General features: G+C 66.3%; 108 protein-coding genes and 1 tRNA gene (2 of these 109 running past the window's edge). 48 read left to right on the top strand and 61 right to left on the bottom strand.

Annotation, left to right across the window (positions count from 1 at the left end):
• The 3 genes from ACTG4X_RS17500 to mgrA form a co-directional block, all read right to left on the bottom strand.
• On the bottom strand, positions 1-468 hold the 5' portion of the coding sequence (locus ACTG4X_RS17500) for an AAA family ATPase (RefSeq protein ID WP_440531466.1). Its footprint begins 33 nt before the window's first position; 468 of the gene's 501 nt are visible here — the first part of the coding sequence; its start codon is at positions 466-468; its stop codon lies beyond the left edge, outside the window.
• 38 nt (positions 469-506) lie between these two features.
• The gene (locus ACTG4X_RS17495) at positions 507-704 is read right to left on the bottom strand and encodes a hypothetical protein (RefSeq protein WP_440531465.1); all 198 of its coding nucleotides are present in this window, start codon (positions 702-704) and stop codon (positions 507-509) included.
• A gap of 106 nt (positions 705-810) precedes the next feature.
• Positions 811-1,851, bottom strand: coding sequence for an L-glyceraldehyde 3-phosphate reductase (gene mgrA, locus ACTG4X_RS17490; protein WP_440531464.1), 1,041 nt, complete (start codon positions 1,849-1,851; stop codon positions 811-813).
• A gap of 216 nt (positions 1,852-2,067) precedes the next feature.
• Here mgrA and ACTG4X_RS17485 point away from each other — a divergent pair, with 216 nt between their 5' ends.
• The 4 genes from ACTG4X_RS17485 to ACTG4X_RS17470 are packed head-to-tail and all read left to right on the top strand — an operon-like array spanning position 2,068 to position 5,654.
• Positions 2,068-3,132, top strand: coding sequence for an ABC transporter substrate-binding protein (locus ACTG4X_RS17485; RefSeq protein WP_440531463.1), 1,065 nt, complete (start codon positions 2,068-2,070; stop codon positions 3,130-3,132).
• An 8-nt stretch (positions 3,133-3,140) separates the two neighbouring features.
• Complete coding sequence (locus ACTG4X_RS17480; RefSeq protein WP_093054897.1) at positions 3,141-3,950, top strand: ABC transporter ATP-binding protein; 810 nt, start codon at positions 3,141-3,143, stop codon at positions 3,948-3,950.
• A complete protein-coding gene (locus tag ACTG4X_RS17475) occupies positions 3,947-4,777 on the top strand; it encodes an ABC transporter permease (protein ID WP_097199336.1) in 831 nt (276 codons plus the stop codon). Before ACTG4X_RS17480 ends, ACTG4X_RS17475 begins: the two co-directional genes overlap by 4 nt.
• A 13-nt stretch (positions 4,778-4,790) precedes the next feature.
• Positions 4,791-5,654: a substrate-binding periplasmic protein gene (locus ACTG4X_RS17470; protein ID WP_440531462.1), complete on the top strand. Its 864-nt coding sequence runs from the start codon at positions 4,791-4,793 to the stop codon at positions 5,652-5,654.
• A gap of 23 nt (positions 5,655-5,677) precedes the next feature.
• Here the strand turns inward: ACTG4X_RS17470 and ACTG4X_RS17465 are convergent, their stop codons facing one another.
• Positions 5,678-7,165 (bottom strand): MFS transporter, encoded by a 1,488-nt coding sequence (locus ACTG4X_RS17465; RefSeq protein ID WP_440531461.1) that lies wholly within the window; start codon positions 7,163-7,165, stop codon positions 5,678-5,680.
• 127 nt (positions 7,166-7,292) lie between these two features.
• Here ACTG4X_RS17465 and ACTG4X_RS17460 point away from each other — a divergent pair, with 127 nt between their 5' ends.
• On the top strand, positions 7,293-8,225 hold the full coding sequence (locus ACTG4X_RS17460; RefSeq protein ID WP_440531460.1) for a LysR substrate-binding domain-containing protein: 933 nt from the start codon (positions 7,293-7,295) through the stop codon (positions 8,223-8,225).
• Positions 8,226-8,350: 125 nt separating this feature from the next.
• Positions 8,351-10,084 carry a carboxylesterase/lipase family protein gene (locus ACTG4X_RS17455; protein ID WP_440531459.1) on the top strand — a complete coding sequence of 578 codons (1,734 nt, stop codon included), beginning with the start codon at positions 8,351-8,353 and terminating at the stop codon, positions 10,082-10,084.
• 49 nt (positions 10,085-10,133) lie between these two features.
• Here the strand turns inward: ACTG4X_RS17455 and ACTG4X_RS17450 are convergent, their stop codons facing one another.
• Positions 10,134-11,366 (bottom strand): SAM-dependent methyltransferase, encoded by a 1,233-nt coding sequence (locus ACTG4X_RS17450; protein ID WP_097199341.1) that lies wholly within the window; start codon positions 11,364-11,366, stop codon positions 10,134-10,136.
• 154 nt (positions 11,367-11,520) lie between these two features.
• Entirely contained in the window at positions 11,521-12,513 is a 993-nt protein-coding gene (locus ACTG4X_RS17445; protein ID WP_093054883.1) for an AraC family transcriptional regulator, read from the bottom strand.
• A gap of 244 nt (positions 12,514-12,757) precedes the next feature.
• On the opposite strand from ACTG4X_RS17445, the gene ACTG4X_RS17440 reads away from it, so the two are divergent.
• Positions 12,758-13,810, top strand: a complete 1,053-nt coding sequence (locus tag ACTG4X_RS17440) for an aldo/keto reductase (RefSeq protein ID WP_093054881.1) — start codon at positions 12,758-12,760, stop codon at positions 13,808-13,810.
• Here the strand turns inward: ACTG4X_RS17440 and bioD are convergent.
• The 6 genes from bioD to ACTG4X_RS17410 all read right to left on the bottom strand — a co-directional run bounded on the left by bioD (position 13,793) and on the right by ACTG4X_RS17410 (position 19,602).
• The gene (gene bioD, locus ACTG4X_RS17435; RefSeq protein WP_440531458.1) at positions 13,793-14,533 is read right to left on the bottom strand and encodes a dethiobiotin synthase; all 741 of its coding nucleotides are present in this window, start codon (positions 14,531-14,533) and stop codon (positions 13,793-13,795) included. The two genes, ACTG4X_RS17440 and bioD, sit on opposite strands and share 18 nt — an antisense overlap.
• Positions 14,530-15,762 (bottom strand): 8-amino-7-oxononanoate synthase, encoded by a 1,233-nt coding sequence (gene bioF, locus ACTG4X_RS17430; RefSeq protein ID WP_440531457.1) that lies wholly within the window; start codon positions 15,760-15,762, stop codon positions 14,530-14,532. Before bioF ends, bioD begins: the two co-directional genes overlap by 4 nt.
• Positions 15,746-17,128 carry an adenosylmethionine--8-amino-7-oxononanoate transaminase gene (gene bioA / locus ACTG4X_RS17425; RefSeq protein WP_440531456.1) on the bottom strand — a complete coding sequence of 461 codons (1,383 nt, stop codon included), beginning with the start codon at positions 17,126-17,128 and terminating at the stop codon, positions 15,746-15,748. The genes bioF and bioA overlap by 17 nt, the downstream gene beginning before the upstream one ends.
• A 283-nt stretch (positions 17,129-17,411) precedes the next feature.
• Positions 17,412-18,281: an NmrA family NAD(P)-binding protein gene (locus ACTG4X_RS17420; RefSeq protein WP_440531455.1), complete on the bottom strand. Its 870-nt coding sequence runs from the start codon at positions 18,279-18,281 to the stop codon at positions 17,412-17,414.
• Between the two features lie 13 nt (positions 18,282-18,294).
• A complete protein-coding gene (locus ACTG4X_RS17415) occupies positions 18,295-18,606 on the bottom strand; it encodes a plasmid stabilization protein (RefSeq protein WP_440534399.1) in 312 nt (103 codons plus the stop codon).
• Positions 18,607-18,708: 102 nt separating this feature from the next.
• Entirely contained in the window at positions 18,709-19,602 is an 894-nt protein-coding gene (locus tag ACTG4X_RS17410; RefSeq protein WP_093054870.1) for a LysR substrate-binding domain-containing protein, read from the bottom strand.
• 166 nt (positions 19,603-19,768) lie between these two features.
• On the opposite strand from ACTG4X_RS17410, the gene ACTG4X_RS17405 reads away from it, so the two are divergent.
• The 6 genes from ACTG4X_RS17405 to ACTG4X_RS17380 are packed head-to-tail and all read left to right on the top strand — an operon-like array spanning position 19,769 to position 26,852.
• Positions 19,769-20,902 (top strand): C45 family autoproteolytic acyltransferase/hydolase, encoded by a 1,134-nt coding sequence (locus tag ACTG4X_RS17405; protein ID WP_440531454.1) that lies wholly within the window; start codon positions 19,769-19,771, stop codon positions 20,900-20,902.
• A 13-nt stretch (positions 20,903-20,915) separates the two neighbouring features.
• The gene (locus ACTG4X_RS17400) at positions 20,916-21,797 is read left to right on the top strand and encodes a hydrolase (protein ID WP_440531453.1); all 882 of its coding nucleotides are present in this window, start codon (positions 20,916-20,918) and stop codon (positions 21,795-21,797) included.
• Positions 21,798-21,812: 15 nt separating this feature from the next.
• Positions 21,813-22,757 (top strand): ABC transporter permease, encoded by a 945-nt coding sequence (locus ACTG4X_RS17395; protein WP_440531452.1) that lies wholly within the window; start codon positions 21,813-21,815, stop codon positions 22,755-22,757.
• Positions 22,758-22,762: 5 nt separating this feature from the next.
• A complete protein-coding gene (locus ACTG4X_RS17390; protein WP_093054950.1) occupies positions 22,763-23,590 on the top strand; it encodes an ABC transporter permease in 828 nt (275 codons plus the stop codon).
• Positions 23,587-25,251, top strand: coding sequence for an ABC transporter ATP-binding protein (locus tag ACTG4X_RS17385; protein WP_440531451.1), 1,665 nt, complete (start codon positions 23,587-23,589; stop codon positions 25,249-25,251). Before ACTG4X_RS17390 ends, ACTG4X_RS17385 begins: the two co-directional genes overlap by 4 nt.
• Before the next feature lie 35 nt (positions 25,252-25,286).
• Entirely contained in the window at positions 25,287-26,852 is a 1,566-nt protein-coding gene (locus ACTG4X_RS17380) for an ABC transporter substrate-binding protein (protein WP_440531450.1), read from the top strand.
• A gap of 7 nt (positions 26,853-26,859) precedes the next feature.
• On the opposite strand, the gene ACTG4X_RS17375 is transcribed toward ACTG4X_RS17380, so the two are convergent.
• From ACTG4X_RS17375 to ACTG4X_RS17365, 3 genes are read right to left on the bottom strand one after another with little or no spacing between them, the layout of a single operon-like run.
• Positions 26,860-27,450, bottom strand: a complete 591-nt coding sequence (locus ACTG4X_RS17375; protein WP_440531449.1) for a DUF4304 domain-containing protein — start codon at positions 27,448-27,450, stop codon at positions 26,860-26,862.
• Positions 27,447-28,064: an alpha-ketoglutarate-dependent dioxygenase AlkB gene (locus tag ACTG4X_RS17370; protein ID WP_440531448.1), complete on the bottom strand. Its 618-nt coding sequence runs from the start codon at positions 28,062-28,064 to the stop codon at positions 27,447-27,449. Before ACTG4X_RS17370 ends, ACTG4X_RS17375 begins: the two co-directional genes overlap by 4 nt.
• On the bottom strand, positions 28,051-30,333 hold the full coding sequence (locus ACTG4X_RS17365) for an ATP-dependent DNA helicase (protein ID WP_440531447.1): 2,283 nt from the start codon (positions 30,331-30,333) through the stop codon (positions 28,051-28,053). Before ACTG4X_RS17365 ends, ACTG4X_RS17370 begins: the two co-directional genes overlap by 14 nt.
• Before the next feature lie 190 nt (positions 30,334-30,523).
• Between ACTG4X_RS17365 and ACTG4X_RS17360 the strand changes: the two genes are divergently transcribed.
• The 5 genes from ACTG4X_RS17360 (at position 30,524) to ACTG4X_RS17340 (ending at position 37,058) form a co-directional block, all read left to right on the top strand.
• Positions 30,524-34,000 carry a response regulator gene (locus ACTG4X_RS17360; protein WP_440531446.1) on the top strand — a complete coding sequence of 1,159 codons (3,477 nt, stop codon included), beginning with the start codon at positions 30,524-30,526 and terminating at the stop codon, positions 33,998-34,000.
• A gap of 86 nt (positions 34,001-34,086) precedes the next feature.
• Positions 34,087-34,872 (top strand): CheR family methyltransferase, encoded by a 786-nt coding sequence (locus ACTG4X_RS17355; RefSeq protein ID WP_426393173.1) that lies wholly within the window; start codon positions 34,087-34,089, stop codon positions 34,870-34,872.
• Positions 34,869-35,486 (top strand): chemotaxis protein CheB, encoded by a 618-nt coding sequence (locus tag ACTG4X_RS17350; protein WP_257014769.1) that lies wholly within the window; start codon positions 34,869-34,871, stop codon positions 35,484-35,486. Before ACTG4X_RS17355 ends, ACTG4X_RS17350 begins: the two co-directional genes overlap by 4 nt.
• On the top strand, positions 35,476-36,705 hold the full coding sequence (locus ACTG4X_RS17345) for a hybrid sensor histidine kinase/response regulator (protein ID WP_440531445.1): 1,230 nt from the start codon (positions 35,476-35,478) through the stop codon (positions 36,703-36,705). Before ACTG4X_RS17350 ends, ACTG4X_RS17345 begins: the two co-directional genes overlap by 11 nt.
• Complete coding sequence (locus tag ACTG4X_RS17340; protein WP_440531444.1) at positions 36,702-37,058, top strand: response regulator; 357 nt, start codon at positions 36,702-36,704, stop codon at positions 37,056-37,058. Before ACTG4X_RS17345 ends, ACTG4X_RS17340 begins: the two co-directional genes overlap by 4 nt.
• Positions 37,059-37,078: 20 nt before the next feature.
• Here the strand turns inward: ACTG4X_RS17340 and ACTG4X_RS17335 are convergent, their stop codons facing one another.
• Positions 37,079-37,909, bottom strand: coding sequence for an SDR family oxidoreductase (locus tag ACTG4X_RS17335; protein ID WP_440531443.1), 831 nt, complete (start codon positions 37,907-37,909; stop codon positions 37,079-37,081).
• A gap of 36 nt (positions 37,910-37,945) precedes the next feature.
• Positions 37,946-38,929 (bottom strand): aldo/keto reductase, encoded by a 984-nt coding sequence (locus ACTG4X_RS17330; protein ID WP_093054843.1) that lies wholly within the window; start codon positions 38,927-38,929, stop codon positions 37,946-37,948.
• Between the two features lie 102 nt (positions 38,930-39,031).
• On the opposite strand from ACTG4X_RS17330, the gene ACTG4X_RS17325 reads away from it, so the two are divergent.
• Positions 39,032-39,943, top strand: a complete 912-nt coding sequence (locus tag ACTG4X_RS17325; protein ID WP_440531442.1) for a LysR family transcriptional regulator — start codon at positions 39,032-39,034, stop codon at positions 39,941-39,943.
• Here the strand turns inward: ACTG4X_RS17325 and ACTG4X_RS17320 are convergent.
• The 5 genes from ACTG4X_RS17320 to ACTG4X_RS17300 all read right to left on the bottom strand — a co-directional run bounded on the left by ACTG4X_RS17320 (position 39,916) and on the right by ACTG4X_RS17300 (position 45,250).
• Complete coding sequence (locus ACTG4X_RS17320; protein WP_440531441.1) at positions 39,916-40,278, bottom strand: hypothetical protein; 363 nt, start codon at positions 40,276-40,278, stop codon at positions 39,916-39,918. The genes ACTG4X_RS17325 and ACTG4X_RS17320 overlap by 28 nt on opposite strands.
• A gap of 5 nt (positions 40,279-40,283) precedes the next feature.
• Positions 40,284-41,750, bottom strand: a complete 1,467-nt coding sequence (locus ACTG4X_RS17315) for a DUF1501 domain-containing protein (RefSeq protein ID WP_093054837.1) — start codon at positions 41,748-41,750, stop codon at positions 40,284-40,286.
• A gap of 27 nt (positions 41,751-41,777) precedes the next feature.
• Positions 41,778-43,610 carry a DUF1800 domain-containing protein gene (locus ACTG4X_RS17310; RefSeq protein WP_440531440.1) on the bottom strand — a complete coding sequence of 611 codons (1,833 nt, stop codon included), beginning with the start codon at positions 43,608-43,610 and terminating at the stop codon, positions 41,778-41,780.
• Between the two features lie 210 nt (positions 43,611-43,820).
• Positions 43,821-44,171 (bottom strand): hypothetical protein, encoded by a 351-nt coding sequence (locus tag ACTG4X_RS17305; RefSeq protein ID WP_093054833.1) that lies wholly within the window; start codon positions 44,169-44,171, stop codon positions 43,821-43,823.
• 131 nt (positions 44,172-44,302) lie between these two features.
• On the bottom strand, positions 44,303-45,250 hold the full coding sequence (locus ACTG4X_RS17300; RefSeq protein WP_093054831.1) for an adenylate/guanylate cyclase domain-containing protein: 948 nt from the start codon (positions 45,248-45,250) through the stop codon (positions 44,303-44,305).
• Positions 45,251-45,561: 311 nt separating this feature from the next.
• On the opposite strand from ACTG4X_RS17300, the gene ACTG4X_RS17295 reads away from it, so the two are divergent.
• Positions 45,562-45,900 (top strand): hypothetical protein, encoded by a 339-nt coding sequence (locus ACTG4X_RS17295; protein WP_093054829.1) that lies wholly within the window; start codon positions 45,562-45,564, stop codon positions 45,898-45,900.
• Positions 45,901-45,959: 59 nt separating this feature from the next.
• Here ACTG4X_RS17295 and ACTG4X_RS17290 read toward each other — a convergent pair whose 3' ends face one another.
• The 8 genes from ACTG4X_RS17290 to ACTG4X_RS17255 all read right to left on the bottom strand — a co-directional run bounded on the left by ACTG4X_RS17290 (position 45,960) and on the right by ACTG4X_RS17255 (position 52,382).
• Positions 45,960-46,928: an LD-carboxypeptidase gene (locus ACTG4X_RS17290; RefSeq protein WP_093054827.1), complete on the bottom strand. Its 969-nt coding sequence runs from the start codon at positions 46,926-46,928 to the stop codon at positions 45,960-45,962.
• Positions 46,925-48,034 carry a tRNA adenosine(34) deaminase TadA gene (gene tadA / locus ACTG4X_RS17285; RefSeq protein ID WP_440531439.1) on the bottom strand — a complete coding sequence of 370 codons (1,110 nt, stop codon included), beginning with the start codon at positions 48,032-48,034 and terminating at the stop codon, positions 46,925-46,927. Before tadA ends, ACTG4X_RS17290 begins: the two co-directional genes overlap by 4 nt.
• Complete coding sequence (locus ACTG4X_RS17280) at positions 48,024-48,260, bottom strand: hypothetical protein (protein ID WP_093173828.1); 237 nt, start codon at positions 48,258-48,260, stop codon at positions 48,024-48,026. Before ACTG4X_RS17280 ends, tadA begins: the two co-directional genes overlap by 11 nt.
• Position 48,261: 1 nt before the next feature.
• Positions 48,262-48,906 (bottom strand): FMN-binding negative transcriptional regulator, encoded by a 645-nt coding sequence (locus ACTG4X_RS17275; RefSeq protein ID WP_440531438.1) that lies wholly within the window; start codon positions 48,904-48,906, stop codon positions 48,262-48,264.
• A gap of 43 nt (positions 48,907-48,949) precedes the next feature.
• Complete coding sequence (locus ACTG4X_RS17270) at positions 48,950-49,648, bottom strand: ankyrin repeat domain-containing protein (protein ID WP_440531437.1); 699 nt, start codon at positions 49,646-49,648, stop codon at positions 48,950-48,952.
• A complete protein-coding gene (locus ACTG4X_RS17265) occupies positions 49,648-50,148 on the bottom strand; it encodes a GlcG/HbpS family heme-binding protein (RefSeq protein ID WP_093054817.1) in 501 nt (166 codons plus the stop codon). The genes ACTG4X_RS17270 and ACTG4X_RS17265 overlap by 1 nt, the downstream gene beginning before the upstream one ends.
• 117 nt (positions 50,149-50,265) lie before the next feature.
• Positions 50,266-50,904, bottom strand: a complete 639-nt coding sequence (locus ACTG4X_RS17260) for a response regulator transcription factor (RefSeq protein ID WP_440531436.1) — start codon at positions 50,902-50,904, stop codon at positions 50,266-50,268.
• Entirely contained in the window at positions 50,901-52,382 is a 1,482-nt protein-coding gene (locus ACTG4X_RS17255; protein WP_440531435.1) for a sensor histidine kinase, read from the bottom strand. Before ACTG4X_RS17255 ends, ACTG4X_RS17260 begins: the two co-directional genes overlap by 4 nt.
• A 62-nt stretch (positions 52,383-52,444) precedes the next feature.
• Here ACTG4X_RS17255 and ACTG4X_RS17250 point away from each other — a divergent pair, with 62 nt between their 5' ends.
• Positions 52,445-53,509 carry a DUF72 domain-containing protein gene (locus ACTG4X_RS17250; RefSeq protein ID WP_440531434.1) on the top strand — a complete coding sequence of 355 codons (1,065 nt, stop codon included), beginning with the start codon at positions 52,445-52,447 and terminating at the stop codon, positions 53,507-53,509.
• Here ACTG4X_RS17250 and ACTG4X_RS17245 read toward each other — a convergent pair.
• The 5 genes from ACTG4X_RS17245 to ACTG4X_RS17225 all read right to left on the bottom strand — a co-directional run bounded on the left by ACTG4X_RS17245 (position 53,506) and on the right by ACTG4X_RS17225 (position 57,177).
• Positions 53,506-54,000 carry a RidA family protein gene (locus ACTG4X_RS17245; protein ID WP_093074548.1) on the bottom strand — a complete coding sequence of 165 codons (495 nt, stop codon included), beginning with the start codon at positions 53,998-54,000 and terminating at the stop codon, positions 53,506-53,508. The two genes, ACTG4X_RS17250 and ACTG4X_RS17245, sit on opposite strands and share 4 nt — an antisense overlap.
• Positions 54,001-54,086: 86 nt before the next feature.
• On the bottom strand, positions 54,087-54,407 hold the full coding sequence (locus ACTG4X_RS17240) for a non-heme iron oxygenase ferredoxin subunit (protein ID WP_093074550.1): 321 nt from the start codon (positions 54,405-54,407) through the stop codon (positions 54,087-54,089).
• Between the two features lie 8 nt (positions 54,408-54,415).
• A complete protein-coding gene (locus ACTG4X_RS17235) occupies positions 54,416-54,898 on the bottom strand; it encodes an aromatic-ring-hydroxylating dioxygenase subunit beta (protein ID WP_093054805.1) in 483 nt (160 codons plus the stop codon).
• On the bottom strand, positions 54,895-56,151 hold the full coding sequence (locus ACTG4X_RS17230) for an aromatic ring-hydroxylating dioxygenase subunit alpha (protein WP_440531433.1): 1,257 nt from the start codon (positions 56,149-56,151) through the stop codon (positions 54,895-54,897). The genes ACTG4X_RS17235 and ACTG4X_RS17230 overlap by 4 nt, the downstream gene beginning before the upstream one ends.
• A 36-nt stretch (positions 56,152-56,187) precedes the next feature.
• Positions 56,188-57,177, bottom strand: a complete 990-nt coding sequence (locus ACTG4X_RS17225; RefSeq protein WP_440534398.1) for a 2Fe-2S iron-sulfur cluster-binding protein — start codon at positions 57,175-57,177, stop codon at positions 56,188-56,190.
• A 127-nt stretch (positions 57,178-57,304) separates the two neighbouring features.
• Between ACTG4X_RS17225 and ACTG4X_RS17220 the strand changes: the two genes are divergently transcribed.
• A complete protein-coding gene (locus ACTG4X_RS17220) occupies positions 57,305-58,219 on the top strand; it encodes a LysR family transcriptional regulator (RefSeq protein WP_093054799.1) in 915 nt (304 codons plus the stop codon).
• A 33-nt stretch (positions 58,220-58,252) separates the two neighbouring features.
• Here the strand turns inward: ACTG4X_RS17220 and ACTG4X_RS17215 are convergent, their stop codons facing one another.
• Both ACTG4X_RS17215 and ACTG4X_RS17210 read right to left on the bottom strand, forming a co-directional pair.
• Positions 58,253-58,879 (bottom strand): 2'-5' RNA ligase family protein, encoded by a 627-nt coding sequence (locus tag ACTG4X_RS17215; RefSeq protein ID WP_440531432.1) that lies wholly within the window; start codon positions 58,877-58,879, stop codon positions 58,253-58,255.
• Positions 58,880-58,887: 8 nt separating this feature from the next.
• The gene (locus ACTG4X_RS17210) at positions 58,888-59,040 is read right to left on the bottom strand and encodes a hypothetical protein (protein WP_440531431.1); all 153 of its coding nucleotides are present in this window, start codon (positions 59,038-59,040) and stop codon (positions 58,888-58,890) included.
• A gap of 1 nt (position 59,041) precedes the next feature.
• On the opposite strand from ACTG4X_RS17210, the gene ACTG4X_RS17205 reads away from it, so the two are divergent.
• Positions 59,042-59,650, top strand: a complete 609-nt coding sequence (locus ACTG4X_RS17205) for a porin family protein (protein WP_176928782.1) — start codon at positions 59,042-59,044, stop codon at positions 59,648-59,650.
• Positions 59,651-59,714: 64 nt separating this feature from the next.
• Here ACTG4X_RS17205 and guaA read toward each other — a convergent pair whose 3' ends face one another.
• The 4 genes from guaA to guaB form a co-directional block, all read right to left on the bottom strand.
• The gene (gene guaA / locus ACTG4X_RS17200; RefSeq protein ID WP_440531430.1) at positions 59,715-61,334 is read right to left on the bottom strand and encodes a glutamine-hydrolyzing GMP synthase; all 1,620 of its coding nucleotides are present in this window, start codon (positions 61,332-61,334) and stop codon (positions 59,715-59,717) included.
• Between the two features lie 11 nt (positions 61,335-61,345).
• A complete protein-coding gene (locus ACTG4X_RS17195) occupies positions 61,346-61,765 on the bottom strand; it encodes a type II toxin-antitoxin system VapC family toxin (RefSeq protein ID WP_093054789.1) in 420 nt (139 codons plus the stop codon).
• Positions 61,766-61,776: 11 nt separating this feature from the next.
• A complete protein-coding gene (locus ACTG4X_RS17190; protein WP_093054788.1) occupies positions 61,777-62,025 on the bottom strand; it encodes a type II toxin-antitoxin system Phd/YefM family antitoxin in 249 nt (82 codons plus the stop codon).
• 166 nt (positions 62,026-62,191) lie between these two features.
• The gene (guaB, locus tag ACTG4X_RS17185) at positions 62,192-63,661 is read right to left on the bottom strand and encodes an IMP dehydrogenase (protein ID WP_093054786.1); all 1,470 of its coding nucleotides are present in this window, start codon (positions 63,659-63,661) and stop codon (positions 62,192-62,194) included.
• A 128-nt stretch (positions 63,662-63,789) separates the two neighbouring features.
• Between guaB and ACTG4X_RS17180 the strand changes: the two genes are divergently transcribed.
• Entirely contained in the window at positions 63,790-64,320 is a 531-nt protein-coding gene (locus ACTG4X_RS17180; RefSeq protein WP_440531429.1) for a DUF4124 domain-containing protein, read from the top strand.
• A 15-nt stretch (positions 64,321-64,335) separates the two neighbouring features.
• Here the strand turns inward: ACTG4X_RS17180 and ACTG4X_RS17175 are convergent, their stop codons facing one another.
• Positions 64,336-64,674 carry an RnfH family protein gene (locus tag ACTG4X_RS17175; RefSeq protein WP_440531428.1) on the bottom strand — a complete coding sequence of 113 codons (339 nt, stop codon included), beginning with the start codon at positions 64,672-64,674 and terminating at the stop codon, positions 64,336-64,338.
• Complete coding sequence (locus ACTG4X_RS17170) at positions 64,674-65,120, bottom strand: type II toxin-antitoxin system RatA family toxin (protein WP_093054780.1); 447 nt, start codon at positions 65,118-65,120, stop codon at positions 64,674-64,676. Before ACTG4X_RS17170 ends, ACTG4X_RS17175 begins: the two co-directional genes overlap by 1 nt.
• 63 nt (positions 65,121-65,183) lie before the next feature.
• Between ACTG4X_RS17170 and smpB the strand changes: the two genes are divergently transcribed.
• The 6 genes from smpB to ACTG4X_RS17140 all read left to right on the top strand — a co-directional run bounded on the left by smpB (position 65,184) and on the right by ACTG4X_RS17140 (position 69,525).
• Positions 65,184-65,660 carry an SsrA-binding protein SmpB gene (smpB, locus tag ACTG4X_RS17165; RefSeq protein ID WP_007832247.1) on the top strand — a complete coding sequence of 159 codons (477 nt, stop codon included), beginning with the start codon at positions 65,184-65,186 and terminating at the stop codon, positions 65,658-65,660.
• Between the two features lie 101 nt (positions 65,661-65,761).
• Complete coding sequence (locus tag ACTG4X_RS17160; protein ID WP_440531427.1) at positions 65,762-66,130, top strand: COG4315 family predicted lipoprotein; 369 nt, start codon at positions 65,762-65,764, stop codon at positions 66,128-66,130.
• Positions 66,131-66,148: 18 nt separating this feature from the next.
• Complete coding sequence (locus tag ACTG4X_RS17155) at positions 66,149-66,664, top strand: RNA polymerase sigma factor (protein WP_440531426.1); 516 nt, start codon at positions 66,149-66,151, stop codon at positions 66,662-66,664.
• A 13-nt stretch (positions 66,665-66,677) separates the two neighbouring features.
• Positions 66,678-67,496: an anti-sigma factor family protein gene (locus tag ACTG4X_RS17150; RefSeq protein ID WP_440531425.1), complete on the top strand. Its 819-nt coding sequence runs from the start codon at positions 66,678-66,680 to the stop codon at positions 67,494-67,496.
• 92 nt (positions 67,497-67,588) lie between these two features.
• The gene (locus ACTG4X_RS17145; protein ID WP_258355062.1) at positions 67,589-67,984 is read left to right on the top strand and encodes a COG4315 family predicted lipoprotein; all 396 of its coding nucleotides are present in this window, start codon (positions 67,589-67,591) and stop codon (positions 67,982-67,984) included.
• Positions 67,985-68,103: 119 nt separating this feature from the next.
• On the top strand, positions 68,104-69,525 hold the full coding sequence (locus tag ACTG4X_RS17140) for a hypothetical protein (RefSeq protein WP_440531424.1): 1,422 nt from the start codon (positions 68,104-68,106) through the stop codon (positions 69,523-69,525).
• Positions 69,526-69,542: 17 nt separating this feature from the next.
• Here the strand turns inward: ACTG4X_RS17140 and ACTG4X_RS17135 are convergent, their stop codons facing one another.
• The 12 genes from ACTG4X_RS17135 to ACTG4X_RS17080 all read right to left on the bottom strand — a co-directional run bounded on the left by ACTG4X_RS17135 (position 69,543) and on the right by ACTG4X_RS17080 (position 85,702).
• Positions 69,543-70,460 (bottom strand): DMT family transporter, encoded by a 918-nt coding sequence (locus ACTG4X_RS17135; protein ID WP_440531423.1) that lies wholly within the window; start codon positions 70,458-70,460, stop codon positions 69,543-69,545.
• 19 nt (positions 70,461-70,479) lie between these two features.
• A complete protein-coding gene (gene typA / locus ACTG4X_RS17130) occupies positions 70,480-72,318 on the bottom strand; it encodes a translational GTPase TypA (protein WP_093054766.1) in 1,839 nt (612 codons plus the stop codon).
• Positions 72,315-73,271, bottom strand: coding sequence for a tRNA pseudouridine(55) synthase TruB (gene truB, locus ACTG4X_RS17125; RefSeq protein ID WP_093173864.1), 957 nt, complete (start codon positions 73,269-73,271; stop codon positions 72,315-72,317). Before truB ends, typA begins: the two co-directional genes overlap by 4 nt.
• Before the next feature lie 2 nt (positions 73,272-73,273).
• Entirely contained in the window at positions 73,274-73,645 is a 372-nt protein-coding gene (gene rbfA / locus ACTG4X_RS17120) for a 30S ribosome-binding factor RbfA (RefSeq protein WP_062479819.1), read from the bottom strand.
• 21 nt (positions 73,646-73,666) lie between these two features.
• The gene (gene infB / locus ACTG4X_RS17115) at positions 73,667-76,654 is read right to left on the bottom strand and encodes a translation initiation factor IF-2 (RefSeq protein WP_093054762.1); all 2,988 of its coding nucleotides are present in this window, start codon (positions 76,652-76,654) and stop codon (positions 73,667-73,669) included.
• A gap of 24 nt (positions 76,655-76,678) precedes the next feature.
• Positions 76,679-78,172 carry a transcription termination factor NusA gene (gene nusA, locus ACTG4X_RS17110; RefSeq protein ID WP_440531422.1) on the bottom strand — a complete coding sequence of 498 codons (1,494 nt, stop codon included), beginning with the start codon at positions 78,170-78,172 and terminating at the stop codon, positions 76,679-76,681.
• A gap of 16 nt (positions 78,173-78,188) precedes the next feature.
• Positions 78,189-78,836 (bottom strand): ribosome maturation factor RimP, encoded by a 648-nt coding sequence (gene rimP, locus ACTG4X_RS17105; protein ID WP_440531421.1) that lies wholly within the window; start codon positions 78,834-78,836, stop codon positions 78,189-78,191.
• Between the two features lie 177 nt (positions 78,837-79,013).
• A complete protein-coding gene (locus ACTG4X_RS17100) occupies positions 79,014-80,213 on the bottom strand; it encodes a YbfB/YjiJ family MFS transporter (protein WP_440531420.1) in 1,200 nt (399 codons plus the stop codon).
• Positions 80,214-80,229: 16 nt separating this feature from the next.
• The gene (locus tag ACTG4X_RS17095; RefSeq protein ID WP_440531419.1) at positions 80,230-81,867 is read right to left on the bottom strand and encodes an ABC transporter ATP-binding protein; all 1,638 of its coding nucleotides are present in this window, start codon (positions 81,865-81,867) and stop codon (positions 80,230-80,232) included.
• Positions 81,867-82,910, bottom strand: a complete 1,044-nt coding sequence (locus tag ACTG4X_RS17090) for an ABC transporter permease (RefSeq protein ID WP_307614107.1) — start codon at positions 82,908-82,910, stop codon at positions 81,867-81,869. Before ACTG4X_RS17090 ends, ACTG4X_RS17095 begins: the two co-directional genes overlap by 1 nt.
• Entirely contained in the window at positions 82,903-83,916 is a 1,014-nt protein-coding gene (locus ACTG4X_RS17085; protein ID WP_093054750.1) for a microcin C ABC transporter permease YejB, read from the bottom strand. The genes ACTG4X_RS17090 and ACTG4X_RS17085 overlap by 8 nt, the downstream gene beginning before the upstream one ends.
• A gap of 22 nt (positions 83,917-83,938) precedes the next feature.
• Positions 83,939-85,702 (bottom strand): extracellular solute-binding protein, encoded by a 1,764-nt coding sequence (locus ACTG4X_RS17080; protein WP_440531418.1) that lies wholly within the window; start codon positions 85,700-85,702, stop codon positions 83,939-83,941.
• A gap of 106 nt (positions 85,703-85,808) precedes the next feature.
• Here ACTG4X_RS17080 and fabI point away from each other — a divergent pair, with 106 nt between their 5' ends.
• Entirely contained in the window at positions 85,809-86,591 is a 783-nt protein-coding gene (fabI, locus tag ACTG4X_RS17075) for an enoyl-ACP reductase FabI (protein WP_440531417.1), read from the top strand.
• A gap of 64 nt (positions 86,592-86,655) precedes the next feature.
• Positions 86,656-87,498 (top strand): DNA ligase, encoded by an 843-nt coding sequence (locus ACTG4X_RS17070; RefSeq protein ID WP_440531416.1) that lies wholly within the window; start codon positions 86,656-86,658, stop codon positions 87,496-87,498.
• Between the two features lie 27 nt (positions 87,499-87,525).
• On the opposite strand, the gene ACTG4X_RS17065 is transcribed toward ACTG4X_RS17070, so the two are convergent.
• Entirely contained in the window at positions 87,526-89,823 is a 2,298-nt protein-coding gene (locus tag ACTG4X_RS17065) for an arginine/lysine/ornithine decarboxylase (protein WP_093054744.1), read from the bottom strand.
• A 216-nt stretch (positions 89,824-90,039) separates the two neighbouring features.
• Between ACTG4X_RS17065 and ACTG4X_RS17060 the strand changes: the two genes are divergently transcribed.
• The 5 genes from ACTG4X_RS17060 (at position 90,040) to ACTG4X_RS17040 (ending at position 92,588) form a co-directional block, all read left to right on the top strand.
• Entirely contained in the window at positions 90,040-90,465 is a 426-nt protein-coding gene (locus tag ACTG4X_RS17060; protein WP_093054742.1) for an NfeD family protein, read from the top strand.
• 33 nt (positions 90,466-90,498) lie between these two features.
• A complete protein-coding gene (locus ACTG4X_RS17055; RefSeq protein WP_093054740.1) occupies positions 90,499-91,428 on the top strand; it encodes an SPFH domain-containing protein in 930 nt (309 codons plus the stop codon).
• A 25-nt stretch (positions 91,429-91,453) separates the two neighbouring features.
• Positions 91,454-91,544 (top strand) — tRNA-Ser (locus ACTG4X_RS17050).
• A gap of 206 nt (positions 91,545-91,750) precedes the next feature.
• On the top strand, positions 91,751-92,107 hold the full coding sequence (locus ACTG4X_RS17045) for a hypothetical protein (RefSeq protein ID WP_093054735.1): 357 nt from the start codon (positions 91,751-91,753) through the stop codon (positions 92,105-92,107).
• A gap of 91 nt (positions 92,108-92,198) precedes the next feature.
• Positions 92,199-92,588 (top strand): response regulator, encoded by a 390-nt coding sequence (locus ACTG4X_RS17040; protein WP_093054733.1) that lies wholly within the window; start codon positions 92,199-92,201, stop codon positions 92,586-92,588.
• A 92-nt stretch (positions 92,589-92,680) separates the two neighbouring features.
• Here ACTG4X_RS17040 and ACTG4X_RS17035 read toward each other — a convergent pair whose 3' ends face one another.
• From ACTG4X_RS17035 to ACTG4X_RS17020, 4 genes are all read right to left on the bottom strand, one after another.
• Positions 92,681-93,895, bottom strand: a complete 1,215-nt coding sequence (locus ACTG4X_RS17035; protein WP_093054731.1) for a branched-chain amino acid ABC transporter substrate-binding protein — start codon at positions 93,893-93,895, stop codon at positions 92,681-92,683.
• Between the two features lie 136 nt (positions 93,896-94,031).
• Positions 94,032-94,427, bottom strand: a complete 396-nt coding sequence (locus tag ACTG4X_RS17030) for a hypothetical protein (protein ID WP_093074594.1) — start codon at positions 94,425-94,427, stop codon at positions 94,032-94,034.
• Between the two features lies 1 nt (position 94,428).
• Positions 94,429-94,869, bottom strand: coding sequence for a DNA polymerase III subunit chi (locus tag ACTG4X_RS17025; protein WP_093173877.1), 441 nt, complete (start codon positions 94,867-94,869; stop codon positions 94,429-94,431).
• The gene (locus ACTG4X_RS17020; protein ID WP_093054725.1) at positions 94,866-96,383 is read right to left on the bottom strand and encodes a leucyl aminopeptidase; all 1,518 of its coding nucleotides are present in this window, start codon (positions 96,381-96,383) and stop codon (positions 94,866-94,868) included. The genes ACTG4X_RS17025 and ACTG4X_RS17020 overlap by 4 nt, the downstream gene beginning before the upstream one ends.
• A gap of 21 nt (positions 96,384-96,404) precedes the next feature.
• On the opposite strand from ACTG4X_RS17020, the gene lptF reads away from it, so the two are divergent.
• The 7 genes from lptF (at position 96,405) to ACTG4X_RS16985 (ending at position 101,900) form a co-directional block, all read left to right on the top strand.
• Positions 96,405-97,526 carry an LPS export ABC transporter permease LptF gene (lptF, locus tag ACTG4X_RS17015; protein WP_093054723.1) on the top strand — a complete coding sequence of 374 codons (1,122 nt, stop codon included), beginning with the start codon at positions 96,405-96,407 and terminating at the stop codon, positions 97,524-97,526.
• A complete protein-coding gene (lptG, locus tag ACTG4X_RS17010; RefSeq protein ID WP_307614103.1) occupies positions 97,523-98,632 on the top strand; it encodes an LPS export ABC transporter permease LptG in 1,110 nt (369 codons plus the stop codon). The genes lptF and lptG overlap by 4 nt, the downstream gene beginning before the upstream one ends.
• The gene (locus tag ACTG4X_RS17005) at positions 98,629-98,988 is read left to right on the top strand and encodes a sirohydrochlorin chelatase (protein WP_440531415.1); all 360 of its coding nucleotides are present in this window, start codon (positions 98,629-98,631) and stop codon (positions 98,986-98,988) included. The genes lptG and ACTG4X_RS17005 overlap by 4 nt, the downstream gene beginning before the upstream one ends.
• 66 nt (positions 98,989-99,054) lie before the next feature.
• The gene (locus ACTG4X_RS17000; protein ID WP_007832298.1) at positions 99,055-99,996 is read left to right on the top strand and encodes a CysB family HTH-type transcriptional regulator; all 942 of its coding nucleotides are present in this window, start codon (positions 99,055-99,057) and stop codon (positions 99,994-99,996) included.
• A complete protein-coding gene (locus ACTG4X_RS16995) occupies positions 99,993-101,165 on the top strand; it encodes a pyridoxal phosphate-dependent aminotransferase (RefSeq protein ID WP_440531414.1) in 1,173 nt (390 codons plus the stop codon). The genes ACTG4X_RS17000 and ACTG4X_RS16995 overlap by 4 nt, the downstream gene beginning before the upstream one ends.
• Positions 101,166-101,187: 22 nt before the next feature.
• A complete protein-coding gene (locus tag ACTG4X_RS16990) occupies positions 101,188-101,643 on the top strand; it encodes a DUF3592 domain-containing protein (protein WP_440531413.1) in 456 nt (151 codons plus the stop codon).
• Between the two features lie 98 nt (positions 101,644-101,741).
• Positions 101,742-101,900: a DUF3309 family protein gene (locus ACTG4X_RS16985; RefSeq protein ID WP_093054714.1), complete on the top strand. Its 159-nt coding sequence runs from the start codon at positions 101,742-101,744 to the stop codon at positions 101,898-101,900.
• 67 nt (positions 101,901-101,967) lie between these two features.
• On the opposite strand, the gene hrpA is transcribed toward ACTG4X_RS16985, so the two are convergent.
• Positions 101,968-105,864: an ATP-dependent RNA helicase HrpA gene (hrpA, locus tag ACTG4X_RS16980; RefSeq protein WP_440531412.1), complete on the bottom strand. Its 3,897-nt coding sequence runs from the start codon at positions 105,862-105,864 to the stop codon at positions 101,968-101,970.
• A gap of 364 nt (positions 105,865-106,228) precedes the next feature.
• Here hrpA and ACTG4X_RS16975 point away from each other — a divergent pair, with 364 nt between their 5' ends.
• The 4 genes from ACTG4X_RS16975 to dapC all read left to right on the top strand — a co-directional run.
• On the top strand, positions 106,229-108,211 hold the full coding sequence (locus tag ACTG4X_RS16975; protein WP_440531411.1) for an AAA family ATPase: 1,983 nt from the start codon (positions 106,229-106,231) through the stop codon (positions 108,209-108,211).
• A gap of 40 nt (positions 108,212-108,251) precedes the next feature.
• A complete protein-coding gene (gene argA, locus ACTG4X_RS16970) occupies positions 108,252-109,598 on the top strand; it encodes an amino-acid N-acetyltransferase (protein WP_093054709.1) in 1,347 nt (448 codons plus the stop codon).
• Positions 109,599-109,633: 35 nt separating this feature from the next.
• The gene (locus ACTG4X_RS16965) at positions 109,634-110,272 is read left to right on the top strand and encodes a LysE family translocator (protein WP_093173888.1); all 639 of its coding nucleotides are present in this window, start codon (positions 109,634-109,636) and stop codon (positions 110,270-110,272) included.
• A 74-nt stretch (positions 110,273-110,346) separates the two neighbouring features.
• Positions 110,347-110,582 carry the 5' end (the start) of a succinyldiaminopimelate transaminase gene (gene dapC / locus ACTG4X_RS16960; RefSeq protein WP_307614095.1) on the top strand. The gene runs 976 nt beyond the window's last position, so the window shows 236 of its 1,212 coding nt (coding positions 1-236); the start codon lies at positions 110,347-110,349; its stop codon lies off the right edge, out of view.

The raw sequence follows: 110,582 nt of genomic DNA, 5'->3' as shown, positions 1-110,582 counted from the left end.
AGCTTCTCGGGCGCCAAGGAAAGCCGTGTCAATGACGAGACGTTGCGTAGTCCACGGTTCGTAGTCACGCTGCTGCACGGCCGCCCATGTCGTTGGCACGAGGCCCGGCACATCGATGCTTCGCTGCTCGACGCGGCGCCGATGCTCGGGGATGTCCGAACACACGATCTCGACCTCGACGATGCGCGACGAGGTATCCGCCGCAACAGCATGCCAGGCCTCTCGCGTGACGGGCAAGGGATTGACGCAATCGGCCACGATCGTCTGCCCGAGCGAAAGATTGGAGCGGGCCAGTTCGTAGGCCACGACGTAGCCTCCTGGCCCCACGTCACCAGCCAGCACACCAGCCGAGCGCAGTGCCTGCTCGATGGCGTCGATGCGCAGGTACACGCAAGGCACGAGCGCGGCTATCTCGCGTGCGATGGTGGTCTTGCCGCTGCCGGGCAAGCCACCCAGAACGATCAGCATCTTTCTTCGCCTCCAGGTTCAGGGCCCTGGTGCGGAGTTCACCACGAATGCGGCAGCAAGGCCAGCGCGGCAGCTGCGTGCAACCGCCGCAGCGCCCTTGCCGGCACATAGCCATGCGGCGCACGCCGCGCCACGGCATGTGCCGAGCTTGGCGGAATGCGCCAGGCCTTGGTTGTCAGGGCGAGAACATGGCGGGCCTGGGCCGCCGGAGAAACGTAGTGGGTGCGCAGTGGCATAGCAACGGTCGAAAGAAAACTTCGGCCGATTCTGCGCAGTGCCACTGCTTTTCCAAAGACGGATTCCAAGTTACCTGATGCGGTTCGCGAATCGCGATCCCGGGGTTCAGGCGAAATCGGTCGATGGCTTCTCCCAGAGATTGACGCCGCCTTCCACCGCGTACTTGTCGATCTCGGCCAGCTCCTCTGTGCTCAACGGTGCATGCGACAGCGCCGCAACGTTGTCGACGATCTGCTCGGGCCGGCTCGCGCCGATCAGCGCGGAGCTGACGCGCGGGTCGCGCAGCGTCCACGTCAGCGCGAGCTGCGCCAGCGTCTGGCCGCGGCGCTTGGCGATCTCGTTGAGCGCGCGGGCACGCTCAACGTTGGCTTCGGACAGGTGCTCCTGCTTGAGCGAGCTGCCGCCGGGCCGGTTGATTCGAGCATCGGCCGGAATGCCCTTCAGATACTTGTCTGTCAGCAGGCCCTGCGCGAGCGGCGTGAACGCGATGACGCCGGCGCCCAGTTCATCAGTCGCGTTCAGCAGGTCTTTCTCGATCCAGCGGTTGAACAGGTTGTAGGCCGGCTGATGGATCAAGAGCGGCACCTTCCACTCGCGCAGCAGCGCGGCGATCTCGCGCGTCTTGCCGGCCGAGTAAGACGAAATGCCGATGTACAGCGCCTTGCCCTGCTGCACGGCCTGGGCCAGCGCGGAAGCGGTTTCTTCCAGCGGCGTGTGCGGGTCGAAGCGGTGCGAATAGAAGATGTCTACGTAGTCCACGCCCAGCCGCTGCAGGCTTTGGTCGAGGCTCGCGAGCACGTATTTGCGCGAACCGCCGCCCTGTCCGTACGGACCCGGCCACATGTCCCAGCCGGCCTTGCTCGAAATGATGAGTTCGTCGCGGTACGGCTTGAAGTCCTCGCGCAGCAGCAGGCCGAAGTTGGTCTCGGCGCTGCCGTACGGCGGGCCGTAGTTGTTGGCCAGGTCGAAGTGGTTGATGCCCAGGTCGAAGGCCGTGCGCAGCAGTTGGCGCTGCGTGGCAATGGAGGTGGTGTCCCCGAAGTTGTGCCAGAGCCCGAGCGAGATGGCGGGCAGCACGAGCCCGCTGCGCCCGACGCGGCGGTAGGGAATGGCGTCGTAGCGCTTGGAGTCGGCGTGGTAGGTCATGGGTGTGTCTTGTCTTGACGGTGGATGGGGAAAAGGAAAAGAGCCGTCGAGGATGCCCCCGCAGGCACAGCGCGGCAAGCATTTCCACGCCGCTGTCGCGCTTATCCGTCGCCGCATATGCATAGGCGGTTTTCTTCGTTGGCGCGGTGCGCAGCGCTTTCTAGCATCGGCGCTCCGCCAACTCCCAGACCGCTCCCCCTGCCGGAGCGCGCCGTCATGCCCATCGAAGCCCCTTCCCTCCCTTCGCGCCGCCTTGCGCTCAAGACTTTCGCCTCGCTGACCGCGGCCGGGGGCCTCGGTGGCCTGTTGCTGGCGGGTTGCTCGCGCGAAGAAGGCAAGACCGCATCGGCCGGCGGCGCTCCGGCCGTGGTGAAGAAGGTCGGCGAGAAGGTTGCGTTCAAGTATCCGAACAACCCCTCGTTCGACCTGATCTACCTGGCCGACGAGCTCGGCTACTTCGAGGGCACGAACACGCGCCCCGAGTACGTGGGCAAGATCGCCGCGCCGCAGATCATTCCGCTGGTGGGCACGGGCGAGATCGACTTCGGCAGCCGCATGGTGCCGCTGGTGATCTCGGCCATTGCCTCGGGCGCCGACCTCAAGGTGGTGGCAGCAGGCGGCAAGACGCTGCAGGAAGCACCGCACATGAAGTACTTCGTTCGCAAGGACTCGGGCATCCGCGAACCGAAGGACCTCGAAGGCAAGACCATCGGCTTCAACAGCTTCGGCGCGTGCGCCGAGTTCGTCACCAAGAAGTACCTGCGCCAGCACGGCGTGGACGTGAACAAGATCAACTTCGTCGTCATTCCCGACGAGCAGGCCGAGCAAACGCTGGTAACGCGCAACACCGACCTGGCGATCATCCACGCGCCCTTCTCGGGCCGTGCCGACAACGCCGAACAGCTGGTGCGGCTGTGGAGCGACTTCGACCTCGACGGCGGCCTCGGCGGCATGGCGCCTTACAGCGCGCACGGCCAGTTCATCCGCCAGCACCCCGAGGCGGTGCGCGACGTGGTCGTTGCGCTGGCCAAGGCCGGCAACTGGGTCAACGCCAACACCGAGGAAGCCCGCAAGCTGGTGGCCAAGCGCATCAACATGGAACTGAAGAACGTCGACCGCTATGCCTATGTCGACGACCTGGTGGTGACCGAGCCGCCGATCCAGTACTACATCGACATCCTGCAGTCCGAAGGCAAGCTCGCCGCCGGCAAGGTGGCGGTGAAGGACGTGTACACGAACGAGTTCAACCCCTTCGCCAACAAGATCGGCACGAAGGCCTGAGCGCGCCGATGACCATCAAGATCTCTGCCCGCGATGTGCGGATGGACTACGCAGCCCGCGGCGCGAGCGAGCGCGTGCGTGTGCTCGAAGGCTTCGACCTCGACGTACGCGAGGGCGAGTTCCTCTCGGTGCTCGGCCCGTCGGGCTGCGGCAAGTCGACCTTTCTCGGCATCCTGGCGGGGCTGACCGAGCGCACCGGCGGGCGCATCGCCATCAACGGCCAGCCGCTCGCGGGCATCAATCGCAACCAGGGTGTGGTGTTCCAGGGCTATGCGCTGTTTCCTTGGCTCTCGGTGCTCGACAACATCGCTGTCGGGCTGGAGATACGTGGCGTCGGCAAGGCCGAGCGTCGCCGCACCGCGCACGAATACCTCGAACTGGTCGGGCTGCATGGCTTTGCTGACCGATACCCGCACGAGATTTCTGGTGGCATGAAACAGCGTGTGGCCATTGCGCGCTCGCTCGCCTACAAGCCCGACGTGCTGCTGATGGACGAGCCCTTCGCCGCGCTCGATGCGCAGACGCGCGAGATTCTCCAGGGCGAGCTGCTGCGCATCTGGGAGCAGTACCGCAAGACCATCGTGTTCATCACGCACAGCCTGGAAGAAGCGGTGTACCTGTCGGACCGCGTGGCGGTGATGACGCAGCGGCCCGGCCGCATCAAGGACATCATCGATATTCCGCTTGCACGGCCGCGCTCGGCTGAGCTTCGTCACTCGGCCGAGTTTGCCGCGTTGCGCCAGCGCGCGTGGGAGGTGCTGAAGGACGAAGTGCAGATCGGCCTGCGGCCCAGGTCGCTCGAAGGGGTCGTGTCATGAGCGCCGTGCTCGACACGCCTGCAGCTCGCCCGCCGGGCAGCTTCTTCAAGAAGTTCGCTCGCGGCCTCGGCCGGGTGGCCGAACGCGGCATCGGCATAGTGATCTTCCTGGCGCTGTGGGAGGCCCTGCCGCGCCTTGGCATCGTGAGCGATGCCTACCTGAGCCCTCCTTCCGCCGTGATCGCGAGTATCGCGCAGCTCGTCGACACCGGCCAGCTCTGGAAGCACATGGCAGCGAGCCTGCAGCGCTCGCTGTGGGGACTGGTGCTCGCGAGCTTCTCTGGCGTGGTGCTGGGCCTGCTGATCGGCAGTTCAAGGCGATTGGCGGCCATCGTCGATCCGGTGCTGCAGCTCTTTCGCCAGACGTCGGCCTTCGCGCTGTTTCCGGTGTTCATCCTGTTCCTGGGCATCGGCGAGCTGTCGAAGGTGGCGATCATCTTCTGGGCTTCGTTCTGGCCCGTGCTGCTGAGCACGGTGAGCGGCGTGAAGCAGGTCGACCGGCTGCTCGTGAACTCGGCGCTGTCGATGGGCGCGTCGCAGCGCTTCATCTTCTTCAAGGTGGTGCTGCCGGCGTCGCTGCCGTCGATCTTTACCGGCGTGCGGCTGGCGGGGGCGTACAGCATCACAGCGCTGGTGGCGGCCGAGATGATCGGCGCGCATTCGGGGCTGGGCTTTCTCACGCTGAATTCTCAGGAGACCTTCCAGATACCGACCATGTATGCGGGCATCCTGCTGCTGGCGGTGCTGGGGCTGGTGCTCAACTACCTGCTTGCGCTGCTGGAGCGGCGGTTGCTGCGCTGGCGCAGGGGGTTGAGTCTCGATGAGTGACGCTGCTTCCCCAGTGGCTTCGCGCCCCCGCCGGCTCGCGCTGGCAGGCGCCTCGCTCGTCGCGGCGGCCGCGCTGGCGGGCCTGGGCGCATCCTGGGCTTCGGGGAGCCGCCTGAGCGAACTGCCCAAGGGGCCGGTGCTGGCCAAGGCCATCGAGCGCGGCACGCTGGTCGTCGGCGTACGCCGCTATCCGCGCCCCGCCCCTCCCGAAGCACCGACGCCGCCGGAGCCCGATGGCTTCGATGCCGCATTGGCGCGCGAGCTGGCTCGCTCGCTGGGCGTGACGCTGGAACTGGTAGGGCTGGACGCTGCCGCGCAGGACGCCGCGCTGCGCGATGGCCGTGTCGACCTGCTGATCGCAGGAGTGCCGTCCGCCGCCGCGCCGAAAGGCATCGACGCCGCCCCCGGCAGCTACGACACAGGCAGTGGCCTGGTGGTCGCGCTGCGCAAGGGTCGCGTGCAGGATGCGCAGGCGCTACGCGGCGCGCCGGTCTGCGTGGGCGAAGGCTCGGGCTATGCCGGTGCAGTGTCTCTGCGCTATGGGGCTGAGCCGCGCAGCTATCCCTCTTCCGTGCATGCCGTGTCGGCCTTCATGGCGGGCGAATGCGCTGCGCTGGCCGAAGACACCGAAGTGCTGGAACGCCTGTTGAAGAACGACGAATGGCGCTTCTACAAGCCGCTGGCAAGCGGCCTTCGCCCGCCATCGGACGCCGCCATCCGCCTGCCGCAAGGCGACGCCGCCTCGCGCGACTACCTGGCCGCCGCGCTGCGCCAATGGCGCGCGGACGGCACGCTGGCACAGGCGCGCGGCGCGCGCGCGGGCAACCTGCAGTTCGAGATCACGCTGCTCAAGGACGGGTTCGTCTGTCATTCCTGAGTGGGTGGCGGTTCGGGGCCGGACTACTTCGGCGCCGGCTTCCCCGCCCCGACTGCATGGCTCTCCAGCCCTTCCTTGGGCAGCAGCAACGCCAGCGCGATCACGCCCAGGCTCACGACCAGCATCGCCATGAAGGTGAGATGCAGCGAGCCACCCAGCGCCAGACGGATGCCTGCATCCCCCGCGACGGAGCCGTGCACGCCCTGCAGCAGCAGGCGCAACTGGTCGTCGGTGAACATCATCGTGCCGTCGCCGCGCGTCAGCCCGAAATTGAAGACCGCGCCGAAGAAGGCAGCACCCAGCGCACTGCCGAGGTTGCGCGAGAACACGTTCGACGCCGTGGCGACGCCGCGCTGCGAAAGCTCCACGCCCTCCTGGATCAGGATCAGCGAGCTCAGGCTCATCACGCCCATGCCGAGGCCGATGATGAAAGAGCCCACGGCGGGCAGCACCGGCGAGCTGCCGGCCCCCAGCAAGGCGAAGGTCGATGTGCCCAGCGGAATCAACGCCGCACCGGCCACCACCATGCGCCAAAGCCCGATGCGGTGGAACGTGCGCGAGGTCAGCGTCGCGCCGATGGGCCAGCCGAGCATCACCATCGTGAGCGTGAGGCCGGCCGTGACCGACGAACGCTCGAGCACCACCTGCACGTACATCGGCAAAAAGGTCGTGATGCCGATCAGCACCATGCCGGCGAGCATGGCCGCGCCGTTCACGGTGGCGATCATCCGCGCGCCCCAGAGGCGCAGCGACACCATGGGGTCGGCCGCGCGGCGCTCCTGCGCGATGAACAGCGCGAGCGTGACGACGAACAACCCGGCCCACGCGAGCGCCACGCCTGAATTGCCGACACCGAACTCGGTCAGCGCAATCATCAGCGCCGCGATGCCGATGGTGAACAGCACCGCGCCCACCATGTCGATGGACGAGCGCCGCACCGTGGGCGCCTCGTGCAAGAAGAACCAGAAGCCCGCCGCCGCGGCCAGGCCGATGGGCACGTTGACCCAGAAGATCCAGGCCCACGACAGCTTCTGCACGATCAGCGCGCCGATGATCGGCCCGACCACTGCAGACACGGCCCACACGCTCGCGAGCCAGCCCTGCACCTTGCCGCGCTCGCGCACCGGATAGAGGTCGCCCACGATGGTGAGCGACACGGGCTGGATGGCGCCCGCGCCAATGCCCTGTATCAGCCGGAAGCAGATCATGGCCGGCATCGACCACGAGAAGCCCGCCAGCACCGAGCCGATGACGAAGACGGCGATGCCCACGAACATGATGGGCTTGCGGCCATACAGGTCGGAGAGCTTGCCGAACACCACCGTCATCGCGGTCTGCGCGAGCAGGAAGGAGGCGAACACCCAGCTGTAGAGATGCAGGCCGCCCAGCTCGGAGGCGATCTGCGGCATCACGGTGGAGACGATGGTGGCTTCGATGGCCACCATCGCCATGGAGGCCATGATGGAGGCGATGACCAGCGGGCGGTTTGTTGTTCTGTTGGGGGAGGTCATGAGCCGTGCATGCTATAGACGGCACGAGTCCCTGTCCGCTGCTCGGGCTCTCGGCGCCGTTCGTTGGCTACAGTCCGGTGCAGCCGGCCGGCGTCATCCGGGCGCCGGGCGCTTCAGAAAGCTGCGAATGGATGAACTCAATGGCGTCGTTGACGACCTGATCGCGCTCGTGCTGGTGGTGGAAGCCGGCGGGTTCAATGCTGCGAGCACGCGCCACAACATTCCCGTGTCCCGGTTGAGCCGCCGCATCGCGGGCCTCGAAAAGCGCCTTGGCGTGAGCCTGCTGGTGCGCAGCTCCCGGCGCTTCAAGGTGACGGAGATCGGCGAACGCCTGTACCAGCACGGCCTGGCGATTCGCGCCGAAACCCGCAACGCGCTCGCCGTGGCGCAGGACACGCTCAACGAGCCGTCGGGACATTTGCGGGTTTCGTGTCCCGTCGCCATGGCCACGGGCCTGGTCGGGCGGCTGTGCGTGGAATTCGTCAAGCGGCACCCGAAGGTGACGCTGACGCTGGACTCCACCGACGGGCGCCCTTCCCCTTGGAGCGAGGCGGCCGACCTGCTGATTCGCCCGAGCATCGACACGCTGCCCGATTCGAGCATGGTGTCGCGCAAGCTCGGCGATTTTCCGTACCTGCTGGCAGCCACGCCGACGCTGTTCGAATCGCTGGGCGAACCGGCCACGCCGCAAGCGCTTGCCGCGCTGGACGACTGCCCCGCCATCGGCTGGACCTTCGGCCCGCATCCCTCGCGCTGGCTGCTGCGCGGACCCGGCGACGCCGAGGTCGAGCTGAACGTGCATCCACGTTTCACCAGCGACAGCCTGCTGCAGATCCACCAGTCGGCGCTCGCGGGCATCGGCATCGCGCGGCTGCCGGTCAGCCTGTGTGCCAAAGACCTGGAACAGGGCCGCCTGCGCGTGGTGGCGCCGGGGTGGGCGCCGCCGACCATCTCGATCCACGCGCTGTATCCCTCGCGCCGCGACCTCACGCTGGCGGGGCGGCAGTTTCTGGCGATGCTGGTGGAGGCCACCGAGCCCTATTCGAAAACGGTGAGATAGCGTCGTTTCGAAACTGCATATTCAGAAAGCTGCGTTGCATTAGCCCGGGTGTCATCGCACGGTCATCGCTCCTAGCATCGGCCGCAAGTCGGGTCCGCTGTGGAACCGGCCACCCGAGGACGACGATGGCGCATCACGAGAAGAAGAGTTCTTTCCCGATCTGGCCCGAAAGCCGGCGACGGTTCATCCAGGCGACCGGCGCGTTGATCGCGCTGCCGCTGGCCGGTTGCGGCGGCGGAGGCGGTGGCGGCTTCCCGACACCTTTTGCCGGCAACGGTACAGGCACCGGACAACAGGCCGCTGCGCCGGTCGCCGACACCACCTCGGGGCGGTTCAAGGGACAGGTCAGCGGCAGCGTTGCGTCGTACCTCGGCATTCCGTATGCCCAGGCGCCCATCGGCGCGCTGCGCTTCCAGTCGCCGAAACCGTTCAAGCCCGCGTCCGACGTGGTGAACGCCGACAAGTTCGGCGCTGCCAGCCTGCAGACGCTGCCGCCGTACGTCACATGGATCTACCCCGTGCCGGCGCAGCAGAGCGAGGACTGCCTGACGGTCAACGTGTGGGCGCCTGCCGATGCCGCCAGGGCGCCGGTGATCGTGTGGCTGCACGGCGGCGCCTGGCGTACCGGCGCCACCAGCATGCCGCTGATGAACGGCGCAGCACTCGCGGCACTCGGCGTGGTGGTGGTCACGGTCAACTTCCGGCTGGGTGCGCTGGGTGGCCTTTCGCACCCGGACCTTGTCGATGCCGACACCGGCAGCATCGCCAACTGGCAGCTGCAGGACCAGATGGCCGCGCTGCAATGGGTGCACCAGAACGCCGCCGCCTTCGGGGGTGACCCGGACAACATCTGCCTGATGGGGCAATCGGCCGGCGGCACCAGCGCAGCGGTCATTGCGCAGAACCCCGCCTCCCGGAAGTTCCTGCGCAAGGTCGTGCTGTTGAGCCCCGGCAGCAACGCGGCACCGAACAGCTTCAGCCTGAAGGACGCGGCGGCATACACCGAACTGCTGGCCGCCCGCATGAACACTACGCCGCGGGGCCTGCGCGACGTGCCGGCCGCCACGCTCCATGCGGCGGAGATAGCGCTCAACGCGCAGCCGTTGCCAGCCACCATCACGACCGGGCGCAGTTCGAAGTTCGTTCCGGTCGTGGATGCGCAGTTCTGCCTCGCGGACTGGACGCGTGCCGCATGGCCGGCCGACCTGCCCGTGATCATCACTACCACGCTGACCGAAGGCAGCTTCTTCGTCGACCTGATCGACCCCGCCACCGGCAAGGCGCTGACGGCGCCCCTGCCGCAAAACGACACGCAGCTGCTGGCATACATCACATCGCTGACCAACTCGGCCACGGTGAGCAGCCAGGTGCTTGCAAGCTACCGCCAGGCCGCCGCCGACGAGGGGCGGCCGACGGGCGCCGGCGACCTGTTGGTGGAGATCTACGGCGACTACGCCATTCGCGTTCATTCGGTGCACTACGCCGGCAGGCTCGCCAGTGAAGGCAAGGACGTGCGCTTCGGCACCTACGCGCACGCTCTCAAGGCGCCGGGACACGGCGTGCCGCACTGCGCCGACCTGCCATTGCTCTTCGGCACCTACGGGCTGGACTACTACAAGGACAAGGTCGGCAACGGCACCGCGGAAGCGCAGCTGTCGGCAAGCATGGCAGCGGCGCTGGTGTCTTTCGCGCGTGAGCCTCAGGCCACGGCATTCGGTGCCGGCACAGCGTGGCCGCGCTACACGGGCCCCTTGGCGAATGTGGTGCGCATGGGCGAAGGCAGCAGCGCAGGCGTGGTCGTCGGCACGGTGCCGAAGCTGGCGCAACTCGCCATCTGGGACGGTCTTCTGGGCTACTGAAGTGGCTCAGGCGCACGGCCCTCGGGCCGCACGGCGCCGCAACCGTCAGTCAGCCCGCATTCAACGCCGAAGTGCCGTCGTAGATGTAGCGGCGCGACCAGGGCAGCGTCTTCGCCGACCTGCCCGCCTTGCGTCCGACGATCTGGTAGATGGCCACGTCGTCGTTCTCGAAGGCATAGGCACAGCCCGCGAGGTAGATGCGCCAGATGCGGAACTTCTCCTCGTCGACGAACGCGTGCGCCTTCTCGCTGTTGGCTTCGTAGGCATCGCTCCAGCAGCGCAGCGTCTGCGCGTAGTGGCGGCGCAGGTTCTCCACGTCGAAGGCTTCGAGGCCGCCCTGCTGCATGGCCTGCAGCGCCAGGCTGATGTGCGGCAGTTCGCCGTTGGGGAACACGTAGCGGTCGATGAAGTCGCCGCCGCCGTAAGACACGCCGCCGCCCTCGGGGTCGGACGAGGTGATGCCGTGGTTCATGACCACGCCGTCGTCGGCCAGCAGCTCCTGCACGCGCTTGAAGTACGCGGGCAGGTTCTTGCGGCCCACGTGCTCGAACATGCCGACGCTGGTGATGCGGTCGAACTGGCCGGTCACGTCGCGGTAGTCCTGCAGGCGGATCTCGATGCGGTCCTGCAGGCCGGCGGCCTTCACGCGTTCGGTCGCCAGGTCGAACTGGTTTTGCGACAGCGTCACGCCCACGCAGCGCGCGCCGAACTTCTGCGCCGCGCGAATCACCAGCGCGCCCCAGCCGCAGCCGATGTCGAGCAGGGTCTGGCCCGGCTTCAGTTCGATCTTGGTGAGGATGTGGTCGATCTTCTTCAGCTGCGCGGTGGCGAGGTCTTCGTCGCCGTTCTCGAAGTAGGCGCACGAATAGACCATGTTCGGGTCGAGCCACAGCCGGTAGAAGTCGTTGGAAACGTCGTAGTGGTACTCGATGGACTTCTTGTCCGACGACTTGGTGTGCGCGAAGTAGCGCGCCATTTGCCGCAGCGCGCCGCCGGGCTTGTCCATCGATGTCTTGGCCAGCCCGTAGGCAATGTCGATGACGTCGCTGAGCTTGCCTTCGATGTCGATCTTGCTCTTGACGTAGGCCTCGCCCAGGTTGTCGAGCGTGGGCTGCAGCATCAGCGACAGCGCCGCGGGCGACTTCACGTGCAACGTGACCGAAGGCCCGCTGAAGGTGCCGAAGTCATAAGACTGGCCGTCCCACAAGGTGAGCCGCGCAGGCAGGTTGGCGCGTGCACGAACGGCGGCGCTCCACTGCGCCAGCTTCTTTTCCCAAAGCATGCATTTCTCCGTGTTGTTTGGTTCTCCCGATCACATGAACGGGCTGCTGCAGCGAACAAAACAATAGCGAAATTTTGCAAAACCTGCATGGTCGGGACGACGCAAGAAATTGCAGCAAGTGCTACAAGGCGGCCGACCCACCGCAAGCGAACGCTCAGGCCGCTTCCATCGACTCCGCGCCCATCGCATCATTGCCCGCCTCGCCGAGCCAGCGGCGCTTGTCGCGCAGCGGCGGTGCGCCGAACATGCGGCCGTACTCGCGCGCGAACTGCGACGGGCTTTCGTAGCCCACGTTGTGCGCGGCGCTCGCCACGTCGGCGCCGGCAATCAGCATCTGCCGACGCGCCTCCTGCAGGCGCAACTGCTTCTGGTACTGCAGCGGGCTCATCGCGGTAACGGCCTTGAAGTGATGGTGGAACGACGACACGCTCATGTGCACCGCCCGCGCCATGTCTTCCACCCGCAGCGACTGCGCGTAGTTGACGCGCAGCGCGCTGATGGCCTTGGCGATGCGCTGGGTGTGGCTGTCCTGCAGCGCGATCTGCCGCAGCCGCGCGCCTTCGCCGTTGACCAGCAGGCGGTACATGATCTCGCGCTTGATGAGCGGCGCCATGATCGGCACGTCTTCCGGGGTGTCGAGCAGCCGCAGCAGGCGCAGCACCGGCTCCAGCACCGGCATGGCGATGCGGTTGACGTACATGCCGCGCGAGGCCGGCGCGTTGGCCTTGGCCGGCAGCTTCTCGTCACCGATGAGGTCGCCGATTTCGTCGAGGGCCAGCTCCAGCCGCACGCCGAGGTACGGCTCTTTCTCGCTCGTCACGCACACCTGGCCGCACACCGGCAGGTCGACCGAGGTGACGAGGTAGTGCATGGGGTCGTACACGTAGATGTCGTCGCCCACGATGATCCGCTTGGAGCCCTGCGCAATGAGGCCCAGCGCCGGCGACGCAAAGCCGTGCTTGGGGCCTTCGGGCTTGCTGATGCAGAACACCTGCAGGCCGGGCACGGCGGTGATGACTGTGCCGTCCTGCCCCTGGGTGATGTGCTCGATCAGCGCCACCAGTTCCTTGCGGGCTTCGTCGAGTTCGGGTTCCAGCGGCATCGGCTGTGCGATGACGGCGGCGATTTCGGGTGTTTCGTCGGACATGTTCGGGGCCTTGTCGCGGTGGGAGGCCAGGGAATGGCCACCATGGAGGATTGAGCGGTTTTGTAGCTTAGCGCGCCTCCCTTGGATTCGCACCTGCCGGCGGGGAGGTCTGGAGAATCAGGCAAATACTTTGCAGGAACGCGCTCGCCACGCCGGGGGCGGCAGCCGGATACTTTTTGCAGTCGCCCGGGCTTTCCGGCCCTTTCGGCCTCCCTCGGGCGCCTCCACCGCAAAGGATTCCTCCATGCAATACCGCAAATTCGGCCGCACCGGCCTCTTCGTTTCCGAGCTGTGCCTCGGCACCATGACTTTCGGCGGCTCCTCCGGCATCTGGGGCCAGATCGGCAACCTGCAGCAGTCCGAGGCCGAAGGGCTGATCGGCAAGGCCATGGACGCCGGCATCAACTTCATCGACACGGCGGACGTGTACTCCGACGGCCAGTCAGAAATCATCACCGGCCAGGCACTGAAGAACCTCAAGGCGCCTCGCGACAGTTTCGTGCTGGCCACCAAGGTGCTGGGCGAAACCGGCAGCAAGGGCGTCAACTCGGCCGGCGCCTCGCGTTTTCACATCATGGATGGCGTGAAGGCCAGCCTGCAGCGCCTGCAGCTCGACCACATCGACCTGTACCAGATCCATGGTTTCGACCCGGCCACGCCCATCGAGGAAACCGTGCACGCGCTGGACAACCTCGTGCGCCAGGGCCACGTGCGCTACGTGGGCGTGTCGAACTGGGCGGCCTGGCAGATCGCGAAGGCGCTGGGCATCGCCGAGCGCGACCGGCTGGCGCGCTTCGAATCGCTGCAGGCCTACTACACGATCGCCGGGCGCGACCTGGAGCGCGAGCTGGCGCCGATGCTGCGCAGCGAGAACGTCGGGCTGATGGTCTGGAGCCCGCTCGCGGGTGGCCTGCTGAGCGGCAAGTTCGGCCGCAATACCGAAGCGGAAAAAGGCAGCCGCCGCACCACCTTCGATTTTCCGCCGGTGAACGTCGAACGCGCCTACGACTGCATCGACGTGATGCGCCAGCTGGCCGAGGCGCGCAAGGTGTCGGTCGCGCAGATCGCGCTGGCCTGGCTGCTGCACCAGCAGGTGGTGACCAGCGTGATCATCGGCGCCAAGCGCGCCGAGCAGCTGGACGACAACATCGCCGCCACGGCCATCAAGCTCACGGCCGATGAACTCGCCACGCTGGACAAGGTGAGCGCGCTGCCGGCCGAGTACCCGGGCTGGATGCTGGAACGCCAGGGCGGCGTGCGCGGCAAGCGGCTGGTGGAATCAAACCAGCGCGGCTGAGACTTCCGACGCAGCAGCGCGACGCGCGGCATGCGCCGCCGTCGCACGCAGTGCGCGCAGGTCGATGTGGCGGGCCGCGCTGGCCGCATCGGGGTGTTCGAGGTGCGGCACGATGCCGAGCAAGGGCACACCGAGACGCGCGCGCAGCGTCTGCAGATTGGCCTGCGGCGCGAGCATCGATGGATCGACCATGCTCGCCACCCAGCCCGCCAGCACAAGGCCTCGCGCGCGAATCGCCTCGGCGCTCAGCAGCGCATGATTGAGGCAGCCCAGCCGCAGCCCGACCACGAGGATCACAGGTAGGCCCAGCGCCACAGCGAGATCGGCGCTGTCGAGGTCGTCGCCGAACGGCACACAGAAGCCGCCCACGCCTTCGACCACCACCGCATCGGCACGCGCCGACAGTTCCGCGAAGGCCGAGAGCATCGGCTGCAGCGCGATGTGCACGCCTTCTTCCCTGGCCGCCAGGTGCGGCGACATCGGCGGGCGCAGCAGGTACGGGCAGCGCAGCGCCAGCGGCGCATCGACGTTGCCGGCCGCGTGCAGCTGCTCCACGTCTTCGTTGCACCATTCGCCATTCATGTCTTCCAGCCCCGCGGCCACCGGCTTCATGCCGACCGCGCGCAGGCCCGAGCCGGCCAGCAGGCTCAGCATGGCGCTGCTGACCAGCGTCTTGCCGATGCCCGTGTCGGTGCCGGTCACGAACCAGGCCCGGCGCGTCATGCGGCTTCCTTCAAAGGCTGCGCGAGGGCTTCGCCCAACGCATCGACCAGCCGCGCGACATCGGCCTCGCTGTGGCTGGCCGACAGCGCGATGCGCAACCGCGCCGTGCCGGCCGGCACGGTCGGCGGGCGGATCGCGCCGACGCGCAGGCCGCGTGCATCGAGCTGCGCCATGACTCGCATCGCGCGTGCGTTGTCGCCGACGATCAGCGGCTGGATTGCGGTGGGTGACTCCGGCAGCCACGCGCTTCTATCTGCTGGCAGCACTTCCTTCAGGCCGCGACGCAACTGCGCGATGCGGGCCAGCAACTGTGCACGGCGTTCCGCGCCCTCCTCGCCCTCGATCAGCGTCAGGCTCGCGAGCAGCGCATGCGCGACGGCCGGCGGCGCGGCGGTGGTAAAGATGTAGGGCCGCGCACATTGCACCAGGTAGTCGATGACGGTACGGTGCGCCGCTACGAAAGCGCCCGACACGCCAGCCGCCTTGCCCAACGTGCCCACCAGAACCAGTCGCTCAGAGCGCAGGCCCATCGCTTCGAGCACGCCGCGCCCTATGGCGCCCAGCACGCCGAAGCCGTGCGCGTCGTCGATCACCAGCCAGGCGTCGTGCCGCTCGGCCAGTGCGAGCAGTTCGGCCACCGGCGCGATGTGGCCATCCATGCTGAACACCGCATCGCTCACGATGAGCTTGACCGGCGCATCGCAAGCCGCGAGTTGCGCGTCGAGCGCGGCCACGTCGCAATGTGGATAGCGCTCGACGCGCGCTTTGGCCAGCCTCGCACCGTCGATCAGCGAGGCATGGTTGAGCGACTCCGAGAAGATGACGGCCTCCGCTCCGCCGAGCGCGGACAGCACCGCGAGGTTGGCCATGTAGCCGGTGCAGAAGAACAGGCTCTGCGCCTCGGGAATGAAAGGCGCCATCCAGCCGGCCAGCCGCTCTTCGAGCAGTGCGTGGGCACGCGAGTGGCCAAGGATCAGGTGCGAACCGCCGCTGCCGGTGCCATACAGCGCAGCGCCTTCGGCCCACGCAGCAGCCAATGCGGGATGCGCGGCGAGGCCGAGATAGTCGTTGCTGCTGAAGCCGAGCATGGTGCGCGGAGCAGTGGCGCCGGCCAGCGTCAGGGTCTGTTCGGGTGCGCAGGCGGTTTCGGCGATCTGCCTGCGGCGGCGCAGCGACTGGGCGTCGAGCGCATGGATCTCGCCCTGCAGGCGGTCAAGCAAGCGCGACATCGCGGGCTCCTTCCTTTGAACTCGTGGCCATGACGGCTTTCAGCGTGGCCAGCGTGCCGTCGACCAGCTGGTCGATCTCGCCGTTGTTGATCGCATACGGCGGCATGAGGTAGACGGTGTTGCCGATCGGCCGCATCAGCAGCCCCTGCGCACGCGCCGCCATGTGGAAGCGCTCGGCAAAGCGCGCGCCGGGCTCGCGCACGTCGAAGGCCGTGATCATTCCTCGCTGCCGCAGGTGATCGACCGGCTGGCCCTCGAGCCCGTCGTGCAGTCGCTGCAGCAGGCGCGCCGCCCGGCCGCGGTTGCGCTGCAGCGCGTCTTCGCTCTTGAACAGGTCCAGCGTGGCCACCGCCGCGCGGCAGGCCAGCGCGTTGCCGGTGTACGAATGCGAATGCAGAAAGCTGCGCGCCACGTCGTCGTCGACAAAGCCTTCGTAGATGGCGTCACGCGTCATCACCAGCGCCAGCGGCAGGTAGCCGCCGCTGATGCCCTTCGAGAGACACAGGAAGTCGGGCCAGATGCCGGCCTGCTCGCACGCGAAGAAGCTGCCGGTTCGGCCGCAGCCCACCGCGATCTCGTCGGCGATGAGGTGAACTTGGTAGCGGTCGCACAAGGCGCGCACGAGCCGCAGGTATTCGGGGTCGTGCATCGCCATGCCGGTGGCGCATTGCACCAGCGGCTCGACGATCACGGCGGCGATGGTGTCGTGCTGTTCGGCCAGCAGAGCTTCGAGTTCGGCTGCGGTGCGGCGGGCGACGGCGGTCGCGTTTTCGCCCGGCTTGGCGTTGCGTGCATCAGGTGAAGCAACGAGGTGCGCATTCGCGAGCAAGGGGGCGTAGGCGTCGCGGAACACCGGCACGTCGGTCACGTGCAGGGCGCCGAGCGTCTCGCCGTGGTAGCCCTGCTTCAGCGCGACGAAGCGCTGCTTGCCGCCACGGCCCGCATTGCGCCAGGCGTGGAAGCTCATCTTCAGCGCGATCTCCACCGCAGAAGCGCCATCGGAGGCATAGAAGCAATGGCCCAGCGCGTGCCCCGTCAGCGCGGACAGGCGCTCGGCCAGTTCCACGGCCGGGGCGTGCGTGCAGCCCGCGAGCATCACGTGCGAGAGCTTGTCGAGCTGGTCTTTCAACGCAGCGTTGAGCGCGGGGTGTGCGTGGCCAAAGAGGTTGACCCACCACGAACTGGTGGCGTCGAGGTAGCGACGGCCTTCATGGTCGAAAAGCCAGACGCCCTCGCCTCGCGCGATGGGCAATGGCGGCACTGCTTCGAGGCGAATGCTCTGTGTGCACGGATGCCAGACATGGCGGCGGCTGCGTTGCTGCAAAGCGGCATTGGGAGATGAGGAAGAAGCAGTCGTAGAAGGCACCCGCGCATTCCTTTCGTGAGGGCAAGGCGCGGGATCGTATCGATGGGTTCACCGTGCGGCAAACCGCTGGACGGCTTGCGAAATGACGGGCGGATCAGCGACGTTTGCAGGCGTAGAAGCCGCGTTCGGAGCAACGTCGCAGAACAAGCCGGCTTCTCGCACCCGGGCCGCGATGGCGGGAAAACGCAAGTTGTCCGGCTGCCGCCAGAAACAGGTCACGAATGTCCGGTTTTAGCGGCTTCACGGCCTGAGCCCCGGATATCGGACAGCATATTGGCGGGTTTCAGCGGTCCGGACTCTTCTTCACCAGCGCGGAGATGTACTCACCCAATGAAATCGCGCCGCGCTCCGGCTTGTCGGGCGGTTCGTAGTGCTGGTCCAGCGTGACGCGCGTCATGGCCGCGTACGACCTGGCGGCAGCGTCGGAAAAGCCCAGCGACCTGAACGCCTGCTCCCATTGCTCGCGCGGCGTCTCGACCACCTCCACCGGTCGCCCCAGCGCTTGCGAGAAAGCCCTCGCCACGTCGCCCGCCGAATAGTGCTCCGGCCCCTCGACGTGATGCGGCCCCGAGGACTCGGGCGGGCCCAGCATCAGCCTGGCGGCGAACTGCCCGAGATCGTGCGGCGCCACCATCGGCAACCTGAAGTCGGCGGGGTACATGCTGTACACCTTGCCTTCCTCACGCGCGGTCTTCAGCGAGGCGTCCCAGTTGCTCATGTAGTAGGCGGCGCGAATGGCGCTGAACGGCGTCGGGCCGGCGCGCAACGCCTGCTCCATGTCGTACAGCACGCCCAGGTCGCCCAGGCCCTCGCCAGGCTGCGCGCCGTAGGTCGACTCGGCGACGATCTTCTCGAGCCTGCAGCCTTCGAGCGCCGAGAGAATGGCGCGCAGGCTCCTGTGCTCTTCGGCCACCGTGTCGGTCGAGGGCGCTGCCGGCGGGTTCAACACGAACAACCGATGGCCGCCCTTGAACACGCGGTGCAGCGCATGTGTGTCGAACACGTCGACCACGGCCACGTGCGCGCCCTTGGTTCGCAGGGCTTCGGCCTTGTGCGCATCGCGCGTCACCACTGTCACCGGTTCGCTGCGCGCGAGCAGGTCTTGCGCCAGCGCCGAGCCGACGTGGCCCGTCGCTCCCAGAATGATGTGCATCGTCGGCTCCGTGTCAGCCGCGCTTTTCGGCGTTGCGCCTGCGCGTGGCGGCGGCCTTCATCGCGGAAGCCGAGCGCGCGGCCGCTGGGCGATGCGCGGCGGCAGCGCCACCCATGCGCCCACCCTTGCGTGCCGGCGCATGGTTCTCGGCCTTGCCGCGCCCGGAGCCCGACTTCTTGCCGCCGCCGGTCTCGGCATTCACCGTGGCCCAGGCGCGGCGCCCGGCTTCGGCCTTGCCCACGCCGCGGTGTTCGTAGCCTTCCTCGATGTGCTCGGCCTGTCGCTTCTGCTTGTCCGTGTAGGACGACTTGTCGCCTCTTGGCATGGCATTGCTCCTGCTCATGAGAAGCCTCCATGCTGGGCGCGCGAGACGCGCCGTGGGTCGGAAGACGCGCGGGCTGCGCGTCAGCCTTGTCTGTCGTGCGTGTCAGGAGCCCGGCTTCATGCGGCGCAGGTGCGCCAGCATCTCCTCGCGGACCACGCCGGTGATGTGGCTGCGCCGCCCGTTCTCCAGCATGCCCAGACGGCGCGCGATCGGCCGGCCGGGCAGCTGCAGCACGCACAGCGCGGGGTCGCTCTCCCAGTCGAAATTTTTCAGCAGCGGCGCCATGGTGAAGCCCACGTTCTTGCGCACGAGCTCCGCAATGGCCAGCAGCGAGTTGAGCTCCAGGAACTCTTTCGGCACCAGCTGCAGCCGCCGCAGGATGCGGTCGATGCGCGCGCCGGTCGGTGTGCGCCGGTCGAAGCGGATGAAGGGCTGGCTGGCGAACAGGCTCGCAATGCTCGTGTCGGGCGCGGCGATGCCCGAGTTGGCGATGACGGTGAGCGTCTCGTCGTAGCACGGCGTCCACAGCAGGCCCGGCACCTCGGGCCATTGCCGCTCGACGACCACGGCCGCGTCGAGCTCGCCGCTCACCACGTCCTGCATCAGCTGAGTCTGCTCGCGCACGCGCAGTTCGACTTCGAGGTTCGGATGCAGCGACTTGAGCTGCGCCAGCGTGCTCGACAGCAAGCCCATGGCCGAGATCAGCGAGCCGAGCTTGATGGTGCCGGCGATCTGCCGCTGGTCTTGCAGGTCGCGCCGCATCGACTCGTATTGCGCCAGCAGCTCTTCGGCGCGCGGCAGCAGCAGATGGCCCGCGGGGCTCAGCACCATGGTGCGGCCGGTCTTGTCGAACAGCGTCTTCTTCATTTCCGCTTCGAGCGCGCGCATCTGCTGGCCCACGGCGGCCTGCGTCAGCGCGACCTGGTCGGCCGCCGCGGCAAAGGAGCCGCCACGGGCCGCGGCAACGAAGGTGCGAAGAAAGCGGATGCTGCTCATGGCGTGTTGCGTGCCGCGTTGAAAGGAAAAGAATTTATTTACTAATTCTAAATAATTTTTAAATTTATTTTTTCCTGTACCTGCCAAAGAATGCGGGCCATGGTCATTGCCTTAGCGCCTTCAGGCGGCAGGCCGATGACAGGAACACACCAGCCCCTTTCACCTCATGACCACCCCTGAATACTTTCCCCTAGTCGATGTTTCCGGCACGCCGCATGCGCGCGGCCTGCAGCACGGCCGCGCCGTGCCCGAGCGCGTGGCCGGCGGCGTGGCGCTCTACCGCGCCCAGCTCGGCCGCCGCGGCCTGGACGACGCCACCATCCGCCACCTGGCGCAGTCGATGCTGCCGCTGATCGAGGCCTACGACGCGAGCTATCTCGAGGAGATGCGCGGCATCGCCGAAGGCGCGGGCGTACTGCTCGAAGACATCGTGATGCTCAACTGCCGCACCGAGATGCTCTTCGGCTATGCCGACATGAAGCGCCCCGCCGAAGCTTCGGCCGACGCCGCCCCCTCCGAAGACGGCGACTGCACCGGCCTCGTCGTGCTGCCCGCGCGCTCGGCCACCGGCCGCCTGATGCACGCCCACAACTGGGACTGGCGCCAGGAATGCGTGGACACCGGCATCGTGCTGCGCATCCGCAATGCAGGCGGCCCCGACATGCTCACCTTCACCGAAGCCGGCGCGCTGGCCCGGCACGGCTTCAACAGCAACGGCGTGTCGCTCACCGGTAATTCGCTGACCTGCCATGAAGACTTCCAGAAAGGCGCCGGCGTGCCGCTGGTGCTGCTGCGCCGACGTGTACTGGAGGCCACCAACCTCGCGCAGGCGATGAAGACCATCTGGGCCTCGAAGCGCTACTGCGCCAACAACATGATCCTGGCGCAGGCCAGCGGCAACGACGGCTCGGGCATCAGCCTCGAGACCTCGCCCGGCGAGATCTTCTGGACGCTGCCCGAAAACGACCTGCTCGTGCATGCCAACCACTGGATGTCGCCCTCGGCCGTCATCAAGCTGCGCGACCCGGGCCTGCCGCAGCGCCCTGACAGCATCTACCGCCAGCACCGCGTGGAGAACGCCCTGCGCCGCGTGGAGGGCCGCATCGACTGGACCGACGTGAAGGCCGCGCTCGCCGACGAATTCGGCAAGCCCGACGGCGTGCTGCGCACCCCGAAGCCGGCCGACTTCAGCAGCATCTCGGCCACCGTGGCCACCACGCTCATGGACGCGGGCAACCGCGTGATGTGGGTCGCGCGCAAGCCTTACGAGGCCCGCAATTTCCAGGAATACACGCTTTGATCGCCCCGCTCCCATGACCCAGAACACTTCCACCGAAGCCCCCACGGCCATGGCCGACCAGCGCGCCCGCTCCATCTACGACCTGGGCCCCAGCACCATCTACGCCTCGCGCAGCGACCCGCGCTTTTCTTACTGCACCTACGTGCCTGAGCACATCGGCAAGCCCGGCGCGCGGCCGATGCAGCTGGTGGTGGTGATGCACGGCACCGGCCGCGGCTTCGTCAACTACCGCGAGGCCTTCAGCGGCTTCGCCAAGTGGAACGACTGCATCGTGCTGTGCCCGCTGTTCCCGGCCGGCGTGCGCGGCGACGGCAATCGCGACGGCTTCAAGCACCTGATCGAGGCCGACATCCACTACGACCGCATCCTGCTCGACATGGTCGCCGAGGTGGGCGAGAAGTTCGGCTGCGACTTCAGCCAGTTCGCGCTCTTCGGCTACTCGGGCGGCGGCCAGTTCGCCCATCGCTTCGCAATGCTGCACCCCGAGCGGCTGTGGGCCGTGTCCATCGGCGCGCCCGGCTCGGTCACGCTGATCGACCCCGAGCAAGGCTGGTGGGTGGGCACGAAAGATTTTGCCGGCCGCTTCGGCAAGCCGATGAACCTCGAAGCCCTGCGCCGCGTGCCGGTCCACATGATTGCCGGCAAGGCCGACATCGAGACCTGGGAGATCACGCACCGCGAAGGCGGCAAGTACTACATGCCCGGCGCCAACGATGCCGGCCGCACCCGGCCCGAGCGGCTGGAAACGCTGCGCCGCTCCTTCGAGGCGGCGGGCGTGAAGGTCACTTTCGACCTGCTCGACAACGTGCCGCACAACGGCCTGGCCTGCGTGGGCCACGTGCAGGACTTCTTCGCCGACGCACTGCATGCGCTGCGCGAGCCGCGCGCCGCATAACAAGGAAGACGGCCCATGTTCCGTTTCGCAGCGTCCCGCATCGCCATGGCGATACCCACACTGCTCATCGTGGCGGTGTCGGTGTTCGTGCTGATACGGCTGATTCCCGGGGATCCCGCGCAGTTGCTGCTGGGCGACCTCGCCACGCCGGCCAGCCTGGCCGAGCTGCGTGCCCGCCTCGGGCTCGACCGCTCGCTGCCGGCGCAGTTCAGCATCTGGTTCGGCCACGTGCTGCAGGGCGACCTGGGCACCTCGATCAACAGCGGGCAGGACGTGCTCTCGCTGGTGACCGACCGCTTTCTCATCAGCGGCCGCATCGTGCTGGTGGCCGTGGCGCTGGCCGCGATGGTGGCGGTGCCCGCCGGCATGATCGCCGCGTGGAAGCAGAACCGCGCGCCCGACCTGCTGCTGGTCGGCACGGCGACGCTGCTGGTCTCCATTCCGACCTTCTGGCTGGGCCTGCTGTTGCTGCTCCTGTTCGGCCTGAAGCTGGGCTGGCTGCCGGTGGTGGGCTACGTGGGCATTGCCGAAGACTGGAAGAACGGCCTGCTCTACCTGGTGCTGCCGGTGCTCACGCTATTCCTGCACGAGATCGGCGTGCTGATGCGCATGGCGCGCGCCAGCACGCTCGAAGTGCTGCGGCTGGACTACATCACGCATGCGCGCGCCAAGGGCCTGTCGGAGCGCGCGGTGCTGATGCGCCATGCCTTCAAGAACGCCTTCGGGCCTACGTGGACGCTCATCGGCCTGGTGCTGGGCAACCTGCTCGGCGGCATCGCGGTGGTGGAAACGGTGTTCACCATTCCCGGGCTGGGCCGGCTGCTGGTCGATGCGATCTTCGCGCGCGACTACCCGGTGATACAGGGCTGCCTGCTGTTCGTGGCGGTTATCTACGTGGTGGTGAACCTCGTCATCGACCTTTGCTACCCCTTCTTCGACCCGAGAGTCGCCGTCGAATGAGCACGATGAAACGCAAGAAGCGCATTCCCCTCAACGCCTTGATCGGCATCGTCATCGTCGGTTTGATCGCGGCCGCGGCGCTCGTCAGCCTCGTGTGGACGCCGCACGATCCGCTTCGCATCAACTTCGGCTCGCGCCTGAAGCTGCCGGGCGGCGCCTTCCTGCTGGGCACCGACGAATTCGGCCGCGACGAACTCTCCCGCCTCATGGCCGGCGCCGCCACCAGCGTGTGGATTGCAGTGCTGACTGTCGGCTTCTCGATCGTGGTGGGCAGCATCGTCGGCGTGCTGACGGGCTTTCTGCGCGGCTGGACCGACCGCATCGTGATGGCCTTCAACAACGCACTGCTGGCCTTCCCCGGCCTGCTGCTGGCGCTGGGCCTGCTCGCGGTGGTGGGTGCGAACCAGTACGGCATCATCCTGGCGCTCGGGCTGGCCTACACGCCATCGGTGACGCGCATCGTGCGCGGCACAGTGCTGTCGCTGCGCGAAAAGGAATTCATCGAATCCTCGCGCGTGCTGGGCAACTCCGAGCTCTACACCATGGTGCGCCACGTGCTGCCCAACTGCACCGCGCCGCTGACGGTGCTGGCCACTTCGATGTTCGGCTGGGTCATATTGGCCGAGAGCGCGCTGTCGTTCCTTGGCCTCGGCGTGCCGCCGCCGGCGCCCACCTGGGGCAACATGCTCGCCTCGGCCCGCCCGTTCATGGCGCAGGCCAGCTACCTTTCGATTCTTCCGGGCCTGTGCATCGCACTGACGCTGCTGGGCATCAACCTGCTGGGCGACGCGGTGCGCGACTGGCTCGATCCGCGCATGAAGGGCGTGCAATGACGACCACAACAAACGGCCCGCTGGTCAGCGTGGAAGGGCTGACGCTCGCCGTCGGCATGGGCGGGCGCGAGATCGTGCGCAACGTGTCCTTCGACATCGCCCCGGGCGAGATGGTCGGCATCGTGGGCGAATCGGGCAGCGGCAAGACTCAGGCAGCGCGCGCCATCATGGGCCTCACGCCTCCGCCGCTGGTGCGCACGGCCGGGCGCATCCTGTTCGAGGGCGAAGACCTGGCGCTGGCCAAGCCGGCGCGGCTGCGCGAGCTGCGCGGCGCGCGCGTGGGCATGGTGTTCCAGGAGCCGATGACTTCGCTGAACCCGTCGATGACCATCGGCAAGCAGCTCGGAGAGGCGCTGGCGCTGCACCGACGCGAGCTGCCTGCGGCCGCGCGGCAGGCGCGCATTCTCGACATGCTGGCGCGCGTCGGCATCCGCGACCCCAAGGGCGCCCTCGATGCATGGCCGCACGAGTTCTCGGGCGGCATGCGCCAGCGGATGATGCTGGCCTCGGTGATGCTGCTGGAGCCCGCGCTGCTGATCGCCGACGAGCCGACCACCGCGCTCGACGCCGTGGTGCAGCGCGACGTGCTGGAACTCATGGTGGGCCTTACGCGCGAGCACAACACGGCCGTGCTGATGATCAGCCACGACCTGCCGATGGTGGCGCGCTTCACGCAACGCATGGTCGTGATGCGGCACGGCGAGGTGAAGGAAACCGGCCGCACCGACGACATGCTCGAACAGCCGAAGCACGAATACACGCGCGAGCTGCTGCAGGCCATGCCGCGCCGCCTGCCCGCGCGGCAGGTGGCCGACGAGGCTCCGGTCGTCGAAGTGCGCAACCTGGTGGTCGACTACGCGGGCCACCGCCGCCTGTTCACCAAGGCTGTACCCAAGCGCGCGCTGCACGGCATCGACCTGGTGGTGCGCCCGCGCGAGGTGGTTGCGGTGGTCGGCGGCTCGGGCTCGGGCAAGACCACGCTGGGCCGCACCATCGCCGGGCTGCTCAAGCCCAGCGGTGGCGACATCCTGTTCCGCGGCCGGCCCATCCTGCGCTCCGATGCGGGGTGGTCCGACTACCGGCTGCAGTGCCAGATGGTCTTCCAGGACCCGTATGCCTCGCTCGATCCGCGCATGACCATCGACCAGCTGGTGGGCGAAGGCCTGCGGCTCATCAAGGGCATGTCGGCCGCCGACAAGGCGCGCCGCGTGCAGGAAGTGCTCGACGAGGTCGGGCTCGGCGCGTCCTTTGCGTCGCGCTATGCGCACGAGCTCTCGGGCGGCCAGCGCCAGCGCGTGGCGATCGCGCGCGCCATCGTGCGTCGGCCGGCTTTCGTGATTGCCGACGAACCGGTGTCGGCGCTCGACGTGACGGTGCGCGCGCAGGTGCTGGAGCTGTTCGCCGAGCTGCAGAAGCGCCACGGCTTCTCGTGTCTTTTCATCAGCCATGACCTCGGCGTGGTCGAGCAGATCGCCGACCGCGTGATCGTGATGCAGGACGGCCGCATCGTCGAGCAAGGCCCGCGCGACGCGGTGTTCGACGCGCCGCAGCAGGAATACACGCGCAAGCTGCTGTCGGCCATCCCGGCGCTGGAGCCGACCGCCAGTGGCGGCGTACGGCTGCGCTGGCGCTTCGGCGCCGAAGCCCCGGCCTTCGCCTGATTTTTCTTTTTGCAATCGCACCGCAGGAGTCCTTCATGCACCGCTTCACCTTCCGCCACGCTGCCATCGCCGCTGCCTGCCTGGCCGCCTCGGGCGCCTTCGCCCAGACCACCGTCACCGTGGCCCAGCCCGCGGACATCCGCTCCACCAACCCCGGCGTGAACCGCGACAACACCACCGACGGCGTGGTGCTCAACATCGTCGAAGGACTGGTCGGCTACCGCATGGACGGCAGCGTGGGCCCGCTGCTGGCGCAGTCGGTCGACGTGTCGAAGGATGGCCTGACCTACACCTTCAAGCTGCGCAAGGGCGTGAAGTTCCACAACGATGCGCCGATGACCTCGGCCGATGTGGCGTGGAACTGGAAGCGCTACATGGACCCGAAGACCGACTGGCGCTGCACCAGCGAGTACGACGGCCGCAACGGCCTGAAGGTGGTCGAGACCGCAACGCCCGACGACAGCACCTTCGTGATGAAGATCAACAAGCCCTCGGCCGTGTTCCTCGACACGCTCGCGCGCACCGACTGCGGCATGACGGCCATCCTGCACAAGAGCTCGGTGAAGGCCGACGGCAGCTGGGACAAGCCCGTGGGCACCGGCCCCTTCAAGTTCGGCGAGTGGAAGCGCGGCGAATACGTCACTGTGACGGCCTTCAAGGGCTACACCTCGCCGGCCGGCGCCACCAAGTCAGACGGCTACACCGGCCTGAAGGCGCCGCTGGTGGACACGGTGAAGTTCCTCGTCGTGCCCGACGCGGCCACCGCGGCGGCCGGCCTGAAGTCGGGCGCCATCGATGCGGGCCAGATCACGTCGAGCGATGCGCAGGAACTCAAGAACGACCGCAACCTCGTGGTGCAGGCTCCACCCGAGGCCATCAAGAACGTGCTGCTGATCCAGACGCGCGACCCGCAGTTGAAGAACCAGAAACTGCGCCAGGCCATCGCGGCCTCGCTCGACATCGAGCAGATCGTGGCGGCCGCCTCCGAAGGGCTGGGCTCGGTCAACAACTCGGCCATCCACAAGGGCTCGGCCTTCTACAGCGCCGCGCAGAAAAAGGGCTGGCACTACGACCCCGCGCAGGCCGCCAAGCTGCTGCGCGAAGCCGGCTACAAGGGCGAGAAGATCACCATCCAGACCAACAAGCGCGCCCATGTGCCCAGCTATACGGTGGCGGTGCTGGCGCAGGCCATGATGCAGGCGGTGGGCATCAACGCGCAGATCGAGGTGCTCGAATGGGCCACGCAACTCGACCGCTACAACAGCGGCAACTACCAGATGAGCTCGTTCAGCTACTCCTCCCGCCTCGACCCGGCGCTGAGCTACGAACAGTTCTCGGGCCCGAAGGACAAGCAGGCGCGCAAGGTGTGGGAAGACCCGCAGGCGCTGAAGCTGATCGACGACAGCTTCGCCGAATCTGACCCGAAGAAGCGCCAGGCCCTGTTCGACCAGATCCACGCGCTGATGATCCAGCAGGTGCCGATGGTGATGCTGTTCAACGGCCTCGACGCCTGGGCGGTGCGCAAGCGCATCAGCGGGTTTGCGGTGTGGGAAGGCAAGCCGCGCATGTGGGGCGTTTCAGCTGCTGCTGCGCGCAGCTAGCCGAGCGCTAGGCCGTCAGGACCTTCGCGAGGTCCGCCTTCAAGGACGTGGCCCGTTCCGGCGCGCGCGCCAGCCCGGCATCGACCAGGGCCTGCGCTCGTGCCCGATCGCCCAGGTGCACTGCGATCCGCGCGAGATGCAAAGCCGTTCGCGCGTGGATTTGGTTCGGGTCGGTCTCGCGCAGCATCTGCTCGAAGCTTTGCGGGTAGCTGCCATGCCGTGCAAAGAAAGCGCGCCCCGGGCCCGCCCACTCGCTCACGATGAACTCGACGTTCTCTTCCGCCTGCTCTTTCGTCGCGCCATAGGCCCATCCGAAAGCGGCGCCGGGCGGCGGCTCCATCCGGTCGCGAAACACGCAATGCGATTCCTCAAGCGCGTCGGGCGTCACCTGGGCACCGCCTTCGGTCGGCAGGAAGTCGAGATGCGCGCCGAGGTTCAGGTAGCACGCCTTCCCCCCGCTCGCGCCCTGCACGTTGAACACATGGATCAGCGGCCCATCGATGCGCCGCAGCGTCTGGCCCGAACCCTCGAAGCCTTCGGCCTTCAGGACAGGAAAGAGTTTTTGCGTAAGCAGCTTGAGGAAGGTGGTGCGGTTCATGGGGCGCGAATTCTCCGTGTGCGCAAGGTGATGGAATAGCGCAAGGCCTCGGTCGGTGCGATGGCATGTTGCCATGCCCAGCGCGCCGGGCCGCGCAGCAGGTACACGGAGCGCGGCTCGATCAGGAATTCGAGCGTGGCGGGGCCTGAGGCCGGTGTGCCGGGCACGTACGGCCTGAACTGCATCACCGCGTCGCTGCGCAGCGAAACGCCGATGATGTCCTCGAAGTCCGGCACGTCGCGATGCCAGCCCAGCGGCGTGCCGGGACGGTACTCGGCGATCAGCATGTGAGTGAGCTCTTCGGGCGCGAAGCCGGCCCATGCGGCCGCCTTCGCGCGCAGCGGATGCAACACTTCAGGCAGAGGCGCGCCGGGCTTGAGGCGGTTGTTCTCGAAGTCGTAGCTGCCGCCGAAGCTGGTGCCGCGCCGCCGTGCCGTGTATTCCTTGTAGCGCATCTCCTTGAGCGGCAGGCCCTGCACGATGTGCAGCAGGTCGGCTTCTTCCTCGGCGGACAGGAAGTCGCGCTCGTAGCGCAGGCCTTCGATGGTGGCCACGGGCGCTTCGCCGAACAGGTCCGGCTGACCTGCGTGTTCGATGCGTCTAGCGGCGCGCATCTTCGTTGCCCCCGGCCAGTTGCACATGCCACCAGCGCGGCATCAGTTCTCGGATCTCGGCGCGCGCGAAGCGGTCGTCGAGCAGGTGCAACACGCCGCGGTCTTCCTCGGTGCGGATCACGCGGCCGGCCGCCTGCACCACCTTCTGCAGGCCGGGGTAGAGATAGGTGTACTCGTAGCCCTTGCCGAAGCGCGTCTGCATGCGCTCGCGCGTGATCTCGTTGAGTTCGTTGTATTGCGGCAGGCCCAGGCTGGCGACGAAGGCGCCGATCAGCCGGCTGCCCGGCAGGTCGATGCCCTCGCCGAACGCACCTCCAAGCACCGCGAAGCCGATGCCCTGCCCGCCCTCCTCGAATCGTGCGATGAAGCCGTGGCGGTCGGCCTCGCGCATGCCGCGCGTCTGCGTCCATACCGGTACGCCGGGGTGTCGCTGCGAGAACGCGGCGCAGGCTTTCTCGAGGTAGTCGAAGCTGCTGAAGAAGGCCAGGTAGTTGCCCGGCAGGCGCTCGAACTGCGCGCCGATGATGTCGGCCACGTTGCGCAGCGACCCCGCGCGGTCGCGAAAGCGCGTCGACACATGCATCGCCACTTCGACGCGCAATTGATGGCTGTCGAAGGGCGAGGCCACATCGAGCAGCGCGGTGTCTTCGGGCAGCCCCAGCGCATCGCGGTAGAAAGCGAAAGGCGACAGCGTGCCCGAGAAGCAGGTGACCGACACCGCATCGCCAAAGCGCGCTTCGAGGAACGGCGCAGGCACGAGATTGCGGATGGCCAGGCTGCGATCCTGCTGCGTGGCCCCCAGCGTGCGCTCGAACACCGAGTGGTCACCGAAGGCCTCGGCCAGCCGGGCGAAGTGCAGCGCGTCGAAAAAGAAACGCTGCAGCGGCCCCTGCGAGGCATCGGGCGTGGCCGCGAAATACTCGGCCATGGCAGTGTTGGCTGCCTGCAGGGTTCGCAGGAAACGTTCCGGAATTTCGTCGGCGGTTTCGTAGTCGGCCACCTGCGACTGCTGCACCGTGTCCCACTCGCGAAACAACCGGGCCAGCGGGCCGCGCAATGCGGCGGGCGCCACGCGATGCGCCTCTTCGAGCGCCGCGCCTTCGAGTTGCGCGGTGTACATGCCGCGCGAGCGCTCCAGCAGGTTGTGGGCCTCGTCCACCAGCACGGCCACGCGCCAGTCGGCGTCGCGCATGGTGGCGTAGAGGAAGGCGCTGCTGTCGAAGTAGTAGTTGTAGTCGCCGACGATGGCATCGGCCCAGTGCGCCATTTCCTGCGCGAGGAAATAGGGACACACCTCGTGCGCAAGCGCGATGTTGCGCAGCGCTTCGCGGTCGAGCCACGCCACCTGCGCGGCCTGTTCGCGCGCGGCGGGCAGGCGGTCGTAGAAGCCCCTGGCGAGCGGGCAGGCATCGCCGTGACAGGCGCGATCGGGGTATTCGCAGACCTTCTCGCGGGCCGCGAGTTCGAGCACGCGCAGGCGACCCTGTCCCCTGCCCTTGTCGAGCACGCGAAGCGCGTCGAGCGCCACCGGCCTGCCTGAGGTCTTGGCGGTGAGGAAGAAAAGCTTGTCGATCTTGCGCGCCGCGCGGGCCTTGAGCAGCGGGAAGATGGTGGCCAGCGTCTTGCCGATGCCCGTGGGCGCCTGCGTCATCAGGCAGCGTCCGCCCACGGCCGCGCGGTAGACGGCTTCGGCCAGTTCGCGCTGGCCGGTGCGAAAGGCGCGGTGCGGAAACTCGAGCTGGCCAAGCGTGGCGTCGAGTGCGACGCGATGGCCGGCTTCGCTGTGCGCCCAGGCACTGTAGCGGCCACACAGCTGCTCGAAGTGCTCCCGCAGCGCTTCGCGGGTGTGGTGCTCTTCGAGCACGGTTTCGTCGCCGGTGGCCAAGTCGAGGTACACCAGCGCCACGGTCATCTCTTCGTGGCCGTTGAGTTCGCACAGCATCCAGCCGTAGGTGCGGGCCTGCGCCCAGTGCAGTGCGCGGTGATTGCCGCGGATGGCGTCGAAATCGCCGCGGAAGGTCTTGATTTCTTCGACGCGGGATGCGCGGGCCTCGTAGCCGTCGGCCCGGCCGCGCACGCGAACCGTGCCGCAGGTGGCTTCGAGCCCGACCTCGCAGGCGTAGTGCTCGGGATCACGCCGGTGCTGCACCATCGCGTGCCCGGCCATGCCTTCGAGCGCGCTGGGTGCGGGCACGAAGCGCAGGTCGAGGTCGCCCGCCTTCGCGCCGAAGGCGCACAGGGCCTTGACGGAAACTACATGCGCGATCATGGAGGCCGCATCCTGCGGGTTGGAGGGTTCGGGGCCCATCTGGAAATGCTGTATGAATTTACAGTATAGCCACGCCAATACGCCGCTTGCGGTTTCCCTATCCGCATCAAGACCGTGACGGGGCCTTCTCCGACAGGGCGTCTTCGATTTATCGACAAAACTTGACAAGTTTTGCCTACAACTGCGACCGATGAACACTCCCACCGCGATCGACCCCGACGACTTCGAGCGCCTGCTCAGCCGGAACATCAAGCTGCCCCTGATCGGCGGCGTGTTCGGCGCCGTGGTGTTCGTGGGGTTGATCCTGTTCCTGCTCAACACCATCGGCTGGGTCGAGCACACCGACCGTGTCACCCGCGCCGCCAGCGAGTTGCAGCGCCGCACCATTGACATGGAAACCGGCGTGCGCGGCTTCCTGATCACCGGTGAGCGGAGCTTTCTGGAGCCCTATCAAAGCGCCCTGACCCGCCTCAAGGGCGATACGGTCGGGCTGCGCAACCTGGTGTCGGACAACCCCCAGCAGGTGGAGCGCATCGATCGCCTCGCCACGCTGCAGACAGCCTGGCTCGAATTTGCCAACGGCATGATTGCCGCGCGCGACGCCAGCAGCGGCACGCAGACCGCCATGCGCCTCGGCGACGAAAAGCGGCTGATGGACGACATGCGCGCCGAGTTCACCGCCTTCATGGAGACCGAGCAGGCCCTGCGCTTCCAGCGCAACAACGCGGCCAACAGCACTGCCTGGTGGGTCGTCGGGCTGTTCCTGCTGTTCACCTTGAGCTTCACCGGGTTGATGGCCTATTTCGGGCGCCGCCAGCTGGTGCTGCTGTCCGACAGCTACGACGTGGTGCTGAAGGAACAAGCTGCGCACGCCGAGCGGCTCGCTCACGAAGCGTGGTTGCGCAACGCGCAGACCGGGCTGGTGGGCGAGCTGGTCGGCGAACTCAGCGCGCCGGACATGGGCCGCAAGGTGCTCGCGTTCTTCTCGCGCTACCTGGGCGCCTCGGTCGGCGCCATGTACGTGCGCGAGCGCCATGGCCCGCTGCGCCGGGCGGCGAGCTACGGCTTTTCGAGCGCGGCCGAGGCCACGCCGCAGGTCTTCTCCCCTACCGAAAGCCTGGTGGGCCAGGCGGCTGCCGAGCGCCGGCGCATGCTGATCGACCCGGTCGATGCCGACTACCTGAAGGTCAACTCGGGCCTTGGCGAGATGGCGCCCAAGGCCGTGCTGCTGGTACCCGTTGCAAGCAGCGGCATGGTCAACGGCGTGGTCGAGCTCGGCCTGCCAGGCGCACTGGACGACCGCGGCAGCCAGTTGATCGACCTGGTGGCCGACGACATCGGCACCTCGCTGGCGGCGGCGCGCTACCGCGAGCAGTTGCAGGAGGTGCTCGGCGAAACCCAGCAGCTCAACGAGGAACTGCAGGTGCAGCAGGAAGAGCTGCGCACCGCCAATGAAGAACTGGAAGAACAGTCGCGCGCCCTGCGCGCCTCGCAGGCCATGCTGGAGAACCAGCAGGCCGAACTGGAGCAGACCAACAGCCAGCTCTCCGAACGCACCGAGGCACTGGACCAGCGCAACACCGCGCTGCGCCGCGTGCAGCGCGACCTCGAAGACCGCGCCGACGAGCTGCAGCGCGCAAGCCGCTACAAGTCGGAATTTCTCGCCAACATGTCGCACGAGCTGCGCACGCCGCTCAACAGCGCGCTCATCCTCGCCAAGCTGCTGGGCGACAACCCGCAGGGCAATCTCTCCCCGGAGCAAGTGAAGTTCGCGGAGTCGATCTACTCGTCGGGCAACGATCTGCTGGTGCTGATCAACGACATCCTCGACATCGCGAAGGTCGAGGCCGGCAAGCTCGAAGTGGTGCCCGAAGACGTCACGCTCGCCAAGCTGGGCCGCAGCCTGGAGAGCACATTCAGTCCGCTTGCGATGCAGAAGAACCTGAGCTTCAGGCTCGAAGTGCGGCCCGATGCACCGGCCTCGCTGGTCACCGACAGGCAGCGCGTCGAGCAGATCCTGAAGAACCTGCTGTCGAACGCGATCAAGTTCACCGAGCGCGGCGAAGTGGCGCTGACGGTCTCGCCGGCCGCTGATGGCGGCGCCACCTTCGCGGTGTCCGACTCGGGCATCGGCATCGATCCGCAGCAGCACGAGCTGATCTTCGAAGCCTTCCGCCAGGCCGACGGCACGACCAGCCGGCGCTACGGCGGCACCGGGCTGGGCCTGTCGATCTCGCGCGACCTCACGCAGCTGCTGGGCGGCACGCTCACGGTGCAGAGCGAGCCGGGCCAGGGCAGCACCTTCGTCCTGCAACTGCCGGCGAAGGCACCACAGGCTTCGCCGGCAGCGCTTCAGCCATCGGCGGTCTACACGCCCCGGCCCGCGCAGGCGCCATCCGTTGCCTCGCTGGCGCCGAAGCCCCCTGCCCCGGTGCCCGCACCGCAGTTCGCCGACGACCGCTCCATCCCGCGCGACCAGGTGCGCCGCGTGCTCGTGATCGAGGACGAGCCGCAGTTCGCGCACATCCTCTACGACCTTGCGCACGAGCTGGGCTATCGCTGCCTGGTGGCGCACGGCGCGGCCGACGGCTTCGAACTGGCCACGCAGTTCCTGCCCGACGCGATCCTGCTCGACATGCGCCTGCCCGACAGCACCGGCCTCGACGTGCTGCAGCGGCTGAAGGATTCGCCGCACACGCGCCACATTCCGATCCACGTGGTGTCCGCCGCCGAAGGCGTACAGGGCGCGGCGCTGCAGATGGGCGCCATCGGCTATGCGCTGAAGCCGGCCACGCGCGACGAACTGATGAAGGTGTTCGGCCGGCTGGAAGAAAAGCTCACGCAGAAGGTCAAGGTCGTGCTGCTGGTGGAAGACGACGAGCTGCAGCGCGAGAGCGTCATCAGGCTGATCGGCGACGACGACATCGAGATCGTTGCCGTCGGCTCCGGCGAAGAAGCGCTGGAGCTGCTGCGCACCCGCGTGTTCGACTGCATGATCACCGACCTGAAGCTGCCCGACATGCAGGGCAGCGAGCTGCTCAAGGCCATGGCGGCGGAAGAAATCGTGTCGTTCCCGCCGGTCATCGTCTACACCGGGCGCAACCTCACGCGCGACGAAGAAGCCGAGCTGCAGCGCTACTCGCGCTCGATCATCATCAAGGGCGCGCGCTCGCCCGAACGCCTGCTCGACGAAGTGACGCTGTTCCTGCACAAGGTGGAGGCCGAGCTTTCGAGCGAGCGCCGGGGCATGCTGAAGACGGCGCGCGGGCGCGACCGCATCTTCGAGGGCCGCACCATCCTGCTGGTGGACGACGACGTGCGCAACATCTTCGCGCTGACCAGCGCGCTGGAGCAGCGCGGCGCCATCGTGGAGATCGGCCGCAACGGCCGCGAGGCGCTGGAGCGGCTCGACCAGGTGAGCGAGATCGACCTCGTGCTGATGGACGTGATGATGCCGGAGATGGACGGCCTGGAAGCCACGCGCCGCCTGCGCGGCGACCCACGCTTCGAGAAGATGCCGGTAATCGCCATCACCGCCAAGGCCACCAAGGACGACCGCGAGCAATGCCTTGCCGCTGGCGCCAACGACTACCTTGCCAAGCCGGTGGACCTGGAGCGCCTGTTCTCGCTGCTGCGCGTGTGGATGCCGAAGATGGAGCGCCTGTGACAACACGCCACGGCACCTCGAAGACCGCCACGCACACGCCGCCGCTGCATCCGCTGAGCGACACGGAGATCGAGCTGCGCCTGCTGATGGAGGCGATCTACCTCAAGTACAGCTACGACTTCCGCAACTACACCGTGGCCTCGCAGAAGCGCCGCGTGCTGCACGCGCTCGACCAACTCGGGCTGCCGAGCATCTCGGCGCTGCAGGAGCGGGTGCTGCGCGACCCGTCGCTGTTCGGCCGGCTGCTGCAGTTCCTGACGATCCCGGTGAGCGAGATGTTCCGCGACCCGGCCTACTTTCTGGCCTTGCGCCAGCACGTGGTGCCGATCCTGCACACCTACCCGTCCGTCAAGGTGTGGGTGGCGGGCTGCAGCACGGGCGAGGAAGTGTTCTCGCTGGCCATCCTGCTGCGCGAAGAGGGCCTGCTCGCGCGCACGCAGATCTACGCCACCGACATCAACCCCGCCTCGCTGGAGAAGGCGCGCCAGGGCATCTTTCCGCTGGAAGCGATCCGCGGCTACACCACCAACTACCAGCGCGCGGGCGGACGCGGCGAGTTCTCCGACTACTACACCGCCGCCTACGACGCCGCGCGCTTCGACCCCTCGCTGTGCGCCGGCGTGATCTTTGCCGACCACAGCCTGGCAACCGACAGCGTGTTCGCGGAAACGCAGCTGGTGTCGTGCCGCAACGTGCTGATCTACTTCAACCGGGAGCTGCAGGACCGGGCGCTGGGCCTGTTCCACGAGTCGCTGTCGCACCGCGGTTTTCTCGGTCTGGGCTCGAAGGAGAGCATCGACTTCTCGGGCTACTCCGACCGCTTCGACACGCACGCGCGCGTCGAGCGCATCTACCGCAAGAAGGCCGCATGACGGGCCACATGCAGCGCCACCTTCGCTCCCCCGTTCGCAAGCGCGTCGACGCCGTGGTGCTGGGCGCCTCGGCCGGCGGCATCGATGCGCTCTCCACGCTGCTGCACGACCTGCCCGCAGGCTGGCACATTCCGATGGCCGTGGTGCTGCACCTGCCCGGGGATCACGAGAGCCATCTCGCCGAGATCTTCGCGCAGCGCCTGCCGATCCCGGTGCACGAGGCCAACGACAAGATGCCGCTGGCGGCCGGCAGCCTGTACTTCGCGCCACCCGGCTACCACCTGTCGATCGAGCGCGAGCGCACCTTCTCGCTGAGCTGCGAGCCGCCGGTGCTGTTCTCGCGCCCGTCCATCGACGTGCTGATGGGCTCCGCCGCCGACGTCTACGGCCCCGCCCTTGCCGGCTTCTTGCTGACCGGCGCGAACGACGACGGCGCAGAAGGCCTGCACCGCATTCATCTGGCCGGCGGACTCACCGCCGTCCAGGAACCGAAAGAAGCTCTTATTCCAACCATGCCCCAAGCCGCCATTGCGCGCCACATTCCCGACTACGTACTCCCCTTGCGCGAACTGCGGACGCTGCTGCTCCAGTTGGAGGCCGCCCATGAACATTGACATCGAAAGCAAGCTGCTGATCGTCGATGACCTGCCAGAGAACCTGCTGGCACTGGAGGCGCTGATCCGCGCCCCGGGGCGCCTCGTGTACCGGGCCGACTCGGCCGATGCGGCGCTGGCGCTGCTGCTGGAGCATGAATTCGCGCTCGCCATCGTCGACGTGCAGATGCCGGGCATGAACGGCTTCGAGCTGGCCGAGCTGATGCGCGGCACCGAGCGCACGCGGCACATTCCCATCATCTTCGTGAGCGCCGCCGGGCGCGAGCTGAACTACGCCTTCCAGGGCTACGAGAGCGGCGCGGTCGACTTCCTGCACAAGCCGCTCGACCCGCACGCGGTGGTCAGCAAGGTGAACGTGTTCGTCGACCTGTACCAGCACCGCAAGGCGCTGCGCCACGAAATGGAATCGCTCGCGGCTGCGCACAAGAAACAGGAAGAGCTGGTGCAGCAGCTGCAGCAGACGCAGCACGAGCTGGAACGCGCCGTGCGCATGCGCGACGACTTCATGTCGATGGTGTCGCACGAGCTGCGCACGCCGCTCAACACGCTCTACCTCGAAGCGCAGCTGCGGCAGCTGCACCTGTCGAAAGGCAACCTCGCCAACTTCACGCCCGAGCGGCTGCCCACGATGATCGAGCGCGACCAGCGGCAGATCCGCAACATGGTGCGGCTGATCGACGACATGCTCGACGTCACCCGCATGCGGCGCGACGCGCTGTCGATCAAGACCACACCGGTGGACCTCGCGACGCTGGCGCAGGCGGTGGTCGAGAGCCTGCGGCACCAGGCCGAGGCCGCGGGCTCGGTCATCACGCTCGCGGCGCCGGCCGAACTGCGCGGCGAATGGGACGAGTTCCGCATCGAACAGGTGCTGACCAACCTGCTGACCAACGCGCTGCGCTACGGCGGCGGCAAGCCGGTCGAGATGGTCGTGCAGCAGGTGGGAAACACCGCGCAGGTGGCCGTACGCGACCAGGGCATAGGCATTGCGCCCGAAGACCAGGGCCGCATCTTCGAGCAGTTCGAGCGCACCGACGACAGCCGCAAGCACGCCGCGGGGCTGGGCCTCGGGCTCTACATCACGCGCAAGATCGTGACCTTGCACGGCGGGCAGATCAGCGTGGAAAGCGCACCGGGCGAAGGCTCGCGCTTCGTGGTCGACCTGCCGCTGCAACCACCGGCACCCCCGGCCGACACCCAAAAGGAGACACATCTGTGAACGTGCTGATCGTCGACGACAACAAGGCCGCGGCCGATCTGCTGCAGGAGCTGCTGAGCCTGCACGACCACACCGCCCGCTGCACCTACACCGCGCAGCAGGCGCTGGACGCGGCAGCGGCCGAAAGCTTCGACGCCGCGCTGATCGACCTCACCCTGCCCGACTTTCCGGGCACGGAAGTGGCGCGGCGGCTGCGCGCGAGCACGGCGGAAGGCACGCCGAAGCTGCTGGTCGCGATCTCGGGTTTCTCGGCGCAGGATGCGGGCGGCAAGGCGGCCGAGGGGCTGTTCGACCACCATCTGCAGAAGCCGATCGATATCGACGAGCTGGGGCGAATCCTGGCACAGACCTGAACGGGGCTGAGCCGGGCGAGTTACTTGGCCGGAGCGAGTTCTCCGTACCAATAAGCAGCGGTGACGCCGCCGTCCATGAGGAAGTCGCTGCCGGTGATGAAGCCGCCGTCTGGCCCCAACAGCAGCGCGCCGACGGTACCGACCTCGTCCGGCGTACCACCGCGCCTGGCCGCCGATGCTTCAATCATGCGCCGGTAGCCTTCGCCGCGCGGGCCTGTCAGTTCGTCTCTTGCGAGCGGCGTGAAGATGATGCCGGGGCTGATGGTGTTCACCCGGGCGCCACGCTTGCCCCACCGCACGGCCTCCGCCATGACCCGCAGGGAATTTCCACGCTTGGAAAGTTGGTACGCGTGCAGGGAGTCTTTCACCTGCTCGGGCTGAAGCATCGGCAGCGCCAGCAAGTCTTCAGTCGGCGTCGTCGCGAGAGCCGTGTTCTGTTCGGGGCTCAACGCCGGCAACCGGTGTCCTGACTGCGACGCGATGACGACGCCAGCGCCTTCCTCCGCGATAACGTTGCCGAACTCTTCCAGGACGAGCGCGGTGCCGTACAGGTCGACCTTGAGGATCGTGGCCGGCGATGCCTGCGAAGGAGAAACGCCCGCAGCGTGGATCAGGCCAGTGACGTTGCCAAGCGCGGTGGCCGCCTCCACGAGCGCATGGACCGAGGCGCGCGAAGACACGTCCACGACTGCCGTGCTCACCTCGAAGCCTGCATCCGCGAGCACCTTGGCCGCTGCGTCGGCTCCCTCCTGCCGCAGGTCGGCGAGCAGAACGTGCTTGCCCGCGCTGACACGGCGGGCGATGGCCTGGCCGATGGACCCTGCTCCGATGACAACAACTACTTGGGTCATGATCAATTCCTTTTGCTCGGCGTCAGTCGTCGTCGCTCAGCGGCCGACGAGCTTTTGTCGATCCGCCGAATAGCGGTCGCCCTGGACCTGGACACCCGAGACGGCCGCCTCGATTTCCTTCAGGTCTTCCGGCAACAACACGACAGAGGCGGCGCCGGCGTTTTCCTCGAGGCGGTGCAACTTCGTCGTGCCGGGAATCGGCACGATCCACGGCTTTTGGGCGAGCAGCCACGCAAGTGCAAGCTGGGCAGGCGTGACCTGCTTGCGCGCGGCGATCTCCGCCAGAACATCGACCAGGGCACGATTCGCCTGGCGCGCCTGCGGTGCAAAACGAGGCACTGTGCTGCGGAAATCTGTCGCGCCGAACGATGTCTGCGCGTCGATCGCTCCCGTCAGGAAACCCTTTCCGAGCGGACTGAATGGCACAAAGCCGATGCCCAGCTCCTCCAGCAGCGGAAGAATCTCTTTCTCCGGCTCGCGCCACCACAGGGAATATTCGCTCTGAAGGGCGGCGACCGGCTGAACCGCGTGCGCGCGGCGAATGCTGTCGACGCCGGCCTCGGAAAGACCGAAGTGCTTCACCTTGCCTTCGCGGATCAGGTCTTTCACGGCGCCCGCCACGTCTTCCATCGGAACCTGCGGATCGACACGGTGCTGATAGAACAGATCGATGCGGTCGGTGCGCAGGCGCTTCAGCGCCTCGTCGGCCACCTGCCGGATGCGTTCCGGCCGGCTGTCGAGGCCCTTGCCGGCGTCACCCTCGCGAAACCCGAACTTGGTCGCGATCACGACCTGGTCGCGCACAGGTTCCAGCGCTTCCCCGACCACGCTTTCGTTGACGAAGGGCCCATAGACTTCCGCCGTGTCGAAAAACGTGATCCCGCGTTCGAAGCCCGCGCGGATGAGCTTGACCGCTTCGGCCGTGCCGGTCGCCGGCCCATAGCCGAAGCTCAGGCCCATGCAGCCGAGACCGAGGGCCGAAACGGTGAGGCCGCCGCGGCCCAGTTGACGTGTTTTCATGGTGTGTGTCCTTGTCGCTAACCGATCCCAAGAACTTTAGGCAGCCTGCTTGCCAATGACTAGACTGCTGGATCGACATGTACCTAGAAGGCAGGCTAATCAATGGCACGCTTCGATGACCTGGCTAGTTTTGCGGCCGTGGTGCGCGCAGGCAGCTTCACGCGAGCGGCGGCCCAGCTTGGGGTGACGCAGTCCGCGCTCAGCCAGACCGTCCGAGCGCTGGAGCGCCGGCTCGACCTGAAGCTGCTCAACCGGACCACGCGCAGCGTCGCGCCCACGGAAGCGGGCGAACGCCTGTACCAAGCCGTCGGCCCGCGCTTCGAGGACATCGAAGCAGAACTCGCCGTTCTGGGCGAGATGCGCGGCAAGCCCGCCGGCATGGTCCGCATCACGGCGACCGAACACTCGATGCGAACCTTGATCTGGCCCAGGCTTCAACCATGGCTGCCCCTGTACCCCGACATCAAGGTGGAGATCAGCGGCGACAACCGCTTCACCGACATCGTTGCCGAGCGCTTCGACATCGGCGTGCGACTGGGCGGCGACGTGGCCAAGGACATGATCGCCGTACGCATCGCGCCCGACATGCGCATGGCCGTGGTGGGCAGCCCCGACTACTTCTCGCGCCACCCCCGGCCGTCTACCCCGCAGGATCTGACCCTGCACGACTGCATCGGATTGCGCCTGGCATCCCACGGCGGCCTTCTGAAATGGGAATTCACGCGGCGCCGGAAAGGCGTCAACGCGCACGTCACGGGCCGGCTCGTCTTCAACTCGAGCGAGCTGATCGTCGCCGCGGCGCTGTCCGGGCACGGGCTGGCATGGCTGCCCTGCGACCTCGTCGAGAAACACATCGAGGCAGGCCGGCTGGTGCCGGTACTCGACGATTGGGCGGCAACCTTTGACGGGTATCACGCCTACTATGCCGGCCGACGCGCTTCGCCAGCCTTGATGCTCGTCGTGGAGGCGTTGCGGCCTCCGGAAACTCAGCGCCTCTTGCTGCGCCCCTTGTAGCTGCGCATGGCCTCGTAGCGATACACGCGGAATCCGTCCTTCTGCAAGAAGCTGACCGGCTCCCAGCCGCGTGCGAGCGCGCAGTCGGTGATCTGCGCCATCTGCACGCCGAGGTAATCCTGCAGGCTGTCGGCCACCGCGAGCTCGAACTTCTTGAGCTCGCGGTCCAGCGATTCCAGTGCCGCGATGGCGGCCTCGACGCTGGTGAAGGGGCGTACGTGCGTCACAGCCTTGCTGCGCGCCAGTGCGGGCGCCTCGGGAGGGTCCGCGCTGAAGTTCACGCTGGCTCCACCTTCCATGCCGTTGAGGCCGCCGATGGCGGTCATGCTGCTCATTGCGTTCATGTCATGAACCCCATATCGCGCGGATAGCTGATGCCACTCGGCGCAGTCACGTTGTTGAAATTCTTCAGGTTGGGCAGGATGCCGTTGAGGTCCGCGTCAGGCACGCCGAACCACTTGGCCAGCGTGGCCGCGTATTGGTCGACCGAGGTGGTCGGCAGCAGCCGGCCCTGGCCGACATGCCACTGGTCGTCGTCGGCAGCAGTGTTGCCGATGCTCACCGGCGGTGGCGTGCCGTAGAACGCCTTGCCCTTCACGGCATTGACACCGCCGACCACGAAGTGATGGCTGCCCCAGCCGTGGTCGGAACCATTGCCGTTGCTCGAAAGCGTGCGGCCGAAGTCGGAGGCGGTGAAGGCCGTCACCTTGTCGTCGATGTCCAGAGCTTTCATCTGCCGCTGGAAGGCAAACATGGCCTCGGACAGCCGCAGCATCAGGCCGCCCTGCTTCGTGTCGAGGTCGTCGTGCAGGTCGTAGCCGCCCATGGAAACGAAGAACACCTGGCGCTTCACGCCCAGCGAGACGCGCCCTCGAATGAGGCGGGCCACCATCTTGAGCTGGTCGGCCAGGTTGTTGCCGGTAGGAAAGTTGCCGTTCAGGTCGTCGGGCTGAATGGCGGCGGTGATCTTGCCTTCCGCCTCGACCGCGCGCAGCGTGACCTTGTTGTATTCGTTCTCCAGCGTGTGGCTGCGCGCCTGCTGCGCCAGCTGCTGCATGGCCGCCTTGACCGCCGACGAGCCGTAGACGTTGCCCGTGGCGCTGCTCACGCTGTTGATGCGCACCGCGCCGCGCGTGCCGACCTGGTACTGCAGCGCCTCGTCGCCCGACAGGAACACCGCGTTGCCCGCCACCGAGACGCAGGTGAAGAGCGACGCATTGCGCTGCCCGGCCAGCATCAGGTCGCCGAGGTTGCCGCCCCAGCCGATGGTGGAGCCTTCGGGCGAGGACGATTGCCAGATCGACTGCTGGTCGTTGTGCGAGAACAGCTTGGGCGGAATCGGGAAGTCCTTGCGGTTGGAGCTGTTGAACTGCGCGCGCGTGAGTGGCTTGACCAGCGGGCCGACGTTGAGCTGCACCGCCATCCTGCCTTCGTCGAACAGCGTCGCGAGCTTGGTCATCGCCGGGTTCAGCGCGTACTTGCGTCCGTTGGCCAGCGAGACGGCGGGCTTGAGCTCGGTGGCTGCGAGAGCCGCATCGGACGGCAGCGCGATGGCGCCGCGGATGGCGCTGTACTTCGCGTAGCTGTCGGCGTCGTAGTTGACGAGGGTGTTGGCGTAGTCGTTGCCGCCGAACAGGAAGACGCAGACCAGCGCCTTATAGTCGTCACCGGGCGCGGCCTGCGCAGCGGCTTCACCCATGGCGGCGAGGTTGAGCGCGAACGGCAGCGCGGTGCCGGCCATCGCGAGCTGGCCCGTGCGGCGCAGGAAGGCGCGGCGCGAATGCTGGGCAGGATTTATCAGGTGCATGGTCGGTTCGCTCCGGCTTCTTCTTTATTACTTCTGGACGAGGTATTCGGGCGAGCCCATCACCAGCAGCACGCCGGCGCAGATGAGGTCGAGCTTGCGGGCGTCGGTGGTGGGGTTCAGCAGCGGCGCCTTGGTCAGCGCGTCGGTGATCAACGCCACCGTGGCGGCTGACAGCTGGTTGCCCGTGAGCAGCAGGTTGAGCCGCCGCACCAGCGCGGCGGGATCGGTCACCAGCGTCTTCTCGGCCGCGTAGTTCGCCACCACGTCCTTGCTGTTGAAGCCGTTCTGCAGAATGCCCTGCATGAAATTGAGGTAGCCGCCCACGCTAGTCTCGTTGACCAGTTGGAACTCGGGCGCCACCAGCTTGTTGCTGGCGATGGCGGTAGAGGGCGGCACGTAGCCGGGCCGGAAGAAGTTGAACACCGAGGGCGAGCGCAGCGGACACTGGCCCAGGCTCTGGCTCGTGTCGGAGGTGTTGCCGATCGCCCAGGTGTCTTGCGCCGAGCCGATGCCGAAGGTGCGGCCCCATTGCACGAGCCGCAGCATAGGTTCGCGCAGGTGGCCGAAGTTCGGGTCGGAAAGACCGGTGGGGCCGCGTGCCTCGTCGTCGAGCAACACAGCCGCGAACACGCTCTTCATGTCGCCGCGCACGCCCGCGCCGTTGTTGGCGAAGATGTCGGCCACGCGCTTGACGTAGGCCGCGCTGGGGTTGCTGGTAACCAGCCGCTGGATGAGCTGGCGACCGATGAAGGGGCCGACGTTCGGGTGGTTGAAGAGCGTGTCGAGCGCGATCTTCAACGCCGCCGGGCCGGGTGTGCCGGCGGGCACGGTGGCGCCGAGGAAGCGCGCTTCGAGCATCGAGTGGTTGCCCGCCGTGTAGGCCATGGGGCGCGTGGTCCAGGCGTTGGTCTCGATGCGGCTGCTTGCAGCGGGCGGAAGAAAGGCGTTGCGCTCCGCGGAGCGGATGTCGAGGTCGTAGCCGGTGAAGACGCGCGCGAGGTTCGACACGTCGCTCTGCACGTAGGTTTCGAGCGGCTGGCCGTCGGCGCCGGTCTTCACCGTGCCGTCGGCTTCGAGCTGGTACAGGCCGATGGTCATGAGCTGCATGACTTCGCGCGCGTAGTTCTCGTCGGGCTGCCGGCCCGAGGCGTCTTCCTTGCGGTTGCCGCGGGTGTTGAGATAGAAGCCCATCGCGGGATTCAGCGAGACGTCTTCAAGCAGCTGGCGGAAGTTGCCGGTGACGCCGTTGGCCAGCGTGTCCCAGTACTGGGCCATCATGGCTGTGGGCCAGCTCGACCCGATCTCGGTGCCCGAGACCACGAAGATTTCGCTGAGGGCCAGTGCCATGCGCTTGCGCACCGGGTCGGCTGCGACCATGAGCTGGCGCCAGATCATCGCGTCGGTGTCGACGGTGCCGTAGGTCTTGCCGTTGACCCATTCCCAGGCCGTGGGCTCGCGCGCCGCGCTGAACTGCTCGCTGAGCCATGGCATGTAGCCCTTGGCGCGCACTGCGGCGATCTCTGCATCCGAGGCCGAGAACTGGGCGTGCAACAAGAAGCGCGCGGCCTCCGCGTCGTTCTGCGCCTGGGTGTAGTGATAGGGGCCGGTGTCGGGCTGCTCGCCCGGATTGGGGCTGCCGCCGATGGGGAAGCCGAAGCCACCGGAAGAGCCGCCTCCTCCTCCGCCACCACCGCATGCGGCCAGTGCCGCCGCGATGGAGAACGCAGCCGCGGCCTTCAGGGGCCGCGTTGTTTCATCGATTGCCGCCGTCGTTCTTGTTGCTGCATGCACAGGCGGCGCAGTAACGCGCACCACCTCGTCGACCGGGCTTGCGCAGCCGGCCTCGAACTGTTCCACCATGTTCCTCGCTCCTGCGGCGCATCAACGCCGGTCGAGCAATCAAGGCAAGCGGCATGCCCTGCGGAAAACAGCTGGACGGGTGTCTAAAACTGGCGAAGTCGCCACACAAATGTGTGCCAATGTGACTTTTTAGTCATCCCTTGAAACAAAATTGGCATGCCAGCACGCATGCCAATGTTTCAGCAAACATTCAGGTGACAGTGCCAGTCGTCAGTCGCGCTCGTCGTCCCAGCCGTTCGGTGGACGATACGGATAGCCGGGGCCGTAGTAGATGCGGCCGGGTGGCGGGCTGTAGATGGGCGCCGGGCGGTAGTACACCGGTGGCGGCGGCCGGTAGTAGACCGGCGGAGGTGGCTCGTAATAGATGGGGGCCGGATACGGATAGACCGGCGGGGGTGCGTAGTAAGGCGCCGGGTAGCCGCCGGCGACATAGCCGGGCGTGCCGATCTGCACCGACCAGCTTCCGCGCGCGTTGGCGGCACCCGCCGCCAGCAATGCACCGGCAACGACGGCACCGATTGCGGCCCACTTGAAAACAGAAGATTGATGTTTGAAGTTCACTGAGGCTCCAAGGCCAAGGGCGGACAGCGCCCAGGTTGATACGCAACGCCCGACGTGTACCCGTGGTGCACCCGTCACCGCGACGGCTGGTTGCCAAACGTCACTGCCGCGCGGTGCGTTGCAACCAACGCTCAACCCGCGATTTCGCGACGCGACAACATCACGTCGCCGCTGTTCGTGTTGAAGGCGATGGTCGGCGCGCTGAAGTCGCTGAGCGGCGCGCCCAGGCCGATTTCACCGCGGCCGTGCAGCACGCACTCTTCGCGCCGCAGGGCAATCTCGGTGCTCGGCCCGCCGTTGCCGTGGAAGCGCACCCAGGTGCCATAGGTGCTGACGTCGATCAGCACGCAACTGCCCTGCCGCAACTCGATGCGTGCATGCAGCCGCGAGACGCGGGGGTCGTTGACCACGAACTGCGCGTCGTCGACGCGACCCAGGTGAATCGGGAGCTCTTCGGTGCGGAACATCGACCGCACGTCGAGCCAGGCCAGTTCGATCTGGCCGAAGGAAGAATCCGGCATGCGCAGCGGGGCGAGCGCGGCAGGCACGGTGAGGAAGCTCGTCACCTCTTCCTGCCAGTCGATCCGGTGCACGACCGACATCTCGCTTCGACCCCGGATGTTGATGAGGCCCAGGTCGCGGTGCTGCACCGCGCCTTCGCGCAATTGGGAAATGACGGCGTCGGTCACCCAGATCTGGCCGGGGCCGGCCAGGTCGCTCAGGCGCGAGGCCAGGTTGACGGCGTCGCCGTAGCAATCGCCCTCGACCTCGACCACCTCGCCGCTGGCCACGCCGATCTGCAGCGCCATGCGCAACGGCGCCGGCCATGCGAGCAGGCGCTTCTGGTGATAGCGCTGCAGCTCGACGACCGCGTGCGTGGCGGCGGCGCCGCTGGTGAAGATGGCGAACACACCGTCTCCGAGCGACTTCACCACCCGTCCGCCGTGCGCCTGGCACACGCCGCCGATCCATTGCGTCAGCCGCGTCACGGTCTCGGTGGCTCGAGCATTCCCCATGGCCTCGAAGACCCTGGTGCTCCCCGTCAAGTCCGCGAATACGACTGTGGAATTGACACCCATACTGTTGTGATTCTCGATTTCTATCGCAGGTTGTAAATGCTCAGGGCATACGTTCATTTACGCACGGGAGAAACGGTCTTCGCACCTATCGTGTTGACCATATAGGTATACGCCGCGGGCAACGGAGCAGATGCAAGAGGGGCATTCCTCAATTTGTAGTACTTTGGATTACAAAATACAACGTCTGTTAAATACGCTAAGTAAAGCGTGTTGTTTACAAACAAGAAACACCGTTTCAGATCTTGTGAAATGGTTAACTGAGGCTTAAGGTAGCGGCCGTTCTGGCTTCCGGCAATACGCTTTTCGTCCCCATGCTCTTCCGCCGCATTCTTCGTCTGCTGAACGTACCCGGCTTCGGATCCCGCCAGGCGACGGAAAGTCAGCTGGGGCGCATTCGCACGGCGATGCTGTCGGTGCTCCAGGGCCATGGCGGCCACTCGGTGCAGCGCGTGAGCCAGCGCGTGCGCTTTGCGGCCGACGTCGAAGCCCTCTGGTACCTGCGGCAGGACGTGATGATGGCGTTGAGCGCCATCGACGGCGAAACCGCCGCACGCCGCCAGATGAAAACCATCAACAGCATGTTCAAGGGCGGATTGCCCGGCTCGATGGGGCCTCGCGCGCATCAGCGCTTTACCAACAACAACGGTTGAAGTTGCGACGGCCCTTCGGGGCCGATTTCTTTTCCCGCTTTCTTCCCCCCATGGCCGGGTCAGTGGCCGTGATGATGGTCATGGCCGTGATGATCGTCATGCGCTGGCGTGTGACGATGACCCCAGACGAGAAATACATCGCGCCCCTCCGCCGCCATCGACACCTTCGCACCCACGGGCAGTAGCACCTTCGTGGGCACATGGCCGAACGGCAGTCCCGCCAGCACAGGCACCTTGAGCGATGCGCGCAGCCGGTCGATCACCGTGTTCAGGCCAAAGCCCCGGTCGTAGCCCGGCGCCTTGCGAATGCCCGTGAATTGCCCGAACACGATGGCGCGCTGGCGCGCCAGCACACCGGCCATCTTCAACTGGTCGAGCATGCGTTCGATACGGTACGGGTGCTCGTTGATGTCCTCGATGAAGAGCACGCCCTTGTCCACCACGGGAAAGTACGGCGTGCCGATCAGGCTGGCCAGCACGCAAAGGTTGCCGCCCCACAGCACCGCGTCTTGCACGGGCTTGAACTTCAGGTCCGCATCGCGCGCCGGCATGCGCCAGCCGGTGCCTTCGCCCTGCCCCGTAACGAGGTCGTCGAAGCAGGCTTCCATGATGTCGTCAGCGCCGGCCTCTGCACCGAAGTCTTCGCCGACCGCAGGGCCCGACCAGGTCACGGCGCCGGTCTTGACCAGCAGTGCGTTCTGCAGTGCGGTGAAGTCGCTGCAGCCGACGAACTCGGTGCCCTTGTCGATCGCCTTGGCCACGGCCTTGTACGGAATGGCGTCGAGGATGCGCGTGAGGCCGTAGCCACCGCGTGAAATGAGCGCCACGTCGGCGCCACTCGCGGCCGCGCGTGAAATCGCGGCGAGCCTCGTGGCGTCGTCACCCGCAAAGCGTTGATGCACCGAGAGTGCCGCATCGTCGACTTCGACTTCATGGCCCAGTGCCTTGAGCCGCTTCACGCCGCGCCGGAAGGCGGCCTTGTCGCGCACCGCGCTGGAGGGGGAATAGATGTAGATGTGTTTGGTCACGTGTTCGAGTATCCCATTGCGTTTCGCGCCTGCGGCACGAACGTTCGGGCTTGCACCAGCGTTGGTCCCGACGATGTGGCGATGGGGCCGAGCGCGCGCAGCGCGGCTTCGTAGCCACGGTCGGGGAAAGGTGCGCGCCATGCGTCTTCGGTGTGCTCATCGCCCTCGGGTACGGCGAGCGCCGCCGCGAAGCGTTCAGGTGCCGCGGCCATCAGCAGCGCGGCCAGGTCGGCGGCGGCCGCGCTGTGCGCGAGCACCATGGTCGCCGGTGCGGGCTGCACGCGGGCCAGCCATTCGAGCAGCACATCGCGGTGCCATTCGAGGCGATGCGGTGCTTCGCGCTTTGGCTTGTCGCTCTTGCCGAAGCCGATCAGGTCGGGCACGAGCGTGCGCAACCCGGGCAGGCCCACGAGATGCCGGAAGAAGTAGCCCCATTCGCCGGGGCCGTGCAAGCACAGGCAGCAGGCGGCGTCGCCACCTTCATCGATGTAGTGCATGCGCCAGCCCTGCTGGCTCGGCAGGTCCTGCACGTACTGCGGTGCGAAGCTGTAGCCGGCCAATGCGTCGAAGCGTTCCGCTGGCGTGCGCAGCGCATCGTCGCGCAAGGGCTCGGCCTGTGCGCGCGCGGCGCTTCGGCGTTGCTGGAAGAAGGCCTGCAGCACTGCAGCGCATTCCTGCGCCAGCACGCCGCCCTGCACCTGCGTGTGATGGTTCAGCCGCGGCTCGGCGAAGAGATCGAGCACCGAGCCGGCCGCGCCGGTCTTCGGATCGGCCGCGCCATACACGACGCGCGCCAGGCGCGAATGCAGCATGGCACCCGAACACATCGCGCAAGGCTCGAGCGTGACGAACAGCTCGCAGCCGTCGAGCCTGTAGTTGCCAAGCGCAGCGGCGCCAGCGCGCAGCGCGTTGATCTCGGCATGCGCGCTCGGGTCGTGCTGCGCGACCGGCGTGTTGCGGCCCGTCGCGATCAGCTGGCCATCCTTGACCAGCACCGCGCCGACGGGCACCTCGCCCGCCTCGGCGGCAAGCCGCGCCTGGGCGAGCGCGAGCGCCATCCAGTGCTCGTCTTTCGCCGCCAGCGTTGGAAGGGCCTCAGTTGTCATCCGGCATCTGCCGCGCCTTCGCCGCCGCGTCGAGCGCTTCCTTGACTTGCTGTTGCACCTGCTGCGCCTGATCGCGCGCATTCGCAGGCGCTTCGCCGGCGGCCGGCGCGGCAACGCCGGGCACGGCCGGCCGCGTGGAAGAAGCCATGCTCGTCATCTGCTTCTTCGCGACCAGCCCGACGATCACCAGCGCCAGCACAAGGCCGATCAGCCCGAACGCGCGCATCTCAGCGTCCTTCCGCCACGGTTGCCGCGGCGTTCATGCCGAGGCGATCCATCCACACGGCAAGCGCCTGCTCGTCCGGCGTGCCTGCGCTGTAGACCGCATGCATTGCCGCATGCGACTCGCGGCGGTGCTGGTTGAGTTTGATCTTGCATTGCAGCGCCGTCACGCGCAGCTCGAAGCCGACGATGCCGGCCAGCATCTTGAGCTGGAATTCCTCGCCCAGGTCGCGCCATTGCTGCGCGTAAGCGGGCTCGTGTTCGCCGATGAGCTTCTTGAGCAGTGTGTCCTTGTCGGACGGCTCCTCGATCAGCCGGGCCTCGACGGTGCAGTGCACGGCCAGGTAGTTCCACGTCGGCACGCGGGCCAGGTCGGGGTAGACCGAGGGCGAAAGGTACGAGTGCGGACCGAGAAAGGTCACTGCCGCCTTGGGCCGCGCCTGCAAGTAACGCCGGTGCGGATTGGGCTTGGCGCAATGGCCCCACAGCACAAGCTCATCGCCCTTTTTCTGCTCGGCCACCAGCGGCAGGTGCGTGACGTACGGCAGCCCGTCGTCGTCGTTCGAGATCAGGCTCGCGAACGGGTGCGAGCGCATCAGTTCCAGCGCGATGGCCGGGTCCTTGGCATTGAACTGCGGGGGCATGTACATGGGACGGTTTCCTCGTGGAGAAACGCCATTGTCCCCGAGCCGCCTATCTTGCGCGCGGAGCTTCCAGCAGTTTCACCATGGCGATGTAGCCACGCGCCTTCGCCAGCTGCAGCGGCGTGTTGCCCTGGCGGTCGGCCAGCTTGAGATTGGCGCCAGCATCGACCAGCGCGGCAAGCGTGCGCTGATGGCGCGGGCCGCCATCGCCGAGCACGATGGATTCGATCACTGCCGTCCAGTGCAGGTTGTTGACGTGGTCGAGCGGCGCGCCGGCGGCGATCAGCCTGCGCACCACTTCGTCGTGCCCGAGGTGCGCGGCCGCGATCAGCGCGGTGCCGTCGTAGCGGCTCGTCGTCTGCCCGGCCTTGGCACCGAGCGACAGCAGCAGCGAGAGCGTTGCCGCATCGTCGGCCACGGAGGCGATGGTGACCGCGTCGTAGCGGTCGTCTTCGAGCAGGTCGAGGTTGGCGCCGGCCTTGGCCAGCAGCTTGATCGCCTCGCGCTGGCGCGCATGCGTGGCGACATGCAGCGGCGTGCGACCGCGCGTGTCGCGCACATCGAGATTGGCGCCCGAGGCGATCAGCGCCTTCAGCTTCGGCAGGTCGCCATGCCACGCAGCCTGGTGCAGCCCTTCGTAGGCCAGCACCTCGGCCGCCAGCGGCGGCACCTGGGCGAGCGCGCCTACCGTCACGCCCAACCCGAGCGCAGCCGCCAGCACCCCCGACCAGATACCGCGTGCCGTCATCAGAGCAGGCCCTTGACCTTCTCGAGCGCCGCGTTGGCGCACTGCTCGTCGAGGTGGCCGCCGGGCGCGCCGCCCACGCCGACCGCGCCGATCACTTCATTACCCGACTTGATCGGCACACCGCCACCCAACACCAGGAAGCCCGGCAGGTACACCAGGTTGGCGGCGGCCGGGTTCTTCTGCGCGCCTTCCATCATGGCCTGCGTCGGGCTCTTGGCCGAAGCCGAAGTCCAGGCCTTGCGCTCGCTCGATGCCAGCGTGTGCGGGCCGGCGTTGTCGGCGCGCTGCACAGCACGCACGGTCCCGGCGCGGTCGACCACTGTGGCCGCCACGTTGTAGCCGTTGGCAGCGCAGGCCGCCACGGCCTCGGCCGCGATCTGGTTGGCCAGCACGAGCGACATGTTCTTTTCAGTGCGCACCGCAGGTGCGGGCGTCTGGGCCTGGGCGACGGAAGCGGCGAGCAGAACGGCGAGGCCGCCGAGGCGAAGGATGGATTGCATTGTTCGTTTTCTCCAGTGAAACGGGTGGTTGCGCCGGCTGTTGCCGACAGCTGCGCCACTGTAGAAAACATGCGCCGCCGTAGCCATTCGTACGGCTACGCCCGGCGCTCCGTAGAACTACGGAGCGCAGTCCACCAGCACGGCATAGCGCCGGATCAGCTGAGCGAGCGAATCGCAGTCGAGCTTGGCGAACAGGTTGGCGCGGTGCGTCTCGACCGTGCGCGGCGACAGCGTCAGCGTGCGCGCAATCTCCTTGTTGGTGAGCCCCTGCACGATGAAGGCCAGCACCTCGCGCTCGCGCTCCGACAGTTGCGCCACCCGCTCACGCGCCGCGTTGTCGGCCTGCGAGCGTTGGCGCGAGCGCACGTGCTGCCGCACCGCCTGCTGCAGCGCCTCGAGCAGTTGCTCGTCGTCCACAGGTTTTTCGAGGAACTCGGCTGCCCCGGCCTTGAAGGCACGGCGGCACATCTCGACCGTGCCGTGGCCCGTGAGCATGATCACGGGCTGGTCGACGCCCTGCGCCACCAGCCGGTCGAGCACCGTAAGACCGCTGATACCGGGCATACGCACGTCGAGCACGATGGCGCCCACGCTTGCGCGATCAAAGCCGTCGATGAAGACCTGCGGATCGGCCCAGGCCTGCACGCGCAGGCCGACCGTGCCGATCAGCAGCGACAGGCTGTCACGCACCGCCTGGTCGTCGTCGATCAGGTGGACCAGCGGGGATTGCGGCTGATGGGTGCTCGGTATGTTCATTGAGACGGCGCAACAAGCGGAAGCAGCAAGGTGAAGCGCGCGCCGCGCGGCGAGGCGTTGGCCGCGCTCAGGCTGCCGCCCATGCCGCTGGCCAGCGTTTCGCTGAGGCTCAGGCCGAGGCCCAGCCCGCCTTCGCGTGTGCTGAAGAAAGGTTCGAAGAGGCGCGGCAGAGCTTCGGGGGCGATGCCGCGTCCGTTGTCGGTCACGGTCAGCACGCCCTCCTGCCCATTGCGGCCGACGGATACGACGAGGCGCCGCTCTGCCGCCGGCACAAGGTCGAGCGCCTGCAGCGCGTTCATCAGCAGGTTGTGCACGATCTGTTCGAGCGCCACCGCCTCGGCCTGTACGCGCACCGGCGCCTGCGCAGTGGCATCGAACTGCGCGTTGATCGCGTGTTTGGTGAACTCCGGCACCAGCAGGTGCATGGCGCTGCGCACTACCTCCTGCAGCACCAGCGGCTTCGCTTCTTCGCCACCCGCCTCGGGCCGCTCGATGACGCGGCGAAGGCGCCCCACCACACCGGCCGCGCGGCGAGCCTGCTCCACGGCCTGCCCCATCGCATCGCGTGCCGTGGCCAGGTCGGGAGGGTCGTCGTCGAGCAGGCGGCGCGCAGCCTGCGCGTTGGCCAGCACAGCCGTGAGCGGCTGGTTGAGTTCGTGCGCCAGGCCGGCCGACAACTCGCCCAGCGCATTGAGCCGCGCGACCTGTCCAAGCCGCAGCAGTTCTTCGGCCCGCCGCCGCGCAACGCGCTGGCGCTGCGCGGCCCACAGGCCCGCCAGCAACACCGCAATCGCCACGGCCCAGCCGGCGATGCCACGCCACGGCAGTTCTCCCCAGCCCACCTGCCGCTCGGCAACGAGGTCGAACGGCTGGCTCGGCGACGCCAGTGGCTTTGTCAGGTCGAAGCGCCAGCCGTTCGCGGCCGGCACGCCCGGTTGCAGCACCAGTTGCTGACCGTCGCGCTGCAGGCTCAGCCGCACCGGGCTGCGCTGCGGGTTCATAGGCCAGTCGCGCCACGGCACGGAGCCGGCCAGGTCGATGTCGAGCGCATAGCTGAACGGCGTGGCGCCGATCACCAGCACGTAGCGGCCGTGGACCAGGTCGAGAACCGCCAACTCTGCGCGCTGCTGGCTGCGCGAGCGCGCCTCCGCCGCGGCCAGTGCAGCGGCCTGCGCGCCGTCTGACCAGGGCTCGTCGCGGTCGCGCCGCTGCACGCGCAGGATCGACGAGTACACCGAGGGCAGGCGCTGCTCCGGATGGTCCGCGCCGGTGCTTGGCTCCAGCAGCGCAAGCGTGGCCAGCACCGCGTCGTACTGCACCATCTGCTGGCTCATGAGCCGGTGCGCGATGCGCACGTCAGTCTCGAAGTCCTGGTGCATCTGCGCGAGCTCTGCGCGCGCGATCCACACCGCGCCCACGGCGGTGAGCGCCAGCCATGCCAGCCACCAACCACCCTGCGTCCGCAACCACTGTTTCATGGCGCGGATTGTGCCCGGCGCGGCAGGCGTGTTCGATGTTGGCCCAGAATGCGAGCCCAGACATGGCTGAAGTACAGGACTCCCTTTTCCCCGAACTGCCGCGCCCTCAAGAGGCGGCTGCGGCCCCCGCCCCCGAGCCACCCGCGAAAAAGAAATCGCGCACCGGCACGGTCGAGCCCGCGCCCACCGACCCGGAGCTGGTCGAGCTCGCCGCGGCACTGCCGCCCAAGCTGCGGCTAGGCACCTCGTCGTGGAGCTATCCGGGTTGGGCCAACCTGGTGTGGGACGGCGAATACGCCGAGACCGTGCTGTCGAAAAACGGCCTCTCCGCACTGGCGAAGCACCCGTTGTTCCGCACAGTGAGCCTGGACCGCAACTTTTACCGCGCCCTCACAGCCAGCCAGTACGCACGTTACGCGGCCATGGTGCCCGACGACTTCCGCTTCGTGGTGAAAGCGCCGAGCCTTGTCACCGATGCCACCGTGCGCGATGAAAGCGGACGCGGCATGCAGGCCAACCCCGTCTTCCTCAGCAGCGAGATCGCGCGGCAGGAATTCGTGCTGCCCGCGCTCGAAGGCCTGGGCCATCGCATCGGCGTGCTGGTGTTCCAGCTGAGCCCGATTCCCGGGCACATCCTCGCCGACCAGCCCGCGCTGCTCGCGCGCATCGCGGCAATGCTCGAATCGCTGCCCGACCTCACATCGGTCGCGCCCGACGCGGTAGTAGCCGTCGAGGTGCGCGACCCGCAACTGCTGAACCCCGCCTTCGCCGAAATGTTGCGCAGCGTGCACGCCACCTTCTGCATGGGCCTGCACGCCAAGATGCCTCCCATCGAAGAGCAATTGCCGATGCTGCGCGCGCTCTGGCCCGGGCCGCTGGTGTGCCGTTGGAACCTGCACAGGCGCCACGGCCGCTTCGGCTATGAAGACGCGGAAAAGCTCTACGGCCCTTTCGACAAGATCGTCGACCCCGATCCCGAGACGCGCGAGGCACTGGCCAAGGTGATTGCGGGCACCACCCGTGCAGGCCAGAACGCCTTCGTCACCGTGAGCAACAACGCCGAAGGCTGCGCACCGCTGACCATCGCCCAACTGGCGCGCGACCTCACCGGCCTGACGTCGCGTTAGCCGATGTTCTGCTTGGCAGCGACCGTCATCTCGACCTCGACGGTCGCATTCTTCGGCAGCGCATAGACACCGACCGCCGTGCGCACATGCACGCCGGCATCGCCAAACACGCGGTGCAGCAGGTCGGATGCGGCATCGGCCACTTCGCTCTGCTGGGTGAAGTCGGCTGTGCACTGCACGAATACGCCGACGCGCAAGACCTTCTCGACGGCATCGAGAGAACCGAGCGCACGCCGCAGCAGCGCGAGGCTGCGCAGTGTGCTGATCTGCGCGCCTTCGCGGGCCTTGTCGAGCGACACCGCGTCACCGACGCGGCCGGTAACCACCACCGTGGTGCCCACGCGCGGCACCTGGCCGCTGAGGTAGATCGTGCGGCCGTCGCGCACCAGCGGCACGTAGTGGCCGCCGGCGATGATCTCGCCGTCGAAGCTGTGGCCGAGCTCGGCGGCAATCTGGTCGGCGATCTGGTCCCGGGTCTTTTCTGCTGTCATGGCTGTTCCGTGAAGGGGAGCGTCATTGTCGCCAGCCCTTTCGCGGCAGAACAGATACAGACGGTGCGGACAAGAGGCAGAACAGATCAGCCCTCGAACGCGAGAAACACCCGCCCGCCTTCGATCTTCACCGGGTAGCTGCGCAGGTCTTCCGTGAGCGGCGCGCACATCGCCTTGCCCGTGCGCACGTCGAAGCGCCCCTGGTGCAGCGGGCATTCGATCTCGTGGCCTTCGAGAAAGCCGTCGCACAGCCGCGCGTGGCCGTGCGTGCAGATGTTGTCGGTGGCGTGAATGCCGTCCTCGGTGCCGTAGAGGGCGATGTCCCTCCCCTGCACCTCGATACCCACCACGTCGTCGGAGGGAACGTCGTCGACTGCCGCGGCGTCGACCCAGGTCATCGTGCTCATGGTTGCTTTCAGATGGGGTAGATGATGGAGTTCGGGATCATTTCGCTGTCGAACACGCACAGGCGCGTGGCGAACTTCAGGCCCTCGGGCGTGGGCACCACGGTGTCGAGGTAGCGCCCCACGTTGAACACGGTCGAGGCCTGGTCAAGCTTGGTGCGGAACACCGCATAGTTGGCCTCGCTGTGAATCGTGCCGTTGTCATCGACCTTGTGCACCAGCGGCAGTCCGACGACGTGGCGCTGGTAGTACGGGTCGTGGAACAGCGTCTCCTTGATGCCGTAGACCCGGTCTTCCAGCATGCCGCGGCTCTCGAAGGAGAGCGTGGCCAGCGGCAGGTTGCGCTCGTGGTTCTCGCGCGGCTGCAGGCGGTAGCTGCATTGCTCGATGAAGAACGCAGGCCACAGGTCCCAGTTGCCGGAATCGACGGCATGCGCGTAGGCCGCGTAGAGCCGCGACAGATCGAGATAAGTGTTGGCGTCGAGGTTCGTCATGCTTCCATCACCTCGCGCCAGTAGCGATACATGCCGCGGATCAGCGTCTCGGTCACCATGTGGTCGGTGTTCTCGACCTCGCGTCCGCCGAGCTCGGCGAGCGTGCGGTGGAAGGGCTTCTGCTCGAAGCCTTCCTGCGAGAACTCGATGACCTCGCCGTCGTCGGCCGAGACGAAGCCGGCCGGCCCGAACAGATTGGCCTGGCGCAGGCGTCGCTGCGTCATCTCCTCGGTGTCGTCCTCGAAGCCGAAGTGCGTCCAGACGAAATCGAAGGCATCGTGCCCCACCGGCTGGATATGCCGCGTCGACACGCTGTTGACCTGCTGCTGCAGGATCAGGCTCGGAAACAGCGTCATCATCACCGCGGTCGGCCCGCCCCACCAGGGCTCGGGCACGATGTCGAGAAAGCGCGGGTCCTTCAGCTGCATGCTCTCCTTGAAGCTCGACACCTGCGTGACCTGCGCAGCCTTGCCGGCGTTGCCGCGCGTGGAAATCATGGCGGCGTGGCGGCCGCGAGCGTCCATCTTCAGCTCCGACTTGTTGTCTGCGCGCCAAAGCCCGAAAGTGACGAACCAGGTGTGCAGCAGGCCCGGGTGATACGGGTCCTTGATGTTCTCCTGCATGAGCTTCCAGTTGCCCGGAATGCGCTGGCGGTTGTAGCCGAGGATGGTGAGCTTGCGGCCGTCGAACAGGCGGTCGAAGTAATGAAGGATGTCGGGGCCGAGGAAGTCTTCGAACGACTCGATTTCATGGTCGAACGACGCGAACACCACGCCGCCGCGCGTGGCCACCTTGAGCTTGGTGAGGCCGTGCTCCTCGGTCTTGAAGTCGGCTGGCATGCCTCCGTTGACCTTGCCGTCCTGCTTCACGCCGCGGCGAAACGGCACGCCCTGAAGATCGCCCTTGAGCGTGTAGTTCCACTGGTGGTAGGGGCAGACGAACTCCTTGCGGTTGCCCTGGCGCTCGCGGCAGAACTGCATGCCGCGGTGGGCGCAGACGTTCTCGAAGACGTGGATGGCGCCCTCTTCGTCGCGCGACATGACGACCGAGCGCTCGCCGATGGTGGTGCGCTTGAAGTCGCCCGGGTTCGGAATCTCGGCTTCCAGGCCGACGTAGCACCAGTGCTTTTCATAGAAAAAGCGCTGCAGCTCCTTCTTGTGCAGCGCCTCGTCGGTATAGGCCATGAAGGGAATGCGGCTGCTCTTTTCGCTTTCCCATTTCAGCTCGATGGGGAACACGGCTTGCGTGGTCATCGCGGGTCTCCTTTTCTTTTCTCGTGGGTCTTTGCTTCAGGTGCCTTGCAGGTAGAAGGCATCGGCATGGGTTTGCTCGGGGGCAAGGCCGCGTCCGCGCACCAGTTGCGTCACGGCCTCGACCATCGGCGGCGAGCCGCAGAGGTAGGCGCGCCAGCCATCGAGGCTGCCGGGCCAGTCGGCGCGAATGGCGTCGGTGATAAGGCCGATGCGCTGGCCGTCGAGCGCGGGGCCGGTGACGACGACCACATGCACGTTCAGGCCAGGGTGCTGCGCCTGCAGCTCGCGCAGTTCCTGCAGGCCGTAGACGTCGGCATCGGAGCGCATGCCCAGGTAGAGGTGAATGGCCTGCTTGAGCCCCGCCGCGATGGCGCCCCGCACGATCGACAGGATGGGCGCCAGCCCCGTGCCACCCGCTGCGCAGAGCATCGGCCCTCGATGCTTCGTGCGCAGGTAGGCCGTGCCCAGCGGCCCGCTCACCCGCACCGAATCGCCTACGCACAGTTGCTCGAAGATGTGCGCCGTGACTCGCCCGCCGGGCACCCTGCGCACGTGGAATTCAAGCTCCGAGTCGTGGCTCAGCCCCGCCATCGAATACGGCCGCGCCAGGTCGGGCGCGAATTGCAGCTGCGCATACTGCCCAGGAGAAAACTCCAGCGGCTTGTTCGGCTTCAGGCGCAAGCGCCGGATGTCGTGCGTAAGCACGTCGATACCGGTGACAGTGGACTTGAGGATGCGCGCCGGGTGCACCACCACTTCGTCGGGCTCCGGGATCTCGATGGCGCAGCTTTCGGTCAGCGTGCTCTGGCAGGCCAGTACGTAGCGCTCGCCTTGCCCGTCGGGCCGGATCGCGTCCTGGCCAGCGTCGAGCACCTGGCCCGACACCACCTTGCAGCGGCAGGTGCCGCAGCGCCCCGACATGCAGCTGTACGACACCGGCACATGATGCTCGCGCAGCACTTCGAGCAGGTTCGCGCCGGGGCGAACTTCGAGGGTGCGGGCAAGGGGGTGAATATGCAGGTCCATCGTGGGGTTCTCTTGCGCCGGCGTCATGGCCGGCTTGTCTCTGGGGCTGGATGATGCGCGGCCGCTGCCGATTGACCAATAGAATTTGGTGAATCCTCTGCATCACCACGATGAATAAAGGTGCGCCATGCAACTCAAGGACATCGACCTCAACCTGCTGCTCGTGTTCGACCGCATGCTGGCCGAGAAACGCGTATCGGCCGTGGCCGAGTCACTCGGACTCTCGCAGCCGGCCATCAGCAATGCGCTGGCGCGGCTGCGCAAGCTGCTGGGCGACGAACTGTTCCTGCGCACCGCGCGCGGCATGGAGCCCACGCCCTTCGCGCTGCAGCTGGCCGAACCGGTGGCCTACGCGATGGGCGCGCTGCACACGGCGCTCAACCAGCAAGTGGTGTTCGACCCCGCCACGAGCACGCGCGGCTTCACGCTCGCGATGACCGACATCGGCGAGATCTACTTCACGCCGCGGCTGATGGAGGCGCTGTCGGTGGCGGCGCCCGGCGTGACCATCAGTACGGTGCGCAACAACACCGCGGCCAGCCTGCGCGACGAGCTGGAAGCCGGCCACGTCGACATCGCCATCGGCCTGCTGCCGCAGCTGAAAGCCGGCGTGTTCCAGCGCCGGCTGTTCCTGCAGCGCTATGTGTGCATCTTTTCAAAGGAGCATCCGCTCGCACGCAAGCGCAGCGTGTCGCTCAAGGATTTCAGCGCGGCCGACCACGTGCAGGTGCAGGCGGCCGGCACGGGTCATGGCAAGGCCGACGACGTGATGGCGGCTCAGGGCATTCACCGGCGTATCAAGCTCAAGGTGCCGCACTTCGTGGCCATCGGTCACATCCTGCGCTCCAGCGACATGATCGCGACCGTGCCCGAGCGGCTCGCGCAGAGCATCGCCGAGCCTTTCGGGCTGGTGTGGCGCCCTCACCCGGTGGCACTGCCGCAGATTGCGATCAATCTGTTCTGGCACGCGAAGGCGCATCGCGACCCGGGCAACCAATGGCTGCGCGGGCTGCTGTTCGACAACTTCGCGGACGGCGATTGATTGCGACTGGCAGGGAGACCCCGCACGCTCGCCTCAGGCGACCGCAGTGTTGTCAGGCCACCGGCCCAGCACCTCGTGCGCGCCTTCGCCGACGTGACTGTCGATCAGAACGAGCGACCCGGCAGTCCACCGGACTGGCGCTTCGAGCGCGTGCTTCTCGAGCTTGCGCCGCGCGTAGGCGACGGTCATGTGCGGCGTGAATGAGCGCGAGGGTTTCAGGCCGGCATCGGCCAGTGCCTCGCCCAAACGCTGCCTGAAAATCCGCAGGGCCGAGACGTTCTCCTCATCGTCGGCGCACAGCACCAGCGCGCCTTTCGCGTAGCTCATGGATTTCTCGAAAGCGACATCGAATGCCGGCACAGGCACCGAGGCAGCAGCATTCGAAGCCTGCGCCACCTTGTCGGCCGGCACCTGCACGTAGTCGCCGAGATCGAACAGCGTGACATGCAGGCGATGCGCCTCGACCAGCGTTCCCTTCAGGGCGTGTTGCGAATTCATGCGCTCGCCGAGCGCGGCGATCATCGCGGCGTCTTGCATGTCGGGGAGCAGTGCGAAAAAGAGTGCGTGCGGCAGTGGTTCCTTGCGGAGCACCTTGCTTCGTGGACGCGGCAGGGGCCGCGGCGGGGGATCGATTCCGGGAAGAAAAAGCTGTTCTGGCATTGCTCCGATCATCGCGCATCGAGAGTGCGCTTCATGAGCCCTTCAGCAAGCATAAAGCTCTTCTTCAGATTGGAATTTGAGAATCGTCGCACGCCGGTGACAGGGTCAAACAGCCGGTCACGCGTCGCACAAATCTCAACAGCTCCAACCAGGAATTTCATCTTGAAGCATTCGCTTGCCTGCTCTGCCCTCGCCGCACTTTTGCTCGGCACCACTGCCATCGGCGCGCACGCCGCCGCTCCGAACGCAGATACCGGACTCTATGTAGGCGGCGCCATCGGCCGCTCGAGCTACAGCCTGCCGTCGTCCAACCGCGTGCCCGTGCCATGGGGCGGCGAGAAGAGCAGCAAGGCCGGCACGGCCTACAAGCTCTACGGCGGCTACAGGCTGACGGAAAACTTCGGTGTGGAAGCCGGCTATGCGCGCCTCGGCCGCGTAAGCCAGTGGAGCTCGGGCGGCGCCTACTCCCGCCTGCAAAGCGGCACGGGCCAGGTCTTCTACGCAGCCGCCACCGCGCGCCTGCCGCTGGGCGATTCCTTCGCCATCAACGGCCGCCTCGGTGTTTCGCGTGGACGCATTTCCGGCGACAACAACTGGGTGCCGGTCAACCAGCGCATCTCGGGCAGTTCGACCGGCGTAATGGCAGGCTTCGGCGCGGAGTACCGCGTGACGCAGAACCTTGCCATCACCGCGGACTACGACTACTTCGGCAAGCTGTCGAAGCAGGCCAAGGGCGGGATGCTGACGGTGGGTCTGAAGGCGAGCTTCTGACCGAAGTGGTAGGCCGGAAGCCCGGCCTACCTATGGCAGACGCATGTCCGCGAAATGCGGCAAATCATTCCCACTCGATCGTCGCCGGCGGCTTGCTCGACACGTCGTAGGTCACACGATTGATGCCCCGCACTTCATTGATGATGCGCCCCGACACCTTCTTGAGCAGCGCGTACGGCAGCTCGGCCCAGTCGGCCGTCATGAAGTCGCTGGTCTGCACGGCGCGCAGCGCCACCACGTAGTCGTAGGTGCGGCCGTCGCCCATCACGCCCACGCTCTTCACGGGCAGGAACACGGTAAAGGCCTGGCTCGTGAGGTCGTACCAGGTCTTGCCCGTTTCGGCGTCGGTGAAGTTGCGCAGCTCCTCGATGAAGATCGCGTCGGCGCGGCGCAGCAGGTCGGCGTATTCCTTCTTCACTTCACCGAGGATGCGCACGCCCAGGCCCGGGCCGGGGAACGGATGGCGATACACCATCTCGGGCGGCAGGCCGAGTGCCACGCCCAGTTCGCGCACTTCGTCCTTGAACAGGTCGCGCAGCGGTTCGAGCAGCTTCAGGCCAAGCTGCTCGGGCAGGCCGCCCACGTTGTGGTGGCTCTTGATGGTGACGGCCTTCTTGCTCTTGGCGCCGCCCGACTCGATGACGTCGGGATAGATAGTGCCCTGCGCCAGGAAGGTCGCACCCTTGTGGCCACCGTCGCCCGCCTTGAGCTTGGCGGCCTCCTGCTTGAACACGGTGACGAACTCGCCGCCGATGATCTTGCGCTTGGCTTCAGGGTCGCTCACGCCTGCGAGCTTGCCGAGGAACAGGTCGCTGGCATCGACGCGGATCACCTTCGCGTGCAGCTTGCCTTCGAACATCTCCATGACCATGTCGCCCTCGTTCAGGCGCAACAGGCCGTGGTCGACGAACACGCAGGTCAACTGGTCGCCGATGGCGCGGTGGATGAGCGCGGCTGCCACGCTCGAATCCACACCGCCCGAGAGGCCGAGGATCACTTCCTCGTCGCCCACCTGCTCGCGGATTTTCTCGACGGCTTCGGCGATGTGGTCGCGCATGACCCAGTCGGGCTTGGCGTCGCAGATGCCGAGCACGAAGCGCTCGATGATCGCCTTGCCCTGCACGGTGTGCGTCACTTCGGGGTGGAACTGCAGCGCGTAGTAGCGGCGCGCCTCGTCGGCCATGCCGGCGATGGGGCAGCTGTCGGTGCTTGCCATGAGCTTGAAGCCCGGTGGCAGTTCGGTGACCTTGTCGCCGTGGCTCATCCACACGTTGAGCATGCCGTGGCCTTCAGGCGTGGTGAAGTCGGCAATGTCCTTCAGCAGCGCGGTGTGGCCATGGGCGCGCACGGCCGCGAAGCCGAACTCGCGCTTGTGGCCGCCCTCGACCTTGCCGCCGAGCTGGTGCGCCATGGTCTGCATGCCGTAGCAGATGCCGAGCACGGGCACGCCGAGGTCGAACACGGCCTGCGGAGCCTTGTCGGTGGTTTCTTCGTACACGCTGGCGTGGCTGCCGGAAAGGATCACGCCCTTGAGGTGGCCGTCGGCGGCGTATTCGCGTACCCATTCGTCGGTAACGTCGCAGGGGTGCACTTCGCTCAGCACGTGCGCCTCGCGCACGCGGCGTGCGATGAGCTGCGTGACTTGCGAGCCGAAGTCGAGGATGAGGATCTTGTCGTGTTGCATGGCGAAAGGACTCAGAGCGTTGAAATGTCGAACAGCTTGACGCCCGCTTGCGGCGCCGCCTGGATGAGGTGCTCGTCGAAGGTGGCGAGCGGGAGATTGAGCGACTTTGCGAGCCAGAGGTAGCCCGCGTCGTAGAGCGAGACGCCGGCATCGATGGCGACCGCGAGCACAGCCTTGTGCTGGGCCGGCGCGAGTTCATGCAGCTCGACGCGATGGCGGATGGCGTCGAGCACGCTCCACAGCCCTTCGACCGCGGACGCCGGAATGCGGCCGCTGCGTACGCCATTGGCAAGAATGTTGGCGCACTCCCACTGCCAGGCGTTGGGCGCCTGCGGCTCGACCTCGTCGCGGCGGATGGCAGCGTAGAGCTTGCGGGTGTGTTCGCTGGCCATGTCGGGCAGCAGCCAGGCGGCGGTGACGGAGGCGTCCATGACGAAGGCTGTCACGATTGGCGCCCTTCGTCGAGCAAGGCGCGCAATGGCAGGCCGGGTTGGATGGTGGCGTGCAGCGCGTCGATCTGGCCGAGTTCGCGCTCGATCTGCTCGTCGGTGATAACCGGCTTGCGGCGCACCGGCAGCATGCGCACGACTTCCTTGCCGTGGCGGGTGATGCGAACCTCCTCGCCCTTTTCGACCGAGTCGATCAGGGCCGAGAAGTTGTTCTTGGCTTCAGCGATGCCGATGGATTGCATTTGGGCCAGAAAATTTGAATCTGGCCCAAATTCTAAACCCATTCTGGCCTGACTTTCAAGGTCTGGCCAGAATGGGCTTCAGGCCGGCGCCGGGCCGCCCCAAGGCGGCCTGCGGCCCCCTCGGGGGGCAGCGACCCACACGCAGTGGGGGAGCGTGGGGGCCAGACTACTCGGCGCGGTAGTTCGGCGCTTCCTTCGTGATCTGCACGTCGTGGACGTGGCTCTCACGGATGCCGGCCGTGGTGATCTCGACGAATTCGGCCTTGTTCTGCATGTCCTCGATGGTCGCGCAGCCGCAGTAGCCCATGCTGGCGCGCACGCCGCCAGCCATCTGGTAGACGATGGAGACGATCGAGCCCTTGTAGGGGACGCGGCCTTCGATGCCTTCGGGCACCAGCTTGTCGGTGTTGGGGTTGCCGGTGGTCGATTCCTGGAAGTACCGGTCGGCACTGCCCTGCTGCATCGCGCCGATGGAGCCCATGCCGCGGTAGCTCTTGTAGCTGCGGCCCTGGTACAGAACGATTTCGCCCGGTGCCTCTTCGGTGCCGGCGAACATGCTGCCCATCATGACGGTGCTCGCGCCGGCCGCGATGGCCTTGGCGATGTCGCCCGAGTAGCGCACACCGCCATCGGAGATCAGCGGAATGCCCGTGCCCTGCAGCGCGGTGGCGACGCTGTCGACCGCCATGATCTGCGGCACGCCCACGCCGGCCACGATGCGGGTGGTGCAGATGGAGCCCGGGCCGATGCCGACCTTGACCGCGTCGGCGCCGGCGTCGGCCAGCGCGCGCGCGGCGTCGCCGGTGGCGATGTTGCCGCCGATGACTTCGACCTGCGGGTAGTTTTTCTTGACCCAGCGCACGCGCTCGATCACGCCAAAGCTATGGCCGTGGGCGGTGTCGACCACGATGGCGTCGACGCCGGCCTTCACCAGGGCTTCGACGCGCTCTTCGGTACCGTCGCCCACGCCGACCGCAGCGCCCACGCGCAGGCGGCCGTTGGCGTCGCGTGCTGCATTGGGGAAGCTGGTCTGCTTGGTGATGTCCTTGACGGTGATGAGGCCCTTGAGCTCCCAGTCACCGTTGATGACGAGCAGCCGCTCGAGCTTGTACTTGTTGAGCAATGCCTTGGCTTCGGCCAGCGTGGTGCCGTCGGGCACGGTGATGAGCTTCTCGCGCTGGGTCATGATTTCGCTGACCGGCACGTCATAGCGATTCTCGAAGCGCAGGTCGCGCCCCGTCACGATGCCAACGACCTTGCCGCCGTCAACCACCGGGAAGCCCGAGATGCCGAGCTGGTCTGACAGCGCCATCACCTGGCGCACCGAGTGCGTCGGGGTGATCACCACCGGGTCGCGCAGAACGCCCGACTCGTAGCGCTTCACGCGGGCCACTTCGGCGGCCTGCTGTTGCGCGGTGAGGTTCTTGTGCACGATCCCGATGCCGCCCTCTTGCGCGATGGCGATCGCAAGGCGGGCTTCGGTCACGGTGTCCATGGCCGCCGAGACGAGCGGCAGGTTCAGCGTGATGTTGCGGGAGAGTTTGGTGGCGAGGGAGGTGTCCTTGGGCAGGACCTGGGAGAACGCTGGCACCAACAACACGTCGTCGAAGGTGAGCGCTTTGCCGAGAAGGCGCATGGGTGAAGCTCCAAAAGACGGATTGTAACGAGGCGCCCGGCCTGTTCGCCGGCCCGGGCTTTTCATGGGCGTTGCAAAACTACCTAAGCGGGATGTTGCAAAAAGTAAGGCCCGGCTAAACTTCGGGGATGAAATTCGTGCACTGGCTGGTACTGGGATGTGTCGTTGTGCTGCCGCTTTCGGCAAGCGCGCAATGGCAATGGCTCGACAAGAACGGCAAGAAGGTCTTCAGCGATCAGGCGCCACCGCCCGATGTGCCCGAGAAGAACATCCTGCGCCGCGTGGGCCCGCCGCCAGCGGCGCGCTCCACTGCGAACCCCAACGTCGATGCGCCGCCCGCTGAAGGTACGCCGGCCGAGGCAACTGCACCGGCCAAGACGGCGGGCACGCCGAAGCCGACTGGTGTCGACAAGGAGCTCGAGGAAAAGACCAAGAAGGCCGAGGCCGAAGCAAAGGCCAAGGAAGCCGCAGAAGCCGCCAAGGTCGCAAAGGCCAAGGCCGACAACTGCGCTCTCGCACGCCAGGGCAAGGCCACCGTCGACAGCGGCATGCGCATTGCCAAGGTCAATTCGCAGGGCGAGCGCGAGATCATGGACGACGCCGCACGCGCCGCCGAGCAGAAGCGCCTTCAGACGGTCATCAACAGCGACTGCAAGTAGCCCGATAGCTCGAGTTCAGTAGCCGGCCTTGCCGCCCTTGCGGCGATTCGCGAACAAGCCGGTTCCCTTCGATCCCTGGCGCTGGAAGCGCTCCCGGCGCGCCACCTTGGGGTCCACCGCGAGAGGGCGGCACAGCTCGATGCGGTCGCCGTCCTTCAGGGGCTGGTCCCACTCGACCACCCTGCCCCAGATGCCCGGCGTCATCGCATGACGCCAATCCAGGTCCGGAAAACGCAGCGAAAGATCGCTGGCCCGCACCGCATCGGCCAGTGTTGTCTCGGGCAAGAGCTGCAGCACCTGCTCGAACACCTCGCGTGCCGCGGGCGAGCAGCTCAGCGTGACCTCGATGGTCATCAGGGTGCGCCGTAGACCTGCTCGGCGCGCTTGACGAAGGCTTCGACAAGACTGGAGGCGATGGTGTCGAACACCGGTCCGACCAGCGCCTGCAGGGCGAAATTGCTGAAGCCGTAGCTCATGTGCAGCTCGACGCGGCAGGCGCGCTCGCCCTGCTCGCCCACGGGCACGAACTTCCACTTGCCGTCGAGGTTGGAGAACGGCCCGTCGACCAGCTTCAGCTGCACCTCGCGCCCCGGAACATGGGTGTTGCGGGTGGTAAAGCTCTGGTGCAAACCGGCAAAGGCCAAGCCGACTTCGGCCGTCATGCCGGCCTCGTCCTGCTCGATGATGCGGGCCTTGTCGCACCAGGGAAGAAACTGCGGATACCTCGCCACATCGGTGACGAGCGCATACATCTCTTCGGCGCTGTACCAGATGAGGACGGACTTGTTGACTGTTTTCATAGAATCGACACAGCGTGCGCGACGGATTGTATTGAAGCCATGCAGCCCCCACATTCCCGAGTCATGGCCACAAAGAAACAAGATACCTCCTCCCGCATCGCCGACAACAAGAAGGCCGCGTACAACTATTTCTTCGAAGAACGCTTCGAGGCCGGCATGGTCCTCGAAGGCTGGGAAGTCAAATCGCTGCGCGAAGGCAAGGTGCAGCTCACCGACGGCTACGTGGTGATCCGCAATGGCGAACTGTTCGTCGTGGGTTGCCAGATCAACCCGCTCAAGAGCGCATCCACCCACGTCAACCCCGATTCGGTCCGTACCAAGAAGCTGCTGCTGAAGAAGGACGAAATCCGTCGCCTGATCGGCAAAGTCGAGCAAAAGGGCTACACGCTGGTGCCGCTCAACCTGCACTGGAAGGCCGGCAAGGTGAAGTGCGAGATCGCGCTGGCAAAGGGCAAGGCCGAGCACGACAAGCGCGACACCATCAAGGACCGCGAAGGCAAGCGCGAAGTCGAGCGCGCAATGAAGAACCGCAGCCGCTGAATCTTTTTTTGCGGGCAATGGAATAAAAGACGGGCTGCGGGCGTTTGTGCGGTTGTCACCGGACCCACCGGTGTCGCCACACACAACCCAGGAGTCTTTCCATGTCGCCTTTTCGCGCATCTTCCGCCGTATTGCTGAGCGCCGTTCTCGCGCTCCCCGCCTTCGCCCAGCCCAAGCCCGCCGACGGCGCGCTGGTCGGTGCGAACGGCATGACGCTCTACACCTTCGACAAGGACACGGCCGGCAACGGCAAGTCGGTCTGCAATGGCGGCTGCGCCACCAATTGGCCACCTTTCATGGCCGCCGACAGCGACAAGCCGAGCGGCGACTTCACCATCGTCACCCGCGACGACGGCAAGAAGCAATGGGCCGCCAAGGGCTGGCCGCTGTACTACTGGGCCAAGGACACCAAGCCGGGCGACAAGACCGGTGACGGCGTCAACGGCACCTGGCAAACCGCCAAGCCCTGATCGATCGATCCACGCCCCATGGACGCCCGCCTGCTGGTCGAGCACATCCCGAGCCTGCGCCGCTATGCGCGGGCACTCACGGGCAATGCGTGGGCGGCCGACGACCTGGTGCAGGACACGCTGGAGCGCGCCTGCAGCAAATGGCGTCTGTGGGTGGTGGGCAGCGACCTGCGCGCGTGGCTCTTCACCGTCATGCACAACATCTTCGCGAGTCAGGTGCGCCGCACGCCACCACCCCATGCCGTGGTATCGCTCGACGACCTGCCGCACGAACTGCAGGGCGGCGTCGATCCTGGTCGCGACCAGGGCACCAGCCTCGACCTGCAGCGCTGCCTGATGCAGTTGCCGCACGAACAGCGCGCCGTGCTGCTGCTGGTGACGCTCGAAGACCTGTCGTATGCCGAAGTGGCCAAGGTGCTCGGCATCCCGGCCGGCACGGTGATGTCGCGCCTGTCGCGTGCCCGCGTCCGGCTGCAGGAACTGATGGACGGCGCATCGACGCCCGTTCGCCCCGGCCTGCGCCGCCTCAAATGAAACCCGCCGCACCATGAGCCGCCCCGCCCCGCCCCCTACCGACGACGAGCTGCACGCCTGGGTCGATGGCCAGTTGGCCGCCGATCGTCATGGCGCGGTCGAGGAAGCCATTGCCAGCGATCCCGCCGTGGCCGCCAAGGTCGCGGCCTGGCACACGCAGCGCGATGCCTTGCGCCGGCTGCATGGCGAACTGCTCGACGAACCGGTTCCCGCTGCCCTGATGGGCGCACTCGATCGGCATCTGCCGCGAACGGCGCGGCACGTCTCCTGGCTTCGCTGGGGCGGCATGGCGGCAGGTCTGCTGATCGCCTTCGCTGCCGGCTGGCTCGGGAATGTCCAATGGTCCGCGCCGCGCGGCGGCACGCAACTGGCCAAGGTGCCGGCGGTGCGCGAATTCGTGCACGACGCCTCTGTCGCGCACGCCGTCTACGCACCCGAGAAAAGACACCCCGTCGAAGTGGCTGCCTCCGAGCAGCAGCACTTGGTCCAGTGGCTCTCCAGGCGCCTCGACAGGCCGCTGAAGGTGCCCGACCTCTCCACCCAGGGCTACACCCTGGTCGGCGGCCGCCTGCTGCCCGGGGAAACCGGCGCGCGGGCCCAGTTCATGTTCGAAGATGCGGCCGGCGAGCGCGTGACGCTCTACATCGGCACGCTGGACGCCAATGCCGCCGGAGCCACCGCCGCACGCGAAACCGCCTTCCGCTTCGCCTCCGAAGGCCCCGTGCCCAGCTTCTACTGGGTCGACCAGGGCTTCGGCTATGCCCTCGCCGGCAAGCTGCCGCGAGAAGTTCTGCTCAAACTTGCGACGCTGGCCTACCGCGATTTGTCGTAACGACCGCATAAACTGCCGGTCGCGCAATCACATTGCCTGGCTTTCCGTCACCTGGCTTGTTTTCGCGATTTTTCAACTGAAGGAGAAACTGCATGAAATTGCTCAGCGCCTCGATCCTCGCGGCGGCCCTGCTCGCCGGCTGCGGCGGCATGTCCAACAAGACAGCCAGCGCCCCCGACACGCCCACCCGCACCGCCGACGGCGTGCTGGTCGGACCGAACGGGATGACGCTGTACACCTTCACCAAGGACACCGCCGGCTCCGGCACCTCCGCCTGCAACGCCCAGTGCGCCGCCAACTGGCCCGCGCTCAGCGTGGCCGACACCGCCAAGCCCATCGGCGGCTACACCATCATCATTCGCGAAGACGGCAAGCGCCAGTGGGCCTACAAGGGCTGGCCGCTGTACTACTGGGCGAAAGATGCCAAGCCCGGTGACAAGACCGGCGACGGCGTGGCAAACGGCGCCTGGAAAGTCGCTCGTCCCTGATCCATCAAGGATCTGACGCAAGAACGCCGGCGCCTGCCGGCGTTTCTTTTATCGGCCTTCCCGGCTTCTCCCGGCGTTTCCCGGTGTAGAGGCCGCACCACCCACGGCAGAATCCCCGCATGAGCTCTGACGCCAATCCGGATGCGTTCCTCGCCCTGCTGACCCAGGGCCTGATCAGCGACGCACAGCACGACACCGCGCGCGCCCACCCCGAAACCGCCGCCCTTCCCCCGCTCCCGAGCCCGGCCCATGCGCTGGCCTGGATGCGCGTACGCGGCTTGGTCACCGAGGAAGAACAGAACGCGGCGCTCGACAAGATCGGCGACGACGCCCCGCACGCCGACGACGCCGCGGACACCGCCATCGATGCCGACGACCTCATCGAGTTGGCCGAGCAAGGCATCACGCACGAGGCAATCGAGGTGCTCTTCAGGGACAGCCTCATCGACGCCGAGACGCGCGACATGGCGCTGACGGAAACGCCGGTCGTGGGCACCGTGGCTGCGTCACCCGTGGCCACGCTGGCCTGGCTGGCAACTGAAGGCCCGCTCGAAAAGGAACGCTTCGACGCCCTGCGCGCCCAGGTCGCCGCCGAGCCAGCCTTTGCCATGGCCGCCGAGCGCACGCGCATCGTGAACGAGGCACAGGCCCTGATCGAGGCCGACGAGCAGGCCGTCAAGGCATGGCAGGCTCGCGCGCAACGCAGCCGCCGCATCGGCGCGTGGAAGTTCATCCTGGCCGTGGCGGTGATCGGCGGCGGCCTCGGCTGGTACCTGTTCGCCCCGGCGAGCGTGCCCGCCTGCGACGCCGCCTCCACGCGCAAGACACTCGACAGCCTCATGCGCCGCGTGACCATGGACGTGCGCATGCGCCACCTCGACCCGAACGCCGGCACCGTGATCGAAACGCCCTCCGTCGGCAGCATGCGCGAAGTCGGCTACCGCAAGCCGGAGCGCGTGCGAGGCTGCGTGGCGGTCATGACGCGGGGCGACAGCAAGGAACCCATGGCGTACACCATCGGTCCCACGGAGCCGAAGAGCGACGAGATGGTGGTGCGCGGCGCGGACGTAGCCATCGTCGAGGCCCGCTTCGGGCATCTCGACTCCGATGGCAGACCGCTCTACAACGCCGAGCCCATCGGCCGCGAGGCGATGGAAAAAGCCTTCCGCGAAGGCGCAGCGCCGTTGAGCGCGGCACGGTCGGCTTCGGCCATGCGCATGCGCCCGCGCACCGACTCGGGCCTGGTGCGCAAGGACCCGAACCGCTCGCGCGAGATCGCCGAGATCGAGTCCACGGGCCCCTGCCGCAAGCTGGCCGACGGTGCAGGCCACGCCTGCCCACTGGTCATCGAATACAACGACAGCCTGCTGGGCGCCCTCTCGGGCAGCGACACCTCATTGCCCGTGACCGGAGAATTCACCTTCGTGGAAGACAACGGCAACTGGCGCGTCAGCGACGACTTTCCGAAGACCTTTGTGCGCAAGGTGCTCGAAGCCCGCCTGAACAGCATGGGCGTCACCGACGCGGCCATGCCGCAGTAGACAGAAGCGCCTGTCGATCAGTGCGCGCCCGGCACCGCGGTGTCGGCGACCGTGGTGCGCCGACCGCGCAGCGCCAGCAGTTCGTTGAACACCAGCGCGCCGATGACCAGCGCCCCGCCGGTCAGCACGCTCGCTGCGGGCTGCTCGCCCGCACCGATCCAGGCCAGCGCGATGCCGAAAATGACTTCCAGCAGGGCCAGCAACGCGACTTCAGGCGCCTTCAGCACTTGGGCGCACAACACCGACAGAACGCAGGGAATGGCGAGCTGGAACACGCCCAGGAAGGCCAGCAGCCCGAGGTCGTGCGCGCTCGCCTGGAACGGCCATGCAAAGGGCAGCGTGAAGAGCGCCGTGAGCACTGCGCCGATGAGCACCGCGGGCACCAGATCCACCTTGTGGCCCTTCGCCTGCGCATGCTGAACGACGGTCCAGTTGGCCGCGCCCGCCAGCGGCACGCACAGCGCGAGCAGCGTGCCGGCCAGCGATCCGCCCCCGCCCTGCATGAGCTGCGTGCCGTACATCCAGCCGATGCCCGCACCCGCGACCACGATGGCCAGCCAGGTGCGCGCGGGCAGCTTATGGCCGATGAAGAAGCGCGCCGCCAGCGCCGTGAACAGCGGCCCGAGCGACATGGTGACGAGTACGCTGGCCGTCGAAGCCAGCGTGAGCGCGACCATGAAGGCCGTGAACATCACGGCCCAGCACACGCCCGAGATCCAGAGTTCGCGCCCGCCGCGGCGCAGTTGCGAGAACACGGCGCGGCCCCGCCAAAGCGGCAAGATCACCAGTAGCGCCAGCGTCGTGAAGAGGCTGCGCCAGAAGGTGATCTCGAAACTGTGCGCCTGCGCCAGGTGGCGGGTGACGACGCCCGCCGTGCCCCACATCAGGGTCACGACGACCATCAGCCAGACGGCGCCGCCGTGCGTCAGGCGCATGGCAAATCGACGGAGTCGATCAGCCTTGCGACGTATCGCGGCCGGCGCGCTTGCGCTCGTGTTCCTTCAGGTAGCGCTTGCGCAGGCGCACGCTCTTGGGCGTGATTTCGACCAGTTCGTCGTCTTCGATGAATTCCACGCCGTATTCGAGCGTGAGTTCGATCGGCGGCGTGATCTTGATCGCGTCTTCCTTGCCCGAGACGCGGAAGTTCGTCAGCTGCTTGGTGCGCGTGGCGTTCACCACCAGGTCGTTGTCGCGGCTGTGGATGCCGACGATCATGCCTTCGTACACCGGGTCGTTCGCCTTCACGAACATGCGGCCGCGGTCGTCCAGCTTGCCCAGGGCGTAGGTGAAGATTTCACCGTCGTCCATGGAGATCAGCACGCCGTTCTTGCGGCTGCCGATGTCGCCCTTGTGCGGCTCGTAGCTGTCGAAGATGTTGCTGATGAGGCCCGAGCCGCGCGTCAGGTTCAGGAATTCGTTCGTGAAGCCGATCAGACCGCGCGCCGGAATGCGGTATTCGAGGCGCACGCGGCCACGGCCGTCCGGTTCCATGTTGACGAGTTCACCCTTGCGCTCGCCCAGTGCCTGCATCACGCCGCCCTGGTGCTGGTCTTCGATGTCGGCCGTCACCAGTTCGATCGGCTCGTGCTTCTCGCCGTTGACGGTGCGGAACACCACGCGCGGCTTCGACACGGCCATTTCATAGCCTTCGCGACGCATGTTTTCCAGCAGGATGGTCAGGTGCAGTTCGCCACGGCCCATCACTTCGAAGATGCCTTCTTCGTCGGTTTCGTTCACGCGCAGCGCAACGTTGTGCTGCAGTTCTTTCTGCAGGCGGTCCCAGATCTGGCGGCTGGTGACGAACTTGCCTTCGCGGCCGGCCAGCGGGCTGGTGTTGACGCAGAAGTTCATCGTCAGGGTCGGTTCGTCGACCTTGAGCATCGGCAGCGGCGCGGGGTTCGCGGGGTCGGTCACGGTAACGCCGATACCGATGTCGGTGATACCGTTGATCAGCACGATCTCGCCCGGGCCGGCTTCAGTGGCCTGCACGCGGTCCAGGCCCTGGAAAGTCAGCACCTGGTTGACGCGGCCCTTGATGGCCTTGCCGTCCGGGCCTTCCATCACCACCACGTCCATCATCGGCTTCAGGGTGCCCTGGCTGATGCGGCCCACGCCGATGCGACCGACGAAGGTCGAGAAGTCGAGCGCGGAAATCTGCAGTTGCAGCGGCGCGGCGGGATCGCCCTTTTGCGCCGGCACGTGCTTCAGGATGGTGTTGAACAGGGCCGACATGTCGGGACCCCACTGCTCGCCCTGCGCGCCTTCTTCCAGCGACGACCAGCCGTTGATGCCCGAGGCGTACACCACGGGGAAGTCGAGCTGTTCGTCGGTCGCGCCGAGCTTGTCGAACAGATCGAAGGCAGCGTTGACCACCTTGTCGGGGTTGGCGCCCGGCTTGTCGACCTTGTTCACCACGAGGATGGGCTTCAGGCCGAGGGCCAGCGCCTTCTTGGTCACGAAGCGCGTCTGCGGCATCGGGCCTTCCTGCGCGTCGATCAGCAGCACCACGCCGTCGACCATCGACAGCGCGCGTTCCACTTCACCGCCGAAGTCCGCGTGGCCCGGGGTGTCGACGATGTTGATGTGCGTGCCTTCCCAGGTCACGGCGCAGTTCTTGGCCAGGATCGTGATGCCACGTTCCTTTTCGATGGCGTTGTTGTCCATCACCGTGTCGACCACTTTCTCGTGCTCGGCGAAGGTGCCGGACTGGCGCAGCAATTGGTCGACCATCGTGGTCTTGCCATGGTCCACGTGGGCAATGATGGCGATATTGCGAATTTGCTTGGTACTCATGGTGTCGCTTCGGTCTGTTGTGCGTTCAAAAGAATTTGCTGGATTTCGATGGGGTTCAGCAAGCGCCCCGGGATCAATTCGCCGGCCGTTACATGGGCTGTGCCCAGGAACGCCTGCGGGTCGGAGCCGAACACGGCCACCTCATCGGCATCGGCCCAGCCGCCACGGCGGCGCAGGCCCGAAAGAAAACGTGCCGCATCTTCCGCGCCGAGCGTGACGCGGCTGTGGCCGCCCACCAGGGCTTCGGCAGGCAGGAGTTGTGCCAGGCGTTCTTCCTCGTCCATGGCTTCGAGCGCTTCGAGCGTGATGCACTGGGCCTCGACGAAGCCGCCCGTGGCGGTCCGGCGCAGCGAGCTCAGGTGTGCACCGCAGCCAAGCGCCTCGCCGATGTCTTCGCCGAGGGTGCGGATGTAGGTGCCCTTGCTGACGGAGGCGAGGATGCGGATGACGTCGTCGCCGATCGCGCCGAGTTCGAGCTTGTGGATCACTACGTCACGCGGCGCCCGCTCGACTTCGACGCCTTCACGCGCGTATTCGTACAGCGCCTTGCCGTCCTTCTTGAGCGCGCTGTGCATCGGGGGCACCTGGCGGATCGGGCCGGTGAACTGTGCCTCGACGCGCGCCAGGTCTTCAGGCGTGACGTGCACCGGCCGCTCGGCGATCACTTCGCCCTCGGCATCGCCGGTCGCGGTCTTGATGCCCAGGCGAGCCGTGGCCTCGTAAGTCTTGTCGGCATCGAGGTGCAACTGGCTGAACTTGGTCGCCGCGCCAAAACAAAGCGGCAGGACTCCCGTCGCGAGCGGATCGAGCGTGCCGGTGTGGCCTGCTTTTTCCGCGCGCAGCAACCACTTGGCCTTTTGCAAGGCCTGGTTGCTGGAGAGTCCCAGCGGCTTGTCGAGCAACAACACCCCATGCACAGGGCGCCGCTGCACCCTTGTGCGTGGCGCGTTCATGGCTAGTCGTCTTTCGAGCGCGAAGCGACGGCTTGCGCGATGAGCGCGTTCATGTCGGCCGCACGCTCGGTGGTGCGGTCGAACAGGAAGTGCAGCGTGGGCACGGTGTGGATGTGCAGGCGCTTGAACAGGCCGTTGCGCAGGAAGCCCGCGGCCTGGTTCAGCGCCTCGGTCGTCTCGGCCACGTCGCCCGTGAGCAGGCTGAAGAAAATCTTCGCGTGCGCATAGTCGGGCGTGACCTCGACGGCCTGGATCGTGACCATGCCCACGCGCGGATCCTTCAACTCGCGCGCGATCAGCTCCGTCAGATCGCGCTGGATCTGATCGGCGACCTTGAATGCGCGGTTGGGGGCGGCGGCTTTTCTCTTCGGCATGGACTTTCTCGCATGGAACGCTTACAGCGTCCGGGCGATTTCCTTGATCTCGAAGAATTCGAGCTGATCGCCCTCTTTGATGTCGTTGTAGTTCTTGAGCTTGATACCGCACTCAAAACCTTCGCGGACTTCGCGCACATCGTCCTTCATGCGCTTGATCGAGTCGATTTCGCCCGTATAGACCACCACGTTGTCGCGCAGCAGGCGGAAATGCGCAGTGCGGTTGACCGAGCCCGAGGTGATGTAGGAACCTGCAACGGTACCGATCTTCGAGGCCACGAACACCGTGCGGATTTCGGCCGAGCCGATGATTTCTTCGCGGCGCTCCGGTGCCAGCATGCCCGACATCGCGACCTTGATCTCGTCCACGGCGTCGTAAATGATGCTGTAGTAGTTCAGCTGCACGCCGTTGTTCTCGGCCAGCTTGCGCGCACCGGCATCGGCACGCACGTTGAAGCCGATCACGACCGCCTTGGAGGCGATGGCGAGGTTGATGTCGCTTTCGCTGATACCACCCACGCCGGCGTACACCACCTGCACCTTGACTTCGTCCGTCGCCAGCTTGAGCAGCGATTGCGCCAGAGCTTCCTGCGAGCCCTGAACATCGGCCTTGATGATGATGCGCAGCGTCTGCACTTCGCCCGCCGACAGGTCGGTGAACATGTTCTGCAGGTTCGCGGCCTGGGCCTTCGCCAGCTTGGTGTTGCGGAACTTGCCGGCACGGTAGGTAGCGATTTCGCGCGCACGGCGCTCATCGCTCATCACCATGAACTCGTCGCCCGCTTGCGGCACTTCGGTCAGACCCTGGATTTCGACCGGGATCGACGGGCCTGCGGTCTTGGTCGACTTGCCGTCTTCGTCCAGCATGGCACGCACGCGACCATAGGTCGAGCCAGCCAGCACCACGTCGCCGGTCTTGAGCGTACCGGACTGAACCAGCACGGTAGCAACCGGGCCGCGGCCCTTGTCGAGCTGGGCTTCGATGACCAGGCCCTTGGCGGCGGCATCCACCGGCGCCTTGAGTTCCAGCACTTCGGCCTGCAGCAGCACCTGTTCGAGCAGGTCGTCGATGCCCTGGCCCGTCTTGGCGGACACCGGCACGAACGGCACGTCGCCGCCGTACTCTTCGGGCACGACCTCTTCGGCCACCAGTTCCTGCTTCACGCGGTCCAGGTTGGCATCGGGCTTGTCCACCTTGTTGATGGCAACCACGATCGGCACACCAGCCGCCTTCGCGTGCTTGATGGCTTCCTTGGTTTGGGGCATGACGCCGTCGTCGGCCGCCACCACCAGGATCACGATGTCGGTAGCTTGCGCACCGCGAGCACGCATGGCCGTGAAGGCCTCGTGACCCGGGGTGTCGAGGAACGACACCATGCCGCGATCGGTTTCCACATGGTAGGCACCGATGTGCTGCGTGATGCCGCCGGCTTCGCCCGCAGCGACCTTGGCGCGGCGGATGTAGTCGAGCAGCGAGGTCTTGCCATGGTCGACGTGACCCATGACGGTCACGACCGGTGCACGCGGCAGGGCTTCGGCGGTTTGCGCCGACACGTCCTCGTCGGTGAAGGCTTCCGGGTCGTCAAGCGCGGCAACCACCGCGTTGTGGCCCATTTCCTCCACCAGGATCATTGCGGTGTCCTGGTCGAGCGACTGGTTGATGGTCGCCATCTGGCCGAGCTTCATCAGTTGCTTGATGACCTCTTGCGCCTTGACGGCCATCTTGTGCGCGAGCTCGGACACCGTGATGGTTTCGGGCACATGCACTTCGAGAATGCGCGCCTCGACCGGTGCGGCTGGCGCATGTTGCTCGTCGTGACCGCCGCGGTCGTTGCCACGGCGACCGCGCGGGCCTCCGCGCCAGTTGCCGCGACCGACACCACCGCTGGCATCGCCGCGGGTCTTGATTTCCTTCTTCTTGGCAGGATCGCCAGCCCAGCTCGACGAGAGCTTCGCGGACTTGACTTCCTTGCCTGCGGCACCGGCAGCGCCGGGTGCAGCTGCTGCAGCGCCGGGCGCGGCAGGTGCGCCGGCACGCGCTGCGGGCGCGGTCGGCTTGTGCAGCGTTCCCTTGACCGCGGCCTTTTCGGGCTGCGGCTTCTCGGGCGCCTTGTGCGGCACCAGCACGCGGGCCGGTGCGTTCATCATGGCGCGGATGGCTTCGGCTTCGGCAAGGGCCTTGCGGCGACGCTCGTCGAGATCCTTGGCGCGCGCGGCTTCTTCGTCGGCGCGGGCCTTCGATTCGGCGGCGGCCTTGGCCTTCGCGTCCTCCTTGGCCTGCGTCGCAGCAGTTTGCGCGGCGAGCTTGGTGTCGGCAGCCTTCTGCTCTGCAGCAGCGGCAGCGGCCGTCACGGCGGGCGCGGGGGCAGCCGCCGGCTTGGTGGCCGTGGTGCTGTCCTTTGCGCTCGCGGCGGCGGCAGCTGCTGCGGCAGCGGCCTTCTTCTCGGCGGTTTCGGCGGCGACGCGTGCAGCTTCCTGCTCGGCCTTCTCAGCCTTTTCGGCCTGCTCGCGTTCGCGGGCTTCGGCTTCTTCGCGCAGGCGGCGCTTTTCAGCCAGCTCTTCTTCCTGGCGGCGGATCAGCTCGGCCTGGCGGCGCGCTTCTTCCTCGCGGCGGGCCAGTTCGGCTTCGTCGATGCGGGGAGCGGCGGGCGCGGCGGCAGGTGCCTCGGCCACTTGCTGCGCCGTCTCGGGCGTGGCGGGATGGCCGTCTTCGCGCTGGATGAAGGTGCGCTTCTTGCGCACCTCGACCTGGATGGTGCGGGCGCGGCCGGTGGCGTCGGCCTGCTTGATCTCGCTGGTCGACTTCTTGGTCAGCGTGATCTTCTTGCGCTCGGGCTCGACGGTGCCGTGGCTGGCCTTCAGGTGGCCGAGCAGGCGCTGCTTGTCAGCCTCGGTGAGTGCATCGGTGGCGGCCGCTTTGGGCACACCTGCGCTCTTGAGCTGGTCAAGCAAGGTTTCGGGAGTCTTCTTGAGCTCGTTCGCGAACTCGGCGACAGTGGTACTGGACATATTGGTTTCGTGCCTCCATGACCGTCACTCTTGGCCGGCGAACCAGTGTTCGCGGGCTTTCAAGATGAGGGCTTTGGCGTCATCGGCGCTTTGGCCGGTGATCTCGGTGAGTTCATCGACCGCGAGGTCGGCAAGATCGTCACGGGTGTTCACACCCGCTTCGGTCAGCTTGGGAATCAGCTCGGAGTCCAGGCCTTCGAGGTCGTGCAGGTCTTGCGACACCGTCGACTGGGCCTCGACGCCCTCTTCCTTGGCGATTTCCATGGTCAGCAGCGCATCCTTGGCACGCGAGCGCAGCTCATTGATGGTGTCTTCGTCGAAGGCCTCGATTTCCAGCATTTCGGAAATTGGCACATAGGCCACTTCTTCGAGGCTGTTGAAGCCTTCCGAAATGAGGATGTCGGCGATTTCCTCGTCGACGTCGAGCTTTTCCATGAAGAGCTTGCGGCTGGCGTCCGTTTCGGTCGCCTGCTTCTGGGCCGACTCGTTGGCGTCCATGATGTTGATCTTCCAGCCGGTGAGGTCGGAAGCCAGGCGCACGTTCTGGCCGCCGCGGCCGATGGCGATGGCGAGGTTTTCCTCGTCGACCACCACGTCCATGGCGTGCTTTTCTTCGTCCACCACGATCGACGACACGTTGGCCGGGGCCAGCGCACCGATCACGAACTGGGCCGGGTCTTCGCTCCACAGCACGATGTCCACGCGCTCGCCGGCGAGCTCGTTGGTCACGGCGTTGACGCGGGTGCCGCGCACGCCGACGCAGGTGCCGATGGGGTCGACGCGCTTGTCGTGCGATAGCACGGCAATCTTGGCGCGCGAACCCGGGTCACGAGCGCAGCTCTTGATTTCGAGCAGGCCCTGCTCGATTTCGGGCACTTCCTGGCGGAACAGCTCGATCATGAACTCGGGGGCCGAGCGCGACAGGATGATCGGCGCACCGCGCAGCGTCAGGTCAACCTCCATGATCATGGCGCGCACGCGGTCGCCGTTGCGCAGGTTTTCCTTGGCGATCATTTCGCTGCGGCGCAGGCGCCCTTCGACACGGCCGGCCTCGACGATGATGTCGCCCTTGTCCAGGCGCTTGACGGTGCCCACGAAGATCTTGTCGCCGCGCGACATGAAGTCGTTGAGCAGCATCTCGCGCTCGGCGTCGCGGATCTTCTGCAGGATGACCTGCTTGGCGGCCATGGCGCCGATGCGGCCGATCGGCACCGAGTCCACCGCTTCTTCGATGTACTCGCCGACTTCGATGTCCGACATTTCTTCCTTGGCTTCGAACAGGAGGATTTCCTGGTCGGGCAGCTGCAGGCCAGCCTCGTCGGGCACGACGTGCCAGCGGCGGAAGGTTTCGTAGTCGCCGCTGTCGCGATCGACCGCGACGCGGATGTCCACGTCGCCCTGATGGAGCTTCTTGGTGGCTTGCGCCAGAGCGGACTCGACCGCACCGAAGACCACGTCACGCTCGACGTTCTTCTCGCGCGAGATCGCATCCACCAACATCAACATTTCGCGATTCATGCCACCACTCCTCTAGTCAGTCCGAAACCTGCGTTCCGTCGTCAATATCCGAAAAACCCGGTTGGGTTTTGGCCTTGCGGCCCTTGAAATCCACAATAGGCGCGAGCCGCGCCTCGCGCAGCTCGTCCAGCACGAAGCCCAGCGCCTGCAGCGTTGCAGGCGCGCGCTTCTTGCTCACTTTTTGACCCGGCTTGGGCTCCGGCGCATCGCTCCAGACGATTTGCCAGCCCTGGGCGCCGACAGCGCCCTCAACCTGTGCAACACGCTCCAGCGTGCCGCGAAACTTCTTGCGAGTGGCCGACACCTGGCCCGCCGCCGCAGCACCCATGGGCGCCTTGAGCGTGATGTCGATCACCTCGCCCACGAAACGCTCGAAATCCTGCTCATTGCGCAGCGGACGGTCAATACCGGGCGAGGACACCTCGAGCCGCTTGTAATCGACACCATCGACCTCGAGCGCAAATTGCAATTGGCGCGTTACCTTCTCGCAGTCTTCGACCGTCACGAAGGGCTCTGGCACGCCGGCAGCCGCATCTTCCAAGGTGGGGGCCGTCCAGGGCAAATCAATCGTCACGCGCAGCAATCCCCCGGCCGAGCGTTCGATCTCGACCAGGTCATAGCCGAGACCGGCCACGGTTTGTTCCACTATTTGCTGCAATGCCACGTGTTCGAAGGTGCCTTTTAAATACTGGGTTCATGCCATCCGCCCGCCACGGATGCCAGATCGCCATGAATGCTCAGAATGCATAGACCAAAAAAAACGGGCGGTTGGTACCCGCCCGTTTGGTCGTGAGCCTCGAATTATATGCTATTTGTGTAATAAATGAAGGGGCTTCGAGGCTCAGCCACCTATTGATTGGCGCGATTTGAACCAAACCAATGCGAATAGCACCGCGCCGAGCGCCAATGCCGCCGCCGCGACCAGCAACGGCAGCTGAAAAGACCCCGTCCGCTGGGCCAGTGGCGCCGCAAACAGCGGCCCGACGATCTGCCCCACTCCATAGGATGCCGTCGCGTAGCCGATCAGCCCGGCAGCCGCATTGCCGCGCAGCCGGCGCGCATCCCGCATGGCAAAAAGAGTGATCGCGGTAAACGGCATGCCCAGCAGCAGGCTTCCGAGCGCGAATCCGGCAATGCTCGGCCATGCCACCGACAGCACGACGCCCAGCGCCTGCAACGCGTAGGCGCAAGCCAGCAGCAGCCGGTTGTCCCAATGCGTCGGCGCGCGGGCCCCGATCAGCGCGCCTGGAATGATGGCCAGCCCGAACAGCGGCCAGAAGAAGTCCGGCCAGGACGATCCCGGCAGCGCCTGCCGGGCGATCACCGGCAGGAAGGTGGCGGTAATGATGTAACCGAAGCCCGCCAGCCCATAGAGCGCGACCAGCCAGATCGCATCGCTGCGATCGGCCGGCCCGGCCGCGCGAACCGCCGCAGCAGGCGCCGGAGCGGCACCGCCCCCCACCGATGCCCGCTCGCCGTCGTCGAACACCCGCCAGATCACCGCGATCAGCACGACCGCCAGGATGCCAAGGCCGATCCACCCCGCCTCGGAACCCCAGCGCCCCAGCGCGCCGCCGAGCAGGCCCGTCATCGCGATGCCGATCCCCGGCCCGGTGTAGATCACGCCGGCCAGCGTCGGCGCGTTCGTCTCCGCCAGCCGGCGCAGGCCCCAGCCTGAGGCGAAGACGAAGACCCAGGCGCTCATCACGCCTGCCGCCGTGCGCAGCACGCCCCAGCTCGTGAAGCTGTGCAGCAAGCCCATGCCGATCAGCAGAGCGGCCGTGGCCACCAGCCCGCCCCGCACCATGCTCGACGCCTTGATGCCGATGGCGGCACAGCTCACCGCACCGAGGAAGTACCCCAGGTAGTTGAGCGACGCCAGAACCCCGCCCGCCGCCAGCTCCAGCTTTCCCTCGTGCAGCATGATGGGCAGCATGGGCGTGAAGGCAAAGCGCCCCAGGCCCATCGCCACTGCGAGGGTGACCATGCAGGCCAGCGCCGCGCGCCAGGCTCCGCGCCGGTCGCGTCCGATTTCCGACATTTCTTGCTGTCTCCGTTTATTCCAGCAGCGCGGCGGCCACCAGCTTCTTTGTATAGGGGTGCTCGGGCGCGTCGAGCACGCGCTCGACCGACCCGGTTTCGAGAATGGCCCCGTCTTTCATCACGATGACGTGGTGCGCCATCGCCCGGATCACCTCGACGTCGTGCGTGATCAGCAGATAGCTCAGCCCCCGCTCGCGCTGCAGGCGCTGCAGCAAGCTCAGCACCTGCTTCTGGATCGTCACGTCCAGCGCGCTGGTGGGCTCGTCGAGCACCAGCAGCTGCGGGTCGACGATCAGCGCGCGGGCAATCGCCAGACGCTGCCGCTGACCGCCCGAAAACTCGTGCGGATAGCGGTCGAGCAGCGATGGAAACTGGGCCTCGGTCAGCCCGACATCGGCCAGCGCGACGAGTGCACGGGCACGGCGCGCCGCGGTGTCGAGTTCGGGCGCATGCACGCGCAACCCTTCGCCCACGATCTGCTCCACCGTCATGCGCGGCGACAGCGACGAGAACGGGTCCTGGAACACCACCTGCATCACGCGGCGCAGGCCAAGATCGGAGGCGCGGTCGACCGCCCAGCCCTTGCCCGCGACCGTCAGCGCGCCCTGGTGCTTCAGCAGCCCCAGCGCCGCCAGCGCCAGCGTCGACTTGCCCGAACCCGACTCACCGACCACGCCGAGCGTCTCGCCCGGCACGATGCGGAAATCTGCGCCCTGCACCGCCACGAATTCGCCCTTGCGGAACCAGCCGGCGAAGCCCGGCTTCGGCACGGGATAGATCACGCGCAGCGCCTTGGCCTCGATCACTGGCGCCGCGTCGGCGCGCGCAGCGACGCCCGCCACGTTGCGCTCCGGATGACTGTCGATCAGCTTGCGCGTGTAGGGATGCTGCGGGGCATCGAACACAGGCGCCACCGCGCCATGCTCGACGATGTGGCCGTTCTCCATGACCACCACGCGATCGGCAAAACGCCGCACCAGGTTCAGGTCGTGCGTGATGAGGAGCACCGCCATGCCGTACTTGCGCTGCAGGTCGGCCAGCAATTCGAGGATCTGCGCGCGCACGGTCACGTCGAGCGCGGTGGTGGGCTCGTCGGCCAGCAACAGGCGCGGCTTGCAGGCGAGCGCCATCGCGATCATCGCGCGCTGGCGCTGGCCACCCGAGAGCTGGTGCGGAAACGCCCTCGCCCGTCGCGCTGGCTCCGGGATGCCGGTGTCAGCCAGCAGCTGGACGGCCGCCGCCTGCGCGGCGCGGGCCGACAGCCCTTCGTGCAGTTCGAGCACCTCGGCGATCTGGTCGCCGACGCTGTAGAGCGCATTCAGTGCAGTCATCGGCTCCTGGAAGATCATCGCGATCTCCTTGCCGCGGATGCCGCGCAATTCGCGCTCGGGAATCGACAACAGGTCGCGCGCGCCCTGCGAGCGCCCGCCGCCAAAGAGCCGGGCAGTGCCAGAAAGATCGGCGTTCTGCACCAGCCGCAGCAGCGACAGCGCCGTGACCGTCTTGCCCGAACCCGACTCGCCGACGAGCGCGAGCTTTTCGCCAGCGGCCATCTGGAAGTCGATGCCGTGCACGACCTCCTTGCCGCTGAACGCGACACGCAGGCCCTTTACGTCGAGCAGGGGCTGGTTGGGTTGTTGTGAATCTCTCATCACTTGTCGGCCTTGCGCGGATCGAGCGCATCGCGCAGCGCGTCGCCCATGAAAGTCAGCAGCATCAGCGTGACGACCAACACGACGAAAGTGGACAGCGAGATCCACCAGGCGTCGATGTTGCCCTTGCCCTGGCTAAGCAGTTCGCCGAGCGATGGCGTGCCGGGCGGCACGCCAAGGCCGAGAAAGTCCAGAGAGGTCAGCGCCAGAATGGCCGCGCTCATGCGAAACGGCAGGAAGGTGACGACCGGCACCATGCTGTTAGGCAGGATGTGGCGCCACATGATCTGCAGATTGCCCACGCCGAGCGCCCGCGCCGCACGCACGTAGTCCATCTGCCGGTTGCGCAGGAACTCGGCGCGCACGTAGTCCGACAACCCCATCCAGCCGAACAAGCTCAGCAGGATCAGAAGCAGCGCCACGCTGGGCGTGAAGATCGCACTGAAGATGATCAGCAGGTACAGCTCGGGCATCGCTCCCCAGATCTCGATCAGCCGCTGGAAGGTCAGGTCGATCTTCCCGCCGAAGAAGCCCTGCACCGCGCCGGTCGCGATACCCAGCACCACCCCTATTACCGTGAGCGCCAGCGCGAACAGCACGCTCACGCGAAAGCCGTAGATCAGTTGGGCCAGCAGGTCGCGGCCACGTTCATCCGTGCCGAGCAGGTTCTCGCTCGAAGGGGCCGCGGGGTTCGGAGGCTTCGAGAAATAGTTGAGCGTGGCCGGGCCATAGCGGTTGGGCGCATAGATCGCCCAGTTGTCGCCCTGGGTGATGCGCTGCTCGATGAACGGATCGAGGTAGTCAGCCGGCGTCTCGAAGTCGCCGCCGAAGGTCTTCTCGGAATAGTCCCGCAGCACCGGGAAATAGGTCTTGCCTTCGTAGCGCACCACGAGCGGCTTGTCGGTGGAAAGCACATCGGCGAAAAGGCTCAGCACCACCAGCGCCGAGAAGATCAACAGGCTCCAGAATCCCAGCGGATTGCGGCGAAAACGGCGCCAGGCGCGGCGGCCGGGGCTCACGGACACGACAGGCGCTTTAGTCAAACTTCACCCTCGGATCGACCCAGACATAGCAAAGATCGGAAATGAGCTTGGTCACCAGACCGATCAGCGTGAATAGATAGAGCGTGCCCAGAAACACCGGGTAGTCGCGCCGCAGCACGCTTTCGTAGCTGAGCAGGCCCATCCCGTCGAGCGAGAACAGCGTCTCGATCAGCAACGCGCCCGAGAAGAAGGCGCCGATAAAGGCTGTCGGGAAGCCCGTGATGATCGGAATCAGCGCGTTGCGGAACACGTGCTTCCAGAGCACCTGGCGCTCGGCCAGTCCCTTGGCACGCGCCGTCAGCACGTACTGCTTGCGGATCTCTTCGAGGAAGGAGTTCTTGGTGAGCATCGCGGTGATCGCGAAACTGCCGAGCACCATCGCCGTCACCGGCAAGGTGATGTGCCACAGGTAGTCGACGATGCGCGCGCCCCAGCTCAGCGACTCCCAATTCGGCGAAGTCAGCCCGCGCAGCGGAAACCATTGCAGCTGGCCGCCGAAGATCACGAGCAGCGCCACGCCCAGCACAAAGCCCGGAATCGCGTAGCCAACGAGCACCAGCAGCGTCGTCAGAAAGTCGAAGCGCGAACCGGCGCGAACCGCTTTCGCAACGCCGAGCGGCACCGCTATCAGGTAGCTGATGAAGAAGGTCCAGAGCCCCAGGCTGATCGAAACCGGCAGCTTCTCCTTGATGAGCTGCCACACGTCCTTGCTCTGGAAGAAGCTCTTGCCCAGGTCGAAGCGCGCGAACTGCTTGAGCATCTGCCAGAAGCGCTCGGGTGCCGGCTTGTCGAAGCCGTAGAGGGCCTTGATCTCCGCCACCTGCTTGGCGTCGAGGGAGCGCCCCGTGGGGCCGCCCGAGAGGCGGTTTTCCTTGTTGGTCAGTTGCGACAGCAACTGCTCGGCCGGACCGCCCGGAACGAATTGAACGATGGCGAAATTGATCAGCAGCACCCCGAACAGCGTGGGAATGATCAGCAGAAGGCGTCGGAGCAGGTAGGCGGCCATGCGGTCTGTCTGTGTCTGTCGTCTACTTCGCTGCCGGGTCGATCCACCACGTCGTCAGCATCGCCGAGCCGGCGAGAAGACGTTGCGGCAATGGCGCTTCAGGGCGGCGCAGCTTGCGTTTGTGGGCAATGAAATATTGCTTGCCGTAGTACATCGGGATCACGTAATGCTGGTGGAGCAAGTAACGGTCCAGCAGCCGCGCGCCTGCTGCGAGCGACTTGCGGTCCGGGCTGTTGACGATCACTTCGAGAATCTCGTCGATCACCGGATCGCTGATGCCGCTGAGGTTCTGGCTCCCCTTTTCGTTGGCCGATTTCGAGCCGAAATCGTCGTACAGCTCGTTGCCCGGACTCGATGAGCCACCCGCGATGTTGATGACCATGTCGAAGTCGAGATCGTCCTGTTTCTTCTTTATCAGGCTCGGGTCGCGCAAGCGATAGTCCAGCGCGATTCCCAGCTTGGCGAGGTTGCGCGCGTAAGGCGCCAGCACCACGCCCGAACTGCGATCCCCAATGTCGAAATTGATGACGAAAGGCGTTCCGTCCTTGTCGCGCAAGGCGCCATCCCTGTATGTCCAGCCCGCCTCTTTGAGCAGTTCCTGCGCGCGGACCAGGTTGCGCCGCAGGCCTTCGGCGGTGTCTCCGCTGCTGGCGGGGCGCGGCAGTTCGCCTTTCGTGTTGTCGATGTATCGCTGCCTGTTCTTCAGGTGCTCGATCAGCACCTGCTCCTCGGGGCTGATCTCGGGCTGGGCCATGAGGTCATCGCTGTTCTGGAAGTAGCTCATCGTGCGGGCTCTGCGTCCGTAGAAGAGATGCTGGTTGAGCCAGTCGAAATCGAAGGCCAGCGCCAATGCCTGTCGCACGCGCATGTCCTGGAAGCGAGGCTGCCGCAGGTTGGGCGAGAGGCCCTGCATGCCGGTGAAGCGACGATGCGAAATCTCTTCCTTGACCAGCTCGCCGGAATCGAAGCGCCGCCCCTTGTAGCGGCGCACCCAGGCAATGATCGAACGCTCTTCCATCGCGTCGAGCGAGCCGGCCTTGAGCGACTCTTCCTCTCCGAGTGCGTCCTTGAAGTATTGGTACGAAACCTCGCCGAAATTGAACATCCCCTTGCGCACCGGGAGATCGGCGGCCCAGTAGTCCGGCCGCCGGCGGTACGAGATGTACTTCCCGAAGTCGACCTTGTCCACCACGTACGGCCCGCTGGCTATGGGCGGCTCGCTCACGATCTGGTCGAAGGGCTTGCCCTTGCCCCAGGCACTCGAGAAAACCGGCAGCTGGCCGATGATCATGTGCAGCTCGGAGTTCTGGCGCTTGAAGTCGAAACGGATCGTGCGATCCCCCACCACCACGGCGCCCTTGATGTCGACCCAGTAAGAGCGGAAGGTCGGCCCCGCCTGCTTGCTCATGAGGGTGTCGAAGGAGTACTTCACGTCCTTCGCGAGCACCGGGGAGCCGTCGGAAAACTTGGCTTTCGGGTTCAGGCGGAAAGTGACGCTCAGGCGGTCTGCGGCAAGCTGCACGTCTTCGGCCAGCATGCCGTAGTTGGAGAAGGGCTCGTCTTCGCTCGGCGTCATCAGCGAATCGAAGATCAGGCCGTACTCGGAGAACACAAAACCATTGGCGCTGTAGCCCATGCCTTGCGGCGGCACACCCCGCAGCGTGAAGGGGTTGAGCTTGTCGAAGGTTCCGCTGGCCGAGAGGATCAGCTCGCCGCCCTTGGGGGCATCGGGATTCACGTAGTCGAAATTCTTGAACGACGCCGGGTACTTCGGCTCGTAACCCATGCCCAGACCATGCGCTGCCCACGAGGGGAGCGCCAAGAGAGCCAATATCAGAAGCAGCCAACCTCGCATGCGAGAATTCTGCCCAAGATTTTCACGAGGCAACTTCATGGGCTTTCTTTCCGGCAAAAAACTGTTGATCACCGGTGTGTTGAGCAATCGCTCCATTGCTTATGGCATTGCCAAGGCCTGTCATGAACAGGGCGCGGAGCTCGCCTTCAGCTATGTCGGCGAGCGATTCAAGGACCGTATCACCGAATATGCCGCAGACTTTGGCTCGAAGCTGATTTTCGATTGCGACGTGGGCGACGACGCGCAGATCGACAAGCTCTTCGCAGACCTCTCGCAGACCTGGCCGAAGTTCGACGGCTTCGTGCACAGCATCGGCTTCGCGCCGCGCGAGTCCATCGCGGGCGACTTCCTCGACGGGCTCTCGCGCGAAGGCTTCAAGATCGCGCACGACATCAGTGCGTACAGCTTTCCGGCCATGGCCAAGTCGGCCCTGCCCTACCTCAACGACAAGGCGGCCCTGCTCACGCTGACCTACCTGGGCGCCGAACGCGCGCTGCCCAACTACAACACCATGGGCCTGGCCAAGGCCTCGCTCGAAGCCTCGGTGCGCTACACCGCCGCCTCGCTCGGCCCGAAGGGCATGCGCGTGAACGGCATCAGTGCGGGCCCGATCAAGACGCTGGCAGCCAGCGGCATCAAGGGCTTCGGCAAGATGCTGGCGGTCGTGGCCGACGCCTCGCCCATCCGCCGCAACGTGACCATCGAAGAAGTCGGCAACGTGGCCGCCTTCCTGCTGAGCGACCTGGCCAGCGGCGTGACCGCCGAGATCACCTACGTGGACGGCGGCTTCAGCAACGTCGTCGGCGGGATGGCCGAGTAATCCTGCCATCGAGTCCCGACACGGCCACCAGATGGCCGTGCTGCGCTATTCATTTCATAGCATCGTGCTGAACCGACGCTCCCTCCTGCTTGCCGCTTTCGGCGCGGTCGCCGCGCCTGCCGCGTTCGCGCGCGAGGCGGCGCCCTCGCTGATGCTGGCCGACGTCTACCGGCCCGGCATGTCGCTGCACGACTACTGGGTCAGCGAGAAGTACGACGGCGTACGCGGCTACTGGGACGGCAAGCAGCTCTGGACACGCGGCGGCGAACGGATCGTGGCGCCGGCATGGTTCACCGCACCGCTGCCGAAGCAACCCCTCGACGGCGAACTGTGGGTGGGCCGCGGCCAGTTCGCACGCGCCGTCTCCACGGTGCGCAGCCAGACGCCCAACGACATCGCCTGGCGCGAGATGCACTTCATGGTGTTCGACCTGCCCGCGCAGGGTGGCGACTTCACGACGCGCCTCGCCGTGCTGCGCAAGCTGCTGCCGATTACCGACGCACCATGGGTCGTCGCGGTCCCGCAGGAACGCGCGACCACGCACGCCGCATTGCAGGCGCTGCTCGACAAGACGGTAAAAATGGGCGGTGAGGGTCTGATGCTCCACCGCGGCAGCTCCCAATACCGTGGCGAGCGCAACAGCGACTTGCTGAAGGTCAAGCCCTACGAAGACGCCGAAGCCCGCGTGGTCGAGCACGTGCCCGGCAAGGGCAAGCACAGTGGCCGGCTCGGCGCGCTGGTGGTCGAGACGGCCGACGGCAAGCGCTTCAAGCTCGGCACCGGACTGACCGACGCCGAACGCGAGAACCCGCCCGCCGTCGGCAGCTGGGTAACCTACCGCTACAACGGCACCACCGCCAAGGGCCTGCCCCGCTTCGCGCGCTTCATGCGGGTGCGCGAAGGTTAGGCCGGCCCGTCCAGCCGGCCTGCTTCCTTACTTCACTTCCCTGACGCAGTCTGCGTAGTAGCGCTTCTTGCCCGTCTCGTCGACGCGCGCAACCAGGCCGTGGATGTCGGTCTCGAAGCCCGGGCACTGCGTGTTGAACTCGCGCGAGAACTTGAGGTAGTCGACGATCTTCTTGTTGAACACCTCGCCCGGAATCAACAGCGGAATGCCCGGCGGGTAAGGCGTGATCAGGCTGGTGGTGATGCGGCCTTCGAGCTCATCGATTTCCACGCGCTCGGTCTTGCGGTGCGCGATGTGGGCGAAGGCGTCGCTGGGCTTCATGGCCGGCGTCAGGTCGCTCAGGTACATCTCGGTCGTGAGGCGGGCCACGTCGTAGCGCGCGTACAGCTGGTGGATGTGCTGGCACAGGTCGCGCAGGCCGAGGCGTTCGTAGCCCGGATGCTGCTGGCAGAACTCGGGCAGGATGCGCCACATCGGCTGGTTGCGCGCGTAGTCGTCCTTGAACTGCTGCAGCGCCGTCAGCAGCGTGTTCCAGCGGCCCTTGGTGATGCCGATGGTGAACATGATGAAGAAGCTGTAGAGCCCGGTCTTCTCCACGATCACGCCATGCTCGGCGAGGAACTTGGTCACCACGCTGGCCGGGATGCCGGTTTCAGCAAAGTTGCCTTCGAGGTCGAGACCCGGCGTGACGATGGTCGACTTGATCGGGTCGAGCATGTTGAAGCCATCGGCCAGCTCGCCGAAGCCGTGCCAGTTGCGCGGAGACTTCTTGTTCTTGGGCTTGCCGTTCTTCTCGCCCTGCATGATCCAGTCGTCGGCGCGGCCGATGCCTTCTTCGACGAGCTTCTCGGGGCCCCAGACCTTGAACCACCACTCGTCCTTGCCGAACTCCGCCTCGACCTTGCGCATGGCGCGGCGAAAGTCGAGCGCTTCGAGGATGCTTTCTTCCACCAGCGCGGTGCCACCGGGCGGCTCCATCATGGCGGCTGCCACGTCGCAGCTCGCGATGATTGCGTACTGCGGGCTGGTCGACGAGTGCATCAGGTAGGCCTCGTTGAACAGGTCGCGGTCGAGCTGACGGTTCTGCGAGTCCTGCACCAGCACATGGCTGGCCTGGCTGATGCCGGCCAGCAGCTTGTGCGTCGACTGCGTGGCGAACACCAGCGATTCCTTCGGGCGCACGCGGCGCTTGCCCATCGCGTGATAGGCGCCATAGAACGGGTGGAAGGCCGCGTGCGGCAGCCACGCCTCGTCGAAGTGCAGCGTGTCGACGTAGCCGTCGAGCATGTTCTTGATGGTCTCGGTGTTGTAGATCACGCCGTCGTAGGTCGACTGCGTGAGCGTCATCACGCGCGGCTTGACCTTGTCGGGGTCCACGTCGGCCAGCAGCGGGTTGGCCTTGATCTTGGCCTTGATGGCGCTCTGCTCGAACTCGCTCTTGGGAATGGGGCCGATGATGCCGAAGTGATTGCGCGTGGGCTTCATGAACACCGGAATCGCGCCGGTCATGATGATCGCGTGCAGGATCGACTTGTGGCAGTTGCGGTCGACCACCACCACGTCGCCCGGCGCCACCGTGTGGTGCCACACCATCTTGTTGCTGGTGCTGGTGCCGTTGGTCACGAAGAAGCAGTGGTCGGCGTTGAAGATGCGCGCCGCATTGCGTTCGCTGGCCGCCACCGGGCCGGTGTGGTCGAGCAGCTGGCCCAGTTCCTCGACCGCGTTGCAGACGTCGGCGCGCAGCATGTTCTCGCCGAAGAACTGGTGGAACATCTGGCCCACCGGGCTCTTCAGGAACGCCACGCCGCCCGAGTGGCCCGGGCAGTGCCACGAATAGGAGCCGTCTTCCGCGTAGTCGATCAGCGCCTTGAAGAACGGCGGCTGCACGCCCTCGAGGTAGCTCTTGGCCTCGCGGATGATGTGGCGCGCCACGAATTCGGGGGTGTCCTCGAACATGTGGATGAAGCCGTGCAGCTCGCGCAGGATGTCGTTCGGGATGTGGCGCGAGGTCTTGGTCTCGCCGTAGATGTAGATCGGCACGTCGGCGTTCTTGCGCCGCACTTCGCCGATGAAGTTGCGCAGGTTCAGCACGGCCGGGTCGAGGTCGGGGCCGACCGTGAACTCCTCGTCGTCGATCGACAGGATGAACGCGCTGGCACGGCTTTGCTGCTGGGCGAACTGGCTCAGGTCGCCGTAGCTCGTGACGCCCAGCACCTCGAAGCCCTCGCTTTCGAAGGCCTGCGCGAGAGCGCGAATGCCGAGGCCCGAGGTGTTTTCGGAGCGGAAGTCCTCGTCAATGATGACGATGGGAAAGCGGAATTTCATGAGCGGGGCTCCGGGCAGGCTGACAGACAGGCAATAAGGCGAGGCGCGAAGTGTACGGAATTCGGATGACGAATCTGGTCAGGCTCGTGCAAGCCATTCGGGCCTGTCCGGCATGATCCCTTTCGTCGGCTCGGGCGCAGTACCCCTACGCAGGGCAAGCGCTTGGAGCAGATGCATCAGAATGGCGCGCATCGAATAAGGAAAAGAGGAGTCGACATGGCGAATTCCACCGTCTGGTGGCTGATTGCGGGGGTAGCCATCGTGGTCGAGTTGCTCTCGGGCACCGTATATCTTCTGCTGCTGGCCGCCGGTTTCGCGGCCGCGGCAATTGCGGCGCACCTGGGCTTCGGCACCGTCACCCAACTGATCGTGGCCTCGGTCATCGGCGTGGGTGCCGTGCTGACCTGGTACTCGATCCAGCGCAAGCGCCCCCCTGCCCCGCCCACCGGAACCAACCGCGACGTGAACCTCGACATCGGCGAGACCGTACACGTCGATGCCTGGAATGCCGACGGCACGGCAACCGTGCGCTACCGGGGCGCGCAATGGACGGTGGTCCAGCGCGCGGGCCGCACGCCGTCGACCGGCGAGCACCGTGTGGTCGAAGTCATCGGCAGTCGGCTGGTCGTCGACAAGGTTTAGTCAATACGTAGAACTCAGAAAAGGAAGCGCACCATGGAATTTTCGGTCCCACTCATCATCCTGGTCATCGCGATCATCTTCATCAGCCAGTCGGTGAAGTTCGTGCCGCAGCAGAACGCCTGGGTGCGCGAGCGCCTCGGCAAGTACCACGGCACCATGACGCCCGGCCCCAACTTCCTGATTCCGTTCATCGACCGGGTGGCCTACAAGCACAGCCTGAAGGAAATCCCGCTCGACGTGCCGAGCCAGATCTGCATCACGCGCGACAACACGCAGCTGCAGGTCGACGGCATCCTGTACTTCCAGGTGACCGATCCGATGCGCGCGAGCTATGGCTCGTCGAACTACATCGTGGCCGTGACGCAACTCGCACAGACCTCGCTGCGCAGCGTGATCGGCAAGCTGGAGCTCGACAAGACCTTCGAGGAACGCGACGTCATCAACGCCCAGGTGGTTGCCGCCATCGACGAGGCCGCGCTCAACTGGGGCGTGAAGGTGCTGCGCTATGAAATCAAGGACCTGACGCCGCCGAAGGAAATCCTGCTGGCCATGCAGGCACAGATCACGGCCGAGCGCGGCAAGCGCGCGCTGATCGCGGCCTCCGAAGGCCGCCGCCAGGAGCAGATCAACATCGCCACCGGCGAACGCGAGGCCTTCATTGCCCGCTCCGAAGGCGAGAAGCAGGCGCAGATCAACAACGCCCAGGGTGAAGCCGCCGCCATCACCGCGGTCGCCACCGCGACGGCGGACGCCATCGAACGCGTGGCTGCGGCCATCCGCCAGCCGGGCGGCGAACAGGCCGTGCAGCTGAAGGTGGCCGAGCGCGCCGTCGACGCCTACGGCAAGGTCGCGGCCGATTCCAAGACCACCCTGATCGTGCCAAGCAACATGAGCGAGACCGCCGCGCTCATCGCGTCGGCCATGCGCATGGTCCAGGCAGGCAAGCCGTCGAATCCGACCTGAACTGACTGCTACAATCGTGGGCTCAGGAGCGGTGGATGAGCGGTTTAAGTCGCACGCCTGGAAAGCGTGTGAGGGTTAATAGCCCTCCGCGGGTTCGAATCCCGCCTGCTCCGCCAGAGATTGATTGTTCGTAACCGTTCGCGAACATGAAGACAAAGCAAGAAGCCCAAGTTGCCACAAGCACTTGGGCTTTTTTGTCGTCTGGCCCAACCAGACTTGAAAGGCAGTGCGTTGCTTTGCAACAACTTGCCCCCGAACTCAGACACTTTCTTCTGGCAGTACCATCCAAAGGTTTTCATTTCAAGCCCACAAAGGAGCCTCGATGGCCGGACAACCGAAAACCCAGCCGCGTGGCAAGACACCGCTGGACCGCACCCTCGAAAAGAGCGAGCAGGTGGCTGCCGACGTGCAACGGGCGTCGGACAACCTCGCCGTGGTGAACACGGTGCTCGAACAGGAACTGCCCGAAGAAGTGCAGGTTGGCGAGGTGGCACAGGCCATCGAACACACCAGCCAGCTGGAAGAGAAGCTGGCCAAGTCCGCCGAGAAGCTGGCCGAGGTCAATGCCGCGCTGAGCGAGGAAATCGAGAAGCGTCTCGAGGTCACGGCTGAGCGCGACGAAAGCCAGGCTCTGGCCGAGAAGCTCAAGGCAAAGATCCGCGCCGAAAGCTCCGACTGACCGGCGCGCAATACGCCGTCCGTATCCTTTCTCCTACGCTGCATCAGCGTCAGGCACGCTACGCTATTGGTTCTCAAAGCGAAACCACGGCATGGCCCTCATCACGTTCCTCGTCGAGGACAACAAGACCATCAGGGATAACCTGGTCCCGGCACTCGAGGACTTGGTCAACGGCCGCGTGGTCGGCTTCGCCGAAACCGAAACGGAAGCCCTTGCATGGCTCGCGGCGCATCCTGATGACTGGCAGCTCCTGATCGTCGACCTGTTCCTGAAGGAAGGCTCCGGCCTCGGCGTGCTGGGCGGCTGCAAGACCCGCAAACCCAGCCAGCGAGTGGTCGTGCTCAGCAACTACGTGACGGCGGATATCCGGGCGCGCTGCACGGCGCTCGGCGCCGATGCGGTATTCGACAAGTCACGCGACCTCGATGCCTTCATCGAGTACTGCAATGCCAACCGCCCATCGGGCCTTGCTCCGCTCTGAGCTCTGAATAAGCCGCCTTCGAAGCGGCCATGAAAAAAGGGCCCGAAGGCCCTTTTCTCTTTTGCGGATAACCGCAGGTTTGCCGAAATGAATCAGCGCACCACGGCGATCTGCGTGCGTGCACCACCCTTGTAGGTGTACAGCGTCAGGGCACCGTTCTTGATGTCGCCCTTTTCGTCGAAGGCGATCGGGCCGGTCACGCCCTTGTATTGCACCTTGCCAACTTCAGGCAGGTACTTGGCGGGGTCGGACGAACCGGCCTTCACCATGGCTTCGGCCAGCACGTTGACCGCGTCGTACACGTACGGTGCATAGATCTGCACTTCGACGCCGTTCTTGGTCTTGAACTTGGCCTTGAAGTCTTCCAGCGGCTGCTTGAAGTCGCCGTCCACACCGCCGGCTTCGGCGCAAACAACCATCTCTTCGCCGATGGCATCGCCAGCCAGCTTCGGCAGTTCGCTGGTGCACAGGCCGTCGCCGCCCATGAACTTGACGTTCAGGCCGAGTTGCTTGACCTGCTTGAGCATCGGGCCGCCAACGGCGTCCATGCCGCCGAAGAACAGCACGTCGGGCTTGGAGGCCTTCAGCTTGGTCAGGATGGCGTTGAAGTCGGTCGACTTGTCGGTGGTGAACTCGTGGCCCACGATGGTGGCGCCAGCGGCCTTGGCCGACTTCTCGAACTCTTCGGCAACGCCTTGGCCGTAGGCGGTACGGTCGTCGATCACGGCAATGTTCTTGCCCTTGAGCGTTTCGACTGCGTACTTGCCCAGCGTGCCGCCGAGTTGCGTGTCGTCAGCCACCACGCGGAACGTGGTCTTGAAGCCTTGACGCGTGTACTTCGGGTTGGTGGCCGAAGGCGAGATCTGTGGAATGCCGGCGTCGCTGTAGAGCTTCGAGGCGGGGATGGTGGTGCCCGAGTTCAGGTGACCGACCACGCCGTTGACCTTTTCGTCCACGAGCTTCTGGGCCACAGCCGTGCCCTGCTTCGGATCGCCTGCGTCGTCTTCGGCGATCAGTTCGAACTTGGCAACCTTGTCGCCGATCTTGAGGCCCTTTGCATTCAGGTCTTCGATGGCCATCTTGGCGCCGAACTCGTTGTCCTTGCCGAGGTGGGCGATGGCACCGCTGGTCGGTCCCACGTGACCGATCTTGACGACCAGGGTTTCTCCGGCAGGTGCGGGTGCAGGTGCAGCCGGGGCCGCAGCCGTTGGCGCGGGCGCTGCAGCGGGAGCAGCAGCTTCTTCCTTCTTGCCGCAAGCCACGAGCGTGATTGCAGCCAGTGCGACCGCAGTCCATTTCAATTGCATGAGAACCTCCAGAACTTGGATGAAAAGAATAAAAAACCGGTCGTGTGATCCGGGCGCGCTGACCTCGCAAGTTTCGCGCCGCGGACCAGCGGCACCCTCACGCCCTTCCGACCTGCGGCGCAGTTTAGCCGAGGATTCAGGCTCCGGAAGCTGGCGTAGACCCTGTGTTTTCGCTGAGTTCGGCGGCCATGGCCTCGATCACCAACGCGCGCAAAACGGCTTCGATTTCATTGCGCAATCGCGGCACCATCGCATCGAGTTGATGCTGAACGGCAGCTGACACGGTGTCGCTCAAACGCTCTTCCAGAGACAGGTCGACGCGCTGCAGAACGCGGTGCAGCAACTGCTCTTCGAGGCTGACGATTTCCGCCTGCGAAAGCTGCGCGGCCGGCGGCAATGCCATGGCACTCGCCGGGTCGGGCTGGGGCGTCGGTGCGGCCTGCGGCTCGGGGACCGCGGGCTCCTCCGGGATCTCGAGCACCGTGGTCAGCGTGGGAACGAACCGGGGCGGCGTGCGCAGTGTGCTGGCCATGTCAGGGACTCTTTGCGAAGTCGTGCGGCTGGATGGTGTAGCCACGATCGGCATAGTGGCGCCAGCGCGAACGACCGACCTGGCGGTCGTTGTCCTCGTCGCTCACGATGTCGATCATGCGTTCATAGCGCTCGAAGCCCGCAGGCACTTCGAGGCCCAGATTCACCAGCATTTCGCGGTGCGGCAGCGAGGCCGCATCAGCGCCCTGCGCCGACAGAACGACGGGCGAACGCGCGACCACATGAGCCGGCGCATCGCCTCGGCAGTGCGCGACGAAGTCCACCGGCGACAGCTGCCAGAGTGCCGCATCCACCGCGTCGAGCGCCTGCGCATCGCCCACGACTACCACGCGCAGGCCGCGCGCGTTCACGGCCTTGCGAACCAGCCGGCAGGCGTAGTTCAGCTTGTCACGCGCGTTGTAGTGAAAGCCGATTTCCGTCACTTCGTGGCCCGAGCCTTTTTGGCCGGAGCTCCAGGGGTCTTGGTTTTCTTGGCCTTGCCGGTCTTGGCGTCGCCGCTGGCCGCGCGACTCGTCAGGTACGACACCAGCAAGCCCACCGGCCGCCCGGTCGAACCCTTTGCCGCGCCGCTCTTCCACGCAGTGCCCGCGATGTCCAGATGCGCCCAGGCGAAGTCGCCCGCAAAGCGCTGCAGGAACTTGGCGGCAGTGATGGCGCCACCCGCGCGGCCGGCAATGTTGGCCACGTCGGCGAAGTTGCTCTTGAGGCCCTCCGCGTAGTCGTCGTCGAGCGGCAGGCGCCAGCAGCGGTCTTGCGAGGTCTCGCCAGCGGCTTCGAGCGCCGCGGCCAATGCTTCGTTGGTCGAGAACAGGCCGCTGCGCACGCCGCCCAGGGCCACCACGCAGGCGCCCGTCAGCGTGGCGATGTCGATCACCGCCGCCGGCTCGAAGCGCTTGGCATAGGTCAGCGCGTCGCACAGGATTAGCCGGCCTTCTGCGTCGGTGTTGAGCACCTCGATGGTCTGGCCGCTCATGCTGGTCACCACGTCGCCCGGCTTCACCGCACGGCCGTCGTTCATGTTCTCGCACGAAGGAATGAGGCCGACGACGTTGATGGCGGGCTGGATGTCGCCGAGCGCGCGGAAGGTGCCAAGCACGCTGGCCGCACCGCACATGTCGAACTTCATTTCGTCCATTTCGGCAGCGGGCTTGAGCGAGACGCCGCCGGTGTCGAAGGTAATGCCCTTGCCGACCAGCACCACGGGCGCCTGGTCCTTGGGCGCCCCGTGGTAGCGCAGCACGATGAAGCGCAGCGGCTCCGCCGAGCCCTGCGCCACGGCGGCAAAGGAGCCCATGCCGAGCTTTTCGACTTCCTTCGGACCCAGCACCTCGCACTTGATGTTCGGCAGCTTGGCCAGCCCCTTGGCGGCCTCGGCCAGCAGCGTGGGCGTGGCGTGGTTGGCGGGCCGGTTGCCCCACTCCTTGGCCAGTTCGATGCCCGCGACAGTGGCACGGGCGGCGTCGAAGGCGCCGGTGACGGCGGCGGCATCGGCCACGCCGACGGTCAGGTGGCGGATGCTGCGGGGTTCGGCCTTCGACTTGGTGGCGGTGTAGACGTAGCTGGCGTCAGCCGCCGCCGTGACGGCGCTGGCCACCGCCGCGCCCTCAGCAGGCTGGGCGAACACCACGGTCACGCGCTTGGGGGCCTGGGCCTTGGCCGAATTGACCGCCGCGACCACGCCGCTGCGAACCGAGGCGGGCTTGCCGTCGCCGATGGCGGCGAGCACCACGCGGGACGCCACGACGTCTTCCGGACGGTAAAGCCCCAGCAGCTTGCCGGCCTTGTCAGGCAGGTCGCCGGCCTTGCGGGCACTGGCGGCGAGCACCGACAACGGGTCTTTGGAGGTAAGAGGAGCGCTGCCGACGAGCACGATCAGGACATCGGATTTCTCGGCTGCGGCCTGGGCGACGGTGAGGGTCTTGAGTTGAAAGTCCATAATCCTTTTTTTCCTCGAACGATGTTATTCCATTCTTCCCTACGCAAGGAGCTGTCCCGCAGCTTCGGAGCGACCCTCGTGGTACTGGTCACCATCGTGATGACCATGATGCTCATCCGTACCCTCGGGCTCGCGTCCAAGGGCAGTGTGAACCCGCAGGAGGTGTTCCTGGTGATGGCCTACACGGTGCTCGGCTACATGCCGACCATCCTGAGCCTGAGCCTGTTCATCGCCATCGTCGGCACCCTGTCGCGCATGTACCGCGACAGCGAAATGGTGATCTGGTTTTCCAGCGGCCGCGGCCTGACCGACTTCATCAAGCCACTCTTCCGCTTCGCCTGGCCGGTGCTGATCCTGATCGCGGTGATGGCGCTGGTGGGCTGGCCGTGGGCCAACTCGCAGACCATCGGCATGCGCAAGCAGTACGAGCAGCGCAGCGACATCGAGCGGGTGGCGCCGGGTGAGTTCCGCGAATCCGCTGGCCGGGTGCGCGTGTTCTTCATCGACAAGGAGACGCCGGACAACTCCAAGGCCACCAACGTCTTCATCTGGTCGATCGAGCGCAACATGCAGATCACGACCTCGGCGCGCAGCGGCAGCATCGAGAACATCGGCGATTCGCGCTACCTGCTGCTCAACAGCGGCCAGCGGCTCGAGCAGCCCATGACAAACACCGGCCTGAAGATCAGCGAGTTCAAGACTTACGGCACCCGGGCAGGCGGCAACAGCGGCCTGGTCAACGACGCGACACCGCCGCGCGCGCGCAGCACGCTGTCCCTGCTGCCCGACACCAGCGACCCCAGCCGCGGCGAACTGGCTTGGCGCATCGGCATGCTGCTGACGGCCATCAACTTCGTGCTGCTGGCGCTGAATGTATCCAGCGCCAACCCGCGCGTCGGCCGAAGCGGCAACCTGCTTCTCGCGCTGTTCGCGTTCGTCGTGTACTACAACATGCTCAACCTGGGCCAAAGCTGGATCAGCTCGGGCAAATACAGCATGGGCAGTTTCATGCTGCTGTTGCATGGCGGCGTGCTGCTGATCAACCTGGCATGGCTCGGCGTTCGCCAGAACAACTGGGGCCGGCGATCAAAGCAAAGCCCTTCCGCCGCCGTGCTGCCCACACCCAAGATCGAACCCACGTGAAAACGATAAGACGCCTGATCTACGTGGAGGTGCTGAAGGCCGTTGCGTTCGTGACGCTCGGCTTCCTGAGCCTCTTTTTCTTCTTCGACTTCGTCGACGAACTGCAATCCATCGGCAAGCCGGACAGCCTCAACTACGGGCCCGCACAGGCGCTGGCCTACGTGATGCTGCTGGTGCCGAGCCACCTCTACGAACTGCTGCCGATCACGGTGCTGATCGGCTCCATCTTCGTGATGGCCCGGCTGGCGCAAAGCTCCGAATACACCATCCTGCGCACCAGCGGGCTGGGCCCCTGGCGCGCGCTGCGCACCCTGCTGCTGCTGGGCATCGGCTTCGTCGTGCTGACCTTCGCCGTCGGCGACTATGTCGCCCCGGCCTCCGAGCGCACAGGGCAGCTGCTCAAGGCCAAGTACCAGGGCATCTATTCGCTGGCGGGCAACACGGGCGCCTGGCTCAAGGAAAAACGGGGCAATGTCTCGTACGCGGTGAACGTGCTGTCCATTGACCGCAAAGGCGCGCTGAAGAGCCCGCGCATCTTCGAATTCGACGACAACGGCTACATCAGCACCCAGATCACCGCAGGCTCGGCCCGCATCGGCGACGGGCACTGGATGCTCACCGACGTGGAAGAGCAGAAGTACGACACGCGCGGCGCGGCCGACCAGGCCCGCATCGCCACGACCAAGACCCCGCAGCTGAACTGGGCCACCTCGCTGACCAGCGAAATGGTCTCGGTCGCGCTCCTGCGCCCCGACCGCATGAGCACGATCGACCTGTTCGACTACATCCGCCACCTCGACGCCAACGGCCAGACCGCGCAGCGCTACGAGATCGAGTTCTGGCGCAAGGTGTTCTATCCGCTTTCGTGCCTGGTGATGGTGGTGCTCGCCCTGCCCTTCGCCTACCTGCACTTCCGCCAGGCCGGTATCACCACCTACGTGTTCGGCGGCGTGATGATCGGCATCAGCTTCTTCCTGCTGAACAACGTGTTCGGCTACCTCGGCAACCTCAGCAACTGGTCGCCATGGCTCACGGCGGCGGCGCCGGGCATGATCTATTCGGTGATGTCGTTGACGGCCTTCAGCTGGCTGGTCTTGCGACGATGACCCAGGGCATCGTTTTACTGGCGCACGGTTCGCGCGACGATCGCTGGCGCGAGCCCATCGAGGCCGTGGCCGAACGCGTGTGCAAAAACGAGCCGAATGCCCGCGTGGCCTGCGCCTATATGGAGCTGGCAACGCCCGACCTGCCCACAGCGGTTGCGGCGCTGATTGCCAGTGGCGCCACCGCCATCCGCGTGGTTCCGCTGTTCCTGGGCATGGGCAAGCACGCCCGCGAAGACCTGCCGCACCAACTCGAGGCACTGCGCCAGAAATGGCCCGCCATTGACTTTTCGCTCGCGCGCATCGTGGGCGAAGAGCCCGAACTGGTCGATCTCCTGGCCAGAATTGCGGTCAAATAGTGAACATCCGGCAATTTCGATAGATTCCGAAGGCATAATGAATTCCGTAATAAGACGGAATTTGATATGAATCTGCATCAGTTCAAGTTTGTTCAGGAAGCCGTGCGGCGCAACCTGAACCTCACCGAGGCGGCCAAGGCGCTCCACACCTCGCAACCCGGTGTCTCCAAGGCCATCATCGAGCTCGAGGAAGAACTGGGCGTTGAAATCTTCGCGCGCCATGGCAAGCGGCTCAAACGCGTTACCGAGCCGGGCCAGCATGTCATCGCCAGCATCGAACTCATCATGCGCGAGGTGGGCAATCTCAAGCGCATCGGCGAACAGTTCAGCGCGCAGGACAGCGGCACCCTCTCCATCGCCACAACCCATACGCAGGCGCGCTACGTGCTGCCCGTGCCCGTGGCGAACCTGCGCGAGGCCTATCCCAAGGTCAACGTGAGCCTGCACCAGGGCTCGCCCGACCAGGTGGCTCGCATGGTGATCGACGAGATCGCCGAGATCGGCATCGCCACCGAATCGCTCGACGGCTACGCCGAGCTGGTGACCCTGCCCTGCTACGAATGGCAGCACGTTCTGGTGCTGCCCAAGGACCATCCGCTGGCCGCCAAGGAGCGCATTTCGCTCGAAGACCTGGCGAGCGAGCCGATCATCACGTACCACCCCTCGTTCACCGGCCGCACGCGCATCGACCATGCGTTCGCACAGAAAAAGCTCACGCCGCGCATCGCGCTCGAAGCCATCGACTCCGACGTGATCAAGACCTACGTGCGCCTCGGGCTGGGCGTGGGCATCGTGGCCGAAATGGCCGTGCGCGACGAGTCGAACGCCGACCTCGTGGTGCGCCCGATGGGGCATGTGTTCGGCCAGAATATTGCGCGTGTCGCGTTCAAGCGCAGCGCCTACCTGCGCAACTTCGTCTTCAAGTTCGCCGAGCTGCTGTCCGACCGCCTCGACCGCAACCTGATCGCCAAGGCCCTGAGCGGCCACCAACAAGACTACGAGCTATGAGCACAGTTCAATCCCCACGCACGCCCGACATCGTCACCAAGCTGCCGGCCGTCGGCACCACCATCTTCACCGTGATGTCGGCGCTGGCCGCCGAGAAGAACGCGGTCAACCTGGGCCAGGGCTTTCCGGATTTCCACTGCGATCCGAAGCTGCTCGAAGACGTCACGGCCGCCATGGCCGCGGGCCACAACCAGTACCCGCCGATGCCCGGCATCCCGGCGCTGCGCGACGCCATCGCCGCCAAGATCTCGGCGATGTACGGCTACGGCTACAGCGCGGCCACGGAAATCACCGTCACCGCCGGCGCCACGCAAGCCATCATCACTGCCATCCTCGCCATCGTGCGCCCGGGCGACGAAGTGATCGTGCTGGAACCCTGCTACGACAGCTACGTGCCCAACATCGAGCTGGCCGGCGGCAGCGTGGTGCGCGTACCGCTCACGCCGGGCACCTTCCGCCCCGACTTCGACAAGATCGCCGCAGCGCTCACTCCGCGCACGCGCGCCATCATCATCAACACGCCGCACAACCCGAGCGCCACGGTCTGGACCGAAGCCGAGATGCGGCAGCTCGAAGAACTGCTCGCCCCCACCGACGTGTTCGTGATCAGCGACGAGGTCTACGAGCACATGGTGTTCGACAACGCCCGCCACGAAAGCGTGGCCCGCTTCCCGGGCCTGGCAGCGCGCAGCTTCATCGTCAGCAGCTTCGGCAAGACGTACCACGTCACCGGCTGGAAGGTCGGCTACGTGGCCGCGCCGGCCCCGCTGATGGCCGAATTCCGCAAGGTGCACCAGTTCAACGTGTTCACCGTGAACACGCCGATGCAGCATGCGCTTGCGCAGTACATGGGCGAGCCGAAGCCGTACCTCGAACTGCCGGCCTTCTATCAGCGCAAGCGCGACTTGTTCGCGGCGGGCCTGGTCGAAAAAACCCGCTTCAAGCTGCTGCGCAGCGAAGGCAGCTACTTCCAGTGCGTCGACATCTCGGCGGTGAGCAACCTGTCCGAAGCCGAGTTCTGCCTGTGGCTCACGCGCGAGATCGGCGTGGCGGCGATCCCGCTGTCGGCTTTCTACGGCGACGGCTTCGACCAGCGCGTGGTGCGCTTCTGCTTCGCCAAGAAGGACGAGACGCTGCTCGCCGCGCTGGAGCGCCTCGCGCGGCTCTGACGCCTGCGGCAGCCGCACGTCGATGACGAAACAGCCCACCACCATCATCAGGCTCGTTTTCAGCGTGGTCGGCGCGCTGCTGTGCGGCATTGCCCTGCTGCTGTACCAGCATACGTCGGCCTTCATCGCGTCGGCCAGCCGCACGCAGGGCGAAGTCCTGCGGCTGCTTCACGTGGAAAGCTCGAAGAGCAACAGTTCGGGCACCTGGAAGCCGCTGGTGCGCTTCAAGGCGCCGGGCGGCGAGATCATCGAGTTCACGCCGTCGAGCAGCAGCAACCCGCCAGCCTACGACGTCGGCGAGAAAGTCGACGTCTTCTTCGATCCACGCAACCCGCAGGACGCCATGCTGAACGGCTTTTTCTCGCTGTGGGGCGGCGCCGTCATCACCGGCGGCATTGGCCTCGTTTTCCTGCTCGTCGCGGTGGCGATGCTGTTCCTGCCTGCGCTGCCGCCGGCAACGCGCCGACGGCCAGGGTAGGACGTTCACCGACCACCGAAGGGGCGGCTCTCCGGCGATCCGCGCGACATGGCGGGAGGAGCATGAAAGCTCGTCACAACAACCGCCCTGGAGAAAACATGTCGCTCTCGTTCATTCTGCTGATCGTCCTGATCCTGATATTGATCGGCGCGCTGCCGAGTTGGGGATACAGCCGGGCCTGGGGCTATGGTCCCAGCGGCGGTGTCGGCCTGGTCGTGCTGATCGTCGTGATCCTGGTTCTCATGGGACGCATATAGGCCCAGGCACGCCGTAAAGAAAAAGCCCGCGCAAGCGGGCTTTTTTTCGTCCACTGCGGCCAGCGGATCAGGCCTGCAACTGCGCCCAGGCCTTGTCGAGCCGCTTCACGCTCACCGGCTGCGGCGTGCGCAGCTCCTGTGCGAAGAAGCTCACGCGCAGTTCTTCGAGCAGCCAACGGAACTCGAGCATGCGGTCGTCCACCACGCCCTTGCGTTCGGCCACAAGGCGCCAGTAGCGCTGGTCCTGCGGCTTCAGCTCCGCGAGCTTGGCGGCGTCGCGCGCCGGGTCGGCGCGCAGCTTGTCGAGCCGCAGCACGATGGCCTTGAGGTAACGCGCGAAGTGCTGCAGCTGCGTCCACGGCGCATCGGCGATGAAGCGCTTGCCGACGAGGCGCTGCAGTTGCTGCGCGGCGTCCTGCACGGCATCGGGCTGGATCTTCGTGTCCTTGATCTTGCGCGCGGCCGCCGCGTATTCAATGAGGATGGTCGACGCGAGCCGGGCCACCTCGTTGGCAATCAGCGTGAGGCGGCCACGCCCCTCCTCCAGCCGGCGCTTGAACGCGAACTCGTCGGTCGGCAGCGGCTCCTGCAGGAAGGCGCGGTCGATCGCGACATCGATGATCTGCGTGCGCAGCTCTTCGGAGGTGCCTAGCGGCATGTAGGCCACCGACATCTTCTGCAGGTCGGGAATGTTCTTCTCGAGGTACTTGAGCGCGTCTTTCAGTTGCAGCGCGAACAGGCGGCGCAGGCCGGCGCGGTGCTTGGCGGCTGCCACGGCGGGCTCGTCGAACACCTCGATGGTCACCGCGTCGCCTTCGTCGCGCAGCGCCGGAAAGCCGATCAGCGATTGCGAGCCGCGGCGCACTTCCATCAGCTCGGGCAGCTCGCCGAAGGTCCAGCCCGTGTAGCGCTGGCCGGCAGGCAATACGGCGGGTGCGGGCTGGCTCGCGTCCTTCGCGGGCGCCCCGGACTTGCCTTCGGGCGCAGCCGCCGCATTCTTCTCCGGCGACGCCTTGACGTTGAGCCCAGCCAACGCCTGGAAGGCACCACGCGCCTGTGCACCAAGCTCGGCCTTCAGCGCACCGAGGTTGCGCCCCATGCCCAATTGCCGGCCGTGCTCGTCGATCACGCGCAGGTTCATGAACAGGTGCGGCGGCAGCATGTCGAGCTTGAAGTCCGCGCGCTTGACGTCGATGCTGGTCATGTCGCGCACGCGCTTGAGCAGCACGTCGGTCAGCGAGCCGGTGCCGAACAGCTCAGGCACGGACAGCTCTTCCGCCAGCTTCGAGGCCGACTCGGGCAGCGGCACCAGCCGCGAGCGCGGACGCTGCGGCAGGCTCTTGAGCAGTGCCTGGATCTTGTCCTTGAGCATGCCCGTCACCAGCCACTCGCAGCGCTCCTCGCTCACCTGGTTGAGCACGAACAGCGGCACGCTGGCCGTGAGGCCGTCCTTCGCGTCGCCGGGCTCGTGCAGGTATGTCGCGGCGCAATCCACGCCGCCGAGCCGCAGCGTCGGCGGGAACGATTGCGTCGTGATGCCGGCCGCCTGGTGGCGCATCAGCTCGTCGCGCGTCAGGAACAGCAGGCGCGGCTGTTCCTTGGAGGCTTGGCGGTACCAGTTCTCGAAAGTGATGCCGCTGGCCACGTCGACGGGCAGCTGTGCGTCGTAGAAGGCGAAGATCAGTTCGTCGTCGACCAGTACGTCCTGCCGGCGCGACTTGTGCTCCAGCCCCTCGACCTCGCGCACCAGCTTGCGGTTGGCCTGCAGGAACGGAAACTTGCTCTCCCACTGCCCGGCGACCAGCGCTTCGCGGATGAAGATCTCGCGCGCCGCGACCGGATCGACCTTGGTGAAATCGACACGCCGCCCGCTGTAGACAACAAGGCCGTACAGCGTTGCACGCTCCAGCGCCGACACCTGCGCGCCTTTTTTCTCCCAGTGCGGATCGAGCAACTGCTTCTTCAGCAGATGCTCCGCCACCTGTTCGAGCCACTGCGGCTCGATGTTGGCGATGCCGCGCCCGAAGAGCCGCGTGGTCTCGACCAGTTCGGCCGCGACGATCCATCGGCCCGGCTTCTTCTTCAGGTGCGCGCCGGGGTGCTTGTAGAACTTGATGCCTCGCGCGCCGAGGTAGGCCTCGTCGTCTTCGAGCTTCCAGCCGACGTTGCCCAGCAGGCCTGCGAGCATCGACAGGTGCAGCGGCTCGTAGCCGGCAGGCTCCGCATTCAGGCGCCACTTGTGCTCGGTGACCACCGTGAGCAGCTGCGAATGGATATCTCGCCATTCGCGCACGCGACGGATGTTGATGAAGTTCTGCCGCAACAGCTGTTCGTACTGCCGGTTGCTGAGCTTGTGCGTGTCACCGTGGCCGCCGCGCGCGTCGGCGATCCATTTCCAAAGGCGAAGGTAGCCGCTGAACTCGCTCTTCTCGTCGTCGAACTTCGAATGCGCCTGGTCGGCCTGCTGCTGGGCTTCCATCGGGCGGTCGCGCACGTCCTGCACGCTGAGGGCCGACGCGATGATGAGCACTTCTTCGAGCGCGCCGCGCGAGCGGGCTTCCAGGATCATGCGGCCCACGCGCGGGTCCAGCGGCAGCCTCGACAGCTCGGCGCCGGTGTGCGTGAGCTCGTTGGCATCGTCGACCGCGCCCAGCTCGTTGAGCAACTGGTAGCCGTCGGCAATCGCGCGCGGCGACGGTGCCTCCAGGAACGGGAAGCGCGCCACGTCCCCCAGGCGCAGCGACTTCATCCGCAGGATCACGCCGGCCAGCGACGAACGCAGGATTTCCGGATCGGTGAAGCGCGGGCGGCCTTCGAAATCTTTCTCGTCGTAGAGCCGGATGCAGATGCCGTTCGCCACGCGCCCGCACCGACCCGCGCGCTGATTGGCCGCCGCCTGGCTGATCGGCTCGACCAGCAGCTGCTCGACCTTGCTGCGGAAGCTGTAGCGCTTGACGCGCGCCGTGCCGGTGTCGATCACGTAGCGGATGCCCGGCACCGTGAGCGAGGTTTCGGCCACGTTGGTGGCCAGCACGATGCGCCGGCCCGTGTGGCCGTCGAAGATGCGGTCCTGCTCGGGACCCGAGAGCCTCGCGAACAGCGGCAGCACCTCGGCATTGCGCAGCAGCGGCTGGTGGCTCAGGTGGCGGCGCAGGTGGTCGGCCGCCTCGCGGATTTCGCGCTCGCCGGGCAGGAAGACGAGGATGTCGCCTGCGTTGTGCGGATCGCGCCAGAGTTCGTCGACGCCATCGGCAATGGCGTCGTTCAGATCATGCTCGCGCGATTCTTCGAAAGGCCGGTAGCGCTGCTCCACCGGGAAGGTGCGGCCCGACACCATGATGGTCGGTGCAGGCCCCTTGGCCGAGGCGAAATGCTGCGCGAAGCGGTCGGCATCGATGGTGGCCGAGGTGACGATCACCTTCAGGTCGGGCCGGCGCGGAAGAATCTCGCGCAGGTAGCCCAGCAGGAAGTCGATGTTCAGCGAGCGCTCGTGCGCCTCGTCGATGATGAGCGTGTCGTAGGCCTTCAGCAGCGGATCGGTCTGCGTTTCGGCCAGCAAAATGCCGTCGGTCATCAGCTTGACCGAGGCGTCCCGGCTCAGGCGGTCTTGAAAGCGCACCTTGAAGCCGACCACGTCGCCCAGCGGCGTCTTCAGCTCTTCGGCAATGCGCTTGGCCACCGAGCTCGCGGCAATGCGGCGCGGCTGCGTGTGGCCGATGAGCCGGCCCTTGCCCGGCTCGGCGTTGAGCTTGCCGCGGCCCAGCGCGAGCGCGATCTTCGGCAGCTGCGTGGTCTTGCCCGAGCCCGTCTCGCCGCAAACGATCACGACCTGGTGCGCCGAGATGGCGGCCATGATTTCGTCGCGCCTGCCCGAGACAGGGAGCGATTCGGGAAATTCGATGCGGAGAGGTGTCGTGGTCGTCAAGGGAAGGCAGTCGTCGGGCTGGCGCGGCGGGCAAACCATCGATTATCGGTGCGCACCGCGGCTGTTGCACGGCATCCACAGCACGCTGCTTCGTCGCAACACGATCCGTAAATAGTCTTTACTCAATTGCAAACCGCTACTACGATCGCGTCCCATGTCCTATCGCCTTGCCCCCACCACCTTGCGCCGTCGCTGCGCAAGCCATGCGCCCGCCGCGCATGGGAGGGTCAAGTTGCCTCGCCCGGCCTGAAGCCCGCGCCCTCGCTCATGTCGGCGCGCTTCGGACACTGAAGCGCCGCAACCGACCCCCACAGCGTCTTGCCTGCCGACTCCTTCATTTCGAAGGAGCGGCCGCCTTTGTCGTACCTGCTCGATTCAAAAGAATCAAAAAAAGAAAAACACCATGTCCAAAGACATCCATTCCCGTCTGCACGCCGAGCTCGCAGAGCGCACGCGCCACCTGCAGACCGTTGCCGAAGCCCTGAAGACCGAGCTCTTCGGCATCGACGACATCATCGACCGCGTGATCGATTCGCTGCGTGCCTGGTATGTGCTGCCGCAGATCATCAGCCGCCCCGTCATCGTCTGCCTCTGGGGCCTCACCGGCACCGGCAAGACGCAGCTGGTGCGCAAGCTCGCGCAGCACCTGGGCTTCTACGACCGCTTCATCGAAGTGCAGATGGACGGCTTCAGCCACGGCTCTGGCTACCACAGCCGCGGCTCCATCTCGGCCATGCTGGCTGAATCGGGCATCGCCGAAGGCACGCCCGGCATCCTGGTGCTCGACGAGTTCCAGCGCTTTCGCACGGTCGACGGCAACGGCAACGACGCCAAGGTCGAGCGCTACCAGGACGTGTGGGCGCTGCTGTCCGACAGCCGCCTGCCGCCCGCGCTCTCGATGCTCGGCGAGATCGAGTCGTCACTCGCGCATGCCGAGTTCGTGCAGGACCGCGACGGCACCGACAAGAAGAAGTTCGACAAGAAGCGCAAGCTGCACCTGTCGCCCTGGGAGGCGCGCGAAGTCAAGCGCTGCCTGAAGCTCTCCGAGACCCTGCTGCAGATCATGGCGTGGAAGCCCGCCGAGGTGCACGCGCGCCTGCGCGCCTTCCGCGACACGCAGCAGAGCTGGGAGACCGACTACAGCAAGCTGCTGGTGTTCGTCTCGGGCAACCTCGACGAGATGTACGCCGAGACGGCCCAGCGCGTCGAAGACTGCGACACCGACGCCGACATCTTCCACGCGCTGACGAAGAAACTCTCCGTCATCGACGTGAAGAAGGCGCTGGCCGAGCGCTTCCGCCCTGAGCAGATCGCCCGACTGGGCAACAACCACGTGATCTACCCCTCGTTCAACCGCGCGACCTACGTGCGCCTGATCCTGTCGATCTGCGACCGCTATGTGGGCGAGATCCAGGAAAGCTCCGGCGTGCGCTTCGTGCTCGACGCGAGCGTGTACGAGCAGATCTACGCCAACGCCGTGTTCCCGGCGCAGGGCACGCGCCCGCTGTTTTCGTCGATCCACGCGATCCTGAGCGCGACGCTGGTCAATGCCGCGCTGTGGGCGCTGGAGCAACGCGCCGACGGCAGCGAGCCGGTTTGGCTCACGCTGGACGCGGGCGCATCCTGCATCACGGCCAAGTACCGCAAGGCGCGCCGCCAGTTTCCGGTCGCGCTGGAGCTGAACCGCCTCAAGCAGCGCTCGAGCGAGGACTTCCGCGCCCTGCTCGCCGTGCACGAGGCAGGCCACGGCGTGGCCTACGGCCTGCTGTTCGCCCGCGCACCGCAGGAGATCAAGATCAACGTGGCCTCGTTCGAGGGCGGCTACAACAGCTACGAGCAGCGCAAGGCCTGGTCGAAGGAGAACCTGCGCGACCGCATCTGCGTGAGCCTCGCGGGCCGAGCCGCCGAACAGCTGGTGTTCGGCGAGCAGGCCTGCACCTCCGGCGCCACGCAAGACTTCATGCAGGCGACTGCCTATGCCGCGCAGTACGTGCGCCACTTCGCCTTCGGCACGCGCCTGAGCCGCACCGACGTCGCGAACGACCCGGGCGACAACGTCAACACCGACATCGAGGTGACCAACCCCGAGATCGAGGCCCTGCTGGCGCAGGAGCACGCACGCGCACTGGCGCTGCTCGACGCGCATACGCCTGCGCTGATGGCGGTGGTCGACGCACTGCTGCGCGAGGGCTCCATCGCGCCGGCCGAACTGGCCGCGATGCTCGAGCTGCCGGACCCGGCGGCCGGCGCGGCCACGGATGCCTACGCGGCGCTGCTGGCGACCTTCCGCGCCCGCAACGCCGGCCTGCCACCGCCGACGCCACCCACGGGCGCAGGAGCGGCCATTCCCGCCAGCGCAGCCCGCGTGCTGCGCGCGATCGCCTGAGTCAGGCAAACGACGCCTCATGAATGCACAATCACGCCCCATGTCCACCGTCTTCAATTTCACCTTCGTGCCCTGGTTCCGCTCGGTCGCGCCCTACATCCACACGCACCGCGGTAAGACTTTCGTGGTTGGCCTGGCGGGCGAGGCAATTGCGGCGGGCAAGCTGCAGAACATTGCGCAAGACCTGGCACTGATCCAGAGCATGGGCGTGAAGATCGTGCTGGTGCACGGCTTCCGGCCGCAGGTCAACGAACAGCTCGCGGCCAAGGGCCACGAGGCGCGCTATTCGCACGGCATCCGCATCACCGACGAAGTGGCGCTCGACTCCGCGCAGGAAGCCGCCGGCCAGCTGCGCTACGAAATCGAGGCCGCCTTCAGCCAGGGCCTGCCCAACACCCCGATGGCGGGCTCGACGGTTCGGGTGATCTCGGGCAACTTCATCACTGCGCGCCCTGTCGGCGTGGTCGACGGGGTGGACTTCAAGCATTCGGGCCTGGTGCGCAAGGTGGACGCGGCCGGCATCCGCCGCACGCTGGACTTCGGCGCGATGGTGCTGATGTCGCCCTTCGGCTTCTCGCCCACCGGCGAAGCCTTCAACCTGACGATGGAAGAGGTGGCCACCAGCGTCGCCATTTCCATCCAGGCCGACAAGCTGATCTTCCTCACGGAAATCCCCGGCATCCGCATCGACAGCGAGCTGCCCGAGAGCGAAGACAACCCGATCGACACCGAGTTGCCGCTGGACGCCGCCGAAAAGCTGCTGGCCTCGCTGCCGCCGGCCCAGAAGCCGACCGACACGGGCTTCTACCTGCAGCACTGCGTGAAGGCCTGCAAGGGCGGCGTGGAGCGCAACCACATCCTGCCCTTCGCGCTCGACGGCTCGCTGCTGCTGGAGGTGTACGTGCACGACGGCGTCGGCACCATGGTGATCGACGAGAAGCTCGAAAGCCTGCGCGAAGCCACGGTGGACGACATCGGAGGCATCCTGCAGCTGATCGAGCCCTTCGAGCGTGACGGCACGCTGGTCAAGCGCGACCGCAACGAGATCGAGCGCGACGTGGGCCACTACACGGTGATCGAGCACGACGGCGTGATCTTCGGCTGCGCGGCGCTCTATCCCTACCCCGAGGCGCGCACCGCCGAGATGGCCGCGCTCACGGTTTCGCCCCAATCGCAGTCGCAGGGCGACGGCGAGCGCATCCTCAAGCGCATCGAGCATCGCGCCAAGGCCATGGGCCTGGACAGCATCTTCGTGCTCACCACGCGCACCATGCATTGGTTCCTCAAGCGCGGCTTCCAGCAGGTCAACCCCGACTGGCTGCCCGAAGCGCGCAAGCGCAAGTACAACTGGGATCGCAAGAGCCAGGTGCTGGTCAAGAAGATCTGACCGCCCGCTGAAAACCCACGAAGGAGACTGCCCCGATGACGCTCGCTACCGCCCTTCTCTTCGCCATCGTGGCCTTCGCGGCCATCGCCACGCCCGGCCCCACGGTGCTGCTGGCGCTCAGCAACGGTTCGCGCCACGGCGTGCGCCGGGCCCTGCCGGGCATGCTCGGCGCGGTGCTGTCCGACTTCGTGCTGGTCGGCGCCGTGGCGCTCGGCCTGGGCGCGCTGCTGGCGGCGTCGGAGTTCTGGTTCTCGATGCTGAAGTGGGTCGGTGCGGTGTACCTGGCCTGGCTCGGGCTGCGCATGCTGCGCTCCAAGGGCGGTTTTCACCTGCCGGCGGCCGATGCCGCGCCTTCGGTCACGGCGGGCGAAAGCCGGCGCATCTTCTTCAAGTCTTTCCTGGTGGCGGTGACCAACCCCAAGGGCTACATCTTCTGCTCGGCCCTGCTGCCGCAGTTCATCGATCCCTCGGCCGCGCAGGCGCCGCAATACATCGTCATTGCCCTGATCTTCGCGGGCCTGGACATGGCTGTGATGCTGGCCTATGCCTTCGTCGGCGCCCGCGCGATCCGGCTGCTGACGGTGTCGGCCACGCGCTGGATCGATCGCGCCTGCGGCGGCATGCTGCTGGCGCTGGCCGGCTCGCTGGCCTTCTACCGGCGCAGCGCGGCCTGACGCCTGCCAGCCGTCATGGCTGCCAGTAGCCGCTTCGGCAGGAGCGGTAACACCTGTCACCGATAATCCCGGGCATGAATCCCCTGCTTTCCCGGTTGCAACCCTATCCCTTCGAACGGCTGAAGCAACTGTTCGCGGGCGTCACGCCCAACCCCGAGTTCCCGGCCATCAGCCTGGGCATCGGCGAACCCAAGCACGCCACGCCGGGCTTCATCAAGGACGCCCTGAGCGCCAGCCTCGGCGCGCTGGCCGCCTACCCCGCCACCGCCGGCGACCTGGCGCTGCGCACCGCCTTCACCGACTGGCTGAA

This window comes from Variovorax sp. YR566, from assembly GCF_051992195.1.
In the GTDB taxonomy this organism is placed as follows: Bacteria; Pseudomonadota; Gammaproteobacteria; order Burkholderiales; family Burkholderiaceae_C; genus Variovorax.
This window is presented reverse-complemented; position numbering and strand designations above follow the sequence as displayed.

What these genes read in the sequence shown, in the direction of transcription:
- ACTG4X_RS17495 (WP_440531465.1), bottom strand. Translation starts at nt 704, where the DNA reads ATGCCACTGCGCACCCACTACGTTTCTCCGGCGGCCCAGGCCCGCCAT.
- mgrA (WP_440531464.1), bottom strand. Translation starts at nt 1,851, where the DNA reads ATGACCTACCACGCCGACTCCAAGCGCTACGACGCCATTCCCTACCGC.
- ACTG4X_RS17485 (WP_440531463.1), top strand. Translation starts at nt 2,068, where the DNA reads ATGCCCATCGAAGCCCCTTCCCTCCCTTCGCGCCGCCTTGCGCTCAAG.
- ACTG4X_RS17480 (WP_093054897.1), top strand. Translation starts at nt 3,141, where the DNA reads ATGACCATCAAGATCTCTGCCCGCGATGTGCGGATGGACTACGCAGCC.
- ACTG4X_RS17475 (WP_097199336.1), top strand. Translation starts at nt 3,947, where the DNA reads ATGAGCGCCGTGCTCGACACGCCTGCAGCTCGCCCGCCGGGCAGCTTC.
- ACTG4X_RS17465 (WP_440531461.1), bottom strand. Translation starts at nt 7,165, where the DNA reads ATGACCTCCCCCAACAGAACAACAAACCGCCCGCTGGTCATCGCCTCC.
- ACTG4X_RS17460 (WP_440531460.1), top strand. Translation starts at nt 7,293, where the DNA reads ATGGATGAACTCAATGGCGTCGTTGACGACCTGATCGCGCTCGTGCTG.
- ACTG4X_RS17455 (WP_440531459.1), top strand. Translation starts at nt 8,351, where the DNA reads ATGGCGCATCACGAGAAGAAGAGTTCTTTCCCGATCTGGCCCGAAAGC.
- ACTG4X_RS17450 (WP_097199341.1), bottom strand. Translation starts at nt 11,366, where the DNA reads ATGCTTTGGGAAAAGAAGCTGGCGCAGTGGAGCGCCGCCGTTCGTGCA.
- ACTG4X_RS17445 (WP_093054883.1), bottom strand. Translation starts at nt 12,513, where the DNA reads ATGTCCGACGAAACACCCGAAATCGCCGCCGTCATCGCACAGCCGATG.
- ACTG4X_RS17440 (WP_093054881.1), top strand. Translation starts at nt 12,758, where the DNA reads ATGCAATACCGCAAATTCGGCCGCACCGGCCTCTTCGTTTCCGAGCTG.
- bioD (WP_440531458.1), bottom strand. Translation starts at nt 14,533, where the DNA reads ATGACGCGCCGGGCCTGGTTCGTGACCGGCACCGACACGGGCATCGGC.
- bioF (WP_440531457.1), bottom strand. Translation starts at nt 15,762, where the DNA reads ATGTCGCGCTTGCTTGACCGCCTGCAGGGCGAGATCCATGCGCTCGAC.
- ACTG4X_RS17420 (WP_440531455.1), bottom strand. Translation starts at nt 18,281, where the DNA reads ATGCACATCATTCTGGGAGCGACGGGCCACGTCGGCTCGGCGCTGGCG.
- ACTG4X_RS17415 (WP_440534399.1), bottom strand. Translation starts at nt 18,606, where the DNA reads ATGCCAAGAGGCGACAAGTCGTCCTACACGGACAAGCAGAAGCGACAG.
- ACTG4X_RS17410 (WP_093054870.1), bottom strand. Translation starts at nt 19,602, where the DNA reads ATGAGCAGCATCCGCTTTCTTCGCACCTTCGTTGCCGCGGCCCGTGGC.
- ACTG4X_RS17405 (WP_440531454.1), top strand. Translation starts at nt 19,769, where the DNA reads ATGACCACCCCTGAATACTTTCCCCTAGTCGATGTTTCCGGCACGCCG.
- ACTG4X_RS17400 (WP_440531453.1), top strand. Translation starts at nt 20,916, where the DNA reads ATGACCCAGAACACTTCCACCGAAGCCCCCACGGCCATGGCCGACCAG.
- ACTG4X_RS17395 (WP_440531452.1), top strand. Translation starts at nt 21,813, where the DNA reads ATGTTCCGTTTCGCAGCGTCCCGCATCGCCATGGCGATACCCACACTG.
- ACTG4X_RS17390 (WP_093054950.1), top strand. Translation starts at nt 22,763, where the DNA reads ATGAAACGCAAGAAGCGCATTCCCCTCAACGCCTTGATCGGCATCGTC.
- ACTG4X_RS17385 (WP_440531451.1), top strand. Translation starts at nt 23,587, where the DNA reads ATGACGACCACAACAAACGGCCCGCTGGTCAGCGTGGAAGGGCTGACG.
- ACTG4X_RS17380 (WP_440531450.1), top strand. Translation starts at nt 25,287, where the DNA reads ATGCACCGCTTCACCTTCCGCCACGCTGCCATCGCCGCTGCCTGCCTG.
- ACTG4X_RS17375 (WP_440531449.1), bottom strand. Translation starts at nt 27,450, where the DNA reads ATGAACCGCACCACCTTCCTCAAGCTGCTTACGCAAAAACTCTTTCCT.
- ACTG4X_RS17370 (WP_440531448.1), bottom strand. Translation starts at nt 28,064, where the DNA reads ATGCGCGCCGCTAGACGCATCGAACACGCAGGTCAGCCGGACCTGTTC.
- ACTG4X_RS17365 (WP_440531447.1), bottom strand. Translation starts at nt 30,333, where the DNA reads ATGATCGCGCATGTAGTTTCCGTCAAGGCCCTGTGCGCCTTCGGCGCG.
- ACTG4X_RS17360 (WP_440531446.1), top strand. Translation starts at nt 30,524, where the DNA reads ATGAACACTCCCACCGCGATCGACCCCGACGACTTCGAGCGCCTGCTC.
- ACTG4X_RS17355 (WP_426393173.1), top strand. Translation starts at nt 34,087, where the DNA reads ATGGAGGCGATCTACCTCAAGTACAGCTACGACTTCCGCAACTACACC.
- ACTG4X_RS17350 (WP_257014769.1), top strand. Translation starts at nt 34,869, where the DNA reads ATGACGGGCCACATGCAGCGCCACCTTCGCTCCCCCGTTCGCAAGCGC.
- ACTG4X_RS17345 (WP_440531445.1), top strand. Translation starts at nt 35,476, where the DNA reads ATGAACATTGACATCGAAAGCAAGCTGCTGATCGTCGATGACCTGCCA.
- ACTG4X_RS17335 (WP_440531443.1), bottom strand. Translation starts at nt 37,909, where the DNA reads ATGACCCAAGTAGTTGTTGTCATCGGAGCAGGGTCCATCGGCCAGGCC.
- ACTG4X_RS17330 (WP_093054843.1), bottom strand. Translation starts at nt 38,929, where the DNA reads ATGAAAACACGTCAACTGGGCCGCGGCGGCCTCACCGTTTCGGCCCTC.
- ACTG4X_RS17325 (WP_440531442.1), top strand. Translation starts at nt 39,032, where the DNA reads ATGGCACGCTTCGATGACCTGGCTAGTTTTGCGGCCGTGGTGCGCGCA.
- ACTG4X_RS17320 (WP_440531441.1), bottom strand. Translation starts at nt 40,278, where the DNA reads ATGAGCAGCATGACCGCCATCGGCGGCCTCAACGGCATGGAAGGTGGA.
- ACTG4X_RS17315 (WP_093054837.1), bottom strand. Translation starts at nt 41,750, where the DNA reads ATGCACCTGATAAATCCTGCCCAGCATTCGCGCCGCGCCTTCCTGCGC.
- ACTG4X_RS17310 (WP_440531440.1), bottom strand. Translation starts at nt 43,610, where the DNA reads ATGGTGGAACAGTTCGAGGCCGGCTGCGCAAGCCCGGTCGACGAGGTG.
- ACTG4X_RS17300 (WP_093054831.1), bottom strand. Translation starts at nt 45,250, where the DNA reads ATGGGTGTCAATTCCACAGTCGTATTCGCGGACTTGACGGGGAGCACC.
- ACTG4X_RS17295 (WP_093054829.1), top strand. Translation starts at nt 45,562, where the DNA reads ATGCTCTTCCGCCGCATTCTTCGTCTGCTGAACGTACCCGGCTTCGGA.
- tadA (WP_440531439.1), bottom strand. Translation starts at nt 48,034, where the DNA reads ATGACAACTGAGGCCCTTCCAACGCTGGCGGCGAAAGACGAGCACTGG.
- ACTG4X_RS17280 (WP_093173828.1), bottom strand. Translation starts at nt 48,260, where the DNA reads ATGCGCGCGTTCGGGCTGATCGGCCTTGTGCTGGCGCTGGTGATCGTC.
- ACTG4X_RS17275 (WP_440531438.1), bottom strand. Translation starts at nt 48,906, where the DNA reads ATGTACATGCCCCCGCAGTTCAATGCCAAGGACCCGGCCATCGCGCTG.
- ACTG4X_RS17270 (WP_440531437.1), bottom strand. Translation starts at nt 49,648, where the DNA reads ATGACGGCACGCGGTATCTGGTCGGGGGTGCTGGCGGCTGCGCTCGGG.
- ACTG4X_RS17265 (WP_093054817.1), bottom strand. Translation starts at nt 50,148, where the DNA reads ATGCAATCCATCCTTCGCCTCGGCGGCCTCGCCGTTCTGCTCGCCGCT.
- ACTG4X_RS17260 (WP_440531436.1), bottom strand. Translation starts at nt 50,904, where the DNA reads ATGAACATACCGAGCACCCATCAGCCGCAATCCCCGCTGGTCCACCTG.
- ACTG4X_RS17255 (WP_440531435.1), bottom strand. Translation starts at nt 52,382, where the DNA reads ATGAAACAGTGGTTGCGGACGCAGGGTGGTTGGTGGCTGGCATGGCTG.
- ACTG4X_RS17250 (WP_440531434.1), top strand. Translation starts at nt 52,445, where the DNA reads ATGGCTGAAGTACAGGACTCCCTTTTCCCCGAACTGCCGCGCCCTCAA.
- ACTG4X_RS17245 (WP_093074548.1), bottom strand. Translation starts at nt 54,000, where the DNA reads ATGACAGCAGAAAAGACCCGGGACCAGATCGCCGACCAGATTGCCGCC.
- ACTG4X_RS17240 (WP_093074550.1), bottom strand. Translation starts at nt 54,407, where the DNA reads ATGAGCACGATGACCTGGGTCGACGCCGCGGCAGTCGACGACGTTCCC.
- ACTG4X_RS17235 (WP_093054805.1), bottom strand. Translation starts at nt 54,898, where the DNA reads ATGACGAACCTCGACGCCAACACTTATCTCGATCTGTCGCGGCTCTAC.
- ACTG4X_RS17230 (WP_440531433.1), bottom strand. Translation starts at nt 56,151, where the DNA reads ATGACCACGCAAGCCGTGTTCCCCATCGAGCTGAAATGGGAAAGCGAA.
- ACTG4X_RS17225 (WP_440534398.1), bottom strand. Translation starts at nt 57,177, where the DNA reads ATGGACCTGCATATTCACCCCCTTGCCCGCACCCTCGAAGTTCGCCCC.
- ACTG4X_RS17220 (WP_093054799.1), top strand. Translation starts at nt 57,305, where the DNA reads ATGCAACTCAAGGACATCGACCTCAACCTGCTGCTCGTGTTCGACCGC.
- ACTG4X_RS17215 (WP_440531432.1), bottom strand. Translation starts at nt 58,879, where the DNA reads ATGCCAGAACAGCTTTTTCTTCCCGGAATCGATCCCCCGCCGCGGCCC.
- ACTG4X_RS17210 (WP_440531431.1), bottom strand. Translation starts at nt 59,040, where the DNA reads ATGAAATTCCTGGTTGGAGCTGTTGAGATTTGTGCGACGCGTGACCGG.
- guaA (WP_440531430.1), bottom strand. Translation starts at nt 61,334, where the DNA reads ATGCAACACGACAAGATCCTCATCCTCGACTTCGGCTCGCAAGTCACG.
- ACTG4X_RS17195 (WP_093054789.1), bottom strand. Translation starts at nt 61,765, where the DNA reads ATGGACGCCTCCGTCACCGCCGCCTGGCTGCTGCCCGACATGGCCAGC.
- ACTG4X_RS17190 (WP_093054788.1), bottom strand. Translation starts at nt 62,025, where the DNA reads ATGCAATCCATCGGCATCGCTGAAGCCAAGAACAACTTCTCGGCCCTG.
- guaB (WP_093054786.1), bottom strand. Translation starts at nt 63,661, where the DNA reads ATGCGCCTTCTCGGCAAAGCGCTCACCTTCGACGACGTGTTGTTGGTG.
- ACTG4X_RS17180 (WP_440531429.1), top strand. Translation starts at nt 63,790, where the DNA reads ATGAAATTCGTGCACTGGCTGGTACTGGGATGTGTCGTTGTGCTGCCG.
- ACTG4X_RS17175 (WP_440531428.1), bottom strand. Translation starts at nt 64,674, where the DNA reads ATGACCATCGAGGTCACGCTGAGCTGCTCGCCCGCGGCACGCGAGGTG.
- ACTG4X_RS17170 (WP_093054780.1), bottom strand. Translation starts at nt 65,120, where the DNA reads ATGAAAACAGTCAACAAGTCCGTCCTCATCTGGTACAGCGCCGAAGAG.
- smpB (WP_007832247.1), top strand. Translation starts at nt 65,184, where the DNA reads ATGGCCACAAAGAAACAAGATACCTCCTCCCGCATCGCCGACAACAAG.
- ACTG4X_RS17160 (WP_440531427.1), top strand. Translation starts at nt 65,762, where the DNA reads ATGTCGCCTTTTCGCGCATCTTCCGCCGTATTGCTGAGCGCCGTTCTC.
- ACTG4X_RS17155 (WP_440531426.1), top strand. Translation starts at nt 66,149, where the DNA reads ATGGACGCCCGCCTGCTGGTCGAGCACATCCCGAGCCTGCGCCGCTAT.
- ACTG4X_RS17150 (WP_440531425.1), top strand. Translation starts at nt 66,678, where the DNA reads ATGAGCCGCCCCGCCCCGCCCCCTACCGACGACGAGCTGCACGCCTGG.
- ACTG4X_RS17145 (WP_258355062.1), top strand. Translation starts at nt 67,589, where the DNA reads ATGAAATTGCTCAGCGCCTCGATCCTCGCGGCGGCCCTGCTCGCCGGC.
- ACTG4X_RS17140 (WP_440531424.1), top strand. Translation starts at nt 68,104, where the DNA reads ATGAGCTCTGACGCCAATCCGGATGCGTTCCTCGCCCTGCTGACCCAG.
- ACTG4X_RS17135 (WP_440531423.1), bottom strand. Translation starts at nt 70,460, where the DNA reads ATGCGCCTGACGCACGGCGGCGCCGTCTGGCTGATGGTCGTCGTGACC.
- typA (WP_093054766.1), bottom strand. Translation starts at nt 72,318, where the DNA reads ATGAGTACCAAGCAAATTCGCAATATCGCCATCATTGCCCACGTGGAC.
- truB (WP_093173864.1), bottom strand. Translation starts at nt 73,271, where the DNA reads ATGAACGCGCCACGCACAAGGGTGCAGCGGCGCCCTGTGCATGGGGTG.
- rbfA (WP_062479819.1), bottom strand. Translation starts at nt 73,645, where the DNA reads ATGCCGAAGAGAAAAGCCGCCGCCCCCAACCGCGCATTCAAGGTCGCC.
- infB (WP_093054762.1), bottom strand. Translation starts at nt 76,654, where the DNA reads ATGTCCAGTACCACTGTCGCCGAGTTCGCGAACGAGCTCAAGAAGACT.
- nusA (WP_440531422.1), bottom strand. Translation starts at nt 78,172, where the DNA reads ATGAATCGCGAAATGTTGATGTTGGTGGATGCGATCTCGCGCGAGAAG.
- ACTG4X_RS17100 (WP_440531420.1), bottom strand. Translation starts at nt 80,213, where the DNA reads ATGTCGGAAATCGGACGCGACCGGCGCGGAGCCTGGCGCGCGGCGCTG.
- ACTG4X_RS17095 (WP_440531419.1), bottom strand. Translation starts at nt 81,867, where the DNA reads ATGAGAGATTCACAACAACCCAACCAGCCCCTGCTCGACGTAAAGGGC.
- ACTG4X_RS17085 (WP_093054750.1), bottom strand. Translation starts at nt 83,916, where the DNA reads ATGGCCGCCTACCTGCTCCGACGCCTTCTGCTGATCATTCCCACGCTG.
- ACTG4X_RS17080 (WP_440531418.1), bottom strand. Translation starts at nt 85,702, where the DNA reads ATGGGTTACGAGCCGAAGTACCCGGCGTCGTTCAAGAATTTCGACTAC.
- fabI (WP_440531417.1), top strand. Translation starts at nt 85,809, where the DNA reads ATGGGCTTTCTTTCCGGCAAAAAACTGTTGATCACCGGTGTGTTGAGC.
- ACTG4X_RS17065 (WP_093054744.1), bottom strand. Translation starts at nt 89,823, where the DNA reads ATGAAATTCCGCTTTCCCATCGTCATCATTGACGAGGACTTCCGCTCC.
- ACTG4X_RS17060 (WP_093054742.1), top strand. Translation starts at nt 90,040, where the DNA reads ATGGCGAATTCCACCGTCTGGTGGCTGATTGCGGGGGTAGCCATCGTG.
- ACTG4X_RS17055 (WP_093054740.1), top strand. Translation starts at nt 90,499, where the DNA reads ATGGAATTTTCGGTCCCACTCATCATCCTGGTCATCGCGATCATCTTC.
- ACTG4X_RS17045 (WP_093054735.1), top strand. Translation starts at nt 91,751, where the DNA reads ATGGCCGGACAACCGAAAACCCAGCCGCGTGGCAAGACACCGCTGGAC.
- ACTG4X_RS17040 (WP_093054733.1), top strand. Translation starts at nt 92,199, where the DNA reads ATGGCCCTCATCACGTTCCTCGTCGAGGACAACAAGACCATCAGGGAT.
- ACTG4X_RS17035 (WP_093054731.1), bottom strand. Translation starts at nt 93,895, where the DNA reads ATGCAATTGAAATGGACTGCGGTCGCACTGGCTGCAATCACGCTCGTG.
- ACTG4X_RS17030 (WP_093074594.1), bottom strand. Translation starts at nt 94,427, where the DNA reads ATGGCCAGCACACTGCGCACGCCGCCCCGGTTCGTTCCCACGCTGACC.
- ACTG4X_RS17020 (WP_093054725.1), bottom strand. Translation starts at nt 96,383, where the DNA reads ATGGACTTTCAACTCAAGACCCTCACCGTCGCCCAGGCCGCAGCCGAG.
- lptF (WP_093054723.1), top strand. Translation starts at nt 96,405, where the DNA reads ATGTTATTCCATTCTTCCCTACGCAAGGAGCTGTCCCGCAGCTTCGGA.
- ACTG4X_RS17005 (WP_440531415.1), top strand. Translation starts at nt 98,629, where the DNA reads ATGACCCAGGGCATCGTTTTACTGGCGCACGGTTCGCGCGACGATCGC.
- ACTG4X_RS17000 (WP_007832298.1), top strand. Translation starts at nt 99,055, where the DNA reads ATGAATCTGCATCAGTTCAAGTTTGTTCAGGAAGCCGTGCGGCGCAAC.
- ACTG4X_RS16995 (WP_440531414.1), top strand. Translation starts at nt 99,993, where the DNA reads ATGAGCACAGTTCAATCCCCACGCACGCCCGACATCGTCACCAAGCTG.
- ACTG4X_RS16990 (WP_440531413.1), top strand. Translation starts at nt 101,188, where the DNA reads ATGACGAAACAGCCCACCACCATCATCAGGCTCGTTTTCAGCGTGGTC.
- ACTG4X_RS16985 (WP_093054714.1), top strand. Translation starts at nt 101,742, where the DNA reads ATGTCGCTCTCGTTCATTCTGCTGATCGTCCTGATCCTGATATTGATC.
- hrpA (WP_440531412.1), bottom strand. Translation starts at nt 105,864, where the DNA reads ATGGTTTGCCCGCCGCGCCAGCCCGACGACTGCCTTCCCTTGACGACC.
- ACTG4X_RS16975 (WP_440531411.1), top strand. Translation starts at nt 106,229, where the DNA reads ATGTCCAAAGACATCCATTCCCGTCTGCACGCCGAGCTCGCAGAGCGC.
- argA (WP_093054709.1), top strand. Translation starts at nt 108,252, where the DNA reads ATGTCCACCGTCTTCAATTTCACCTTCGTGCCCTGGTTCCGCTCGGTC.
- ACTG4X_RS16965 (WP_093173888.1), top strand. Translation starts at nt 109,634, where the DNA reads ATGACGCTCGCTACCGCCCTTCTCTTCGCCATCGTGGCCTTCGCGGCC.